General features: G+C 67.1%; 76 protein-coding genes, 1 tRNA gene and 1 pseudogene (2 of these 78 running past the window's edge). 31 read left to right on the forward strand and 47 right to left on the reverse strand.

The window, feature by feature from the left end:
- Together G9473_RS00590 and G9473_RS00595 are read right to left on the reverse strand one after the other, a co-directional pair.
- Positions 1 to 271, reverse strand: the beginning of a protein-coding gene (locus G9473_RS00590; protein WP_291134963.1) for a cystathionine gamma-synthase family protein. 1,049 nt of this gene lie to the left of the window's left edge; only the first 271 of its 1,320 coding nucleotides appear in the window; it begins with the start codon at positions 269 to 271; its stop codon lies off the left edge, out of view.
- Positions 272 to 432: 161 nt separating this feature from the next.
- Positions 433 to 2,016: an SLC13 family permease gene (locus G9473_RS00595; RefSeq protein ID WP_291134965.1), complete on the reverse strand. Its 1,584-nt coding sequence runs from the start codon at positions 2,014 to 2,016 to the stop codon at positions 433 to 435.
- 72 nt (positions 2,017 to 2,088) lie between these two features.
- Here G9473_RS00595 and G9473_RS00600 point away from each other — a divergent pair, with 72 nt between their 5' ends.
- Positions 2,089 to 2,544 (forward strand): hypothetical protein, encoded by a 456-nt coding sequence (locus G9473_RS00600; RefSeq protein ID WP_291134967.1) that lies wholly within the window; start codon positions 2,089 to 2,091, stop codon positions 2,542 to 2,544.
- A gap of 22 nt (positions 2,545 to 2,566) precedes the next feature.
- Here G9473_RS00600 and G9473_RS00605 read toward each other — a convergent pair whose 3' ends face one another.
- From G9473_RS00605 to pdeM, 5 genes are all read right to left on the reverse strand, one after another.
- Positions 2,567 to 3,778 carry a DUF547 domain-containing protein gene (locus G9473_RS00605; RefSeq protein ID WP_291134969.1) on the reverse strand — a complete coding sequence of 404 codons (1,212 nt, stop codon included), beginning with the start codon at positions 3,776 to 3,778 and terminating at the stop codon, positions 2,567 to 2,569.
- Between the two features lie 121 nt (positions 3,779 to 3,899).
- The gene (locus G9473_RS00610) at positions 3,900 to 5,018 is read right to left on the reverse strand and encodes a DUF547 domain-containing protein (protein ID WP_291134971.1); all 1,119 of its coding nucleotides are present in this window, start codon (positions 5,016 to 5,018) and stop codon (positions 3,900 to 3,902) included.
- Positions 5,019 to 5,136: 118 nt separating this feature from the next.
- Positions 5,137 to 6,285 carry a DUF547 domain-containing protein gene (locus G9473_RS00615; protein ID WP_291134973.1) on the reverse strand — a complete coding sequence of 383 codons (1,149 nt, stop codon included), beginning with the start codon at positions 6,283 to 6,285 and terminating at the stop codon, positions 5,137 to 5,139.
- A 386-nt stretch (positions 6,286 to 6,671) separates the two neighbouring features.
- Positions 6,672 to 7,190, reverse strand: coding sequence for a translation initiation factor IF-3 (infC, locus tag G9473_RS00620; protein ID WP_291134975.1), 519 nt, complete (start codon positions 7,188 to 7,190; stop codon positions 6,672 to 6,674).
- Positions 7,191 to 7,288: 98 nt separating this feature from the next.
- A complete protein-coding gene (gene pdeM, locus G9473_RS00625) occupies positions 7,289 to 7,993 on the reverse strand; it encodes a ligase-associated DNA damage response endonuclease PdeM (protein WP_291134977.1) in 705 nt (234 codons plus the stop codon).
- Positions 7,994 to 8,150: 157 nt separating this feature from the next.
- Here pdeM and hemF point away from each other — a divergent pair, with 157 nt between their 5' ends.
- Both hemF and G9473_RS00635 read left to right on the forward strand, forming a co-directional pair.
- Positions 8,151 to 9,008: an oxygen-dependent coproporphyrinogen oxidase gene (gene hemF, locus G9473_RS00630; RefSeq protein WP_291134979.1), complete on the forward strand. Its 858-nt coding sequence runs from the start codon at positions 8,151 to 8,153 to the stop codon at positions 9,006 to 9,008.
- A 69-nt stretch (positions 9,009 to 9,077) separates the two neighbouring features.
- Positions 9,078 to 11,168 (forward strand): bifunctional (p)ppGpp synthetase/guanosine-3',5'-bis(diphosphate) 3'-pyrophosphohydrolase, encoded by a 2,091-nt coding sequence (locus G9473_RS00635; protein WP_291134981.1) that lies wholly within the window; start codon positions 9,078 to 9,080, stop codon positions 11,166 to 11,168.
- A 1-nt stretch (position 11,169) separates the two neighbouring features.
- Here G9473_RS00635 and G9473_RS00640 read toward each other — a convergent pair whose 3' ends face one another.
- The 4 genes from G9473_RS00640 to G9473_RS00655 are packed head-to-tail and all read right to left on the reverse strand — an operon-like array spanning position 11,170 to position 13,344.
- A complete protein-coding gene (locus G9473_RS00640; protein WP_291134983.1) occupies positions 11,170 to 11,688 on the reverse strand; it encodes a CBS domain-containing protein in 519 nt (172 codons plus the stop codon).
- Positions 11,685 to 11,876 (reverse strand): hypothetical protein, encoded by a 192-nt coding sequence (locus G9473_RS00645; protein ID WP_291134985.1) that lies wholly within the window; start codon positions 11,874 to 11,876, stop codon positions 11,685 to 11,687. The genes G9473_RS00640 and G9473_RS00645 overlap by 4 nt, the downstream gene beginning before the upstream one ends.
- 35 nt (positions 11,877 to 11,911) lie before the next feature.
- Positions 11,912 to 12,226: a DUF1905 domain-containing protein gene (locus G9473_RS00650; protein ID WP_291134987.1), complete on the reverse strand. Its 315-nt coding sequence runs from the start codon at positions 12,224 to 12,226 to the stop codon at positions 11,912 to 11,914.
- Positions 12,223 to 13,344 carry a peptidylprolyl isomerase gene (locus G9473_RS00655; RefSeq protein ID WP_291134989.1) on the reverse strand — a complete coding sequence of 374 codons (1,122 nt, stop codon included), beginning with the start codon at positions 13,342 to 13,344 and terminating at the stop codon, positions 12,223 to 12,225. The genes G9473_RS00650 and G9473_RS00655 overlap by 4 nt, the downstream gene beginning before the upstream one ends.
- Positions 13,345 to 13,574: 230 nt before the next feature.
- On the opposite strand from G9473_RS00655, the gene G9473_RS00660 reads away from it, so the two are divergent.
- Positions 13,575 to 13,665, forward strand: a tRNA-Ser gene (locus G9473_RS00660).
- Positions 13,666 to 13,680: 15 nt separating this feature from the next.
- Here the strand turns inward: G9473_RS00660 and G9473_RS00665 are convergent.
- The 3 genes from G9473_RS00665 to G9473_RS00675 are packed head-to-tail and all read right to left on the reverse strand — an operon-like array spanning position 13,681 to position 19,461.
- Positions 13,681 to 15,129 carry an efflux transporter outer membrane subunit gene (locus G9473_RS00665; protein ID WP_291134991.1) on the reverse strand — a complete coding sequence of 483 codons (1,449 nt, stop codon included), beginning with the start codon at positions 15,127 to 15,129 and terminating at the stop codon, positions 13,681 to 13,683.
- Positions 15,126 to 18,326: an efflux RND transporter permease subunit gene (locus G9473_RS00670; protein WP_291134993.1), complete on the reverse strand. Its 3,201-nt coding sequence runs from the start codon at positions 18,324 to 18,326 to the stop codon at positions 15,126 to 15,128. The genes G9473_RS00665 and G9473_RS00670 overlap by 4 nt, the downstream gene beginning before the upstream one ends.
- Positions 18,327 to 18,336: 10 nt before the next feature.
- Positions 18,337 to 19,461, reverse strand: a complete 1,125-nt coding sequence (locus G9473_RS00675) for an efflux RND transporter periplasmic adaptor subunit (RefSeq protein ID WP_291134994.1) — start codon at positions 19,459 to 19,461, stop codon at positions 18,337 to 18,339.
- On the opposite strand from G9473_RS00675, the gene G9473_RS00680 reads away from it, so the two are divergent.
- Positions 19,460 to 19,768: a hypothetical protein gene (locus tag G9473_RS00680; protein WP_291134996.1), complete on the forward strand. Its 309-nt coding sequence runs from the start codon at positions 19,460 to 19,462 to the stop codon at positions 19,766 to 19,768. The genes G9473_RS00675 and G9473_RS00680 overlap by 2 nt on opposite strands.
- Before the next feature lie 80 nt (positions 19,769 to 19,848).
- Positions 19,849 to 21,465: a L,D-transpeptidase family protein gene (locus G9473_RS00685; RefSeq protein WP_291134998.1), complete on the forward strand. Its 1,617-nt coding sequence runs from the start codon at positions 19,849 to 19,851 to the stop codon at positions 21,463 to 21,465.
- A 9-nt stretch (positions 21,466 to 21,474) separates the two neighbouring features.
- On the opposite strand, the gene G9473_RS00690 is transcribed toward G9473_RS00685, so the two are convergent.
- The 4 genes from G9473_RS00690 to G9473_RS00705 all read right to left on the reverse strand — a co-directional run bounded on the left by G9473_RS00690 (position 21,475) and on the right by G9473_RS00705 (position 35,231).
- Positions 21,475 to 25,074 (reverse strand): M1 family aminopeptidase, encoded by a 3,600-nt coding sequence (locus G9473_RS00690; protein ID WP_291135000.1) that lies wholly within the window; start codon positions 25,072 to 25,074, stop codon positions 21,475 to 21,477.
- 13 nt (positions 25,075 to 25,087) lie between these two features.
- Complete coding sequence (locus G9473_RS00695; protein ID WP_291135001.1) at positions 25,088 to 25,987, reverse strand: ABC transporter ATP-binding protein; 900 nt, start codon at positions 25,985 to 25,987, stop codon at positions 25,088 to 25,090.
- A gap of 119 nt (positions 25,988 to 26,106) precedes the next feature.
- The gene (locus G9473_RS00700) at positions 26,107 to 29,766 is read right to left on the reverse strand and encodes an SDR family NAD(P)-dependent oxidoreductase (RefSeq protein WP_291135003.1); all 3,660 of its coding nucleotides are present in this window, start codon (positions 29,764 to 29,766) and stop codon (positions 26,107 to 26,109) included.
- Positions 29,763 to 35,231 carry an AMP-binding protein gene (locus G9473_RS00705; protein ID WP_291135005.1) on the reverse strand — a complete coding sequence of 1,823 codons (5,469 nt, stop codon included), beginning with the start codon at positions 35,229 to 35,231 and terminating at the stop codon, positions 29,763 to 29,765. Before G9473_RS00705 ends, G9473_RS00700 begins: the two co-directional genes overlap by 4 nt.
- Positions 35,232 to 35,693: 462 nt before the next feature.
- Here G9473_RS00705 and G9473_RS00710 point away from each other — a divergent pair, with 462 nt between their 5' ends.
- The 3 genes from G9473_RS00710 (at position 35,694) to G9473_RS00720 (ending at position 38,688) form a co-directional block, all read left to right on the forward strand.
- Positions 35,694 to 36,425, forward strand: coding sequence for a Crp/Fnr family transcriptional regulator (locus G9473_RS00710; protein WP_291135007.1), 732 nt, complete (start codon positions 35,694 to 35,696; stop codon positions 36,423 to 36,425).
- A complete protein-coding gene (locus G9473_RS00715) occupies positions 36,422 to 38,299 on the forward strand; it encodes a PAS domain-containing protein (protein ID WP_291135009.1) in 1,878 nt (625 codons plus the stop codon). Before G9473_RS00710 ends, G9473_RS00715 begins: the two co-directional genes overlap by 4 nt.
- A 92-nt stretch (positions 38,300 to 38,391) precedes the next feature.
- Positions 38,392 to 38,688 carry a hypothetical protein gene (locus G9473_RS00720; RefSeq protein ID WP_291138150.1) on the forward strand — a complete coding sequence of 99 codons (297 nt, stop codon included), beginning with the start codon at positions 38,392 to 38,394 and terminating at the stop codon, positions 38,686 to 38,688.
- Between the two features lie 33 nt (positions 38,689 to 38,721).
- On the opposite strand, the gene G9473_RS00725 is transcribed toward G9473_RS00720, so the two are convergent.
- From G9473_RS00725 to G9473_RS00740, 4 genes are all read right to left on the reverse strand, one after another.
- Positions 38,722 to 38,988 carry a hypothetical protein gene (locus G9473_RS00725; protein ID WP_291135011.1) on the reverse strand — a complete coding sequence of 89 codons (267 nt, stop codon included), beginning with the start codon at positions 38,986 to 38,988 and terminating at the stop codon, positions 38,722 to 38,724.
- 411 nt (positions 38,989 to 39,399) lie between these two features.
- Positions 39,400 to 40,206: an SDR family oxidoreductase gene (locus G9473_RS00730; RefSeq protein WP_291135013.1), complete on the reverse strand. Its 807-nt coding sequence runs from the start codon at positions 40,204 to 40,206 to the stop codon at positions 39,400 to 39,402.
- A complete protein-coding gene (locus tag G9473_RS00735; RefSeq protein ID WP_291135015.1) occupies positions 40,203 to 41,390 on the reverse strand; it encodes a zinc-dependent alcohol dehydrogenase in 1,188 nt (395 codons plus the stop codon). The genes G9473_RS00730 and G9473_RS00735 overlap by 4 nt, the downstream gene beginning before the upstream one ends.
- Positions 41,390 to 42,229, reverse strand: coding sequence for an SRPBCC family protein (locus G9473_RS00740; RefSeq protein WP_291135017.1), 840 nt, complete (start codon positions 42,227 to 42,229; stop codon positions 41,390 to 41,392). The genes G9473_RS00735 and G9473_RS00740 overlap by 1 nt, the downstream gene beginning before the upstream one ends.
- A gap of 297 nt (positions 42,230 to 42,526) precedes the next feature.
- On the opposite strand from G9473_RS00740, the gene G9473_RS00745 reads away from it, so the two are divergent.
- Genes G9473_RS00745 through G9473_RS00760 form a run of 4 tightly spaced genes read left to right on the forward strand, consistent with a single transcriptional unit; the run spans position 42,527 to position 46,007 of the window.
- The gene (locus tag G9473_RS00745; protein ID WP_291135019.1) at positions 42,527 to 43,618 is read left to right on the forward strand and encodes a glycosyltransferase family 2 protein; all 1,092 of its coding nucleotides are present in this window, start codon (positions 42,527 to 42,529) and stop codon (positions 43,616 to 43,618) included.
- Positions 43,611 to 44,708 carry an acyl-CoA dehydrogenase family protein gene (locus G9473_RS00750; protein ID WP_291135021.1) on the forward strand — a complete coding sequence of 366 codons (1,098 nt, stop codon included), beginning with the start codon at positions 43,611 to 43,613 and terminating at the stop codon, positions 44,706 to 44,708. The genes G9473_RS00745 and G9473_RS00750 overlap by 8 nt, the downstream gene beginning before the upstream one ends.
- Complete coding sequence (locus G9473_RS00755; protein ID WP_291135023.1) at positions 44,705 to 45,448, forward strand: PIG-L family deacetylase; 744 nt, start codon at positions 44,705 to 44,707, stop codon at positions 45,446 to 45,448. Before G9473_RS00750 ends, G9473_RS00755 begins: the two co-directional genes overlap by 4 nt.
- Positions 45,429 to 46,007: a class I SAM-dependent methyltransferase gene (locus G9473_RS00760; RefSeq protein ID WP_291135025.1), complete on the forward strand. Its 579-nt coding sequence runs from the start codon at positions 45,429 to 45,431 to the stop codon at positions 46,005 to 46,007. The genes G9473_RS00755 and G9473_RS00760 overlap by 20 nt, the downstream gene beginning before the upstream one ends.
- 4 nt (positions 46,008 to 46,011) lie before the next feature.
- On the opposite strand, the gene ligD is transcribed toward G9473_RS00760, so the two are convergent.
- The 3 genes from ligD to G9473_RS00775 are packed head-to-tail and all read right to left on the reverse strand — an operon-like array spanning position 46,012 to position 50,586.
- Positions 46,012 to 48,507, reverse strand: a complete 2,496-nt coding sequence (gene ligD / locus G9473_RS00765) for a DNA ligase D (RefSeq protein WP_291135027.1) — start codon at positions 48,505 to 48,507, stop codon at positions 46,012 to 46,014.
- A gap of 1 nt (position 48,508) precedes the next feature.
- Positions 48,509 to 49,345 (reverse strand): Ku protein, encoded by an 837-nt coding sequence (locus tag G9473_RS00770; protein WP_291135029.1) that lies wholly within the window; start codon positions 49,343 to 49,345, stop codon positions 48,509 to 48,511.
- A 47-nt stretch (positions 49,346 to 49,392) separates the two neighbouring features.
- A complete protein-coding gene (locus G9473_RS00775; RefSeq protein WP_291135032.1) occupies positions 49,393 to 50,586 on the reverse strand; it encodes an MFS transporter in 1,194 nt (397 codons plus the stop codon).
- A gap of 350 nt (positions 50,587 to 50,936) precedes the next feature.
- Here G9473_RS00775 and G9473_RS00780 point away from each other — a divergent pair, with 350 nt between their 5' ends.
- The 7 genes from G9473_RS00780 (at position 50,937) to G9473_RS00810 (ending at position 68,515) form a co-directional block, all read left to right on the forward strand.
- Entirely contained in the window at positions 50,937 to 52,097 is a 1,161-nt protein-coding gene (locus tag G9473_RS00780) for a hypothetical protein (RefSeq protein WP_291135034.1), read from the forward strand.
- Positions 52,098 to 52,161: 64 nt separating this feature from the next.
- Positions 52,162 to 54,192: a CocE/NonD family hydrolase gene (locus G9473_RS00785; protein WP_291135036.1), complete on the forward strand. Its 2,031-nt coding sequence runs from the start codon at positions 52,162 to 52,164 to the stop codon at positions 54,190 to 54,192.
- A 363-nt stretch (positions 54,193 to 54,555) separates the two neighbouring features.
- Complete coding sequence (locus G9473_RS00790) at positions 54,556 to 56,313, forward strand: ShlB/FhaC/HecB family hemolysin secretion/activation protein (protein ID WP_291135038.1); 1,758 nt, start codon at positions 54,556 to 54,558, stop codon at positions 56,311 to 56,313.
- 1 nt (position 56,314) lies between these two features.
- The gene (locus tag G9473_RS00795; RefSeq protein ID WP_291135040.1) at positions 56,315 to 62,617 is read left to right on the forward strand and encodes a hypothetical protein; all 6,303 of its coding nucleotides are present in this window, start codon (positions 56,315 to 56,317) and stop codon (positions 62,615 to 62,617) included.
- Entirely contained in the window at positions 62,610 to 65,666 is a 3,057-nt protein-coding gene (locus G9473_RS00800) for a CHAT domain-containing protein (RefSeq protein WP_291135042.1), read from the forward strand. Before G9473_RS00795 ends, G9473_RS00800 begins: the two co-directional genes overlap by 8 nt.
- A gap of 37 nt (positions 65,667 to 65,703) precedes the next feature.
- Positions 65,704 to 67,794, forward strand: a complete 2,091-nt coding sequence (locus tag G9473_RS00805; protein WP_291135044.1) for an adenylate/guanylate cyclase domain-containing protein — start codon at positions 65,704 to 65,706, stop codon at positions 67,792 to 67,794.
- 1 nt (position 67,795) lies between these two features.
- Positions 67,796 to 68,515, forward strand: coding sequence for a hypothetical protein (locus G9473_RS00810; protein ID WP_291135046.1), 720 nt, complete (start codon positions 67,796 to 67,798; stop codon positions 68,513 to 68,515).
- A gap of 64 nt (positions 68,516 to 68,579) precedes the next feature.
- Here G9473_RS00810 and G9473_RS00815 read toward each other — a convergent pair whose 3' ends face one another.
- The gene (locus G9473_RS00815) at positions 68,580 to 69,953 is read right to left on the reverse strand and encodes a M24 family metallopeptidase (protein ID WP_291135048.1); all 1,374 of its coding nucleotides are present in this window, start codon (positions 69,951 to 69,953) and stop codon (positions 68,580 to 68,582) included.
- A gap of 298 nt (positions 69,954 to 70,251) precedes the next feature.
- On the opposite strand from G9473_RS00815, the gene G9473_RS00820 reads away from it, so the two are divergent.
- From G9473_RS00820 to G9473_RS00835, 4 genes are read left to right on the forward strand one after another with little or no spacing between them, the layout of a single operon-like run.
- The gene (locus G9473_RS00820) at positions 70,252 to 71,628 is read left to right on the forward strand and encodes a multiheme c-type cytochrome (RefSeq protein WP_291135049.1); all 1,377 of its coding nucleotides are present in this window, start codon (positions 70,252 to 70,254) and stop codon (positions 71,626 to 71,628) included.
- Positions 71,628 to 73,586: a heme-binding protein gene (locus tag G9473_RS00825; RefSeq protein WP_291135051.1), complete on the forward strand. Its 1,959-nt coding sequence runs from the start codon at positions 71,628 to 71,630 to the stop codon at positions 73,584 to 73,586. Before G9473_RS00820 ends, G9473_RS00825 begins: the two co-directional genes overlap by 1 nt.
- A 3-nt stretch (positions 73,587 to 73,589) precedes the next feature.
- Positions 73,590 to 75,431 (forward strand): hypothetical protein, encoded by a 1,842-nt coding sequence (locus G9473_RS00830; RefSeq protein ID WP_291135052.1) that lies wholly within the window; start codon positions 73,590 to 73,592, stop codon positions 75,429 to 75,431.
- Positions 75,431 to 79,615 carry a hypothetical protein gene (locus G9473_RS00835; protein ID WP_291135054.1) on the forward strand — a complete coding sequence of 1,395 codons (4,185 nt, stop codon included), beginning with the start codon at positions 75,431 to 75,433 and terminating at the stop codon, positions 79,613 to 79,615. The genes G9473_RS00830 and G9473_RS00835 overlap by 1 nt, the downstream gene beginning before the upstream one ends.
- A 96-nt stretch (positions 79,616 to 79,711) precedes the next feature.
- Here G9473_RS00835 and G9473_RS00840 read toward each other — a convergent pair whose 3' ends face one another.
- The 4 genes from G9473_RS00840 to G9473_RS00855 are packed head-to-tail and all read right to left on the reverse strand — an operon-like array spanning position 79,712 to position 85,701.
- Positions 79,712 to 80,590: a metallophosphoesterase gene (locus tag G9473_RS00840; RefSeq protein WP_291135056.1), complete on the reverse strand. Its 879-nt coding sequence runs from the start codon at positions 80,588 to 80,590 to the stop codon at positions 79,712 to 79,714.
- 2 nt (positions 80,591 to 80,592) lie between these two features.
- The gene (locus G9473_RS00845; RefSeq protein ID WP_291135058.1) at positions 80,593 to 82,371 is read right to left on the reverse strand and encodes a cytochrome c3 family protein; all 1,779 of its coding nucleotides are present in this window, start codon (positions 82,369 to 82,371) and stop codon (positions 80,593 to 80,595) included.
- A gap of 10 nt (positions 82,372 to 82,381) precedes the next feature.
- A complete protein-coding gene (locus G9473_RS00850; RefSeq protein WP_291135059.1) occupies positions 82,382 to 83,257 on the reverse strand; it encodes a hypothetical protein in 876 nt (291 codons plus the stop codon).
- The gene (locus tag G9473_RS00855; RefSeq protein WP_291135061.1) at positions 83,257 to 85,701 is read right to left on the reverse strand and encodes a cyclic nucleotide-binding domain-containing protein; all 2,445 of its coding nucleotides are present in this window, start codon (positions 85,699 to 85,701) and stop codon (positions 83,257 to 83,259) included. The genes G9473_RS00850 and G9473_RS00855 overlap by 1 nt, the downstream gene beginning before the upstream one ends.
- 321 nt (positions 85,702 to 86,022) lie before the next feature.
- On the opposite strand from G9473_RS00855, the gene G9473_RS00860 reads away from it, so the two are divergent.
- Positions 86,023 to 86,904 carry a tetratricopeptide repeat protein gene (locus G9473_RS00860; protein ID WP_291135063.1) on the forward strand — a complete coding sequence of 294 codons (882 nt, stop codon included), beginning with the start codon at positions 86,023 to 86,025 and terminating at the stop codon, positions 86,902 to 86,904.
- A 22-nt stretch (positions 86,905 to 86,926) separates the two neighbouring features.
- Here the strand turns inward: G9473_RS00860 and G9473_RS00865 are convergent, their stop codons facing one another.
- Positions 86,927 to 87,067, reverse strand: a complete 141-nt coding sequence (locus tag G9473_RS00865) for a hypothetical protein (RefSeq protein ID WP_291135065.1) — start codon at positions 87,065 to 87,067, stop codon at positions 86,927 to 86,929.
- Between the two features lie 125 nt (positions 87,068 to 87,192).
- Positions 87,193 to 88,548 carry an NADP-specific glutamate dehydrogenase gene (gdhA, locus tag G9473_RS00870; RefSeq protein ID WP_291135067.1) on the reverse strand — a complete coding sequence of 452 codons (1,356 nt, stop codon included), beginning with the start codon at positions 88,546 to 88,548 and terminating at the stop codon, positions 87,193 to 87,195.
- Between the two features lie 398 nt (positions 88,549 to 88,946).
- On the opposite strand from gdhA, the gene G9473_RS00875 reads away from it, so the two are divergent.
- The 3 genes from G9473_RS00875 (at position 88,947) to G9473_RS00885 (ending at position 95,771) form a co-directional block, all read left to right on the forward strand.
- Positions 88,947 to 90,689 carry a BCCT family transporter gene (locus tag G9473_RS00875; RefSeq protein WP_291135068.1) on the forward strand — a complete coding sequence of 581 codons (1,743 nt, stop codon included), beginning with the start codon at positions 88,947 to 88,949 and terminating at the stop codon, positions 90,687 to 90,689.
- A gap of 352 nt (positions 90,690 to 91,041) precedes the next feature.
- On the forward strand, positions 91,042 to 93,690 hold the full coding sequence (locus G9473_RS00880; protein ID WP_291135070.1) for a TonB-dependent receptor: 2,649 nt from the start codon (positions 91,042 to 91,044) through the stop codon (positions 93,688 to 93,690).
- A gap of 80 nt (positions 93,691 to 93,770) precedes the next feature.
- Positions 93,771 to 95,771, forward strand: coding sequence for a tetratricopeptide repeat-containing sulfotransferase family protein (locus G9473_RS00885; RefSeq protein WP_291135072.1), 2,001 nt, complete (start codon positions 93,771 to 93,773; stop codon positions 95,769 to 95,771).
- Here G9473_RS00885 and G9473_RS00890 read toward each other — a convergent pair.
- From G9473_RS00890 to G9473_RS00945, 12 genes and pseudogenes are all read right to left on the reverse strand, one after another.
- Positions 95,768 to 96,106, reverse strand: a complete 339-nt coding sequence (locus tag G9473_RS00890; protein ID WP_291135074.1) for a tRNA-binding protein — start codon at positions 96,104 to 96,106, stop codon at positions 95,768 to 95,770. The two genes, G9473_RS00885 and G9473_RS00890, sit on opposite strands and share 4 nt — an antisense overlap.
- A gap of 45 nt (positions 96,107 to 96,151) precedes the next feature.
- Positions 96,152 to 97,462 carry an oxygen-independent coproporphyrinogen III oxidase gene (hemN, locus tag G9473_RS00895; protein WP_291135076.1) on the reverse strand — a complete coding sequence of 437 codons (1,311 nt, stop codon included), beginning with the start codon at positions 97,460 to 97,462 and terminating at the stop codon, positions 96,152 to 96,154.
- A gap of 45 nt (positions 97,463 to 97,507) precedes the next feature.
- The gene (locus G9473_RS00900) at positions 97,508 to 97,729 is read right to left on the reverse strand and encodes a hypothetical protein (protein ID WP_291135078.1); all 222 of its coding nucleotides are present in this window, start codon (positions 97,727 to 97,729) and stop codon (positions 97,508 to 97,510) included.
- On the reverse strand, positions 97,726 to 97,893 hold the full coding sequence (gene ccoS, locus G9473_RS00905) for a cbb3-type cytochrome oxidase assembly protein CcoS (RefSeq protein WP_291135080.1): 168 nt from the start codon (positions 97,891 to 97,893) through the stop codon (positions 97,726 to 97,728). The genes G9473_RS00900 and ccoS overlap by 4 nt, the downstream gene beginning before the upstream one ends.
- The gene (locus G9473_RS00910) at positions 97,890 to 99,950 is read right to left on the reverse strand and encodes a heavy metal translocating P-type ATPase (RefSeq protein ID WP_291138153.1); all 2,061 of its coding nucleotides are present in this window, start codon (positions 99,948 to 99,950) and stop codon (positions 97,890 to 97,892) included. The genes ccoS and G9473_RS00910 overlap by 4 nt, the downstream gene beginning before the upstream one ends.
- Before the next feature lie 72 nt (positions 99,951 to 100,022).
- Positions 100,023 to 100,484 (reverse strand): FixH family protein, encoded by a 462-nt coding sequence (locus G9473_RS00915; protein WP_291135082.1) that lies wholly within the window; start codon positions 100,482 to 100,484, stop codon positions 100,023 to 100,025.
- Positions 100,484 to 102,043, reverse strand: a complete 1,560-nt coding sequence (gene ccoG, locus G9473_RS00920) for a cytochrome c oxidase accessory protein CcoG (RefSeq protein WP_291135083.1) — start codon at positions 102,041 to 102,043, stop codon at positions 100,484 to 100,486. Before ccoG ends, G9473_RS00915 begins: the two co-directional genes overlap by 1 nt.
- Positions 102,030 to 102,998 carry a cytochrome-c oxidase, cbb3-type subunit III gene (ccoP, locus tag G9473_RS00925; protein WP_291135085.1) on the reverse strand — a complete coding sequence of 323 codons (969 nt, stop codon included), beginning with the start codon at positions 102,996 to 102,998 and terminating at the stop codon, positions 102,030 to 102,032. The genes ccoG and ccoP overlap by 14 nt, the downstream gene beginning before the upstream one ends.
- Positions 102,991 to 103,152 carry a cbb3-type cytochrome c oxidase subunit 3 gene (locus tag G9473_RS00930; RefSeq protein WP_291135087.1) on the reverse strand — a complete coding sequence of 54 codons (162 nt, stop codon included), beginning with the start codon at positions 103,150 to 103,152 and terminating at the stop codon, positions 102,991 to 102,993. Before G9473_RS00930 ends, ccoP begins: the two co-directional genes overlap by 8 nt.
- Positions 103,149 to 103,915, reverse strand: a pseudogene (gene ccoO, locus G9473_RS00935) (cytochrome-c oxidase, cbb3-type subunit II). Before ccoO ends, G9473_RS00930 begins: the two are co-directional and overlap by 4 nt.
- A 22-nt stretch (positions 103,916 to 103,937) precedes the next feature.
- Positions 103,938 to 105,602, reverse strand: a complete 1,665-nt coding sequence (gene ccoN / locus G9473_RS00940; protein ID WP_291135089.1) for a cytochrome-c oxidase, cbb3-type subunit I — start codon at positions 105,600 to 105,602, stop codon at positions 103,938 to 103,940.
- Between the two features lie 65 nt (positions 105,603 to 105,667).
- Complete coding sequence (locus G9473_RS00945) at positions 105,668 to 106,447, reverse strand: Crp/Fnr family transcriptional regulator (RefSeq protein ID WP_291135091.1); 780 nt, start codon at positions 106,445 to 106,447, stop codon at positions 105,668 to 105,670.
- A 184-nt stretch (positions 106,448 to 106,631) separates the two neighbouring features.
- Here G9473_RS00945 and G9473_RS00950 point away from each other — a divergent pair, with 184 nt between their 5' ends.
- Positions 106,632 to 107,312 (forward strand): OmpW family outer membrane protein, encoded by a 681-nt coding sequence (locus G9473_RS00950; RefSeq protein ID WP_291135093.1) that lies wholly within the window; start codon positions 106,632 to 106,634, stop codon positions 107,310 to 107,312.
- Between the two features lie 131 nt (positions 107,313 to 107,443).
- On the opposite strand, the gene G9473_RS00955 is transcribed toward G9473_RS00950, so the two are convergent.
- On the reverse strand, positions 107,444 to 108,853 hold the full coding sequence (locus G9473_RS00955; protein WP_291135095.1) for a DcaP family trimeric outer membrane transporter: 1,410 nt from the start codon (positions 108,851 to 108,853) through the stop codon (positions 107,444 to 107,446).
- Between the two features lie 154 nt (positions 108,854 to 109,007).
- Between G9473_RS00955 and acs the strand changes: the two genes are divergently transcribed.
- Together acs and G9473_RS00965 are read left to right on the forward strand one after the other, a co-directional pair.
- The gene (gene acs / locus G9473_RS00960) at positions 109,008 to 110,939 is read left to right on the forward strand and encodes an acetate--CoA ligase (RefSeq protein ID WP_291135097.1); all 1,932 of its coding nucleotides are present in this window, start codon (positions 109,008 to 109,010) and stop codon (positions 110,937 to 110,939) included.
- Between the two features lie 11 nt (positions 110,940 to 110,950).
- On the forward strand, positions 110,951 to 111,607 hold the full coding sequence (locus G9473_RS00965) for a response regulator transcription factor (RefSeq protein WP_291135099.1): 657 nt from the start codon (positions 110,951 to 110,953) through the stop codon (positions 111,605 to 111,607).
- Here the strand turns inward: G9473_RS00965 and G9473_RS00970 are convergent.
- On the reverse strand, positions 111,565 to 114,948 hold the full coding sequence (locus G9473_RS00970) for a PAS-domain containing protein (protein ID WP_291135101.1): 3,384 nt from the start codon (positions 114,946 to 114,948) through the stop codon (positions 111,565 to 111,567). The genes G9473_RS00965 and G9473_RS00970 overlap by 43 nt on opposite strands.
- Before the next feature lie 112 nt (positions 114,949 to 115,060).
- On the reverse strand, positions 115,061 to 115,343 hold the 3' end of the coding sequence (locus tag G9473_RS00975; protein WP_291135103.1) for a sodium:solute symporter family protein. Its footprint extends 1,493 nt past the window's final position; 283 of the gene's 1,776 nt are visible here — the last part of the coding sequence; its start codon lies off the right edge, out of view; its stop codon occupies positions 115,061 to 115,063.

Consider the following 115,343-nt stretch of genomic DNA (forward strand, 5'->3'; position numbering starts at 1 on the left):
TGAAGCGCGAATAGACGAGGCCCTCCGCCCCGCCTTCGCGCATTCCGGTGATGCCTTCGAAATGGCGCTTGCCCGCCGCCGCGCTTTCGAAGGCGAAGGTCGATGTGAGGAAGATCGGGGCTTTGAGCGATCCTTCCGAAAGGACCGGGTCGTAGCCCAGCCCCATCATCAGGGTCGAGGGCTTGAGTTCGCGCCCGCCGATGGTGGTCTTCTCCGGCTTCGGCTTGCGGCGCGGAGTCGGGGTGTCGTGTGCGTCTATGGCGTCCGGCATATCGCGGATTCCTTCCTTGTTGCATGCTCCTAGGAAGGCAGGAGCTCTCTCTCTTGCGAGGCCCGGGGCGCCCGTTCCTAACCTCCGCAGGAACGCATCTCCCTTGCACGGGACTCGCCCAAGCGAATTATCGCGCCGGGCCGGGGCACGCAAGCCATCGGCTAGACCAGCGCGGCCACTGCCCACACGCCCGCGACGATCAGCACCACGCCGACGAGATCGAGCACGAAACCGGCCCCCACCATGCGCTCGATCCGGATGCGCCCGGTGCTCCATGCGATTGCATTCGGCCCGGTCCCCGCGGGCAGCATGAAGCCCCAGCTCGACGCGAGCGCGGCGGGCATGGCGAGCAGGATCGGGTCCGCCCCGAGCGCGAGAGTGAGCGCGGCGACCACCGGGATGATCGCGCTGGCCGTGGCGACGTTGCTGGCGAATTCGGTGACGACGATAATCATCGCCACCACCGCAAGGGCCACCAGCGGCAGCGGCCAGCTTCCAAGAGGGAGCAGCGCCTGGCCGAGCCATTCGGCAAGGCCCGATGCCTGCATTCCCGCGGCAAGCGCCAGCCCGCCCCCGAACATCAGGATCATGCCCCAGGGCGCGCGGTCGGCTTCGCGCCAGACCAGCATCGGTCGCCCGGTCCCGTCGGGGAGAAGAAACAGCGCGAGGCTCGCGATGATGGCGATGGTCCCGTCGCCCCATGAACCCTCGGGCAGGTAGGGTGTGACGAGCGGGCGGGTCATCCAGGCGAGAAAGGTGAGCGCGACGATCGCGGTGAGCCTGACCTCGGGCACGCTCCATTCGGGCTTGCACGCGATCGCTGCGCGCGCTGCGACCACGTCGAAGGGATGCTGTGCCACGCGCTGGAACCGGGCGATGATCCACGCTGCGACAGGCACGCCGAGAATGACGATGGGAAGGCCGTAAAGCGTCCACTGCGCGAAACTGATCCGCATCCCGATGCCGCTGTCGAGCAGGCCGATCGCGATCGCGTTCGTGGGCGAGCCGACGATCGTCCCCAGCCCGCCGATCGAGGAGGCGAAGGCGATACCCATCGGCAGAGCGCCGGACAGGCCGTCGCGATCGGGCGCGTCGTCTTGCGGCTTCGCGCTACCAGGCCGGGAGTTGTTTTCTTGCGACGCTTCCGCGCTACCGGGCCGCCCGCTCCCCCGCCCTTCCACCCTTGAGGATACGCTGCCGGGTGGATGGGCGGGGGAGCGGGCGGCCTGGCCCGAGGTTCCGGCGGATGCCGGAACCGCACCCGACAAGGACGCGCCGCCCGACAGGACGGCCAGCGCCATCGGCATCATGATGAGCGTCGTCGAGGTGTTCGAGATCAGCATCGACAGCAGCGCCGCGGCGATCATGAAGGCGAGCAGAAGCTGCGTTTTGCCCCCGCCGGCCCCGACCACGCGCAGGATCGCGAGGCTGAGGCGCTTGTGCAGGCCGGTGCGCTCGATCGCCAGCGCGATGAAGGCTCCGCCCAGCAGCAGGAACAGGATCGGCGAATAATAGGTGCTCGCCGTCTCGGCCGCGGTCGAGACACCGCCGAAGGGCAGGATAATGAAGGGAAGCAGCGCGGTGACGGTCAGCGGGACCGCCTCGGTCATCCACCAGCTTGCCATCCACACGACCAGCCCGGCGACCAGCCACGCCTCGCCGGGCATCCCGGCGGGCGGCGCGGTGAAGGCCGTCAGCGCGAAGGCGAACGGGCCGAGGGCAAGGCCGATCCTCTTCGCATCCATCCTCGTGAAGCTCCCCTTAGCGGCCCCGCGCACCTTGCCAGTGGCGCATCCTCGGGCCATTCATCGCGGAGCATGGGCACAAGGGCAAGCCTGCTGGCCGGAGCGAAGGCCGCCTTTCTCGGCGCACTGGTGGGGACGAGCCTGCCGACGCTGTTGATGGTCGTCGTGCTAGCCGGGAGCGTCGCCGCCGATCCCGGCCCGGTCCTGATCGCCATGCTGCTGCCCTTCGGGACCGGGTTTCTAGCGGCGGCGGTCGGCATGGTGGTGCTCGGCTGGCCGCTTACGGCGTGGCTGCACCGGGCGGGACGCGAAAGCCGCCGCGCCTATGTCGTCACCGGCCTGACCGCCGGCGCGCTGCCGACAGGCGCGCTGGCGCACGTTCTTTTCGGCGAGTTCCTATTGATGAGCGCCGTGATCGCCGCTTTCGGCGCGCTGACCGGCGGTGCGACCGCCCATTTCTGGTGGAGCGGGGCGCGAAAGGACCGCGCGATGGTGCACGCGCCCACGCTCGAGGCGATCTTCGACTAAGGGGGCTTGGATTGGGCGGCGATCACTCCACCGCGTGCTTGTCGGGGTCGTCGCCGGGCTCGAGGAGGTCCGGGAAGAAGACGCGGTAGACCGGCTCATCGTTGGCGATCATCACCTGCAACTTGCGCCGGCGATCTTCGAGCAGCTGGAACATTGCGAGGTCAGCACGGATAGAGCCCATGAGCAGCGGATCGTCCATTGCACCTGCAAGGCTTCCGACGTTGAGGTAGCTCGCCGGCCGCGTCCCGCCAGCGAGGTCGGCGATTTCATGGTCCCGGATAGCCGGTTCGGCTCCGCTGGTCTGCGCGAGGATTTCCTTCACGTCCTCCTCGGCATATCGCGCAAGATGGGCGCGCAGGTCGCTTTCGAAATCGGGGAAATAGAAAGGCGCGACCTCTTCGTAATAGTCCGCCACGGCAAGGCGCTCGCCGCGTTTCTGGGTCGCGCGCAGCGAATTGACATAGTCGAGCGCGGCGACGTCGAGCAGCGGCCCGACATTCGCGCCGGTGAAGGCATTGCGCTGAAGTTCCGGCCCGCCGATCTCGCCGCGCCAGAAACCGTAGATGACCTTGGGATCTTTCCAGTGGCGAAAGACGATGTTCTCGCGGATGTCGCGCAGCGACACGGGCGTGCCGCGCAGGGTGATGAATTTCGCCTGGTCGAGCGGTACGCCGTCCACTTCGAGCGCGCGCGGCTCGCGCACCGGCCACGCCTTCGCGAGCTGTTCCATCACCGCGACGTTGTGAAGGTTGAACCAGAAGGCGAGCTGTTCGTTGCGCGGCAGCGCCGCGATGTCGAGCGTCGCTGCGACCTTTTCGAGGTCTTCGCGGTAGAGGGTGAAGCTCTCGATGACTTCCTCTTCGAGGAAGGAGAAAAGCACCAGCGAGCCTTCGAGCCGGTATTGCGATTGCGGGCCCTTGAGGATGTAGGAGCCGAGCGTCGGGAAGGTCCGCCGCGCGATCTTGCGGTTGGGCGGTCCCATGCTGAGCGTGGTCTGCTTGAGCGCGTAGTCCCAGATTTCGTAGTCGATCCGGTGGCGGATCGGGTCCCCCTTAGGTGCGAAGACGGCGAGCGGGTCGGCAAGGTCGCGCTCTTGCCCAGTGGTGAAATCCGCGCTCGCCGCGACGAGCGAGACGTCGGCGGCCTGCCCGGAGCCGTTTTCGGCCAGCGCGGGGGCAGCGGCGAAGGTGGTGCAAAGCGCGCCGAGGGCGCAGGCGGCTTGGAAAAGACGCAAAGACGACATCGACCTGTTCTCCCAAAAGGTCACTGCACGTGACGCGCCCCCGTCCCTGTCCGAATAAGATATCACAACATCGCGAACACGTCATCGCAAATACGCGATTTCACGATAGCGCCTACTCGACCTCGTTCTTGTCCGGCGGGTCGCCCGGCAGGTCTATATTGCTGAAGAAGATGCGCCCCTCGCGCGGCACCTTACGGCGCACGTATTCGAGCTTCCTCTCGCGCTGGGCGAGTAGCGCCGCCGCGCCGGGGTCGAGCCGCCCGTTCGCGAAGAAGGCGTTGTTGCGCCTGCCGCCCGCGAGGTCGGCGATGTCGTGTTCGTAAAGGCTCGGCTTCACCCGCTCGCTTTGCTCGAGCATCCGGGCGACCTTGCCTTCGACATATTGGGCGAGATGGGCGCGCAGGTCCGCTTCGAAATCGGGAAAGAAGAAAGGCGCGATCTCGGCGTAGTATTCGGAGACGTGGAGCGTGCCGCCGCGCTTTTCCGTCCCGCGGCGGGAATTGATGAATTCCTCCGCCGCGTCGGCGAGCTGCTGGCCCACGTTGCGGCCCTCGAAAGCCGTGCGTTGCATCGCCGGCCCGCCGATCTCGCCACGCCAGAAACCGTAGAAGACTTCCGGGCTTTTCCAGTTGGCGAAGACGATCCGTTCGCGGATGTCGCGCGGGGACAGGGCGACGCCCTCGACCGTGATGAAGCGCGCTTCGTCGAGCGGCACGCCATCCACCTCGATTTCGCGCGGCTGGCGTTCGGGCCAGTTCGCCGCGACGACTTCGATCATCGCGACATTGTGGAGGTTGAGCCAGTATGCGAGCTGTTCGTTGCGCGGCAGCGACTGGATGTCCAGCTCGTCCGCCACTTTCTCGAGATCGCGGCGATATTGCGCGATGTTGGCGATCACCTCGCCGTCCATCAGCGAAAAGCCGACCATGGACCCGTCGAGGCGGTAGATCGAATTGTGCCCGATCCGCATATTCGTGCCGAGCGTCCCGACCGTCGGCGTGGGCATTTTCCTGAGCGGCGGGCCCATGTCGACGACGAAGGCGGCGAGCGCTTCGGTCCAGACCGAATAATCGATGCGGTGCTGGCGCCGCTCGGCCTTGGGTACGAAGGTGGCGTAGCGGTCGCTGCCCTGGTCCGCACTCGCGACGGGCGCTTCCTCGCCCCGGGCAAGCGCAGGCGGCGCGACGAGCGCGGCGGCGAGCGCGAGTATCGGGGCGGTCAGGCGTTGCATTGCCCGGCAGGATAGCCGCGCGCCGCGAAAAAGCCAAAGCCCAAGCGCGAAACGACGAAGGCCGCCGGCAGGGGGGACCGGCGGCCTTCGGGCGCGGGGGTGGAGCGCCGGGCGGGGCTTATTTCACCTCGCCGTCTTCCTCTTCGCCTTCCTCGCCGGGCAGGCTGAGATTGCTGAAGGTGATCGTGCCGGTGCGGCCTTCGCGGATGATCTTCTGGAACTTCTGTTCGCGCTGGGCGAGCAGGCGCGCCATGCTCTGCGGGATGCGGAAGCTGACCTGCTGGCCCTGTGCGTTCTGGATGTTCTGGTAGGTCGGCTCGCGCACGCCCCCGGCGAGGTCGGCGATGTCCCATTCGCGGATCGAGGCGCGCGTCGCGGTCGTGTCGTCGAGGATCGCGATCACTTCGGGCCGGGCATATTTGCGCAGGTGGGCGCGCAGATCGTTCTCGAAATCGGGGAAGTAGAAGGGCGCGGCTTCCTTGTAGAGTTCGGACACCTCGAGCGTGTCGCCCGATTTCTCGGTCCCGCGCAGCGAGTTGACGAATTCGCTCGCGCCCTTTTCCAGCAGGCGCGCGACGTTTTCGGCGTTGAAGGCTTCGCGCTGGATCGACGGCCCGCCGATCTCGCCGCGCCAGAAGCCGTAGATGACCTTGGGGTCGCGCCAGTTGGGATAGACGATCTTCTCGCGGATGTCGCGCGGGGACAGCGCGACGCCTTCGACCGTGATGAACTTCGCCTCGTCGAGCTTGACGCCGTCGACTTCCATTTCGCGCGGCTGGCGCACCGGCCACTGCTTCGCGATCTGTTCGACCACCGCGACATTGTGGAGGTTGATCCAGTAGGCGAGCTGTTCGTTGCGCGACAGCTTCTGGATGTCGACCTTGTTCGCGGTCGCCTCGAGGTCGCGGCGATACTCGGTGAAGCTGTCGATCACCTTGTCGTCGAGGAAGCTGAACATGACCCGGCTGCCTTCGAGGCGGTAGCGCGAGACGTGGCCGTATTGCCGGCGCGAGCCGAAGCTCGGGTCGGGGCGGCCCGCGCCTTCGCGCAGGGATGGCCCCATCGAGACGACGAGGTTCTTCATCGCCTCGGTCCAGATCGAATAGTCGATCCCGTCCTCGTTCGGGTTCTCTTTGGGCACGAAAGTGCGGTATTGCGGCTCGACCGCGAGAGGTTCCTGCGCGGCGAGCGGCGCGCCGAACGCGGCGGCGGCAAGGGCCGCAATCGCGGTGAGGGCACGCGGGGCGGGGCGGGTGTGTCTCGTCACGTCTGCGGTGTCCTTTTTCGTGCGCGGGGCCCCTCGCGGAGCCTCGAGTGTGTGTTCGTGCGCCCCGCGTGCGGGGCCTTGCTGGTTGACCGGGGCGCGCCTGATAGCGGGGACTGACAGGCGCGCCGGGCGAAAGGGCGGGACTGGAGTTTCCCGCCAACGCCCTTGCAGTCCTTATAGCGCCAAAAACCTTACGGATGTTCCCGGCAATCGGCTTCACTTTGTGCTTTGTCGAACGGCCCAAGTCGTTCGTCCTCGACGAACGGCGTGGCGGACGCCCCAGCGCCCGTTCCTTCTTTGTTCCACGTGGCGCAAACCACACAGCGCGGGGCGACGGCATCGCCGGGGCGATGCCGTGCCGTCGACTTTCACGGAAACGGCCAGCGTTACTTCGGCGCCAGCACCATCAGCATCTGGCGCCCTTCAAGGCGCGGGAAGGCTTCGACCTTGGCAATTTCCTCGACGTCTTCCTGGACCCGCTTGAGCAGGTCCATGCCGAGATGCTGGTGCGCCATCTCGCGTCCGCGGAAGCGGAGCGTGACTTTCACCTTGTCGCCGTTGCCGATGAACTTGTTCACGTTCTTCATCTTCACGTCGTAGTCGTGCGTGTCGATGTTCGGACGCATCTTCACTTCCTTGATGTCCTGCGTCTTCTGCGTCTTGCGCGCCGCATTGGCCTTTTTCTGGGCCTCGTAGCGGTACTTGCCGACATCGAGGAACTTGCACACCGGCGGGTCCGCGTTGGGGGACACCTCGACGAGGTTCAGACCCTTTTCCTGGGCCTGCTCGACGGCTTCGCGGGTGTACATGACTCCGAGATTCTCGCCCTCGTCGTCGATGACGCGGACCTTGGGAACCTGGATGAATTGATCGTAGCGAGGGCCGCTTTTGACGGGCGGGGCCATCGAACGCCGGGGTGGACGGGCTATGTGTGTTCTCCTGTTACTGCCTTTGGTTGAGTCCCCAATGTAGTGGGAATCGCCGCGTTGCGCCAGATGGAGTCTTACGCCGCCTCGCGCCAGAGCGGGAAGCGCACCAGCTTGCCCTTCGCCGCCATCACCGCGTCGATCTCCCGCGCGGGGCTCAATGCGGCAAGGATTTCGGGCGCGCCTGCGTCCATGCCGCCGGTGTAGGCGCCGAAAGCGGGCAGGATCATGCGCTCGGCGCTGCCCGAACGGCTGACGACGCCGCAGGCGCGGGCGATGTGACGCTCGCGCACCTTCATCCGAAGCTTGGGGTGGAAATGGCCGGAAAGCTCCGCGCGCGTCTCGCCCGGCTTCGCCTCGTGGCGCAGGACGATGCCGGAAACCTCCATCTCCTCGGCCAGCTCGGCCCCGAAGGCGCGGCTCTGGCCTGCGTCGTGGTTGCCGGTGATCCAAACCCAGTCGAGCGCGCGGGTGAGCGCCTCCAGCATTCCGGCGGCATACGGGTCGAGCCGCTCGGTCCCCGCGTCATCGTGGAAATTGTCGCCCAGCGTGATCACCCGCCGCGCGCCCGTCGCCTTGACCGCGTCGGCCAGGCGTTCGAGCGTTTCGCGGCTGTCATAGGGCGGCAGCAGCGCGCCGTGCCTCGCATACCAGCTGCCCTTCTCCAGATGCAGGTCCGCGACCAGCAGCGCGCGTTCGCGCGGCCAGTAGAGCGCGCCGCTCCTGGTGAGGGCGAATTCCTCTCCGGCAAGCTCGAAAGGGGCGAACGAAACGGGAACCATGCGCCTCCTCTGCCGCGGGCGGTGCCGGAAGGCAAGAGCCCGGTCGGGTGACTCGCGCTCCGTCCACCGAATTGGCGAGCTCTCGCGTCAAAGCCGATTGACAGGCCGGGCGCGGGCCGTGATTGTCCCCGGCCGAGAAGAGAGACGGGGATCACGAATGAGCGAATGGGCAGCCCACACGGCGCGGGCGAAGGCATGGTTCGAGAAGCTTAGGGACGACATCTGCGCCGAGTTCGAGGCGATCGAGCGCGAGGCGGGTTCCGATGCTGCCTTCCAGTACACGCCGTGGGACCGCGAGGAAGAGGGCAACGAGGACCCCGGCGGCGGCGTGCAGGGCCTGATGAAAGGCGAGGTGTTCGAGAAGGTCGGGGTCAATGTCTCGACCGTGCGCGGCAATTTCTCGAAGGAATTCGCAGGCCAGGTGAACGGCGCGAGCGCCGAGGCGCCGGGCTTCACCGCGACCGGCATCAGCCTCGTCGCGCACATGGCGAACCCGCACGTGCCCGCGGTCCACATGAACACGCGCTTCCTGACGACGCAGGCGGCCTGGTTCGGCGGCGGCGCGGACCTCAACCCGCCGATCCCCTACGAGGAGGACACCGAGGCGTTCCACGCCTCGATGCGCGCGGCCTGCATGGCCCACAATCCGACCTATTACGAACGCTACAAGAAGTGGGCGGACGATTATTTCTACATTCCCCACCGCGAGACTCACCGCGGTGTCGGCGGGATCTTCTACGACCACCTCGAATGCACCGATGATGCGAGCTTCGAGCGCAACTTCGCCTTCACGCAGGACGTCGGGCGCGCCTTCCTCGACATCTTTCCGAAACTTGTTCGCAAACGCATGGGGCAGGACTTCGACGCCGCCGACGAAGCGCGCCAGCTCGAATACCGGGGGCGCTATGCCGAGTTCAACCTCGTCTACGACCGCGGCACGATCTTCGGGCTCAAGACCGGCGGCAACATCGACGCGATCCTGATGAGCCTGCCCCCCAGAGCCACCTGGAGCTGACGCGCGACGTGGGGCTGATGCGCCCTTAGCGCTTGCCCAGCGCGCGGGCGCGGCACATATTCACAGCCTATGCTGCGCCAGTACGAACTCGTCGAGAGGGTAAAGACCTACGATCCCGACGCCGATGAGGCGGCGCTCAACCGCGCTTACGTCTACACCGTGCAGAAGCACGGGAGCCAGAAGCGCGCCAGCGGCGATCCCTATTTCAGCCACCCGGTCGAAGTCGCCGGGCTGATGACCGACCTGCAGCTCGACCAGGAGACGATCATCACCGCGCTGCTCCACGATACGGTGGAGGACACGCTCGCGACGATCGACGACATCGAGGCGCTGTTCGGTCCCGAAGTCGCGCGGCTGGTCGATGGCGTCACCAAGCTTTCCAAGATCGAGGCCATGCCCGAGAACGAGCGGGCGGCGGAGAACCTGCGCAAGTTCCTGCTCGCCATGAGCGAGGACATCCGCGTGCTCCTCGTCAAGCTCGCCGACCGCCTGCACAATATGCGCACGCTCCACTTCATCAAAAAGCCGGAGAAGCGCCAGCGCATCGCGCGCGAGACGATGGACATCTACGCCCCGCTCGCCGAGCGGGTGGGAATGTACGAATATATGCGCGAGATGCAGGCGCTCGCCTTTCGCGAACTGGAGCCCGAAGCCTACAACACCATCACCAAGCGGCTCGAACAACTGCGCTCGCAGGACGGCGGGCAGGTCGATGCGATCGCATTGAAGATCAAGCAGGCGCTGGCCGAGGCCGGGCTGAAGGTCGAGGTGATGGGGCGCGAAAAGCACCCCTATTCGATCTGGACCAAGATGAGCGAGCGTCACGTCTCCTTCGAACAGGTGACCGACATCATGGCGTTCCGGGTCATCACCGAAAGCGAGGCGGACTGCTACCGCGCGCTGGGCGTGCTGCACACGACGTGGCAGTTCCTCCCCGGCCGGTTCAAGGACTACATCTCGACGCCCAAGACCAATGGCTACCGGTCCCTGCACACCTCGCTGATGTACGAGAACTCGATGCGGGTCGAAGTCCAGATCCGCACCCGCGAGATGCACCGCCGCAACGAATTCGGCCTCGCCGCGCACTGGGCCTACAAGCAGCACGACAAGGCCGACGGGCAGGTCGGCTGGCTGCGTGACCTCATCGAGATCGTCGATGCGAGCCACGATGCCGAGGAACTGCTCGAGCACACGCGCATGGCGATCTACCAGGACCGCATCTTCGCCTTCACCCCCAAGGGCGCGTTGTTCCAGCTGCCCAAGGGCGCGACCTCGGTCGATTTCGCCTTCGCGGTCCACACCGACCTCGGGCTCGCCATGGTCGGCGCGAAGATCAACGGGCGGCATATGCCGCTTCGAACCCCGCTGGACAACGGCGACGTGGTCGAGATCATCAAGGGCTCCAATGCCGAGCCGCAATTGTCGTGGCTCGGCTTCGTCGTCACCGGCAAGGCGCGCGCCGCGATCCGACGGCAGGTGCGATTGAAGGAACGCGCCGAGGTCGCCTCGATCGGGGAAAAGCTGTTCGACGAGATCGCCGCGCGTGTGCCCGCCCGGATCGGCAAGAAGGCGATCAAGGCCGCGCTCGAACGGCTCGAGATGGAGGAGCCGGAAGACCTGATGTTCGCGATCGGAGCGGCCAAGCTGACCGACCGCGAGGTGATGGAAGCGCTCGTCCCCGGCTGCACCGCCGATCTCGAGGAAGAGGAGGAATGGCCGAGCCGCGAGCGCGTCATCTCGATCCGCGGGCTGACGCCGGGGGTCGCCTTCGAACTCGCGCCGTGCTGCCACCCCGTGCCGGGCGATCGCATCGTCGGCATCAGGCGCAAGGGCGAGACCGTGCTGGTCCACGCGATCGATTGTCTGGAACTTGCCAACGGGGTCGATACCGACTGGCTCGACCTGTCATGGGGCAAAAGATCGCAGGGCGCGGTCGGCAGGCTCGGCGTGACGCTTTACGACCGGCCCGGCACGCTCGCGGAAATGGCGGGCATCTTCGCCCAGAACAAGGCCAACGTCACCAGCCTCGTCCAGACCCAGCTCGACCACCCCTTCACCAGCTACGAGATCGACGCCGAGGTGCAGGATCTTGCGCACCTCACACGCATCCTGTCGGCCCTGCGCGCGAGCGATGCCGTGGCGCAGGCCGAGCGGATGTGATCTAGCCCACGAAGGCGAGGACGATCAGGACCACCGCGACGGCGTAGACCAGCCCGCCGAAGACGATCATCAGCGGGTTGAAGGCGGGCGTGAGCGTCGCCTGCGCCATCTGCGAGAACTGGGTAAGCAGCTGCGGCCAGGTATAGCTCACGAAATCGCCCTGGCTCATCACCGAGACGAGGCGATTGTCCTCGTCCACGATCGGCAGGCGGCGGAAACGCTCGTTCGACATGACCTGCAGCCAGTCGAGCACGTTGTCGTCCTTGTGCGCCATGCGCACCTCGGTCGTCATCACCTCGCTCACCGGCGTCGTCCTGGGGTCGCGGCTCTCGCCGATCACGCGGCGGAAGATGTCGCGTTCGGTCATCACGCCGAGCACATGGCGATCGCCATCGGTGACGATGACCGAGCCGAAGTTCTTTTCCGCCATTTGCGTCACGGCATCATAGACCATCGTTTCGGGCGAAACGGTGAGCGGCGGGGCCTTGCTGGCGAATTCCTTGCGGTCGGCGATCTTCATGTCAGCATATCCTCATGCAGCCAGGCGTAGCGGCGGTGGCCCGAGGCATCGCGCGTCAGGTCGAGCGCGCCGCGGCGGCGGAAGAAGCGCGCGAAGGGACCGGCCGAAGCGGCCTGCGGATTGCGCGCGCGGAAATGGTCGGGGCGGGGGTGCGGGGACGAGCCCGCGCTGTGTGCTTGGTCCGTCATACATAGGTTAATGAGGGACTTGGGCCTGCGTTCCCTCAAAAGGTCAGGGTGACTTCGGCCTGTTCTCCGGGCGCGAGATTTTCGGCCCGCATGACGGTGCGCGATACCAGCAGGATCCACTCGCTCCGGCCCTTCTGGGGGAAGACCGAGGTGCGCCATTCGCTCGCCCCGATCCGCGCCGTCACCTTGAGCGAGCCGAACCCGCGCCTGCGGCCCGTCTCGAGCTTCTCCATCAGCGCACGGCCCGCCAGCGCCTTGGCTTCCGGCCCGGTGAAGGTGACGAGGTGGTATGTCCCCCGCTCTCCCTGCCAACGGGTGAGGGGAAGGGTGGCGGAAAGGCTATCGCTCACTCCCCGTCCGCATATTCGAACTCCCGCACCGGCACCGGGATGTTGCAGATGTCCGCTCCGCCCGCGGGCACGATGAAGAACGGATCGCGCCGGTTTGCGCGTGCCTCGGCGTAAGCGGCGAAGGTCTCGCTCTCGGTCGAGAGATATTCGTAGAGCGGCCGCTCCTCCTCCGGCAACTCGCTGGCGATGCGGACCGAGAGGATGGGCGTGCGCTTGTCCTTCTCCTCTTCGCTGTAAAAGCCGAGCGCGCCCGAGCCGCGCGGCAGGCTGGAGAGGTGCTCCATCCCCCCGATCACCCGCCCGACCAGCGCGATGTTGCGATCGAGATGGCGCGGCGCATGGCCGATCACGGTGTAGAGTTCCGCGCCCGATCCGGTGTCGGGCGAATAGTTCCGCCCCACGCCGACCATGCCGTAGCAGTGGACGGGCCATGCTTTCGGCTTTCCGTCTCCGCGCGTTTCCTCATTGGGGTCGAGGCCCAGCGGCCAGCCTTGGTAGAAGGAATACATCGCGGCATAGGGATCGGTCAGGAAGGCATCGGATTTCTGCTCCTCGCTCGGGTTGGAGGAGGGGCCGCCATCGCTCTCGATCCCGTCAAGCGCCAGGCGCGCGCGCATCCTGGCCCGCAGGGTCTTCTCGAGTTCCTGCTGGACTCCTTCCGGCAAGCTGGGCGCGTATGCGTCCTCTACCATTGTCGCGAGGCCGACTGGCAGCGGCTTCGCCGCACCGTCGCTTTCGGGATTGTCGTAATTGGGATCGCCCCACTGGACGACGTAATTGTCCTGCACCCGGTTGACGCTCGTCCCGTCGTACCAGCGCTCGCGCGCGAGCAGGCGGATGTTTTCGACCCAGCCTTGAGAGAAGGGCGGCGGCATCAGCTGGATCACCACCTTACGCGCGTTGCCTTCGGCGTCCGGCGCGAGCGTCATCACCAGCAGGTCTTCCGGCGGGATCACCACCCAGTCCTCCTGCGGCGCGGCGTTGACGATGTCGGCGGGACCGGGCGCCGTTTCTTTCTGCGCTACCGCTTCGCTGTCTGAGCGCGATTGCGCATCCTGAGCGGCGATCGGCAGGGCGAGGACGAAGGCCGCAGCGGCGGCGAGGAAGGCGTTTCTCATGAAGAGGGTGTGCCACAGGCCAAACCCAATCAAAAACCCCTTTCCACGCGTTTTCGAGGGCGGAAAGGGGTTTTCGAGGAGGCGTTCGCAGGGAATGCCATTCCGCGCAGCGCCAACCTGAGCGATTCCCATACCACAAAACTGCGATAGACCCTACCACCATGGAGCCCGAGCGCCTTGCGAAATTGTCCGTTCGTGGCTAGACGGCCCGCCTTGCCCCAGGGAAGCGCGGAGCAGTGGCCGAGTGGTCGAAGGCGCACGCCTGGAAAGTGTGTATACGGCAACCCCGTATCGAGGGTTCGAATCCCTCCTGCTCCGCCAGCTTCCCGGCCCGCCTCAAGGGCCAATGGCATCCCCGCCTCGCGCGGCCTGCGCGAGATCCTCGTCGCTCCAGCCCCCGCCGAGTGCACGGTAGAGATCGACGAAGGCAAGGTCGCGCTGCAACCGGGCGCGGGCCAGCGACAGTTCGCTCGACAGCACAAGCCGCTGCGCGTCGAGCACCGAGATGTAGCTTACCACCCCGCCGCGAAAGCGCAGGTCCTGCAGGAACAGCGTGCGCCGCGCCGCGGCCAGCTGGTCGGCAAGCGGCTCGATCTGCGCCTCGCCCGCGCGGTAGGCATAGACGGCGGCGTTGACATCGAACAGCGCGCCCTGGACCGCCCGGCGATAGCCGATAAGTGCCTGTTCCAGCTGCGCCCGCGCGACCCTGACATTGCCCAGATCGCGCCCGAAATTGAGGATCGGCAGGCGCACTTCCGGCCCCCACGAATTGAGCGAGGAGGACGCGCCGTCATCGAACAGCGAGCCGATCTCGGTCGAGGTCCGCCCGACGAGCGAGGATAGCCCGATGGTGGGGAAGGGAAAGCGGTTGGCGATCGCCACCCCTTCGAGTGCGGTGGCGGCGGCGAGCTGCTGTTCGGCGGCGATCACGTCGGGCCTGCGCGCGAGCAGATCGCTCGGCACGCCTGTGGGCAGGGGATAGGCCCCGATCCCGCGCGCCTGTCGCTCGGGATCGAAGGGCGCAAGGTCGATCTCGGACGGATAGCGCCCCAGCAGGACTGTCAGCAGGTTCTCCGCCACGAGCCGCGCCTGCACCACCTGCGGCAGCAGCGAGCGCGTCCCGGCAAGCTGGGCGGTGGCCTGCTGCACCTCGCTGTCCGAGACGACGCCCTGGCGGTGGAGAAGCTCGACCAGCTCGAGCGCTTCTTCCTGCAGCGCGATGTTGCGCGCGAGGATCGCCTCTTCCGCCTGGAGTTCGCGGATCGTCAGCCACGTCGCGGCGACCTGCTGGACGATGGTGGTGACGATCGCCGCCCGGCTCGCCTCGCTGGCGAGCAGCTGCGCGCGCGCGGCTTCGTTCTGGCGGCGGATCTTGCCGAAAAGGTCGACCTCCCAGCCAAGCACGAGGCCGAGCGTGAACACGCCGTCGTTGGAATTGGGCTGCGGCTGCGCGCCGGTCGAGAGCGTCCCGTCGATCCGCGGGAAGAACCCGCTGCGCGCGACCAGCAGGCGGGCGCGGACCTCCTCGATCCGGGCGAATGCCTGCTGCAGGTCAAGATTGCCGTCGAGCGCCTCTTCGATCAGCGGGCGCAGTTCCGGGTCGTCGTAAAGCTCGAACCACGCGGTGTTGGCGGCGGTGCGGGCTTCCTCCGGGGCGAGCGCGACCGCGTGTGTTTCGGGCAGGGCGAGATCGGGGCGTTCGTAATCCTCGCCCACGATCGCGCAGCCGCCGAGCGCGGCCGCGAGCGCGCCGAGCGCGGCGATCCTCGAAGCGCGCCGGATCACGCGGCCGCTCCCGCGGGAAGGGGCTGGGCCGGGCCTTCGGGATCATTTGCGGGGGGCGGTGTCTCGTCCGCCCCCGGCGCACCGCCGAAGAACCGCTCGGTCAGGCTCTGGACGATCACGTAAAGCGCGGGGACCACCAGCACGGCGAGGATCGTGGCCGCCAGCATCCCGCCGAACACGACCGTGCCGACCGACTGCTTCGAGGCAGCCCCCGCGCCGCCGGCGATCAGCAGCGGGATCACGCCCATGATGAACGCGAAGGAGGTCATCAGGATCGGGCGCAGGCGCTGCACCGCGGCCATGCGCGCAGCCTCCGCGATGGGCTTGCCCTCTTCGCGGAACTGCTTGGCGAATTCGACGATCAGGATCGCGTTCTTGGCCGACAGGCCGACCAGCGTGACCACCCCGATCTGCCCGTAGACGTTGAAATCGAGCCCGCGCAATTGCAGCGCGAGAAGCGCCCCGAGCACGCCGAAAGGCACGGCCAGAAGCACCGCGATCGGGATCGACCAGCTTTCGTAGAGCGCGGCGAGGAACAGGAAGACGACCAGCACCGACAGCGCCATGACCACGGTTGCGGCATTGCCCGTCTCGACTTCTTCGGCGGTCACGCCCGACCATTCGTAGCCATAGCCTGCGGGCAGCGTTTCCGCCGCGACCCGTTCGAGCGCGGCGACGGCATCGCCCGAGGAATAGCCCGGCGCGGGCGCGCCCGACAGGTCGGCCGAGCGGTAGAGGTTGTAGCGCGCGGTGAAGCGCGGCGAGGCGCCCTTCTCGATGCTCACCACCGCCGACAGGGGGGCCATCCGCCCGGTCGTCCGGCTGCGCACGTTGACGAGGGCGAGCCCGCCGATGTCCTCGCGGTAATCTGCGTCCGACTGGACCATCACCTTGTAGTTCTTGCCATAACGGGTAAAGTCGTTGACCTGCGACCCGCCGAGCAGGATGCCGAGCGTCTGGTAGACATCGGTGAGTTGCAGCCCCAGCGCCTTGGCCCGCTCGCGGTCGACGGTGAGCTGGTAGTTCGGCGTGCCCGCGCTGTAGGTGGTCGAGATGCGCCCGATTTCCGGCTGGCTGCTTGCCTCGGCGAGAAAGGCCCGCGTCACGTCGGCGAGGTCCTTGGGCGATTGCCCGGCGCGCGCCTGCAGCATCATCGAAAAGCCCGAGGACGCGCCGAAGCCGGGCAGGGCAGGCGGGCCGAACCCGAACAGCATCGCCTCGGGCGTGGCATAGCCGATCATGTTCGCCTTGCGGATCAGCGCCGCGGCGGAGGTCTCCCCGCCGCGCTCCTCCCACGGGGCGAGCTTGGCGATCATCAGCCCGGCATTGGGCGCGGCCGTGCCCGACAGCACGTCGAAGCCCGAAATGCTCATCACCGCCTCGACCCCTTCGAGCGAGCGCAGCTTGCCCGAGAAATCGCCCAGCACCTCGCCCGTGCGCTGCGTGTTCGAAGCATCGGGCAGCATCGCCTGCACGAAGAAGGCGCCGACATCCTCGTCCGGCACGAAGCCCGTGGGCGTCACCCGGAACAGGATCACGATCCCGCCGATGACGAGCGCAAGGAACACCGCGACCCTTTTCAGGCTGGTGGTGGTCATCCCCACGAAGCCGTCATAGCGCGCGGTCAACCGGTCGAACCCCGCATTGAATTTCGCGAAGAAGCGGTCGAGCATATTGCCGCCTTCGCCGTGCTCCGACTTGGGCTTCAAGAGCAGCGCGGAAAGCGCCGGGGTCAGCGTGAGCGCGACGAGCGAGGAGAACAGCGTCGAGACCGCGATGGTCAGCGCGAACTGCTTGTAGAGCTGCCCGCTTACGCCCGGGATGAAGGCCATCGGCACGAACACGGCGGCCACCACCAGCGTCGTCGCGACGATCGGGGCGGAGACCTCGTCCATCGCCTGCCGCGTCGCCTCGCGCGGGGAGAGTCCGAGCTTCTCCATCTTGAGTTCGACCATCTCGACCACCACGATCGCGTCGTCGACCACGATGCCGATGGCCAGCACCATGCCGAACAGCGAGAGCGTGTTGATCGAGAACCCGAGCGCCTGGTAGGCGATCAGCGTCGCCAGCAGCGAGACCGGCACCGCGAGCATCGGGATCAGCGTCGCGCGCCAGCTCTGCAGGAACAGGAAGACCACCAGCAGCACGAGGATCAGCGCGTCGCGCAGCGTGTTGGCGACCTCGGCGATCGATTCCTCGACGAACAGGGACGAATCGTAGACGATTTCGTAGGTGAAATCGGGCGGGAAGGCGGCCTTCAGCTCTTCCAGCCGGCTTTTCAGCTCCTCCGCCGTCGCCATCGCGTTCGCGCCGGGCGAGAGCGAGACGCCGATCGCCGCGGCGGGCAGGCCGTTCAGCGAGGCTTCCTGGGCATAGCCCTTCGCCCCCAGTTCGACCCGCGCGACATCGCGGATGCGGACCTGCGAGCCGTCGGCGCCGCTCCGCAGAACGATGTTCTCGAACTGGCTGGCCTCGTTCAGCCGGCCCTGCAGTTCGAGCGAATACTGGAACCCGCTCGCTGTCTCGTTCGGCGGCTGGCCGACCGCGCCGGGCGCGGCCTGCGCGTTCTGTTCGCGCACGGCGGCGACCACGTCCATCGGGGTGAGCCCGAGCGCCGCAAGCCGGTCGGGTTTCAGCCAGACCCGCATGGCGAAGGGCGATCCGAACACCGAAACGTCGCCCACGCCCTGCACGCGCTTCAATTCATCGACGATGATGTTGTCGAGGTAGTTCGAAATGAAGGTCCGGTCATAGGCGTTGCCGGGCGAATAGAAAGCGGCATACATCAGCGTGTCGGACGAGGCTTTCTTGACCGTCACACCGAAGTTCTGGACTTCCGCCGGGAGCTGCGGCGTCACCTGCGACACGCGGTTCTGCGTCTCGACCGCGGCGATGTCGGCATCGGTCTCGAGGCTGAACTGCACCGTGATGACCGAGCTTCCGTCCGAACCCGACACGGAGCGGATCGACTTCATGCCCGTCACGCCGTTGACCTGCGAATCGATCGGGGCCGTCACACCCTCCTCGACCACGGGTGCGCTCGCGCCGGGATAGGCGGAGGTGATCTTCACCGTCGGCGGGGCGATCTCGGGGAACTGCGCGACCGGAAGGCTGGTGAGCGAGAGGTAGCCGCCGAGCGAGAGGATCAGCGCGATGACGATCGCGAAGACCGGGCGGTCGATGAAGATGCGGGCCATGCGCGCCGCGCTACTTCTTCGCCGCGCCCGCGCCGGGAAGCGGGATTTCCGCACCCATCGGGACCGGCTGGACCTTGACGCCGGGGCGGACCTTGGCGAGCCCTTCGACGATCACGGTCTCGCCCGGTTCGAGCCCTTCGCTGATGATCCATTCGCCCGCGGTCTGCACGCCGACTTCGACGCGGCGCTGTTCGACCGTGTTGTCCTCGCCGACGACCATGACGAAATAGGTTCCGAACTGCTCGGTCACCGCGCGGTCGGGGACGACCAGCGCGTCCTTGCGGTTCTGCACCCGGATACGCACCCGCCCGAACTGGCCGGGGCGGATCTGCTGGCCGGGATTGGGGAAGATGGCGCGCAGCGCATAGCTCCCCGTGGTCGGGTCCACCGCGCGATCGGCGAAGTCGATCGTGCCTTCCTGCGGCATCTCGGTCCCGTCGGCGAGCACCAGCCTGAGCCCGCTCGAGGCATCGGCGCGCTCTTCGGGGCTCAGGCGGTTGTAACGCAGGAGCTCGTCCTCGCTGGGGCTGAAATAGACCTCGATGCGCGAGGAATCGGAAATCCGCGCGAGCTCCAGCTGGCCGGGCGCGACGAGCTGGCCGACGCTGACCGAAGCCTTGCCGATGCGGCCAGAGATCGGCGCGCGGACCTGCGAATAGGACAGCGACAGCTCGGCATTGCGAAGACCTGCGCGGGCGGCTTCTACCTGCGCGTCGCCGGCCTTGGCGGCGGCGACGGCGTTGTCGAAGACCTGCCGCGCGATCGCGTCTTCGGCCACCAGCGGTTCGTAGCGCGCGACATCCTCGCGCGCGCGGGCGGCCTGCGCCTCGGCCGCGGCCAGCTCGGCGCGGGCGGCATCGCGCGCGGCGGCGTATTCCTGCGCGTCGATCACGAACAGGACCTGTCCCTTGCGAACCAGCGCCCCGTCGCGAAAGCCCTGCTGCACGATCGTGCCGCCGATCCGGGGATAGACCGCGACTTCGCTCCCGGCACGGATTTCGCCGATATATTCGGCATAAAGCGGGGTGTCCTGCACCCCGACCTGCTGGACGCGGACGGGGACCGGCGGCGGCTCGCTGGGGGCGGCAGCCCCGCAGGCGGCAAGCATCAAGGCCAGCGAAAGCGCTGCTGCCATGCGAAACCGGAACACCCTCATCGCGACCTCCCCCAAGGCCAGACTAGCGAAGGACGCGGGCGGCACCCTGTCCGATTCGAACCGGGAAAAACCCGGCATCGAATGCGACAATAATCAACAAAGGTTAGGTTGCAACTCGATTGCGAACCGCGAGGCCGGCCTGCGCGCTTCGCCGCCGCCTGCCCATTCCAACGGTGCGTTGGTGACGGGACGGATTCCTCGCTTTCGCGGGGCGGCCTTCGCTGTTCATCCCGGGCTGCACACGCTGCCGGCCGGCAGGCGCCGCCGCCTGCCAAGCGCGCGTTGAAAACTGATTTCGATCAGTATTCCATCGCAGGATCAGAGACTTCCGCCGGGAACGCTATGTCTGTGCGCCGTTGAACAGGCATGGCCCTTTTGCATGACACCTCCTTCGCCCGAACCTGCGCGCGCACCTTCGTTCCGGCTGCCGCCCTCGTCATGGCCCCCGCCTGCGACGGAGCCGCAAGCGATGCAGCAGCGCTCGGCGCGATCGATGCCGCGGGCACGACGGAAGGCGAGGCCCAAGACGCAGCGGCCGGTCTCGTCGCGCCGCGGGAGGTCGAGCGGGCGGCGCTCGAGAAGGCGGTCACCGACGAGCGGGTGCGCGCCCTTTACGAGGCGCGCGGATGGGAGGCGGCCTGGACCGACGAAAGCGCGCGGGCGCTGGTCGGGACGCTGAAGGACGCGGGGCGGCACGGGCTCGATCCGGGCGACTACCTGCGCTCGCTGCAGCAGGCCGCACGCAGCCCGGCGGCGCGCGAGGCGGCGCTGACAGCGGCCGCCTTTGCATATGCCGATGCGCTCGCAGACGGCCGGGCCGATCCCACTGCGCTATTCGAGACCTACACGCTCGACCGGCCCGATATCGACCTCTCCGCCGGGCTCGAAAGCGCGCTTGCCGAGGGGCGTGCGAGCGAATGGATCGAAAGCTTTGCTCCCGACACCGAGGAATATCGCGCGCTGTCCGAAGCTTTCCTCGAAAACGCCCGCAAGGCCGCCGCCCGCGGCGACAGCACGATCGGCGGGGGCGACCTCATCCGCCCGGGAAGCAGCGATCCGCGCGTGCCGCAGATCGCCGAGAGGCTGCGCGCGAAAGGCTATCTGGGGGAGGCGCGCCGCGGGAATGTCCCTGAGACGCGCTTTACGGAAAGAATGGCCGACGCGCTGCGCGAAATGCAGCGCGATTTCGGGATCGCCGACGACGGCATCGTCGGACCCGACGCGCTCAAAGTGCTCAACACCGCCGCCGAGGAACGCGCGCGCCTGCTCGCGGTCAATCTCGAACGCCTGCGCTGGCTCGAACGCGACCGGCCGCTGACCCGGATCGATGTCAACATCGCTGCCGCGCGGCTCGACTATTACGAGGACGGGGCGGTGGTCGACAGCCGCAAGGTGATCGTCGGCCAGCCCGGCTGGGAAACCCCGCAGCTGGGCTCGCCGATCTATCGGCTGGTCGCCAATCCGACCTGGACCGTGCCCAAGTCGATCGAGCGCGAGGAGATCGAGCCCAGGGGAGCGGGCTATCTCGCGCGCAACAACATGGTCCGCCGCGATGGCTGGATCGTCCAGCTTCCCGGACCCGGCAACGCGCTGGGCGAGGTCAAGTTCGACATGGAAAACGACCAGGCGATCTATCTTCACGACACGCCCGCGGTCAGCCTGTTCGAGCGCAACCAGCGCCATTTCAGCCACGGTTGCGTCCGGGTCGAGGACGCGCCGGGCTTCGCCCGGATGCTGGCGCGCGAGGCGGACGTGATAAGCGAATACCGCCCCGCCAAGGCAAGCGGCGAGGAGAGCTTCGTCCGCCTGCCGCAGCAGATCCCCGTGCGCCTGCTCTACCGGACCGCCTTTGTGGGCCGCGAGGGCGAGGTCGAATACCGCACCGACGTGTATGGCTGGGACAACCGCATCGCCCAAGCGCTCGGCTACGAACCGCGCGAGGCACCGCGGATCGAGATCTCGGTCAGCGATGTCGGGCCGTGAGGCGGTGTCTCAGCCCGGCTCCACCAGATTGTCGTCCGAATTGCGATCGACATACTTGTTGTAAGGATCGATCCCGACCCATTCGGGGCGGCGGTCGGTGACGATGCGAATGTCCTGCCGCCCCGATTTCACCGGGCGACGCTCCATCGCGATGACGTTTTCCTGAGCGAATTCGCCGGTTCCGGGGCGCTCGGTGAACAGGCCGACTTCGATCCGGTCCGCCAGCGGCGCTTCGCTTTCGCGGCCTTCGCCGTCGGCGTAGAACTTGGTCGCCTCGACCGTCAGCACGGTCTCGAAGCGTCCGTCGGCCAGCTCGCGCACCACCGCCTTGTCCGCTTTGAGGTCGTAGATCGTGATCTTCTGCAAAAGGTCCCGCACGAGGCCGCGCTCCTCTTCGTCGCGGGCGAGCGAGAAGAAGCCGTCGACAAGGTCGCGCGAGGAGGCATAGGGCTGGCTCTTGAAGCGGTAGCGATCGAGCAGCCCGGCCAGCATGGCGTTGACCCGGTTCTCCCCGAGCCGGTCCTGCAGTAGGTACATCACCACCGAACCCTTGCGGTAATGGATGTAGCCCTGGTTCTCGACCCGTTCGAGAGGCAGTTCCTCGATCGCCTCGCTCCCGCGCGAGCCGAGGTAATTGTCGAGCTCGTATTTGAGGAAGCGGCGCATCTGGTCTTCGCCATAGAGGTCCTTCATCACCATCAGCGCGGAATACTGCGCCAGCGTTTCGACGAGGATCGTCCCGCCCTGCTGGTCGGCGCTGATGAGCTGGTGCGCCCAGTACTGGTGCGCCATTTCGTGTGCGGCGATGTAGGTGACGTAATCGATCTCGCCCGGATCGGCGAGATCGGCGATGAAGCCGAGCCGTTCGGACCATGGCATGGTCCCGGCAAATGCCTGCGCGAAACTGGCGTATCCCGGAAACTCGATGATCCGGGCATGGTCGAACTGGTAGGGTCCGAAATTCGCCGCGTAATAACCGAGCGAGGCTTCCATCGCATCGAGCATCCGCTCGACATTATAGGGGTGCTGCGGGTCGTGGTAGACTTCGAGCCTGAGGCCGTCGTCGCCGAAATCCGGCAGGTCGCGCGATGCGATCTCGTATCCGGCCGACTGGACCGAGAAGAAGGCGAGGATCGGCGCACTCGAGCGAAAGCGCGCGATGCGGCGGTCGCCCTCAACCTTGTCCGAAATTTTCGTCCCCGGCGCGATCGGCACCTGGTCGGCGGCGGTCGAGATCGTGATGTCCGACATCACCCAGTCGACGTTGCCGACATAATTGCGCTCGCGCGCGCTTTCGTCCTCGAGCGGTGCCGGGCGCAGTTCGGGCTCGAGCCCGTAGCGCCGCCGGGTCGCGCGGTCGGACAGGAGGCCCTGCCGGCTCATGCCGAGCATCGGCGCGAATTCGCCGTTGTCGAGGAAGGTCCCGTTTTTGACGAGGCGCGTGCCGTAGCCGGTGGTCGACAGCGCCTTGTGCCAGCGGCGGCTGGCGAAAGTCAGGCGCGCTTCATCACCCGGCGCGAGCGGGGTTTCGAAGCGATAGATGCGGTATTGGAATTCCTCGTCGTCGCTTTCGAGCACGGCGCCGGGAACATTGACCTCGAGCAATTCGGTTTCCTCGTCGGGCAGGCGGACATGGAGCGTCTCGACCGGCGCGCCGGTGTCGTTGACCATGGTGTAGCGGCCCTTCGCCTCCATCCGGCGCTCTTTCGGGAAGATGTCGATGGTGAGCGCGACGTCGGTGAGCGAAGGCTGCTTGAGCGTCTCGTAGCGCAGGTATTTCTTTTCGTATTCGGCGAGCCGCGCCTCGCCGTCGTCGCGGCTGGCGTATTCGTTCTCGACGTTCATCTGGTTGTAGAGGAACGCGCCGGTCGCGCTCGCCGTGAGCAGGCCGGCCAGGCCGAGCGCGCCCGCGCCCGACATCGCTCGGGCCGGCAGGCGGCTCATGCGCGGGGCGAGCCGGGTTTCGGTCCCGCGCCGCCACAGCAGGTGGGCGAGCACCGCCAGCAGCAGCGCGAACCCGCCCCAGTAGAGCCGCATCCACCAGCCAAGCTCGCCGCCGACCGCGACGCCGTTCATGTCCGACACCGGGCTGAACCCTGTCCGCCCGTAAAGTATCAGCGGGTGGTCGAAACCGAGGTTGGACAGCGTGATGCTGGCGACGAGGTAGAGCGCCATGATGCCCCAGCCGACATACTTGTTGGGGCTCAATGCCTGCACGAACACGGAAAGCACGGCGATGAGCACGAGGTCGGCCGTGCCGGGCGCGACATACCAAGCGAGATACTTGCCGAATTCGAAATTGAAGTATCCGTTCGCCGCCTGCACCGCGACCGCCCCCGCGACCGAGATCAGCAGCGTTGCGAACAGGACGAGCGCGACCGCGATGGTCTTGGGGACCATGTAGGCCCAGCCCGGCAGCGAGGTCGCGTCGATCACCTCGTGGAACTTGCGGTCGCGGTCGCGCCAGACCAGTTCGCCGCCGTAATAGATCGCGATGATGAGCGGGAAGAGCGTGAAGGAGCCCTCAAGCACCGGGATCAGCGCGAAGGTCGCCGGGATCGGAGGCGTGCCGTAAAGGTCGCCGCCGAAAGCGAGCGCGGCGATCGAATTGAACAGGCCGAGCGCGAGCAGCACGATGAAGGCCGGGCTGCGCACGACCTGCCCGATTTCGAACCGGGTGGTCTTGGCAAGGCGCGCGAAGGATGCCTTTTGCGGACGGGACGCGGGCAGGGCGGCCACCGTGCGCGGCTTGGTCGCGGCGAGCTTTTCCGCCTTGCGCGCGAGCTTCCTCGCCTTGCGCGCCGAAATCCCGCGTTCGGCGAAAGTGAAGCGCCAGTAGGCGAGCGCGACCGCGGCGAGGCCGAGCAGCAGGGCAAGGGCGCGGTTGGCGAGGATCGTGGCTGTCAGCGGCGGCATTTGCGAGTTCGATTCCGCCGCGGTCCAGTAGCGCGTCTCGGCCGCATAGGCGCTGAAGCCCAGCGGGTCGGTGAGCGCGGCTATGTCGCGGTAGTCGGGCTCGGCTGCGACCACGACGCCGTAGACGAGGTAGATCACGAGAAAGCCGACCACAGCGACATAGGAATAGAGCATCGAGCGAGTCATCGTCGCCACCGCGAAGAACAGCGCGCTCAGCAGGAACACGGTCGGCAGGGCGTAGAGAAGGTAGGCTTCGCCATACCAGGCGAGATTGTTCGGCCCGACCGTCTCCGGGTCGATCCAGGGCATCGTCGAACCCAGCAGGATCGCCGCCGGCACGACGAGGAAGGCGAGCAGCGCCGCGCCCGCCGCGCCGGTGAAGCGGCCGATCAGGTAGGCGAATTTCGTCACCTGCGTCGAACGCACGATCGGCCCGAAGCCGCTGTCGTCGTCGCGCACCACGACATTGGCGACGAAGGCGGTGGTCACGAACATGAAGAACAGCGTGAGGACGAGCTGCGTCTCGATGATCGCGACCGGCGCATTGACGTTCACGTTGCCGCCGCTGCCGATCTGGATGTCCTCCGACGCGGTCGCGCCGAAGGTCAGCAGGAAGAAGATGACGAGCGCCGCCCAGAAGACGGGATTGCGCAGCTGGTAGCGCAGCTCGAACAGCGCGATCTTGCCGAACATGGATTGCGCCTCCTCAGGCCGCTTGCGCTGCGCCGGGTTCGTCGCGGCGGGTCGCGGCCAGGGTCGAGAAATAGACGTCCTCCAGCCCGCCGGGCGCCTGTTCGAAGCCGTCGCCCGGGTCGGTGGGCGAGAGGATGTGGATGATCGTGCGCCCCGCGAAGAGGCGGGTCGAGATGACTTCGTACATCTTCCGGTAGGCGCCCAGTTCGCCGCGCTCGATGGTCTTGGCCCAGATCGTACCGCGCGCCTTGTCGATGAGATCTTTCGGCGCACCCTCGAGCCGGATCGCCCCGTTCACCAGCACCGCCATGCGCGGGCACAGGTCGGCGACGTCCTCGACGATGTGGGTGGACAGGATCACGACGACATTCTCGCCGATCTCGGCCAGGAGATTGAGGAAGCGGTTGCGCTCTTCCGGGTCGAGCCCGGCGGTCGGTTCGTCGACGATGATGAGGTCGGGATTGCCGATCAGCGCCTGCGCGATGCCGAAGCGCTGGCGCATCCCTCCCGAAAAGCCCGCGATCGCCTTTTTGCGAACGTCCCACAGGTTGACCTGCGCGAGCAGCGTCTCGACCGTGTCGCGCCGTTCGGCCTTGCCAGCGATGCCTTTAAGCACCGCCATGTGATCGAGCATATCATAGGCCGAAACGCGCGGGTAGACGCCGAAATCCTGCGGCAGGTAGCCGAGGCGCTTCCTCAGTTCCTCCGGCTGCTCAAGCACGTCGAGGCCGTCGAAGACGATGCTGCCCGAAGTCGGCGTCTGCAGCGTCGCGACCGTGCGCATCAGGGTCGACTTGCCCGCGCCGTTGGGGCCGAGCAATCCGTACATCCCCTTGGGGATCGAAAGCGTCACATCGTCGAGCGCCCGCGTCCCGTTGGGATAGACGTGGCTGACACCGCTGAGTTCGAGCATGGAACCGATTCCTCCTGTTGGCGTGGAGGCTAGCGGGTGTGTTGCCGTTGTAAAGCACCAAAGTGCACCGCCTCTGCGAAGCGGCAAATCTTATCGATGAACGATATGGTGGCGGCGGATCAGACCGTCATCGACGTGCCGCGATAGATCCGTGCGCGATAGCGCGAATCCTGCGCATCCGGCAGCGGCGCGCCGACCAGCAGCACGGCGCGGGTGAAGCGCTTGAGTTCCTCGGCGTGTTCTTGCTCGTCGCGCGGTTCCTCGCTGCGGACCCGTCGGGTGAGGTTGATCTGGTTGACCGGCACATCGTGCACCAGCCGCTCGTTCTCGACCGCGAGCGTCGCGGTGAAGGCATGGAGGCTGGTCTTGACGAAATTGGCGAAGGCGAAATCGGCCCCGTCGCTGCCATAGGGCACGTCGGGCGACACGAGGACGAGCTGGCAACCGTCATAGAGCGAAGCCTTGCGCGCGATGCGGTAATGGCGGGTGATCTGGTCCTCCACCATGCGCGCGAAATCCTTGGTCGGGAGGACCTTGCCGCCGTCGAGCAGGGTTTCGGGCAGCGGCTCGGGCGGCATCGAGACGATCGTTGTCGGGCGGCCCCATTTGGACAGCGCCTCGTCCATCGCCTGCTCGATCGCATCGCCCGCGACAAGGACGTGGAGCGAGTCCTCGGAAATGTCCTTCGGCAAGAGGTCGCGCACCGCCTTTTCGCGGGCCTTGTTGCCGGTGACGAGGACGCAGTGGGCGACCTTGCAGTCCTCGATCATCACTCGGATGGTCTCGGCGACATAGTCGGCGAGATGCCCGCCCATGATCCACACCGTCTTGCCGGCCATCTGCTCGATCCGCTCGGGCTTGGGGCTGCCGAACATCTCGCGCTCGGTGTTCGAGCGTTCCACCCGCAGGCCGCCTGAAGGCATGAAGGTCTCGCCCGAAACCGCCCGGTCGGCGAGGAAGAAGACCGTGGCCTGCGCGACTTCGGCCTCGGTCGGCATGGCGCCGAGATGGAGCTGCGAGGTCACGCCCTTGCCGACCCCTTCGGCGACCTTGTCGACCTGCGCCTGCGGGAGGAAGGGCTTGTCCGCGGGAGGGACCAGCTTGAGCCAGGTCGCGCCGCCCGGCTCGGTGTACTGGCTCCATTCATTGGACCCGATCAGCATCCCGCCCAGTTGCAGGCGCACCAGCAGGCGCTGAGCCATGCCTTCGGTGAGGAGGTACTGGTCCCAGGTGCACACACCGTCGCCCTGCGCGGCGAATTCGAGTGCCAGCTTGCGCAGCGCCTCGGGTGCCTCGGCATCGTGCGAGAGCGTGCTCGCCGAATTGCGCGACAGGCGGATGAGGATCTTCTCGGCATCGCCGCCTCCGCGAATCGCCTCGATGACGGCCTCGTAGACCGCGTTCAGCCGCTTGTTCTCGAGGATCAGCTTCGCCCGGCGCTGGAACAGGCCGGGCTTGCCGCCCGTGCCCGACAGCCGGTCGCCGTCCACCGGGCCGGGGGCGATGGCGTTGAGCTGGATCTCCGGGCCGAGATAGGCCGAGAAATTCTCGACGATCGAGCGCTGCCCCGCCTTGGAAAGTCCGTAGTCGGCGCGGTTGGGATAGGCGACCGCGAGGAATTTCTCGCCACCGAAATAGGACGAGACATTGAGCACGTAGCCCGAGCCCTGCTCCTTCATCAGCGGGACGACGCGGCTCATCAGGTGGTAGTTGGAGACGAGGTTCGCATCGAGCGTGAAGCGCCACGCGTCGGGCTCCATGTCGACCACCATGTCCTCCGCGCCCGCGACCCCGGCATTGTTGATGAGATAGTCGATCCGCCCGAATTCCTCGAGCGTCGCGTCGATCGCCTTGTCGAGCGATGCGAAGTCGCTGACGTCGACATCGGCCATGATCTTCACCCGGCGCTCGACCCCGGCAAAGCCGATGTCCTGCAATTCGCCGACGATCCGCTCGCGCGCGGCGACCAGCTCGCTTTCGCGCCGGGCGACCATCATCACCTTCGCGCCCGCCAGCGCGAGCAGGCGCGCGACCTGTCCGCCGATCCCAGCGGAGCCCCCGGTGATGAAGGCGACCTTGCCGAGATGGAGGCCGGTGATGTTCTCGGCGAACCCGACCATCGCGCGTCGCGCGCCCGTCTCCTCGGCGATCGAGGCGGGGAGCTTGAGGTCGATCTCGGCGATGCGTTGTTCGCGGAACAGGACGCGGGTGGCATGGCCCGCGGCGAAGCGGATGTTTTCGGCTTCGGCATTGGTGTGGCGCACGATCTGGTTCGACCACACGGCATGGCCGGTCTCGCCATTGCCGGCCTGCACCTCTTCCTCGTTGCGCCAGATGCGGATCAGCTGGGTGATCCCGGCTGACAGCACGCGGGCGAAGGAATTGCCGGCAGCATCGCCCGGATTGGTCATGAAGACGCAGCGCGGCGGGGAGGGCATATCGGCATGGGCGCGCCAATATCGCGCGAGGCTGCGCGCGGTGGCGATCGCGCCGACCAGCTCGACCTCCATGAACTTGGCGACCGTCGCATCGTCCGCGCCGAGCAGCGGCCCGGCGAAATGTCCGGCCGGCTTGACCGGCAGCACGATCGCTCCGGTGATCGGCCCGCCAGCGTCCTGCTCGAACGCCGCGAGCGCCTCTTCCATTGCGTCCGGCTCGGACCGGGCGAAGCGGGTGACGGTCAGTTCCTCGCCGATCCCTTGCGCCTTCAGCCGCGCCTTGGCCTGCGCGACGTCTGCGTTGCGGGCAAGGCCGAGCCGCACTTTCGCGCCCGCGCCGACCAGCACCTTCGCGCTTTCGAGCGCCTCGTCCCACTCTTCGCCCGCAGCGATGAAGATCGCGAGGCCCGCGCCGTCCAAAGAACGCATCGAGGGTCGCGTCATGTAGGTCGAGGAGGAATTGCGGTTCGCCGAAAGGCCGTGGGTGACGTCGATCTCTTCGCCGGTGATGCCGCCCGATTCCTCGCTGGCAAGGAACAGGCAGGCGCCCGCGATGTCCGCTGGCGCGGGCAGGGGCTTGCCGTCGAGCTTGCCCCCCACCGGCCGGGTCAGCGCCATGCGCCCGGTGAAGTAATCCGCCGTGGTGTTTTCCGACTGTCCCTGCACCTTGTCCATGGCTGCGAAGACGGTGCGGATGCGGTCGCTCTCGATGGGACCGGGAAAGACCGTGTTCACGCGGATCCCGCGGGGGCCCAATTCCTGCGCGAGTTGGCGCGAGAGCGCGTTGAGCGCCGCCTTGGGGACGACATAGGCGGTGCGCCCGTAATAGCGGGTGTGCGAAAAGATGGTCGAGATGTTCACCATCGCGCCGCCCGTGGGCATCATCGGCGCCGCGATCCGCGCGAGGTTCCACGTCACGCCGAGCAGGTTCTTCATCGCATCGCCGGCTGTCTCGCTTTCGCCCGCGGCCTCCATTTCCTCTTTCGAGAAAGGCACGTTGTGGAGCGGTTGCTTGGGCCCGGCCGAGCCTGCGTTGTTGATGAGGATGTCGATGCGCCCGTAGTCGGCCTTGATCCGCTTGAACGCGGCACGGATCGAATCCGGGTCGGCCCCGTCGAGCACGGCGGTGTCGATCCGCTCGGGTGCCACTCCGGTGTCTGCGATGAGCTTCTCGCGCGCTTCCTTGATGCGCCCCTCGGTCCGGCCTGTCATGATGACGAAGGCCCCTTCGCGGGCGAAGGCGCGGCAGATTTCGCTGCCCAGATTGCCCGCGGCGCCCGTCACCAGCGCGATCCGGTTCGCAAGCCGGCCCTTCTTTCCCTCACCCTCGGTCTTGCTCACGCATTGTCTCCGTTATTGGGGCCGGCAGCACTCGCCGCAGCCCAGTATTCGAGCAGTTCGTTCTTTGTCCTGAGTCCGGTCGCGGGCAGCGCGTGGTTGACCACGTAGGTCGCGCCCGAATGGCGGTTGTCCCACATCGACTGGTGCGCTTGCGGGAGACCCTCCCATTCGACGAGCGTCGGCTCGGTCACGTCGAGGAGCCCCGCCGCAACCATCTCGTTCATCACCGTCACCTCGTGCGCGTTGCACAGGTGGGTGCCGAAGATTTCCGCGGTCGGCATATAGATGCGCCGCTGGCGGGTCCACACCTGCGGGGCGTAGAAGGTGTAGCGCTTGCCGCTCATGTCCTCGGCATAGACCACGCGCCCGCCGAAGGGTTTGACCAGCGAGGTCGAGACGCCGAGCGTGTCCTGCACCGCGCGCTCGATCACGAGGTCGGGCACGCCGCGCGGGTTTCCGGGCGAGCGCAGCAGCTTGCCGATCGCGGTGCCGAAGGGCTTCAGGGTGTTCTGCTGGTAGGCGCGCACGCCCGCCTTGAAGTTCTCGATGTCCTCGCGCGCGTCGGGCAGGCGCGGGAGAGTGTCGGGCCAGTCGAAATCGGCGTCGCGTCGCTTCAGCCCCTCGATGCTGACGATCCCCTCGACCGCGTCCTCGAGGCCCAATGATTGCAGGAATTCGCGCTGCCCGTCGGTCGTGGTGACGATCACCATGCGCACCTTGAACAGGCGCGCCGCCTCGATCATCTCAAGACCTTTCTCGTCCGCGAGTGACCGGCTTTTCGGCCCGTAATAGAGCAGCACGGATTCCCCGCCGCGCAGCCCGGCGCGCTCCATGATCTCCTCCGGCCGCACCTCGCCGCCCTTGCCCATGAAGCTGAAGTGATAGCCCGAAGAAGCGCCGTAGAAGGCGAGCCGGCCCCCTTCGGCAAGGAGCTGGAAACTGCGCGGGAAAGCCCGCTCGCCCGCGTGACTGACGACGAAATCGGCGAGCTTGCCGTCGTTGATCGCGCGGTACTGGTCGAGCAGCGCCTCGCCCTGTTGCTCCCATGCCTTGGCCGCTTCCGGGTCGTCCGGGACGGGGGTGAAGCAATCCGCGATGGCCGGGTCCTTGCGGTTGATGGCGCCGACAGCACCCTGCGCCTTCACGAACTCCGCCCGATCCTCGCTCGAGACGAGGCCCGTCGCGGCAAGCCCGGTGCGGATTGAGGACTTGAGCGCGTCGAGCCCAGTCCCTGTCGCCGAGCCTTCGACGAAGATCGTCTTTCCCGGCGTGATCTGCAGCGTCGTGAACAGGCAGCGCGTCACCGTGCCGAGATTGAGCGTATAGGCCCCCGCCTGTTCGAGCGTGAGGTCGGCCGGGGGCTTGTGCAGTTGCGGCCCCTGCACGGTCAGGAACTGCGCGTGGCTTCCGGTCTTCGTTTCGTAGCCCTGGATCGAGAAACCCGCATACATCGGGTCCTCGCCCGCCGTTGGCGAAAGCAGGTCGCTTGTCCCCGAATAGACCGCGACGAGATCGCCGATATTGAGCCGGCCCTGTTCCTTCAATTCGCTTCCGAGGCCGACCACCAGCGCGAGCCCGCCCGAGCCGGTCACCTGCACGTCCTCGTCATGCGCGTCGAAGGGGGAGACGGGAATGCCGGTCAGCGCCCAGATGTCGTTGAAATTGACCTCGGAGGTGAGGAGGTAGATCAGCGCCTCGTTCGCGCGCGGTTTCGGGGTCTTCACGACGAGTTCGCGCTCATGCCGTGCAGGCGGGCCGAAGCGCGGCGCGCCGGTGTCGGGATCGCGCGCGATGCCGAAAGCGAGTTGGAAAGGCGGGATCGCGGTGACGCCCGGATAGAAGGGCGCGCCCATCGGGAGCAGGTCGCCGCTCTCGATCAGGCGGGCCTTCCTCTCCTCGTGCTCATCATAGACCCACACCCCGTCGCGGCGGACGGGAAGGGGCGGGCTCTGCTTGTCCATGAATTGCTGGATGCCGCGCTTGCCGCCCTCGGGGTCCATGATCGCCTCGGCAAAGCGTTCCGCCTCGCGGCGGAGCCCGGCGTCCATGCCGTTCGTCCAGCCCTCGCGCACCGCGTCGAGCGCGCGCTCCCCGGCGCGATCGCGTCCGGCCCATGCGAGCTGGCGAAGGATGCGCTGGAGGAAGTCGTCCTCGAGCACTGCGTCGAGGTCGATCCCGGAGGGCCCCCGCCATTCCTCGGTCGCGGCCTTGCGTGCGGCGAAAGCCTGCCCCAGCACACTGTCCTGCGGCGAAGCCACATATTCGCGCACCATCGCGTGCGCGCGGGAAAGGGCATCGTCCGCGTCTTCGACAAGCCGGTCGATCGCGCCCAGCGCCAACGCCTTTTCCGCATCCACCGCGCGCCCGCCGAGGATCATCTCGAGCGCGTCGCGCAGCCCCTCCTCGCCCCGCCGGTCGGCGAGCAGGCGCGGCAGGCGCTGGGTGCCGCCATAACCCGGCAGAAGGCGCAGGTTGATCTCCGGCTGGCCGAAACGCGCGCGCGGCTCGGCGACGCGGTAATGACAGGCGAGTGCGAATTCCATCCCGCCGCCGAGCGCCACGCCCTGGATCGCGGCGATGCACGGCTTGCCCATCGTCTCGATCGTGTGGAAGGCGAGCTGCGCGTTGTCGGGAAGGGCTTTCGCTTCGTCGGCGCTGTTCACCTCTTCGAGCATCTGGCGGATGTCCGCGCCCGCGACGAAGCTTGCCGTGCCCGCGCCGGTGAAGACGCAGGCGACCACGTCGTCCTTCCTCGCAAGGTGTTCCGCGATGATGACCAGTTCGTCGAGCGCGCGCTCGTTGAGCGCGTTGACCGGCGGGTTGGCGACCGTGACCGTGGCGACCCGCTTGCCCGGAGCCACCGTGTTGTACTGGACGGTGAAGAAGCGATAGCGCTCGAACAGCGACTGGCTGTCGGAGAGGTCCTGCCGCCGCTTCCACGCCTCGACGGCGCGGCGCAATTCGTCGAGGCTTTCCGGGTTGCGCAGGGTCGAGACGTCTCCGACATCGCCGCCTTCGACCACGGCGCGGACCATACGGCGGACATATTTGCCCGAGCGCGTCTCGGGAAATTCGGAAAGCTCGATGAAGTCCGAAGGCACGGCGACCGCGCCCTTCTCCGTGCGGACGAGATCGGTCAGGCGGCGGCGGTCGTCCTGCGTCAACCGGCGGCCTTCGACCGGCGTGACGAAGGCGACCGGGGTGACGCCCTTCTGGCTGTGCGGCGCGCCGATCACGATGACGTTGCCGACCGGGGAGGCCGCGTCCAGCGACTTGTCGCGCAGGATCGCGCCTTCGATCTCCTCGGTCCCGATGCGGTGGCCCGAGACGTTGATGACATCGTCCGAGCGCCCGTGGAGCGAGAAGGATCCGTCCGGATGGCGCATGGCGAAATCGCCCTGCGTGTACGCCCAGGTCCCGCGCCAGCGCTTCCAGTAGGTCTCGCCATAGCGCGCCGTATCGCCGCGCCATGCCGGGTTCACGCGCGCCGCGCCGTCCTTCACCTCGACATCGAAATGGCCGACATCGCCCCAGATGGTGCGGGTGAGGTAGGGGTAGGGCAGGGCAATGACGATCTCGCCCTTCTCACCCTCTTCGGCAGGTCGCCACGGCGCGCCGCCGTCGTCCGAGCGATCATAGCCAGTCGTCCCGGCGGAACAGGCGCCTTGCGCATCCTCGACCCAGACATCGCCCATGATCCATGGCAGCGGGTAGGTGTGCGCGTTGGCCTCGAGCGGGAAGCCTTCGGCCCCGGCGAAGTGAGTCCACGCGATCCCGCCGTGCTCGGTCGCCCAGTAGGAATTGATGTAGCGCGGTGTCACGTGCTCCATCGCGAAGGCTTGCACCGCGGGCGAGACCGGCTCGGCGCAGAAAGTCGCGCATTTCAATGAGGACAGGTCGTAACGCTGGATGTCCTTCAGGTTCTCCGGGTTCTGCATCACCGATTTGAGGAAAGTGACGCCCGCCTTGAAGATGGTGACGCCATAGCGCTCGATCGTCGCGGCGAAGCGGCCTGCGTGGGGGAAGACCGGCGAGCCTTCCGTGACGACCGTGGTGACGCGGGTGAGCAGGGAGGCGGCGATGAGATAGCTCTGCCCGGTGATCCAGCCCGGATCGGCGACGACATAGAGAACATCGCCCGGCTCCGCGCCGAACGCTGCGGGCATGGTCGCCGAAACGCCGCTGGCGTAGCCGCCGTGGACATGGACGACGCCCTTGGGCTTTCCGGTCGAGCCCGAGGTGTAAATGATGAAATTGGGATACTCGGCATCGACGGCAAGCACCGGCGACCCCGCCCAGATCGCGCGCACGAAATCGGCGTCGGGCAGGGCGAGCAGCGCGTCCTCGTCCGCGACATCGAAACCCGCTTCGCGCGCGGCGACGAGCAGGTCCTCGCCCGCCTTGTCGGTCAGGTCGTGGCTCCAGTGGTCGCGGCCCGTGTTCCACGGCAGGTCGGGCTGGCCGGTGTGCTTGACGACGACCACCGCATCGACCCGCTCGGGCGAGGCGACCAGCGCCTCGGCGATGGCGATGCGCAGCTGCGCCGCCTGTTTCGGGGTCAGCCCGTCGCCGCCCAGTTCGCCCGCCCCGATCGCGGTTAACGCCTTGCCGACGCCGCGCATCACGTCGGAGCGTTCGACCGTCACCTCGCCGTCGAGAACGTCCTCGACCGTCCTGCGAATGAGGTCGGCCTGCGCCGTGGACACTGCGAGTTCCTCGTCCGCCAGCGCCGCGTCCATCAGTTCGAGCGCGACCGGCACGGCGATGAAATTGTCGAGCGCGGGGTCGGTGTAGTTCGGCTTGAACGGAACCATCTGGGCGTTGCGGAAGGAACCGTCGGCGGTGACGATCACCCGCGCCCCGGCGTCGGCGATGCGGTCGGACAGGGTCTTGTCGCTGAACCCGCCGAAGACGGGGGTGTAGACGACGCCCATCCGCTTGGCGCCCTCGGTCCAGTAAATCTGTTCGGGGATGCTCGGCATATTGAGCGCTATGCGGTCGCCCGGTTTCACCCCCAACGCCTTCAGGGCGAGAGCGCACTTGGCGCTTTCGAGCAGCAGCTTGCGGCGCGAGACGGTTTCGGAATCGACCGGCCCGCCGCGTCCGTTATCGCTCGCCATGTTCCAGCGGTCGCCTTCGTAAATGAGCGCGGCTTCCTCGCTGTGCCCGTCGAGCACGTGGCGATCGACCTCGTTGAAGGCTGTCGAGGTCAGCCCGCCTTCGAACCAGCGCCAGTTCGGCGGATCGTCGTCGTTGAAAGCGCGCTCCCACGGCTCGAAGCTTTCGGGCCAGTCGAAGGCGAGCGCTTCCCCCGTGGCGCCGTCCCAGCCGCGCCAGTGGCCCGCAGCCTCGTCGAAAAAGGCCCAGGCGCCGTTCGTGGAAGCATCGGGGACGAACCAGCAGATGCGGCGTTTGGCGATTGCGCCATGGAAAGCGCCGGGATCTGCGCGGCACGCGGATTGCATCCGCGCGAACGCCTCGCGATCCGCGATGCGGCCCGCTGCTTTCGATGCTGCAGGACCGGCCTGCGCCTGTGACGTTGCCTTTGTCGAAGCCCCCTCCCCGGTTTGATGCACCCTCAGGCGTTCTTCGGCACCCCTCGCCGATGACTTGGATTACACTACGCGCGGGATTTGTGAAAGTTCCTTGCTGTCGGCGCACTGCCAGGTTTCATTTGTGTCTCCCGTCGCTTAACCGACGCGAGCGCCTGGCCGGCAGGCACGGTAAGGCGTGGCGCTTTCGGGGTCGGTCGAACTGGAGGGGCATGACACTGGTGCGATATGTCGGGCCTGTCCAATAGGGCGCTTTGTCCCATCGATAATCTGGGAAACATATCACACTTGGAGCGGTCCGCTCGCACCCCGCGCGGGCCGTCGTTCCTCCCCCAGATTACCGGACGATCCTCGATGGATCGGGAAAGAACTTTTATGAAACCCCTGCTGACCAGTCTCGAACGCCATTTCGACCTCCTTTCCGACGAGCGCGCGGCGATCGAGGCGCTGCGCGAGGCGCCGCTCGTCCGGGTGCCCGCGCGCCAGACCATGCTCAGCGAGGGCGACCAGCAAAGCGTCGTGCGGCTGTTGTCGCAGGGCTGGGCATATCGTTTCAAGGATCTGCCCGACGGGCGACGTCAGATCGTCGGCCTGCTGCTGCCGGGCGATTTCTTCGATCTCAAGGTGAGGCTAGGCGACGAGATGGACCATTCGGTCGCCGCGCTCACCCCGCTCGCCTATCACGCAATCCCGCCCGAAACGCTCGATCGGCTGTCGGCCGAGCATCCGCGGATCGCCGACGCGCTGGCCCGGCACGAACACGTCAACGGCGCGATCCACCGCGAATGGCTGCTCAACCTTGGCCGCCGCAACGCGTTCGAGCGGCTTGCGCACCTGTTTCTCGAGGTATTCCTGCGGCTGCGCGCCGCAGGTCTCGCGCGAGGCGGCGAATGTGACTGCCCGCTGACCCAGAACGACCTTGCCGATGCGACCGGCGTTACCTCGGTCCATCTCAACCGAACGATGCAGGAACTGCGCCGCGAGGGGCTGGTCGAGCTGAAGTCGAAGCGCCTGTTCATCCGCGACTACGACAGGCTGGCCCAGATCGCCATGTTCAATCCGAATTATCTCCAGCTCGGGCGAGAGGCCCGGGCGCTGGTGCGATGAAAGGAACGAGCGCGTGGCCGCCGGGCACGAGCGCGATGGCCCGGCACATCCGCGATTTCGACTGGGATTCGACCCCGCTCGGTTCCTCCGCGAACTGGGGAGCGGAAGTGCGTTCGGTGCTGATGATGGTGCTTGGCGCGCCGATGCCGATGAATATGTATCTCGGCCCCGACCTGCTGCTGCTCTACAATGACCCGTCCTGTGAATTGTTCGGTGACAAGCACCCCGGCGCACTCGGTCGGCCCGCGCGCGAGGTCTTTCCCGAGGTCTGGGATACGCTGGGCGCGCGGCTCGAGAGGGTGCTGTCCGAAGGGCGTCCGCTGACGCTCGAGGACCAGCCTGTCGCGCTCGACCGCGACGGGGAACGGGCCAAGACGGTGTTCAACCTCCATTCGACGCCGATCCTGCGCAACGGCGAGGGTGAGCCGATCGGCGTGGTCACGGTCTACGAGGAGATGACCGAACAGGCCGTGACCCAGCGCGCCCTGCGCAAGAGCGAGGAGCGTTTCCGCCAGTTCGGCAATGCCTCGACCGACGTGATCTGGCTGATCGACGTGGCGTCCGGCCAGCTCGACTACATATCCCCCGCCTTCGAGGACATCTGGGGCGTGCCGTGCGAAACCGTGCTGGCGGATCGTTCGAATTGGGCCGATTTCCTCCATCCGGCCGACCGCGAACGGGTCATGGGTGCAATGCCGCGCTGCACGCGCGGGGAAAAGGTGACGACCGATTACCGCATCGTCCGGCCCGACGGGGAAGTGCGCCATATCCGCGACACGGGCTTCCCGATACCGGGACCGGACGGTTCGCCCGTGCGGATCGGCGGGATCGCCCGCGACCTCACCGACCGCACCCGCCAGCGCAAGGCGATCGAGGACAGCGAGCGTCGTTTCCGCACGCTCGTCGAGGGTATCCCGCAGCTGGTCTGGAGCGCGACGCCCGATGGAAAGTGCAAGTGGGTGAGCCCGCAATGGACTGCATACACCGGCCTGTCGGTCGAGGACAGCCGTGGGCACGGCTGGCTCGCCGCGGTCCATCCCGAGGACCGCGAGGAGGCGCGGCGCGACTGGCATCATGCCGAGACGGGCGGCGATCTCAGGGGCGAATGGCGTTTCCGCCGGGCCCGCGACGGCACCTATCGCTGGTTCCAGACCCGCGCGACACCGGTGATCGAGAAAGGGGAAGTGGTCGAATGGCTCGGCACCTCGACCGATGTCGAGGACATGATCGACCTGCAGGAGCGCCAGAAGCTGCTGCTCGCCGAATTGCAGCACCGCGTGCGCAACCTGCTCGCCATGGTGCGCTCGATCATCCGTCAGTCAGCCGAAGGCTATGACGATGTCGAGGATTATGTTGCCCACCTGACCGGTCGGATCGACGCGATGGCGCGCACCCAGGTCATGCTGACGCGCAAGGCCGGCGCGGCGGTCGACCTTGAAAGCCTGATCCGCGAGGAGCTCGCCCGGGTGGCCGAGGAAGACCGGCTCGCGATGGCCGGGCCTTCGGTCGACTTGTCGGCCAAGGCGGCCGAAGTGCTGACTCTCGCGATCCACGAACTGGCGACCAATTCGATCAAGTATGGGGCGCTCGGCTGCGATGGCAGGCTCGCGATCCGCTGGTTCGTGACCCGGCGCGAGACCGGCGAATGGCTCGAAGTCATGTGGAAGGAAAATTGCCCCGAGCCGCTCGGCGAAGCATCGCGGCGCGGCTTCGGGACCGAGCTGATCGAAGGGCGCGTGCCCTACGAGCTCAAGGGCGAGGGCACGATGCGGGTGCGGCCCGACGGCCTGCTGGCAGAAATCGCCTTCCCTCTCGAAGCCGGGGCTAGCATACTGGAGGTCGGGCCGGGACACGATCAGGGAGCAGGCCGATAAACAGCAAAGCTGGAAGCGAACGACCGCTCGAAGGACGGCAAATCCTGATCGTCGAGGACGAGTATTTCCAGGCCCGCGAGATCGCGCTGGCTCTGACCAATGCCGGCGCCGAGGTGGTCGGCCCGACCGCGCGCGCCGACGAGGTGCACGACCTGATCCGCTCGAACGCGATCGACGTGGCGATGCTGGACATCAATCTCGGCGAGGGCGCCAGCTTCGAGGTCGCGCGCTCCATGCACGAACGGCGAATCCCGTTCCTGTTCCTGACCGGCTATGACGTGTCGATCATCCCCGAGGACCTCAGCGCCAAGGCGCGGCTCGAAAAGCCGGTCGACCAGGAACGCCTCGTCGCACGGCTCGTCGAACTGGTCGGCGCGAAGGCGTCCTAGCGTCTCGCCGCAGGGCGGCGCTCCTGCATCGTTTCAGGGCCTGATTTCCCAGAAGCTCCCCGCGAGTTCGCTGATCGTGCACAGCCGCTTGCCGTCGCGCCACAATTCGGCCGAGCGGCCGCCGCCTTCCCTGTGCGCGATGACCAGCGCCTGATAGGCGTTGCTGGCCTGGAATTCGATGTCGGGCGGGGGCGGCTCGCCGCGTTCCCTGCCTTTGGCGAAACGCAGCGAGTAAATCTGGTCGGGGGCGGCGACCCGTCCCAAACGGCTCGCGGCGCGCTTGTCTTCGTGCAGTGCCATGACTGTCTCCCTTCTGCCGGGGGGCTATGGGCGAGGCGGCGATGCAGCCATCACTTTTGTCAGTCCCGACAAGGGTTTGCGGCAGGCCGAAAGGCGGGCCGGGCGATCCGATGGGGGCATCGCTGGACGGCTTGCGGCGGTGCGACTTCGTCGCAGGCAGGATGCGATCCGGCGAAAACGGGAGCGGCTACAATCTTTGTTAGGGCGAGGGATGAGACGCGCTGGCACTCTTTCTGGGTATCGCAGATGCGAGTCCGGAGGCTTTCCCGGTCCCGGCACGGTACACGGCATCGACGCCTGAAGGAGCGCGGGCGTCGAGGATGCGCCCGGTTCCCAAGCGAGCCCGAGGACGGGTAGGCAAGCGGGACCGGGCGCATCTTGTCCATTGGGACACCAGCTGAAGCGGACGGCTCAGCTGGGTGACCTGGCGAGGTGGCTGTGCATCTTCGCCAGCACCTCGCTCGGCAGCACTCCGGCGAAGACGTGCTGGAGCTTGTTCATGAAGCCGTGGACGTCCTGCGTCTCGCCCTTGAGAAGCGCCTCGTAGCCGCCCTTCGCCACGTCCGCCGGCTCGGCCCCGACCAGCGGCACCTTCGCGCTTTCGGCTAGGCGGGTGTCCTCCATGCCGGCGCGCTCGAAGAAGCGCGTGTCCGCCGCGCCCGGCAGCAGGCAGGAGATGACGACCTCGCTGTCCTTCCATTCCTCGGCCAGTCCGACACAGAAATCGTCGATGAATGCCTTGGTCGAATTGTAGGTCAGGTTGAACGGCCCCGGAATTGCGCCCGCGATCGAGCCCGTCACGAGGATCCGGCCCGACCCCCGCGCGCGCATTTTCCGGCCGAGGCGGTGGATCAGCGAGACCGTGCCCTTGATGTTCGTGTCGATCACGCGGGCGATGTGGTCCCATTCGCACTCGAGGAAGGCTCCGCCATAGCCTTCGCCCGCATTGGCGAAGAGTGCGTCGACAGCCCGCGTGCCGATCGCGGCCTCAAGCGCGTCGAGCCCGCTTTCGGTGGCGAGGTCGGCCTCGAGCGTCTCGACCGAGGCCGCACCCGCCGCGCGGGCTTCGGCCTCGGCCTTGTCCATGCCTTCGTCGGCGACGAGCAGCAGGTCGCAGCGATCACGCGCGGCGAGCTTCGCCAGTTCGAGCCCGATGCCCGAAGAGGCCCCGGTGACCACGGCGAAGCCCGCCAGTTTCTCGATCGGGTTCTTGCTCATGCCGCTTCCTTCATGTCGGGCTTCAGGACCACCTTGGTCCAGCTGTCCTGTTGGTCGTGGAAGCACTTGTAGCCGCGCGCGGCCTCTTCGAGCGGGAGCCGGTGCGAGATGAGGAAGGTGGTGTCGAGCGTCCCGTCCTCGATCTTGTCGAGCAGCGGCTTGGTGTAGCGCTGGACGTGGGTCTGGCCGGTCTTCACCTGCAGGCCCTTCTCCATCAGCGCGCCCAATGGGAACTTGTCGGTCATCCCGCCATAGACGCCGGGGATCGAAACCCGCCCGCCGGGGCGAACGGCCAGGATCGCCTGTTTCAGCGCCGAGGCGCGGTCGGCGCCGATGCCGACCTTCTGTTTCACCATGTCGACCATGTTGTCGGCTGCGAAGCCGTGGGCCTCCATGCCGACCGCGTCGATCACGGCATCGACCCCGATCCCGCCCGACATTTCCATCAGCGCCTCGCGCACGTCGGTCTTGGTGAAGTCGATGACTTCCGCGCCGAGCTGCTTGGCCAATTCCATCCGGTGGGGATGATGGTCGATCGCAATGACCCGCGCCGCGCCCATGACGAGTGCGGATTGCACCGCGAACAGGCCGACGGGGCCGCAGCCCCACACCGCGACGGTGTCGTCGGGCTCGATTTCCGCATTCTCCGCGCCCATCCAGCCGGTCGGCAGGATGTCGGACAGGAACAGCACCTTGTCATCCTCGAGATGGTCGGGAACGACGATCGGGCCGACATCGGAGAAGGGCACGCGGACATATTCCGACTGCCCGCCGGAATAGCCGCCGGTAAGGTGGGAATAGCCGAACAGGGCCGACATCGGGTGGCCGTAGAGCGTCGCGGACATATCCTGCTTGTCCGCCGGGTTCGAATTCTCGCAGGCGGAATACTGCTGGATCTCGCAATGGAAGCAGCCGCCGCAGCTGATCGTGAAGGGCACGACCACGCGCTGGCCCTTCTCGAGCGTCGAATCCGAGCCCGTCTCGACGACTTCGCCCATGAATTCGTGGCCCAGCACGTCGCCCGGGCGCACGCCGGGGATGACCCCGTCATACAGGTGCAGGTCCGAACCGCAGATTGCGGTCGAGGTGACCTTGAGGATCGCGTCGCGCGGATTGATGATTTCGGGATCGGGCACGTCCTCGACGCGCACGTCGTGGGTTCCCTGCCATGTAAGGGCTCGCATCAGGCCATCTCCTTTGCATGGGCGACGTTCTTCGCCGCCTGTTTCGTGTGGGCCGAGGTGGCGATCTCGCCGGTTTCCATCAGCATCTTGAAGCGTTTGAGGTCGTGGCGGGCCTGCACTTCGGGTTCGCGCAGGAAGAGCTTGGCTATCCCCTTGCCGATCGCGCCGCCGGGCGGTGCGTATTCGATCCTGAGCGAGACGCGCGTGCCGCGCTCGCCGGGGGCTTCGGAGAATTCGACGTAGCCCCTGGTCCAGATGTCGGAATGCTGGACCGATTCCCAAGCGATCCGGCGGCCCTCGATTTCCTCGGTGACGCGGGTGTGGAGTTCGGCGGTCTGCCCGCCGGGCGCCTTTACGACCCAGACCTCGTGATCGCCGTGGGGGCGGACCTCCTCGACGTTCTCCATGAACTGCGGCAGATTCCGGAAATCGCGCCAGAAGCGGTAGAGTTCATCCGCCGGCTCACGGATCGTGACCGTCCGGCCGCCGACGGCTTTGTCGCTGCCGCCATGCTTGCGGGTGAAGCCGGGCGCGTCGTCGTCTCCACCCTTGCGCCGCTTCGCCAGGAAGGCACCGAACGCGACCGTCCCCGCGACCAGCGCCAGACCCGTGAGCGCGCCAGCAATGCCCGAGGCATTGTCCCCGGCGTGCCGGGCGACCTTTTTGCCTGCGCCGGGTTTTGCATTTCTACCCGCCAGCACGCGCTTGCCGCGACCGAGCGCCTTGCGCCCCTCTGCCGCTGCCTTGCGGCTCTTGCCTCGCGCAAGATCGTTCAGCCCCTCGCGATCGAGCCGTGTCCTGCCGGGAAGCCGGTCGAGGACGCTTGATGCCTTCGTCATGCTTGTCTCCTCTCGCCTATTGGAATTTCTCTGATGCAACGCGATGCGCGGAGGCTTTGTTTCAGGTGTGGCAAATAAAAAATGCTCAGCCGAAACTAACTTTTGTGAATTGAGCTTCGAGGCGTTCTTTTCAGTCGATGGAATATTTGAAGTGATATCCTGGGCGTTCAAAAAACGACGAATAGAGCCTTTTGTGAGAGAACCTTATCGCATTGCCGGCATTCTTGATTTGCGGGCGCTGGGCTCGCTTCGAAGGTGCGCGGTGCTGCCGCGGGACTTCTCGAGAGGACGACATAGATGCACGCACCGCTTCACCGCACCCCGGCCCCGCGTCTCACCGGCTCCTATGCCCCGGCCCGAAGGCCGGCCCCGGTTCCCGCACCGCTGCGCCGCCTGCTGGCGGCAGAGCCCTTTGCCGGGCGGGTCAAGCTCACCTGCGCACAATGGCCTTCGGGCCCTCTCGCCACTCATGCCGTCGCCATCCCCGTGCGCAAGGAGATCGCGCTGCTCCCTCGCGCGCTCGCGGGACTCGAAGCCGCCTTCGCCGCGGCCCCGGAACCGGGCGCTGCTGTCTTTGTGGTCAACGACAGTCGCGATGCCTCGGCCGATTGCGTCCGCGACTGGGCGCGCGAGGTCCACTTCGGCGTGGCGCTGGTGGAGGCCGAGTTCGACCCCGCTATCCGCAGCGCCGCCTATTGCCGACGTCTCGCGCTCGACTGCGCCGCCTCGCTGGTCGCGCCCGGCGGCGCGCTGCTCACCAGCGATGCCGACAGCCGTGTCGCCCCGAGTTGGATCGTGCGCTGCTTGACCGAACTCGCGCGCGACGCCGATCTCGTATGCGAGGACGTGCGGCTCGACGAGCGCGAACTCGCGCGCCTGCCCGATCGCGTGCGTCGCACGGGCGAGGTCGAGCGCGCCTTCTTCGAAGCGAGCGAGCGGTTATGGCAATTGTGGACCGAGGGCCGCGCCGGCGCCTTCGCCTATCGCGCTTCCGGCGCAAGCATGGCGCTGAGCGCGCGGGCCTACCGGGCAGTCGGCGGCCTGCCGCTGCCAACCATCGGCGAGGACGCCGCGCTCTGTGCCGAAATCCTGCGCCGGGGCCTGCGCGTCGTGCAACTGGGCGATGCGGGGACGCGCACTTCGGCCCGGATCGAGGGCCGTGCCAGTGGCGGATGCGGCGGCGAACTCGCCCGCCGTGCGCGCTCGGCCAACCCGGCGTGCGACGCGCGCCTGCTGCCGGTCGAGGAACTGCGCCGCAGCGCCGAGCGGCGGATGCGAACCGGGCTCGCCACGAAGGGCCGCACCCCGCCGCTGCGTCTGTCCGAAGTGCTGCGCGAACTGGGCAAGGCCCGCCGGCTGATCGAGGAGCACGACAGGCGCGATGCTTGATCCTGCACGCCGCCACGAGGACCTCGAGACCTTCATTGCCGAGCGCGCGGCGGCCTCCGATCGTCATGGCGGCGATCTCTCGCGCGAGTTTGGAGCGCTGGCCGAGTCGGGATGGCTCGCCGCCTGCCTGCCGCCCCATCTCGGGGGCGAGGGCTGGGGAAGCGTGGCGGGCGGGACCGGAGAGGCGCTCGACGCCCTGCGCACGCTCGGCCGGGCAAACCTATCGGTCGCGCGGCTGTTCGAGGGGCACATGAACGCGGTCAAGCTGGTGTGCCTCTATGGCGGGCCGGCCTTGGAACAGGCGGTCGCGGCGCGGGTTCGCGGCGGCCTCCTGCTCGGCGTGTGGGGGGCGGACGAGCCTAGCGATCCCGTGCAATCCGAGCGAACGGACGGCGGGCTTCGCCTCGCGGGAGCCAAGCGCTTCGCTTCGGGGCTGCGTCTCGTAAGCATGGCGGTGGTAACGGTCGAAACCGGCGAAGGGCCGCAGATGGTGCTGGCCGATACCGACGACGTCGGCCGCGTCGACCTAAGGTGCTGGCGCATGGGCGGGATGCGCGCGAGCAATTCGGGACGCTACGATTTCACCGGGATCGAGCTCGGGGAGGACCGCTTGCTCGGGCAGCCCGGCGATTACCTTGCCGAGCCGCATTTCGAAGGCGGCGTGTGGCGCTATGCCGCGGCCCATTGCGGCGGCGCGGAAGCGCTTTACGAGGATATGCTGCGAGCCCTCGTCGGGCGCGACCGTGCTGGCGAACCGCACCAGCAGCGCCGTATTGCGCGCGCCGCCATGGCGATCGAGACCGCGCGGCTGTGGCTCGAGCGCGCCGCTCACTCGGTCGAGGCGAGCGGCGCGACCCCCGGCAAAGCCACGCTTTCGCTCATGGCGCGCGAGGTTGTGGACGAAGCTTGCCGCGAAGTCATGGACCTCACCTCGCGCGCGCTCGGCATGATGGCGCGCGAGGAGGGCACGCACACCGAGCGGATGCTGCGCGACCTTTCGGTCTTCCTGTGCCAGGCCGCCCCCGACGCAAAGCGCGCCCGCGTCGCCGAGCGGCTGGTCGCAGCGGGCGTAAGGCCCGAGTTCCTGTGAGCGTCCCCGACCTTCCCGAAGGTGCGCTGCTCGATGCGGCGCGGGACGCGGCCCCGGTCGGGATCGCCACGCTCGCTCCGCCCGGCGGCCTCCTTATCGTAGCGCCCCATCCTGACGACGAGACGCTGGGCTGCGGCATGGCGCTCGCCGCGGCGGCGGAGGCGGGCAGGCGGATCGCGATCCTCCTGCTGACCGACGGCGAGGCGTCGCATCCGGCTTCGCGCCTGTTTCCCGAGGACGCCCGCCGCGCGCTGCGGCGGCGCGAATTGTCCCGCGCGCTCGCCGCGCTCGCGCCGGGGCATCGCGTCAGGCTGTGGGCGGCGCATTGCCCGGACGGTGAGGGCGCGCGCGCGGCGGAGGACAAGGAACTTATCGCCACAGCGCTCGGTGCCGCGCGCGGGCATGGCACGCGGGCCGTCTGGAGCACGTGGGGCGGCGACCCTCATTGCGACCACGAAGCCGCTGCGCGCCTTGCCGCAAGGCTCGCGGAGCAACTTGGCGCGGCCCACTGGAGTTTTCCTGTCTGGGGCCGGTTCGGCGCGCGCCCCGTGCCGCGCCACATTCGCCGTTTTTCCAAGCGCCGCTTCGCCCCTGCGAAGCGCGCCGCCATGGCCGCTTATGCCTCGCAGATGACCGATCTCATCGACGACGACCCCGATGGCTTCCTCATGCCGTCCGCGCTCGCCGCACATTTCCAGACCCATCCCGAGATCTTCATCCATGAACGCGCCCGCCAGTGAACGCCGCCGCACTTTCGACGGGCTCTACCGGCGCGATCCCGACCCGTGGGACTGCGCGACGAGCCGCTACGAGCGGGTCAAGCGTTCGGCGACGCTCGCCGCGCTGGGGGAGCGGGATTACGAGAGCGCGCTGGAAATCGGGTGCGGGGCGGGGCTGCTCACCCGCGAGCTTGCCCGGCGCTGCCGCAGGCTCGTCGCGCTCGACGTGTCGGAAGTCGCGCTTGCGCAGGCGCGCACGCACTGCAGCGGAGCGCGCGGCATCACCTTCGCTCGCTGCGAGGTGCCGCGCGACTGGCCGCACGGCCGGTTCGACCTCGTGATGCTGTCCGAAGTGCTCTATTTCCTCACCCGCGCGGAGATCGAGGAAGTTTCCCGCATGGCGCATGATGCGCTGGAGGAGGACGGGGCCTGCGTGCTGGTCAACTGGACCGGGGAGAACGACCTGCCGGTCTGCGGGCAGCAGGCGGCCGAAATCTTCGCGCGTGCGGCGGGCTGGCAATCGCGCCGCTGCCGTGAGGCGCAGTTCTACCGCATCGACGTGCTGCGACCCGATTTGTGACCCGTCACAGGTCGGGCAGGCGCTGCTCTGCGAAACCCCAGCCGGAAAGCGTCTTGCCGCGCGCGCGCTTCAGCAGTCTGTCCGCATCGGCGATGGTGAAGGCCCGCGCGCTGTCCGCCTCGCGCAGCTCGTTCCAGCCGAGCGGCGCGGCGACCGGAGCGCCTTCGCGCGCGCGGGCGGAATAGGGCAGGATCGCCGTGGCGCCGCGCTGGTTGCGCAGCCAGTCGATGAAGATCTTCCCCTTGCGCTTGGCCTTGCTCATGGTCGCGGTGAAGCGGTCGGGCTGGGCGAGGCTGAGCGCTTCGGAAAAGCGGCGGGAGAAATCCTTGTGGGCCTCCCATGAATGGCCCGCCAGCAGCGGGACGACCACGTGCACGCCCTTGCCGCCCGACAGCATGGCGAAGCTGGTGAGGCCGAGATCGGCGAGCCGGTCGCGGATGTCGCGCGCGGCGCTCTTCACGTCGGCGAAATCGAGCCCTTCGTCGGGGTCGAGGTCGAACACCATGCGCTCGGGCGCCTCGACATCGCTGGTGCGCGAGCCCCAGCCGTGGAATTCGATCGTGCCCATCTGAACGCACTGGAGGATGCCGCGCGCGTCGTCGACATAGAGATAGTCTTCCAGGTCGCCGTCCTTCTCGTGGATTGGCACGCGGCGCACCGCATCGCCGAAACCGCCGGTGTCGTGCTTCTGGAAGAAGCATTTCTTCGCTCGGCCCTGCGGACAGCGCACCAGGCTGACCGGGCGATTGGCGGCGAAGGGGAGCATGATGGGGGCGATGGCCTCGTAATAGTCGGCAAGGTCGCCCTTGGTCGCGCCCGAGCCCGGAAAGATCACCCGGTCGCGGCTGGAGATTTTCACCGCGTCCGGTTCGGCGGGTGCGGAAGCGGGCCGTTCCGGCGTCACGTCCTTCGCCTCCTTGTCCTCGCGCAGCCCGAGATAGCTGCCGTGGCGGATATTACCATCGGCGGTGAATTCGGCGAAGGCGACTTCGGCGACCAGTTTCGGCGTGACCCAGCGCACGCCGCGCGCCTTGGCCTTCTCGACCTCGGCGGGCGGGGTCTTGCGTTCGAGCCGTTTGAGCTTGCCCGAAAGCGCATCGAAATCATCGCCGTCGAAACCGGTCCCGACATTGCCTTTGTAGACGAGCTCGCCGTTCTCGAACTGGGCCATCAGCAGCGAGGCGAAAGGGCGGCCCTTCGCCTTTGAGGGCTTCCAGCCGATCACGACGAATTCCTGCCGCCTGGTGCACTTGACCTTGACCCAGGCCTTGCTGCGCGAGGAGCGGTAGGGCGCGTCGATCGCCTTGGAGATGATCCCCTCCTGCCCCGCATCGCACATCGCGCTAAACAGCTTTTCGCCGGAGCCGATCACGTGGTCGGCGACGTGAATGGGCGGCTCGGCGGACTTGAGCAGCGCCTCGAGGCGCTCCTTGCGCTCGACATTGGGTTCGCCTGCAAGGTCTTCGCCCTCGGCCTCAAGAAGGTCGAAGGCGTGGAAATCGATCGCATCGCCTTGACCCTGCGAGCCGTGGCCGCGCTTGAGGACGGATTGAAGCGTCGAGAAATCGGGATTGCCGTGCCTGTCGCAGGCGACGATCTCGCCGTCGATCAGGCAGGAGGGCAGGTCGAGGTCGGCGAAGGCGCGGGCGAGGGGCGCGAACTTGTCGGTCCAGTCCTTGCCCGAGCGCGTGAAGACGCGCACCTCGTCACCCTTCGCCGCGACGAGCGCGCGGTAGCCGTCGAACTTTATCTCGTGCATCCAGCGGTTTCCGGCTGGGACTTCGTCGACGAGCGTCGCGAGCTGAGGCTTGCGAAAGGAGGGGAGGGGGGCGGACTTGCGGGCTTTCCTCGCCCCGCCGCCGCGCTTCGGCTTCATCCGGGCGAGGACGCTGTCGTTCTTCTGTTCGCCTGTCGCCTTGCCCGCCGCGATCTCGGCCATCGAGCGGCCCGTCGCAATGCTGGTAAGCTCGCGCTCGACCAGTTCGTCCGTACCACCCGTGAACTCGTCGTCGAGCTTGCGCAGCAGCCAGTTCTCGCGCTTCTCGTTGCCCTTGGGTTTCAGCCGGATGAGCAGCCACTCGCCTTTCATGCGCTCGCCTTCGAGGCAGAAGTGGAGGTGGCCCTTGTCGATGTCGGAGGCGCTCTTGCCCTCCACCGCAGCCCACGTCCCCCGGTCCCACAGCATCACCGTCCCGCCGCCGTACTGGTCCTTGGGGATCGTTCCCTCGAAAGTCGCATAGGAGAGCGGGTGATCCTCGGTCCTCACTGCAAGCCGCTTGGTCGCCGGGTCGAGCGAGGGGCCTTTCGCCAGCGCCCAGCTTTTCAGCACCCCGTCCATTTCGAGCCGGAGATCCCAATGCAGCCGGGTCGCGTCGTGCTTCTGCACCATGAAGCTGTTGCCGCCACTCTTGCCGGGCTCGCCGGCAGGTTCGGGCGTCGCTTCGAAATCGCGCCTGGTGTTGTATTCGGCAAGCGCGTCCTTTTCCTTCGCGCGCGCCATGTCAGGCCGATTTCTTGGAGCGCGAGCGCTTCTGCCCCGATGGTTTCTCGTCCCCGACCGACTTCTTGAGCGCGGCCATAAGGTCGACGACATTCCCGCCGCGCCCGTCGCCGGGTTCGTCGACGTCCTCGATCACGGCTTCGCCCTTCTTCGCCTTGCGTTTCTTTTCTATGAGGCCGCGCAGGGCTTGCGCATAGCGGTCCTCGAATTCGCCCGCATCGAAAGGGGCGGTCTTCTGGTCGATCAGCGTGGTGGCGAGGTCGAGCAGCTCCTTCTTGGGCTTGGCATCGCCGATCTCGTCGAAGAACGCCTGACCCTCGCGCACTTCGTCGGCATAGCGCAGGGTTTCCAGCAGCAGCCCCTTGCCGCAGGGCTTGATCGCGACGAGCTTCTCCGAACCGCGCACGGAAAGCTGGCCCAATGCGACCTTCTTCGCGCGGCGTAGCGCCTCGCGCAGGACGATGAAGGCTTCTTCGGCCAGTTCGTCCTGCGGGGCGACGTAATAGGGGCGGTCGAAATAGAGCGGGTCGATCTCGCTCGCTTCCACGAACTGCACGAGTTCCAGCGTGCGGCGGCTCTCGATCTTCACCGCGTCGATCTCCTCGTCCTCGAGCAGGACGTAGCTGCCCTTCGACACTTCGTAGCCGCGGATGATCTCGCCCCTGTCGACCGGGCCGATCCCGGGGACCACCTTTTCATAGGAAATGCGCTTGCCGCTGGGCTGGTGGATCTGGTTGAACCTGATCTTCGATCCGGTCTTCGTCGCGGAATAGAGTTCGACCGGGATCGAGACGAGGGCGAGCCGGATCTGGCCCTGCCAATATGCGCGTGCTGCCATTGTCTTGCCTCCAACAAGACCGACGAACGGCGCGGCGATTGGTTTCCTCAGCTCTCGCGCACGATGCGCGGCAGGGCGAGTGTGCTGCTGGCAGCCGAGAGCGCGCCGAAGGCAAGGAACACCAAGCCGGGGCCAAGCGCGTCATAAGCGGGCCCCGCTATTGCCGGACCGACCACGCTGCCCGCTGCAAGGCATATGAGCGCGGCGGTGAAACCGAGCAGGCCGTCCCCGGCAAAGACCTGTTCCGACCAGAAGGACAGCACCGCGCTCATCATCATGATGAAGACGCCCTGCAGCGCGGCCGACGCCATGACGGCAGGCCACGAGGCGGGAGCGAGCGCGATGAGCATGGCCGAAAGCGCCGCCGCGATCATCAGCCCGGCGACGAGCGCGGCAAGCCCGATCCGTCCGCGCAGCCGCGCCGTGCCGATCCCGGCGAGCCCGGCGAGCCCCAGCGCGATGAAGATCGTCGCCGCCGAGCCGTTCGCGGGAAGGCCGGGAAGCCCGCCCGCATCCTCGACAGCGCGGGCAGCGAAGGTAATCCAGACCGAGGTCGTCAGTCCGAAGGACAAGGCCACGGCATAGAGCGGCGCCGCCACTTTGTGCAGCACGCTGCGCCAATCCTTGCGTCGCTCGCGTTTCCGTCCGGGGGCGACCGCGCTCAGCAGGCGCGCGTTGATCGCAAGCGCTGCGAGCCCGACGAGCGCGAAGAACACCCACGCCCAGCGCCAAGAGACCCCCTGCCATGCCACCACCATCGCCGCGCCGCCCGCCAGCGCCACGCCGAGGCTCGTCCCGGTGCTGATTATCGAGAGCGCACCCGGTCGGCGGAAATTGCGCAGGGCATCATGGACGAGGGTGTTGAACGGCGACCACGTCAGCCCCGGCCCCATCATGGCGAGCGCGACCCCGGCGGCGAGGACGGGCACGCTCCCGGCGAAGGCGACCGTGGCGACGCCGAGCGTCGAGCAGATCAGCCCGATCAGCACCGGCTTCGCTCCTCCGAGCCGTTCGCCCAGTTCGCCCGCCCCGACCAGCCCGGCGAGGAAGCCTGCGAAACCGATGCTCGCGATCGTGCCCGATGCCCCTCCCTCGATGCCGAAGGCGGGGCGCAATTGCGGCAGGAACAGGCCGAAGCCGACCCGTGCCGGCCCGTAGGTCAGCAAGGTCGCGGCAAAGCCCGCCGCGGACAGACCGCGTTCGGTTCTTTTCTGGAAGTCCCTTTGGCTGATTGCTTGCATCGCGGGCGAAGTGGGAAGGCGGGACGCCGCGCGAAAGGCAGCGCGCGGCGGGCCGTGCGACGTGCGCCTATCGCCCGCATTCCGCCCCCTTGCCCGACCCGTCGCGGCGGCGGGTGGGCCTGCCTTGCCTTTGGGAACGCCAGCCCCGCCGAAGCGATTGATGAGGTGCAACGCAAGACAACCCGAAAGGAGCCGCAAGCATCGCGCAATCGCCGAAGAAAGTATTCGTCCTGGGTCTCGAACCCTTCAACCTCGCCCTGCTCGAAACGCTTGAGGAGGAGCGCGAGGTCGAGTTCCACGAGGCGCTCTCGGCGCAGGAATCGGTCAACATCACCGAGCCTTTCGAGCTGATGGACCTCGTCATCCTCGCCGAGGAGCGGATGGACAAGTACGGCCCGGCCGATGCGGTGCTCAATTACTGGGACTTTCCCGGCAGCGTGATCGCCCCGCTGCTGTGCCAGCGGAACGGGCTGCCCGGTCCCTCGCTCGAAGGCGTCGCCGCGCTCGAACACAAGTACTGGGCGCGCGAGGCGATGGCCGAGGCGATCCCGCACGCCAACGCCGATTTCTGCGCGGTCGACCCCTTCGCCGAGCGCCCCCGCGACCAGATCGAGATCGACTACCCCTTCTGGGTCAAGCCGTTCGTCTCACACTCTTCCTATCTCAGTTTCAAGGTCGAGAACGAGGAGCAGCTTTCGAAGGCGATGAAGGTGATGCGCGGCGGGATCGAGTTGTTCGGCAATCCCTTCAACGCCTTTCTCGATAAGGTCGAAATACCCGAAAGCGTGAAAGGCATCGGCGGCAACCACTGCATCGCCGAGAAAAGCGTCGCAGCCGACCAGCAGATCACATTGGAAGGCTATGTCCACGACGGCGAGACGAGTGTCTACGGCGTGGTCGATTCGATCCGTGAGGGCGGCGTCGGCTCGTCCTTCTCGCGCTACCAGTATCCGAGCGAGGCGCCCAAGTCCGTCATCGAGCGGATGTGCGATGCGACTGCGAAGCTGCTCGCCCACATCGGCTACGACAACGCGCCCTTCAATGCGGAATTCTTCTACGACGAGGAAACCGATCGGATCAGCGTGCTCGAGGTCAATACGCGCCTGTCGAAAAGCCACGCGCCGCTGTTCGAGGATGTCGACGGAATGACCCACCAGAAGGTCGGGCTGGATCTCGCGCTCGGCCTGCGCCCGCAGATGCCCAAGGGTAAGGGCGACTGGCCGAAAGCGGCGAAATTCATGCTGCGCTTCTTCCAGGACGGCCAGATCGAGCGTGTGCCTTCGCAGACCGAGATCCACCATATGCAGACCCGCTATCCCGAAGCGCTGGTGCAGGTGCTCGTGGGCAAGGGGCAGCGCCTTTCGCACCTTGCCTTCCAGGACAGCTATTCCTTCGAGATCGCCGACATTTTCCTCGGCGGGGAAAGCAACGAGGAACTCGAATCGAAATATGCCGACCTGATGGAGAACCTGCCTTTCACCATCAACCTCACCGCGCCCGTCCCGCAATAGCATCCGCGAGCGGCCAAGCGGCGCAACCTGCATACGATCACGCCCACAATGACAGGGGGCCTTCATGATATTCGTCGACGACTTTCCCGAGCGAGTGGAAATCCACGATCACGTCGTCATCCCGATGGCTGACGGGGTCGAGCTCTCCGCGCGGATCTGGCTGCCCGATTGCGCGCGCGATGCGCCGGTCCCCGCGATCCTCGAATATATTCCCTATCGCAAACGGTTCGGCAGCGCGTCGCGGGACGAACTGACCCATGGTTACCTGTCGGGGCACGGCTATGCCTGCGTGCGGGTCGACATTCGCGGCAGCGGCGAGAGCGAAGGCGTGCTCACCGACGAATACCTCCAGAGCGAGCTGGAGGACGGACTCGCCATCATCGACTGGATCGCTGCGCAGGACTGGTGCGACGGCAATGTCGGGATGATGGGCATCAGCTGGGGCGGCTTCAACGCGCTGCAGCTTGCCGCGCTCCAGCCGGGGCCGCTCAAGGCGATCATGGCGGCAAGCGCGAGCGATGATCGTTTCGCCGACGACGTGCACCACATGGGCGGCTGCGTGCTGGGCGACAACCTGTCGTGGGCCTCGGTCATGTTCGCCTATAATTCCATGCCGCCCGATCCCGAACTGGTCGGCCCCAAATGGCGCGAGATGTGGTTCGAGCGGCTCGAACGCTCCGGCTTCTGGCTCGACAAATGGCTCCGCCACCAGCGCCGCGACGACTACTGGAAGCATGGTTCGGTGTGCGAGGATTATTCGGCGATCCGGATACCCGTCATGGCGGTGAGCGGATGGGCCGACGGCTACACCAACGCCGTATTCCGCCTGCTGCGCAATCTCGATTGCCCCCGGCGCGGGCTCGTCGGACCGTGGGCGCACACCTATCCCCACCTCGGCAAGCCCGGCCCGGCGATCCATTTCCTCGAGGAACTGGTGCGCTGGTGGGACCACTGGCTCAAGGGCGAAGAGAACGGGGTCATGGACGAGCCCATGCTGCTCGCCTGGATGCAGGACAGCGAGCCTCCGCAATCGAGCTATGCCGAGCGCGAAGGGCACTGGGTGGCGGAAGAGCACTGGCCGTCCGACCGGGTCAAATCGCGCCGCTTCTCGCTGACGCGCGGACGGCTGCTGGACCCGCAGGATTGCGACCATTCCTGCGAACCCGACAGCCTTTCGATCCAGTCGCCGCTTTCTACCGGCCTGTTCGCGGGCAAGTGGTGTGCCTATGCCTCCGGCCCCGACCTCGCCCACGACCAGCGCCAGGAGGACGGCGGGGCGCTGGTCTTCGAGACCGAGCCGCTCGAGGAAGCGATCCAGGTGCTCGGCGCGGCCGAGCTCACGCTGGAAGTGAGCGTCGACAAGCCGATCGCGATGGTCGCCGCGCGCCTGTCCGACGTGCGGCCCGACGGATCGGCGACGCGCTTTACCTATGGCCTGCTCAATCTCTCCCACCGCGAGAGCCGCGAGCATCCCGAGCCGATGGTCCCGGGCGAGCGGCAGGCGGTGACGTTCCGGCTCAATCATATCGGCCAGATGATCCCCGCCGGCCACCGCCTGCGCCTCTCGCTATCGACCTCCTACTGGCCGCTCGCCTGGCCTTCGCCCGAGCCGGTGTGCCTGACCGTCCACCTCGCGGGAAGCCGCCTCGATCTGCCGGTCCGCCACGCGGCCCATGTCGGCCACGAGCGGCCCAAGTTCGGCGACCCGCAGATCGCCCGGCCCGAGCCCAAGCTGATGCGCACGCCCGAAGAGCACGACTGGATCGTCCACCGTCACCTCGCCCGCGATTCCTCGGTTCTGGAGGTGATCAACGATCAGGGGGTCTACGCCCACGAATACCCCGGACTTGAAGTCGGCGCGCACGCGCGAGAGTGGTATCGCTCGGTCGGCAACGACCACGCCTCGGTCGAGGGCGAGACCCGCTGGACCCGCAGCCTTTCGCGCGAGGGATGGAACATCCGCACCGAGACCCGCACGTTGATGCGCTCGGACTCGGTCAACTTCTACCTCGAAGGCGATCTCGATGCCTATGAAGACGGCGACCGGGTGTTCTGCCGGACCTGGAGCCGGACGATACCGCGCGATCTCGCCTGAGGCGGGCGAGTCGCCCGCGACTCCTGCATTGTGAGCGCGCACACAAGCCGGGCCTCTCCGTAAGCGTTAACCGCAGGCGCTTGTTAAAACGCGACAATTTCGCTGCCGATTGAGCGAAAACGGATTCGGCGGGTTGTATTCGCCCGGCCACCCTGTAGGACATTGCCCATCCAACGGGTCGCTCCGGGGGACAGCGTTTCGCGGTCGCGTCCGCGAAGGGCACTATCCCGATCTGCATGGGGTCGCAGGCGATCCGCCATGACGGCTTAGGCTGTCTCGGCGCAAGATTTGGGGGGAAAATTGCTCGATCGATCCGCACAGGCTCGTCGCGTCCGGAAACTGTCGCTCGCCGTTTCGCTTCCGGTGCTGGGCTTTGCCCTTGCAGCCGGACTGCCGCTTCCCGATGCTTCCGCCTCGGCGCAGATCGCCCCGCCCAATCGCAGCGAGCTTGTCCCGCCCGAACGGCGCGAGCGGCGCGAGGGGCCCACTCTCACCATCGACGGCGATCTCGAACGCGCGCCCTGCGCGCTCGACCGCGAGGAATATGCCGACATCCGCCTGACCCTGAAGGGGGCCGAATTCGCCGGGCTGGAGCGAGTGCCGGGCCTGTCGCTCGAAAGCGCCTATGACAGCTATGTCGGACGCGAGCTGCCGCTTTCGGTGCTGTGCGACATCCGCGCGGAGGCCAATGCGACGCTGCGCCGGGCTGGCTATCTCGCCTCGGTCGAGATTCCCGAGCAGAACCTGTCCGACGGCGTTGCCGATTTCCGCGTGATCTTCGGCCGGCTGACCGCGCTGCGCGTGCGCGGGGATGCGGGCCCGTCCGAGCGCGTGGTCGCGCGCTACCTCGACAACCTGACGGGCGCCGAGGTGTTCAATTCGAACGAGGCCGAACGCTACCTCCTGCTGGCCGACGACCTGCCGGGCGTCGACGTGCGCCTGTCGCTGCGCCCGGCTGCGGGCGGCGAGCCAGGCGACCTCGTCGGCGAGATCGCGGTGGTGCGCCAGCGCGGCATCATCGACGTCAACGTCCAGAATTTCGGCTCGAACGCGATCGGGCGTTTCGGCGGGCTGCTGCGCGGCGAACTCTATGACCTGACGGGGCTTGGCGACCGCACCACGGTCACTTTCTTCACCACCGCCGAATTCGAGGAGCAGCAGACCCTCCAGCTCGGCCACGATTTCGCGGTCGGCGGGGAGGGGCTGCGGCTCGGCGCGGGCCTGACCCTGAGCCAGACCAGCCCCGAGCTCGGCCTCGCGGGTCTCGACATCGATTCGCAGACCCTGCTCGCCTCGGTCTATGCGAGCTATCCGCTGATGCGCACCCGCAAGGCGAGCGCTTTCCTCGAAGCCGGGTTCGACCTCGTCAACCAGGACGTGGATGCGAACGATATCCGCCTGACCGAGGACCGCGTGCGGATGATCTATGCGCGCATCTCGGGCGAATGGACCGATGGCGAGAGCGTGCGCCGGATCGGCGGCTACACCCCTTACGAACCGCGCTGGCGGGCCTATTACGCCGGCGAATTGCGCCAGGGGCTCGACGTCTTCTCGGCCAGCCCCGATTGTCGGCCGAACCTGCTTGCCTGCCTTATCGGCGGGACCGCCCCGCCGAGCCGGGTCGAAGCCGACCCGACGCCGTTCCTGGTGCGTTACCAGGCGGGCGCCGAATACCGCCCCGATCCGCTGCTCACCTTCTCGCTCGAAGCGCGCGCGCAGGCGACCAACGATCCGCTTCCCGCCTTCGAGGAATTCGCCGGGGGCAGTTTCTCGATCGGGCGCGGCTACGATCCGGGCGCGATCCTCGGCGACAGCGGCGTGGGCGGCTCGTTCGAGGTCCGCTACGGCACGCTCGCGCCGCAGGGGCCCGAGGCGATCGCGTGGCAGCCCTATGTCTTCACCGACGTCGCCTGGGTCTGGAACGAGGATCCGAGCCGCAGCCCGCTCAATCCCGACCGCTTGTGGTCGGCCGGCGGCGGTGTGCGCGCCGCCTTCGGTTCGATGATGCAGGGCGATTTCCTGATCGCGGTCCCGCTCGAGCGGCCCGACCTCGCGCTGGAGCGCGGGGACGTGCGTATCATGTTCTCGCTGACCGCCCGCCTTTTTCCGTGGAGATACTGACATGGCTTCGATGACCTCCAATCGTGCGCGGCTGATGCTCGGATGCGGCGGGGCTGCGCTGGCGTTGTCGCTGACGCTGGCGAGCGAAAAGGCGCAGGCGCAGGCATTCCAGGCGACCGAAAGCGTGGTTCAGGGTTCGGCCACGCGGATCGTTACGGGAACGAACAGCGAGACGATCCAGGTCGAAACCCCGACCGCCGTGATCGACTGGACTCCCGACGAAGACAATGCGGGCAATGCGCTCGATTTCCTGCCGACCGGTGCGACGGCCACGTTCACGAACAACGGAAGTTCCAATCCCGGTGCGGATTTCGCGGTGCTGAACCGCATCCTGCCCGCGGCCAATGGCAACATCACGGTGTTCGACGGAACCGTGATCTCCCGCATCGTCGACCTTGCCAACGGCACGAGTGTCCCGGGCGGCACGGTCGCTTTCTATTCCCCGACCGGCATCCTCGTCGGCGGCAACGCCAGTTTCGATGTCGGCAATCTCATTCTCACCACGCTCGATCCCGATCCGGCGAGCTTCGACGCCTTCACGACCGCGGCCGGGACGCTGGTGCTCGATGCGGGCGATGCGCTCGACGGGCGCATCCAGATCGATGCGGGCGCGCAGATTCTCGCAAGCGCGGAGAATTCCTATTTCGCCGCAGTCGGCGCCGAAGTGCAGGTGCTGGGCACCACGAACGTCAACGGCAGCCAGGCCTATGTCGCGGGCTCGCTGGTCAACCTGCGGTTCTCGAACGGCCTGTTCGATATCGAAGTGCCCTTCGGAACCGCGCTTGCCGGGCAGGTGATGGAGCTGGACGGCGATATCGGCGGCCCTTCGAGCACGGGCGCGGGCGACAACCACCTCATATATGCCGTCGCCAAGGCGTCGAGCAACCCGATCAGCATGCTGTTCAGCGGCAATCTCGGTTTCGCCCCGGCGGCGAGCGCGGGCATCGTCAATGGCGAGATCATCCTCTCGGCCAATTACGACGTGTTCGGGCGAAGCGTCGAAGGCGACAGCATCGACAATCCGGGCGCAACCTTCGAACAGGCGCCCGATCCTTTCGCCAGCCCGGTGGCACAGGCCGATATCAGGCTCGAGGATTTCACCTCGACCAGCTCGCTGCTCGCGATCACGCCCGACAATGTCGAGGCGACCGCCGTCGGCGGGGCGAGTTCGGTCGACGGCAACCTGCTGCTGGTCGGTCGGCGCAGCGCGGGCCTGACCGCGTCCGGCCAGACCTTCGACATCACGGGTGACGTGCTGGTGACGGCAACCAATGTCGGGGTCGCGTCATCGAGCCTGCCTGACCCGACGGTGATAAACGCGCAAGGGGGCAATGCCTTCATCGACGCAGGGGTGGGCGGGGTTATCACCATTGCGGGCAATGCCGACATCCTCGCCCGCGCGGTCGGCGGGGCCGAGGACATCAACGGCGAGGCCGGTACGGCGACCGGCGGCCAGGCCCTGCTCAGCGCAAGCGGAGGCGAAATCTCGATCCTCGGCAACACAGTGCTCGACGCCACCGCCATCGGCACCAACCAGGCATCCTTCCTCTTCACCGGCGCGACCTCGACCGGAGGCGAGGCGCGGGCCTTTGCCTTCGATGGCGGCCTGCTGTCGCTGGGCGGCTCCCTGTTGATCGACACCAGCGCGATCGGAGCCAGTGTCGACACGAGCGGCACGTCGACCGGGTCGGAAGCCATCGGCGGTTTCTCTTCGCTCGACGTCACCGGCAGCGACGGCGGCACCATCGAGATCGCGAGCGACGTCTTCATTATTTCCGATGCGCGCGGATCGGATTCGAACGAAGCCGGTGCGGGCGCACTCGGACAGGGGGGCAATGCCGGGATCTTCATCGACGGTCCCGGGTCGGTCACGATCGGCGGCGGCGTGAGCCAGCGCGCCAACGGGACCGGTGGGACCAATTTCGGGTTCGGCAGCGGCGGCGAAGGGCGCGGCGGGTCGGCCCGGACCTTCATCCCGAACGGGGGCACGCTCGATATCGGCGGCGGCCTGACCATGCTCGCCAACGCGCTCGGCGGGCGCGGCACGACCGGGGGCGACGCCTTCGGCGGCGCGGCCGGGATCGAGGTCGTCACCGGACTTGCCACGATCGCCAATTTCGTCGGTGCGAGCGCAAATGCCACGGGCGGCGATGCCGATTTCGGATTCGGCGGCAACGGCGGCAATGCCGAAGGCGGGCTGGCCTTCGTGCAGGCGACCGGCACGCTCGCAGCGAGCGCGACGATCGAAGCGGGCGGCGCAAGCGCCACGAGCACGGCTCGCGGCGGTCGAGGCGGACAGGGAGACTCCGATTTCGCGCCGGGCCGCGGCGGAGATGCGACGGGCGGCGATTTCGGCACGCCCAACCCGGTCGACCCGCAGTTCAACAACGGGGCCTTCGTCCTTGCGGGCGGGGACAACGGCAATATCATCATCAACGGCGGCGACGTAGGGGTCATTGCCAGCGCCGAAGGCGGCGAGGGCGGCGATGGCGGCAGCTTCCGCCCTGGCGGCGAGGGCGGCATCGGCCAGGGCGGGCTCGCCCAGATCGGCCTTTCGCTGCTCGGGCTCGACGGTTCGGTCGCGCAGGGCAGTTTCGACATCGCGGGGGCCTTCGTCGATGCGGACGGTGTCGGCGGTCCCGGCGGCAATGGCGACGTCCAAGGTACGGGCGGCGAAGGCCGGGGCGGGTTCGCCGCCTTCACCATCCGCGCCGGGACCGCAAGCGCGGACGTTGTCCAGATGTTCGCCGACGGGTTCGGCGGCGATGGCGAAGTGAGCGGTGCTGGAATCGGCGGAGCGGCCGGCATCCTCGGCAGCCTTGGCGGCGTGTTGACCATGAACGGCGCCGAATTCTTCGCCGAGGGCTTCGGCGGGGGCGGCAATACGGGCGGTGCGGGCAACGGCGGCGAAGCCTTCATCGACCTGCAGGGCATCGACGTCACGATCAACGGCGATCTCGAACTCAACGCGAGCGGTCAGGGCGGCGATTCCTTCGCCGAGGCCGGCGGCACCGGCACGGGCGGGACGGCCTTCATCGGGATCGACGGAACCACCTCCGGCACCGGCACGGTCACCGGCAATGCCGCGATCATCGCCAATGGCGAAGGCGGCGAAGGCGGCGAGGGCCTGCCCGGCGGCGACGGGGTCGGGGGCGAAGCCTTCATTCGCGCGCAGGCTGGCGGCACGGTCACGCTTGGTTCGGCGCAGGTGACGGCGAGCGGGCTAGGCGTTTCCGGTCCGTCTAACGGCGCCGGCAACGGGACCGGCGGGCGCGCCTTCATCGAAAGCTTCGATGCGGGCAGTTCGGTCATCATCCAGAACAACACGCCCGCCGACTTCTTCGACGTGTTCAACCGCGGCGCGATCGTTGCTGCGGTCGGCATCGGCGGCGATGCGACGGGAGGCAGCGGTGTCGCCGGGGTCGGCACGGGCGGCGAGGTCGAACTGCTCGCCACGGCCGGCGGGAGCATCGCGCTGCCCGCCGATCCGGCGGCGGATCCCAACAGCAATGCCGAGAACGGCATAGTGGCGCGCGGCTTCGGCGGCGGTTCGTCGATCGAGGGCGGCACGGCCGGGCAGGGCGTCGGCGGGGTCGGCACGATCACGGCCGATGGCGGCACGATCACCTCGGGCGCGATCACCTTCTCGGTCTTCGGCGTGGGCGGATCGGGCCTCGACAGCACGGTCGATACCTTCGGCGGCGAGGGTCTTGGCGGCGTGCGCGCGATCCAGGTGCGCGATGGCGGCGAGATCACCGCGGAATTCTCCGGCGGGATCAGCGGCGGGCTCGGCGGCGACGGCACGGGCGTCGGAACCGGCGGCGATGCGAGCGGGGGCACCACTCTCGTCGATGTCGATGGCGGCACACTCAATCTCGTCGGCCGGTCGGTCTTCGTCGACCAGTCGAGGGGCGGCAGCGGCCTTGCCGGCGGCAACGCGACCGGCGGCGCGGTCGATTTCCTCGTCAACAACGGGACGGTCAATTTCACCGCCAACGCTGCGGGCGAGGCGCTTGCGATCGTCGGCGGCGATATCTTCGGCGGCAGCGGCGAGGAGCAGGGCGGCTCTGCGTCCGGTGCGGTGGTCCTCGTGCAGATCACCGGCAGCACGGTCAGCGGGGGCGCTTTCGAGATCGCCGCCAATGCCTTCGGGGGCGAGGCGACGGGGACCGGCGGGATCGGCGGCGACGCAACCGCCGGGGACGCCCTGCTGGTCGCCAACCCCTCGACGATTTCGCTGGTCGGGCAGAACGTGATCTCCGCCCGGGCGGCAGGGGGTGATGGCGAGACTGCAGGCAGCGGGACCGGCGGCTTTGCCAGCATCGACCTGCTCGACAGCGAACTGACGGTCGCGCCCGATGGCAATGGCGTGGCCCGGATCACGATTACGGCTTTCGGCGAAAGCGGTCAGGGCACGATCGCGAACGGCTTGGGCGGAGGCGGTACGGCGCAGATCCTGCTCAACAATTCGACGCTTGCATCGGACGAAATCGAGTTGCTCGCCTCGGCCGATGCGGCCGCGAGCGTTACCGGAGCCTCGGGCGGGGATGCCTTCGCCGGCCTGATCGAGGTCATCGTCGAAACCGCTTCGACCCTTTCTGCGACCACAATGGTGCTGGATGCGCGCGCGCTGACGAATGCCGGAGGGAGCGCCTTCGGCGGCGAGGCGCTGCTTCTGGTGGGCTCGGCGGATGCAGGCGAACAGGTCGACATCGCCAACGAGCTGACCATGCTCGCGGATGCCTCGGGCGATGGGAACAGCGTGGTCGGTCGGTTCGAGGTCGCGTTGACCTCGGGTCTGATCGAGGCAGGCGCCTTTACCGCGTCTGCGCTTGGCGACACGATCGGCGATTTCGGGCCGTCGCTGGTGTCCGCGGTGGGCGGCGATTTTCTCGTATCCAATACCTTCCGGGTCGACGCGTTCGACGATTTCAGTGTCGAGGCCGGCCAGGGGGGGCTCATCGGCGGACCCGACCTGATCGATCCGACGGTGACGATCGACATCGAGACGCAAGGCACGCTCACCTTCCTCGGCGACGATGACAACGCGATCGATTTCGGCGGCCTGTCGATGGCCCTGACCTCGCGCGATATCGTGATCGAGGACGGCGCGCGGCTCGGCGCGGTGTCGATGATCTTCACTTCGCTCGACACGCTCAACCCGGCGATCCTCGGCGGGACGGGTACTCCGGGCGGCGTCGTCACGGACGAAGGCTATACGCTGATCGCGGAGGAGCTGGGCAGGCTCGACGTCGGCAGCTTCACCTTCACCCAGCCCGTCCTGCCGGGTGCCGGCACGAACGATCCCGACATAATCCTGCGCGATGCGACCGTGTTCGGTTCGGCCGATCCCGACGGCGGCGTTTCGGACGTGCTGATCGGCACCTTGGGGGCGGGCGGCATCATCCGGGTCGACGGTCTCGTCGAAATGATAAACGCGGCCCCGACCGACATCTTCACTCTCGAAGCGGACGAACGGATCGAGGTGGTGACGCCGGGCGGCATCCTCATCGGCGACACGGACGGCCTGCCGACGGGCGAACTCCTGCTCACCGCGAACGACATCTGGGTCGCGGATGCGACCCTCATCGGCCAGTTGCAGGACGATCCCTCCTTCGCCGGTCGCAACGACGAACTGGCCGTGGCCGCGACCGGTAGCGACGATCCGTTCGGCTATCTCAGTGCCGGGCGCGCCGATTTCGTGTTCGGCAATTCGCTGCTGGTCCGCAACACCGGCAGCGATACCGAGCAGGGCGGCATCACGGTCGGCGACGGGGGGCTGTTCCTGTTCGGGAGCGAGACCGCGAGCGGGGAACTCGACGTGTTCGCCTATGGCCGCCGCCAGCGGCCCGACGGGACCTTCGTGCTCGGCTCCGACTTCTTTTCGGAGGTCAATTTCAACATCAATGTCGGCAACACGATCTACACCGATGCGAGCGAGTTCAACGACTGCATCATCAACACCGGCGAATGTCCGAATGCGGTCACGCCTCCGCCCGTAACTCCGCCGCCGGTCGAACCTCCGAGCTTCGAGGAGGAAATCAGCGAGGTCGTGGCGAAAACGCTCAACCCATCGGTGATCGAGGAACCGGCGGAGCTTCCGCCTGAGGAAATCCCGCTGACCGAGCAGGAAAGCAATGACGAGTTCGGGGTGGATTTCCCCGGCCTGATCGAAGCTCCGCTGCTGAGCGAAGACCCGCTGCTGGACGATCCGGTGGCGAGCGGCGGCGACAGTTCGGCCTATGGGGGAGGAACTGCGGGCAGAGGTCTGTCAGGCGGCCCGGAAGGGAGCGATGATGAGTAAGCGCATAAAAAGGCTCGCAACTATCGTGATGGCCGGCGCGGTCGGCGGGACGATGCTGTGGACCGTGCCGAACGCTGCACAGGTGGCGAAGGAAACCCCTGTCAGCCTGCGCGACACTTTCCCGGTGGGCAGCAACGGGCTGTGCGAGGCGCAGATCATCGAGCCGGAGGCGGGCGCGGACCTGTTCGACCGGCGCTATTCGATCATCTGCCGCGACGCCGCCGCTCCGATCGGGACCATGTGGGTGGTGCGCGGCAGCTATGCCGACGCGCCCGAAAGCCGTTTCGGCCTGCCCGGCGCGACCTGCCGCAAGGCCGAGGACGCCGCCCCGACCGAGGGTCTTGCCGGAGCCAGCGAACTCGTCTGCGATGCCGCCGAGAGCCCGTTGCGCAGCCGGCTGATCGTCGGCGAGATCGGGAACCGCACCTATGCCGCAACCGGCTTCAACGCCTATGCTTCGGCGCTGCGGCTCGGCCTCGCCTCGCTCGCGACCGACCGGGTGGCCAAGGGCAAGGTCGATATCCCGCTCACCCAGGCGACCGATGCGCTCGCCTTCGCGCGCCAGCAGGCCGAAGCGATCTCCGCCGACCAGGCGCTGAGCGAAGCCTATCGCCGCTCGAACCAGGGCGAATTCGCCGAAGCGGCCGAATTCTTCGCCGCCTCTGCCGAGGTCCTGTCGGGCAAGGGCGCGGTCGATGCGCGGCTCAACGAGGCTCTGCTGCAATCCAATCTCGGCAACTACGCCGAGGCCGAGCGGCTGTTCGGCCTGACCCGCGCCGAAGCCTCGACGGACCCGGTGCTCGCCCGGCTGCAGCGCAATTACGAGACGATCCACGCGCTCAACCAGGGGCGCGCCGCTGTGGCGCTCGATCGGATCAACCAGCCTCTTGCCAATGAATTCGGCGATCCCGCGATGCTGCGCCGATTGATGATCGGCCCGGCGATGGCGAACCGGCTCGAAGCGGAAAACCAGAGCGCGGGCGGGACCTATTCGGTCTCGCTCACCCCGCTCGAACGCGCGCAGCTGCTCGACGGGCAGGCCGATTACCTGCGCGCGACCGCGCTCAGGCTGGTCGGCCGGGCGGGCGAGGCGACGGCCTACCTGCGCGCTGCGGATCTCGCGATGGCCGAAGTGCGCGGGGGACGGGTCGAATCCATCCTCTGGCTGCGCGCGCAGGTGCTCGGCGAACTCGCTGAAATCGCCGAGATCGAGGGCCGTCCTGCCGAGGCCGAAACCTTTCACAAGGACGGCATCGCGCTGCTCGAAAGCCGCTATCCCGAAAGCCCGGCATTGCAGAGCGCGCGCGCCCAGCTTGCCGGATTCTACGCCCGCGCCGGGCGCCGCGGGGAGGCGCTCGACCTTTATCGCGGGATCGTGGCCGATGCCGAAGGCCGCCCGCTGCCCGCGCTGCGCAGCTTGATGACGCCCTATTTCACGCTCCTGCTCGGCGGCGAGCCGAACGTGGCGGGCGATGCCTCGGCCGCTGCCGATATCTTCGCTGCGAGCCAGCTGCTCCAGCGTCCCGGCCTCGCCCAGACCCAGGCCGTGCTCGCGCGCGAACTGTCGGTCGGCAGCGACGAAGCGGCGCAATTGTTCCGCAAGACAATCAATCTCGGCCGCGCGATCGAGCGGCTCAGAAGCGGCATCGCGGAAATACAGACGATGGCCGAAATGACGCCCGAGACCGCGCAATTGCTGTCCGAACGGCAGGCGCGGCTCGAACAGCTCCAGGCCGAACAGGCCGCGGTGCTCGAAGCGCTCGCGCAATATCCGCGCTACCGGGCGGTGACAGGCTCCTCGATCGACCTCGCCCAGCTTCAGGACATCCTCGAGCCGGGCGAAGTCTACGTGAAGCTCGTCACGCTCGAGGAGAGGAGCTTCGTCATCTATGCGACCAAGGGTGATGCGCTGGCCTACCAGGCGGCGATCTCGCCCGAAGCGCTCGAGGAGGAGGTCGACCGCCTGCGCGAGACCATCGCCATTGCCGAAGGCGGGCGGGTGCTGACCTTCCCCTTCGATATCGAGCGGTCGCGCGCGCTCTACCTTTCGCTGTTCGAGCCCGTCGCCGAGCAGCTCCCGCAGATGGAGCACATCGTGTTCGAACCCGACGGGGCGATGCTGCGCCTGCCGATCAACCTGCTCGTGACCGACGATGAAAGCGTCACGCGCTACAAGGAGCGGCTCGCCGAGCAGGGCGACGACTACGATTTCACCGGCACGGCATGGCTGGGGCGCACGGCGGAGATCAGCACCTCGGTAGCCGCGACCGCCTTCCGCGACGTGCGCGCGGCAGCGCCCTCGGACGGTCGGCGCAGCTATCTCGGCCTTGGCGAGAACACGCCGATCGGGGAAAGCACGGCAGGCGGCGCGCGCACGCGGGCGGCGCTTGCAGGCGGCGAGAAATGCGCGTGGTCGCCCAATATCTGGGCCAACCCGATCGCGGCCGACGAGCTCTACACCGCCGCCGAGCGGTTCGGGCAGGGCGCCGCCGTGGTCACGCGCGACGAGTTCACCGACAGCAAGATCCGCACGCGCGAAGACCTGACCGACTATCGCATCCTGCATTTCGCCACTCACGGCCTCGTCACCGCGCCGCAGCCCGAATGCCCGCCGCGCCCGGCGCTGCTGACGAGCTTCGGCGACGAGGAGGATTCGGACGGCCTGCTGAGCTTCGCCGAGATCTTCGGCCTGAGGATCGATGCCGATCTCGTCATCCTGTCGGCCTGCGACACGGCCGGCGGGGCGACCATCGGCGCGACCCGCGAGGCGGGCGTCACCTCGGGCGGCGACTTCGCGCTCGACGGGCTGGTGCGCGCCTTCGTCGGGGCGGGCGGGCGCACGGTGCTCGCGAGTCACTGGCCTGTGCCAGACGATTACGACGCGACCAAGCGGCTGATCTCCGGCCTGTTCACCACCGACGGGGCCGAGACCGCCGAGGCGCTGAGGACGTCGCAGATCGACCTGATGGACAGCGCGGAAACCTCGCATCCGTTCTACTGGTCGGCTTTCGCGGTGGTCGGCGACGGCACGATCCCCGTGCGGCGCTGAGCCGCTGCGGGAAGCCGGCCGGAAAGCGGGAAGGCGCATGGCCGAACAGGGCGATAGCGGCGGGAGGCAGCGCGGCGGTTTCCTGGCGCGCGGCTGGCGTTCGATCCGCGAGGCGGGAACGCTGCAGCTTGCGGGCACCTTCGTCATGTTGCTGCTCGCGCTCATGGTCGCGCGGTTCAGCTGGACGCTGCCTTTCACCGACGTGCCCACACCGCTTACCAATGCGGCGGAGCGGGCGTTCTATGACCTGCGCAACTACTACGCAGCCGAAAGGGTGGAGCAGGACGACCGCATCCTGCTGGTGGTCTACAACGACCAGACGCTGATCAATGCGCAGAAACGCTCGCCGCTCGACCGGGGAATGCTGGCCGAGGCGCTGCGCAATCTCGATCAGCTCGAGCCCAAGGCGATCGGGATCGATATCCTGTTCGACCAGCCCCAGGCCGAAGACGATGAACTGATCGAGACCCTGCGCAACATGAAGACTCCGGTCGCGGTCGGATATGCCAATCTCGAGACCAATCGCGACGACCTCGTCTATGAACAGCAGGTCTTTCTGGATGAATTCATGTCCCGCCTCGAGGGCAGCAATGCGCGGCCTGCGAGCATCAGGCTCGACAATTCCTTCGGCGCAACACGCGTCTGGCCGAGCATCGAGCCGGGCCTGCCGCCGCTGCTCGGGCGGGCGATGCTGCGCGATGCGGGCCGCGCGCTCGGCGCGTTCGAGACATACGAAGGCGCGATCGACTATCGCCGCAGCCTTTACGAACAGCAGGCGGGGGCCGGCGAGGCGGAGGTTTCCGAAGAATTGTTCGAATCCGCCGCGATCGACCTTTTCGTCGATCTCGACCCTTCGATCCTGCCTTTCCTCAAGGAGCAGTACGGCGACCGCTATGTCCTGATCGGCGGCGATATCGTCGATTACGACCGGGTCGAGACGACCTTCTCCTCTGTCGACGGCAGGCTCCCGCCTGGGCTTGCGGTCCACGCCGAGCTTATTGCCCAGATGCTCGACGGCAAGGCGATGAGCCCGGTCCCGGGATGGGCGAAATGGGGCATGGCGCTGCTGGTGGTGGCGATCGCGGCGCTGGTCGCCCTGCTCGAATGGTCGACCCGCAAGCGCGCGCCGCTGCTGGTGCTGATCTTTGCCGTGCTGCTTGGGATACCCGTCCTGCTCGAGCTGCGCGATGTCGACACCTACGGCCTGCCCGCGGTGGGCTGGCTGATCGGCTGGGTGCTGGCCTTCACCGCGGTCACGACCACCGCGCGCGCGGCCGGGGCGAAGCAGCGCAGCTTCGCGCAAGGGGCGCTCGGCAAGTACATTCCGCGCGACATCGCGCAGGCGATCATCGACCAGCCCGAACTGCTCTCGCTGGGCGGGGAGAAGCGCGCGATCTACGTGCTGTTCTCCGATCTCGAAGGCTTTACCAAGATGAGCCACGCGATCCCGCCGGAAATGGTCGCGAAGCTGCTCAACCGCTATCTCGAAATGCTGAGCCAGGTCGTGCTCGACCATGGCGGGGTGATCGACAAGTTCGTCGGCGATGCGGTGGTCGCCTTCTGGGGTGCGCCGATCGCGCGCGAGGACGACGCCGAACGCGCCGCGCGGGCAGGTTACGCGATCTGGCAGGCGGGCGAGGAATTCCGCCGCGAGGTCGCTGCGATGGACCCCTCGCTCCCACCCATCGGCAAGACCCGCGTGGGCCTCCACTACGGTGAGGCGGTGATCGGCAATTTCGGCGGCGACACGCGCATCCAGTACACGGCGCTGGGCGATTCGATGAACACGGCGGCGCGGCTGGAAGCGGCCAACAAGCCCCTGCAATCGAGCGTCATGGCGAGCCGGGAGTTCGCCGAACAGAGCGGGCTCGACTGGTGGCGCGCGATGGGCCGGGTGCAGCTGCGCGGGCGGGCGAAACCGGTCGATATTTATGAACCCGCGCCCGATTTCCCGGCCGAGGACCGCGCGAAGCTCGAGCAAGCCTCGCGGATCGCCGCCGAGGATTCGCACGCGGCCGCGGCGCTGGTGGGCGAGGTCGTCGCTAGGCATCCGGGCGATGCTGCGCTAGAAAACCTCCATCACAGGATGCAGAACCTCTCGGAAGGGGGAGCTTATGTTCTCGGATAGAATGAAACGCCGTTTCTCGAAGGCCGCGCTGGTCGGCGCGGCGCTGGTGCTGCCGGCCGCCGCGATGGCGGGCGTGGTGGTGAAATCATCGGGCCCCTCGGCCTCGACCTACAAGGTCGGGACCAAGGTCGATGACGGTTCGTCGATCACGCTCAAGGCGGGCGACAGCGTCACCGTCCTGACCAGCCGGGGCACGCAGGTGCTCAAGGGCGCGGGCACCTACACCATCGGCGAAAAGCCCAAGGAGCCGCGCTACCGCTTCGCCAATTTCACCCGCCGGGGCGCCGCGGACAGGGTCCGGCTCGGGACCGTGCGCAACGCCGAACCGGGCAAGATCGAGCGGCCCAACATGTGGTATGTCGACCTCACCCAGGGCGGCACCACCTGCCTCTACGATTTCGGCACGGTGCGGCTGTGGCGTCCCGATGCGAGCGAGGCGGCGACCTACACGATGGTCGAGCCGGAAAAGGCCGACGCGGTCGAAATCGAATTCGAGGCCGAGGAGCCCGACCGGGTGCTGAACTCCGCGCGCCTCGCGCTGGTCGAGGGCCGCACCTATGCCGTGCGCGGGCCGGGCATCGATGCCGAGCCGGTGACCATGCAGTTCGCGCTGGTCGGCGCATACGAAACCCCCGAAGAACTCGCCACGATCCTCGTTGAGAAGGGCTGCGAGGCGCAGCTCGCGCTGATGGCCGACCGGCTCGAAGCCGACGCCGAATAGGATACGAGCGTAACGAGGAGGCGAGGGGGCGCCGCGGCTGGGCCGCGGCGCCCCCTCGCTCTTTTCACTCGGACGGAATCAGCGTCAGTTCGGTCTGCCGACCGTCGAGGAAGCGTACGGTCTCGCCGTCGAAGAAGGCGTCCTCCTCCGACCGGAAATCGACCCGCTGCCCGCCCCATTCGGGCACGGCGGCATAGCTGGTGAGCTCTATCGACCACGCCGTGTCGGGGCGCAGGCGGTATTCTCCGCGCGGGTCGGCGTCCTGGTTGTCCCAGAACCCGATCGCGCTGCCCGCGCCGTGGCCGTGGAGGCCGATGGGGTGGGAGTAGATCGACGGGTCGAGCTCCTCCGCGATCGCCCGCGCCCGCGCGGCAGCGAGCACTTCGTTCCCGCTGCGCCCGGTGGCGAATTTCTCCATCAGGATGTCTTGCACCCGGTTCGTGTTCGCAAGGCCGCGGCGCAGCCCCGCGGGTGCCTCGCTCTCGCCCGGCTTCAGGACATAGGCGAGATGCTGCGTATCGGTGTTGAGCCTGAGATAGGTGATCCCGAAATCGGTCCAGAGGAGGTCGCCCGGCTCGATCGTCACGTCCCCGCGCAGCATCCCTTGCGCGCCCTGGCGCTGGATGCCGACCGAGGGATGGAACCACGCCACAAGGCCCAGTTCCGCCAGCCGCTCGCGATACCACCACTCGACGTCTGCGGCGGTCGTCTTCCCCGGCGTGATGACCTCGCGCGAAAGAGCCTCGGCGATGAAGCTCCGCGCAAGCGCGACCACGCCCGGGTAAAGCGCCATCTCGCCCGGCGTGCGCGTCTCCAGCCAGCGCAGCGCGAGCGTTTCACCCGGCACGATGCGCTCGCGATAACGCTCGGGCAGGCGTGCGGTCATCGCGCGATACTGGCTGAGCGTCATGCCGTCGGCGAAGGCGGTGAGGTCGGAGGTGTTGATCGCGATGCGTTGCGGGTCGCGCGCGGCGATGATGTCGGCGACCGCCTGCCACTGGTCGGGCTGTGTCTCGGGCTCCCAGGCCGGCTCGAACAGGCCCGCAAGGCCGTAGCGGCTGACCGTGAGTCGCTCGACCGGCCGACCCTCGCCGGGATCGAACAGGACGAGGATGGTGCGCCTGCGCGCGTGAAAGCTCCTCGCATCGAGCATCGAGGCGAGCACAGGCTCTTCGAAATACTCGCGCGCGACCAGCACCCACATATCGATGCCCTGCTCGCGCATGAGGCTCGGCAGGAGCGTTTCGAGCCTTTCCGAAAGGACCCGGTCGATGATCTCCGCTCGCTTGCGCAGGGGCAGGACGGCGGGCGCGTCGCCCCGGGTTTCGACCACGGCCTCACCGGCGGCAAGCGCCGCCGATCCGGGGGCGAGGCCAAGCCCCGCCAGCAGCGCGAGCGCCGCGCCGATCCAGTCCCGTCCCCATCTTGTGGCCCCCATCGCGTCCCCCGATCATGCGTCTTCGTGCGAGTGCGATCATGGGGCTGGCCGCGGCCCGGTGTCAAACGCTTCGCGTCCCCTGAAGCCGGCACGATTTCCCGCGCCTTGGCGGGACTTTACAAGCCGTGCATGGGCTCTCCTGATAGCTTGCGTTTGAGGCTGCGGGTGATAGGCTGCGACCCGCTGCCAAGGCGAGGTGGGGATAGCCGGGCCGAGGCGGATCGAGACGGGTTGAGGCATCTCGCGGGGGGAAGAGATGACGACATTGCGGGGAAAAGCTGTCGCCCTTGCGCAGAGCATGGTCAGGTCCGTCATGGACGCGGGCCGTATTGGCCGGACCGGCATGGTCCGCGTGCTCGGCCTGTGCGCGATTGCGGCGCTCTATCCCGCCTCGCTCGCCAGCGGTAACGCGACCTTCGAAGGCGTCGCCAGTTGCGCCGGATCGACCTGCCATGGCCGCGCGGAAGGCAATGGCGCGGTCGTGCGGCAGGACGAGATCGCGACCTGGCAGAGCCCCTCCTCGCAAAGCGGTGCCCATTCGCGCGCTTACGCCGCGCTCGCCTCCCGCCGTGGGCAGCAGATCGCGGACAGCCTCGGCCTCGGGCGCGCGACGCAAGCGCCCGCCTGCCTCGGTTGCCATGCGACTTTTGCGCCCGCCGCGCAGCGCGGCGATCGCTTTGTCCTCTCCGAGGGGGTCGGCTGCGAATCGTGCCACGGTCCCTCGGGCAAATGGCTCGCCGAACATTACGCACGGCCCGCGACCCATGCCTCGAACGTCGCGGCAGGGCTCATCCCTCTGGAGAACCCGCAGGTCCGCGCCAACGTGTGCCTCGATTGCCATTACGGATCGGAAAAGCGCGGCCAGTTCGTCACCCACTCGATGATGGCGGCGGGCCATCCGCGCGTCTCCTTCGAGCTCGACCTGTTCAGCGCGTTGCAGCAGCACCACGACATCGACGGCGACTATATCGACCGCAAGGGCCGTCCCGACGCGGTGCGGTTCTGGGCGGTCGGCCAGGCCGAGGCGGTGCGCCGCGCGACGGGGCTGTTCGCGCAGCCGAAGTTCGCGATGGAGGGGGCCTTCCCGCAGTTCTATTTCTACGACTGCCATTCCTGCCACCGCACGATCACCGACGCGGCGCAGCGCAAGCTCACCTTCGAGACCAATCCCGGCCGCCCGATCCCCTTCGGCAACCCGCCCTTCAACGACGAGAACATCATCATGCTCTCCGCCGTCGCGGGCGCGCTGGTCCCGGCGCAGGCGGAGGATTTCCGCACCGCGAGCCGCAGCTTCCACAAGGCGATGGGCGAAGGCCCCGAAGCCGCCCGCACGGCGGCGAAAACGCTGTCCGCCCGTGCGGGGGCGCTGTCCAATGCGCTGAATGCGCGCGCCTATGGCAATGCCGATGCGTTCAGGGTCATCCGCCTGATCGCGGACGAGTCGACTTCGGCGCGCTTCACCGATTATGCCGGGTCGGTGCAGGCGGTGATGGCGATCGACACGCTCCTGAACGCGCTGGTCAAGGACGGGCGCGTGACCATGGCGGCAGCCGCGGGCATCCGCGCCGACATCAACCGCGCCTACCGCGCCGTGGCCGAGCCCAATGCCTACCGCCCGGCGGACTTCCGCAGCGCGCTTCGCAATGCGGCCAGCGCGATCGGCAGGCTCGGCTGATGCGCTTTCGCGGGGTGACAGCCCTCATAGCAGCGCCCGCGCTGGTGCTGGCCTCGTGCGGGGGCGGGGATTCCAATGCGCCTTCGGGCGGGGGGACGGGCGGCGCGCCGCCGGCCCCGCCGCCGCCTCCGCCGCCGCCCGCGGGCGGGCTCTACTCGGTCCCCGCTGCCGAGAGCCTGTCGAGCGCCGAGGTCGGGCGCATCGTCGCGCAGGCCGCCGCGCAGGCCGATGCGCAAGGAACGCCCGCCGTGATCGCGGTGACCGACCGGGTGGGCAATGTCCTCGCCGTCTTCCGGATGCCCGGCGCGCCCGCGCTTGCGAGCATTCCGGAGGCGCCCAACGGGCAGAACGTGGACGCGCAGGGGCTCGACGTGCCGGCCGAAGCAGCCGCCATCGCCAAGGCGATAACGGGCGCCTACCTGTCGAGCGGCGGCAACGCCTTTTCCTCGCGCACGGCGAGCATGATCGTGCAGGAGCATTTCCCGCCCGCACCGACCACCGTGGGCCTCGAAAGCGGGCCGCTGTTCGGCGTGCAGTTCAGCCAGCTTCCCTGCAGCGACCTCGTCTCCCGCGCGAGCGACGGGCTGATCGGGCCCAAGCGTTCCCCGCTCGGCCTGTCGGCGGACCCGGGCGGCTTTCCGCTTTACAAGAACGGCGTTGTCGTCGGCGGCGTCGGCGTGATGGCGGACGGGGTCTACGGGCTCGACGAGAATGTGCTCGACATCGACACCGACACCGACGAGCCGATCGCGCTGGCGGGCACGGTGGGATTCGAAGCGCCGGTCAGCATCCGCGCCGACCGCATCTTCGCCGACGGGACGAGCCTGCGCTTTTCAGATGCGACATACACCACGCTCGCCAATGTCGCGGGGGCGAGTTTCGCGGGAACGGCGGGGGCGCTGGTCGCGGTGCGGGGCTATTATCCGGGCGGCGCGCTGCTCGCCGGGGCGGCCTACGGCACGGAAAGCTCGGGCATCCGTCCCTCGACCCCGGCGGAGTTTTCGAACACCGACGCCTTCGTCCTGACGGACGGATCGGGGAGCAACCGCTACCCGGTGCGCGGCGGAACCGACGGGGCCGACATCGCCTCGCCGCTGACCGAGGCCGAGGCGCGCGCGATCCTCGAGGAAGCCTTCACCGTGATGAGCCGGGCGCGCGCGCAGATCCGCCAGCCCTTGGACAGCCGCGCGCAGGTGACGATCAGCCTCGTCGACACGCGCGGGCAGGTGCTCGGCATCGTGCGCTCGCCCGACGCGCCGATCTTCGGGACCGACGTGTCGCTGCAGAAAGCGCGCACCGCCAATTTCTTTTCCGCGCCCTTCGCCGCCGCCGAACTTTCCGCGGCAGCGGGCGAAGTGCCCGAATTCGTCCAGCGGGTGAGGAGCTTCCTCGGCGATCCGAATGCGCTCACCGGCACTTTCGCTTTCGCCGACCGGTCGGGCGGGAACCTGTCGCGGCCCTATTTCCCGGATGGCGAGGTGGGCACGCCGCACGGGCCGCTGTCGCGCCCGATCGAACAGTTCAATCCCTTCTCGACCGGCCTGCAATCGGCGCTGATCGTCGGCAACCTCGCGCAGCATCTCGGCTTCGTCACCGGAGCCGCCGCGAACGACACGCCCGACAATTGCACGACCCTGCCCGAAGTCACGCCGGGCGCGAGCCGGCTCGGCAACGGCATCCAGATCTTCCCCGGATCGGTCCCGGTCTATCGCGGCAACACGCTGGTCGGCGGGATCGGCGTGTCGGGCGACGGGATCGACCAGGACGACATGATCAGCTTCCTCGGCCTGCACAATGCCGGCGTGCGCGTGGGCGGGATCGGCAATGCCCCGCGCGATATCCGTGCCGACCGGATCGTGGTGCAGGTCGGCGGACGGCAGGTGCGCCTGCGCTACGTCAACTGCCCCTTCGCGCCGTTCCTCGACACGGCCGAACAGAACGTCTGCGAGGGGCTGTAAGCAATGTCGCTCCTGCTCCTCCCCGCGGCCCTGTTCGCCCAGAGCGCCCCTCCGCCCGAGGAAGCGGAGCCGCCTTCCGAGCAGCAGCCCGAATGGGAAAAGGACGCGCCGCCGGTCGACCCCGAAATCATCGAGGGGCGCGAGCGGCCCGGATTCAACGAGGAACTGCCCGAGCCGATCGAGCAGGAAAACGAAGGCGCGGTGCGCGCCCCGCCGCCGCAGGCCTTCCCGACCGACCAGGTTCCCGTGCCCGACCGCTGGCGGCTGGTCGAAAGCCTCGGGCTCGTGACCGAGAACCTGCTCGATCCCTACAATCAGAACACCTACAAAGGCGACCGGCCGATCAACCCGGACAAGGTGCCGTGGCTGCCGATCACGGGCGACGACTGGTTCTTCGTCGCCAACCTCATTTCCGACACGGTCTACGAGCCGCGCACCTTCCCCATTCCCGTCGGCATCCAGACGACCGAGGATCCGGACCGGCTCGACGTCTTCGGCAATGATTTCTCGACCGTGCTGTCGCAGACCTTCATCGCGGGCTTCGCGCTGCTCAAGGGCTCGACCGCCTACAAGCCGCCCAGCGTCGAATACCGCGTCACGCTCGCCTACAACGTCAATTATGTCGACGTGCCCGAGCGGCGCGTGCTGTTCGTCGAGCCCAGCCTCGAAAGCGACCGGCTCGACCATTTCCTCGGCGTGCAGGAAGCCTTCGTCGATTACCACTTCACCGAGTTCGACACCTCGCGCTTCGACTTCATCTCGATCCGCGCAGGGATCCAGCCGTTCCAGTCCGATTTCCGCGGCTTCCTGTTCAACGACCAGCAACTGGGCGTGCGGCTGTTCGGATCGCGCGATAACAACCGCGTGCAGTTCAATTTGGGCGCGTTCTGGCGGCTCGAGAAGGACACCAATTCGGGTCTCAACTCGATCGTGCAGTCCCCGCGCGACGACCTTGTTTTCGTGGCCAATCTCTACCGGCAGGATTTCCTGATCCCGGCGCTCACCAGCCAGTTCACCGTCGTCTACAACCGCAACCGCGAAGGCGACGACATCGAGATAGACGACAACGGTTTTCCGGTGCGCCCCGCGCTTCTCGGCAATCTGCGCGGGCGGGACTACGACGTGGTCTATCTCGGCTACAACGCCGACGGGCGGATCGGGCGGGTCAACATTACCGCGAGCGCATATTGGGCGCTGGGCGAGAACCGCGACAATTTCTTCACCGGGCGCCCGTCCGACATCAACGCGCAGTTCTTCGCGGCAGAGCTGAGCTACGACAAGGACTGGATGCGCTTTCGCCTGTCGGGCGCCTACCAGAGCGGCGACAGCGACCCGTTCGACGACGAGGAAACGGGCTTCGACGCGATTTTCGAGAACCCGGTCTTCGCGGGCGCGGACACGTCCTACTGGATCCGCCAGACCATCCCCTTCGCCGGCGGCGGGCGCGCGGTGTCGGTCAACGGGCGGAACGGCCTGCTCAACAATCTTCGTTCGTCGAAGGAGCAGGGCCAGTCGAATTTCAACAACCCGGGACTCATACTAGCCGGGGTCGGCGCGGATTTCGACCTGACGCCCGAATTCCGCCTTTCGGCCAACGCCAATCACCTGTGGTTCGAGGACACGGCGGTCGTCCAGACCCTGCGCAACGAAGGCTCGATCCCGCGCGAGATCGGTTTCGACCTGTCGGCGGCGGCGATCTGGCGGCCCAAGGCGACGCAGAACATCGTCGTGCGCCTGTCGGCTGCGACCCTGCTCGCAGGAGACGGCTTTCGCGACCTGTTCGACAATCTCGGCAATGACAACGAGTTCTATTCCGTCCTCGCTAACGTGGTGCTGACCTACTGATGGCTGTGTTTCGCTCCTTTTCGCTCCGCCACCTCGCGCTGCTGGTCGCTGCGCTCACGCTCGGCCTTGCCATGCTGGGCGGGGAAGTGCTGGCGGCGGACAAGGAGAAGCCGGTCAAGCGGGATTACAGCCGCGTTACCGCGCCGCCCGCGCCCGCGCGGCAGTCGGTGTCGGAAATGCTGGCGAAGTCGGAAGGGTGCAACACCTGCCACGTCAAGACCGATGCGCCGACGATGCACCTCTCGCCCGCCGTGCGGCTCGGCTGCACCGACTGTCACGGCGGCGATGCGAGCGTGCGCGGCAATTCCGAGCTTCCGCACGACCATCCCGACTATATCGCCGCGCGCGACCGCGCCCACGTCCTGCCGAAATATCCCAAGAGCTGGCACTGGCCGTCCTCCGCCAACCCGGAGCGGTCCTATGCCCTGCTCAACAAGGAATCGCCCGAATACGTCAAGTTCGTGAACCCGTCCGACTACCGCGTCGCGCGCGAGGCTTGCGGGGCGTGCCACATCCAAGCGATCGAGGCGGCGGAACGCTCGATCATGGCGACGGGCGCGATGTTGTGGGGCGGTGCGAGCTACAATAACGGGATCCTGCCGTTCAAGAACTACCTGCTGGGCGAAGCCTATACGAGGAACGGCGAGGCGGCGAAGATCGTCACGCCGACGGGGCCCAGCGGCGAACTGACCGAGGCTCAGAAAAAGCGCGGCGTGCTCGCCGAGATGTATCCGCTGCCGACCTGGCACGTCATCCCGCCGGGCGACATCTTCCGCGTGTTCGAGCGCGGCGGGCGCACGATCAACTCGCAGTTTCCCGAAATCGGCATTCCCAACCCGACGGGCCAGATCCAGCGACTGGAAGAACCGGGCCGGCCCGATCTCAAGCAGTCGAACCGCGGCCCCGGCACGGGGCTCAGGGTGGCGATCCCCGTGCTCAACATCCACAAGACCCGCCTCAACGACCCCTTCACCTGGTTCATGGGGACGAACGACCAGCCGGGCGATTATCGCCATTCGGGCTGCGCGAGCTGCCATGTCGTCTACGCCAACGACCGCGAGCCGCGCCATTCGCTGATCTATTCCAAGTATGGCCGCGACGGACAGTCCATCACCGTCGATCCCACCATCGCGGGCAAGGCGCAGGAAAGCCATTACGGCGAGAAGGACCATGGTCATGATGGCAAGGAGGGTGGCGAAAGGGCACTGGGCCACGGCGGGCTGAAGCAGCCGGGGGTCGCCTATGACGAGGAACCCGCGCTTGGCGCGCTCGCCGGGCTCAAGAACGAGGAGGACGGGCTCCTGACACCGGACGGCAGGCCCAAGGAGAAGGGCCACCCGCTCCAGCACGTCTTCACGCGCAGCATCCCGACCAGCCAGTGCATGAACTGCCATATGCACCAGCCCAACATCTTCCTGAATTCCTACCTCGGCTACACGATGTGGGACTATGAGAGCGACGCGCCCTTCATGTGGCCGGCCAAGCAGAAATACCCTACCGCCGACGAGGTGCGCGCCGTGCTCGACCGCAATCCCGAAGGCGCCGCGCCGCGGGGCAAGTGGGCCGACCTCGACTTCCTGCGCAATGTCTACGATCTCAATCCCGAGCTGAAGGACACCCAGTTCGCCGACTATCACGGCCACGGCTGGAATTTCCGCGCGATCTTCAAGCGCGACCGGGAAGGCAACCTGCTCGATGCCGACGGGAACATCGTCGACAACGACGACCCCGAGAAATGGCGCCGCGAGGGCGAGGGCAAGTTCGTCGAACCCGGCACCAATCCGGGCAAGGCGGTGCATCTCATGTCCATCCACGCCGAAAAGGGGATGCAGTGCGCGGACTGCCATTTCGAGCAGGACAGCCACGGCAATGGCCTCATCTACGGCGAGGTCGCCAATGCGATCGAAATCTCCTGCAAGGACTGCCACGGGACGGCCGACGCCTATCCCACCTTGCGCACCAGCGGCCCCGCCGCCCCGCCCAAGGGCCACGACCTTGCCCTGCTGCGCAATCCCGACGGCAAGCGCCGCTTCGAATGGATCGATGGTGAAAACGGCACGCGCCGCCTGATCCAGCGCTCGATCGTCGATCCCGAGCTCGAATGGGAAGTGAGCCTCGTCAAGAATTCGGTCGAGCCGGATTCGAGCGAATTCAACCCCAAGGCCGCGCGCGCCAAGCTGATGAGCCGATACGGCGCGGAAACGGGCAATTTCGAATTCGGCACCGGCATCGCGCAGGAGGACCGCGCGCACCGCGACGGCGAGATGGCGTGCTTCACCTGCCACCTGTCATGGACGACGAGCTGCGGCGGTTGCCACCTGCCGATCGAGGCGAACTGGAAGACCAAGAGCCACCGCTACGAAGGCGGCGAGACGCGCAATTTCGCGACCTACAACCCGCAGGTCGCGCGCGACCAGATGTTCCAGCTGGGCAAGCACCAGACGACAAAGGGCAGCCAGGTCGCGCCCGTGCGCTCGTCCAGCGCGCTGGTCCTGTCCTCGACCAACATCAACCGCGAACGCATATACGTCCAGCAGCCGCCGATTTCGGCGATCGGCTTTTCCAGCCAGGCCTTCGCCCCGCATTTCCCGCACACCGTGCGCACGACCGAGACCAAGACCTGTTCTGACTGTCATCTGTCGGAAAAGGACGACAACAACGCGATCATGGCGCAGCTCCTGCTGCTCGGCACGAATTACGTCAATTTCGTCGGAATGCACGCCTGGACGGGACAGGAGGACGGCTTCACCGCGATCCGCGTGACCGAATACGACGAGCCGCAGGCCGTGCTCGGTTCCTACCTCCACCGCTATGCCTATCCCGATTACTGGCGTCGCCACGTCGAGGACAACGACCGCGAGTTGAAGGACTGGATCCGCGGCAAGACCTTTGACGGCGACCTGTCGGGCGAGACCAAGCCGTTCGAGGAATTCGTCAACACGCATGAAGGCACGTCGGACAGGGTCGGCTGCCTGCAACTGCGCGGCGAATATATGTTCGTCGCCGAGGGCAAGGGCGGTTTCCGCGCCTACGACGTCGCCTCGATCGCGAATAAGGGCGTGTCCGAACGAATCCTGACCGCGCCTTTCTCAGCGCTCGGCCACGACACGCACGTCGACACCGAGAACGCGACCTGCATGGCGCTCGCTACGAACCAGCCGATCGCGCCGGACCGCAACACGCCCCAAATGCGGGAGATGAACCAGGAGCAGCCGTTCCTGCCGATATACGACTACGCGGTCATCACCGACGCGGTGGAAGGGCTGGTGCTGGTCAACGTCAACACGCTTGCCGACGGGGAATTCCGCAACAACCAGTTCCGCCGGATGGAATTTGCCGACGGGTCGGATGCGTGGAACCCGGGCGGGGTGCTGAACGGTGCGCGCCACGTCCACCTCGCGGGGGAGATCGCCTATATCGCCGCCGAGCGCGGTCTGGTCGTGGTCGATCTTTCGGAACCGAAAGCGCCCAAGGTCGCCGCGGTGCGCGAGCTTCCCGATGCGCGGGCGAGCGCGATCCAGTTCCGATACCTGTGGGTTTCGGACGCCGAAGGCGTGAAGCTGTTCGACGTGACCGACCTGCGCAATCCGGTGGCCGTGCCCGAGGCGACCGTGCCACTGGCCGATGCGCGGCGCATCTATGTCGCGCGGACCTATGCCTATGTCGCGGCGAAGCGGGACGGGCTGGTGATCCTCGATGTCGAAAAGCCGCGCGCGCCCGAGGTCTACCGGAAGGTCACGCTGGGCGGCAGTCTCAACGATGCCGAGGACGTGATCGTTGCCTCGACCAATGCCTCGCTCTTCGCCTATGTCGCGGACGGGGTGAACGGGGTGAAGGTGCTGCAACTGACCAGCCCCGACAGCCAGCCCAATTTCTACGGTTTCAGCCCCGCGCCTGTCCCTGAGATGATCGCCTGGGCGAGGACCTCCGCGCCCGCCATCGCGCTTTCCAAGGGGCTCGACCGCGACCGCGCGGTGGACGAGACCGGCGGGCAGATCGCGGTGTTCGGCAGGCTCGGCTCGCGGCCTTTCACCCGGCCCGAAATGGAGCGGCTGTTCATGACCCGCTCGGGCGTGCCGTGGAAGGTGTCGGACGCGGCCGACATGGGAAGCTGGGTCGGGCGCGAGGTTGCCGTGCCCCGCCGCGCGCGGGCGCCTGCAGCCGGAGCCGGCGGGGGCCGGTAGGAGGAGGGGGCCGCTCGGCCTTCGGCCTCGCGGGTTTTTCGGTATGCGAGAGGGCGCTCGGCCTTGCGGCCTCGCGGGGCGGCTGCGTCGGCGCGCCTATTTGCGCTCGGCGGCGAGGCCCTGCATCATCGGGACCAGCTTGTCCTCGTAGCGCGCCAGTGTCGGCCAGTCGCCGACGGGCTGGAAATGCGTCACCAGCGCGCCTTCGTGCCAGCGGTGGAGGCTGAAGAAGGGCGGTTCGGCGGTGACGATCGCGCGCGCGTCGGCGTGGTCGAAATCGAGCGGGCTGAGGTCGAGCGCCACCGCCGGGGCGACCGCAGGCGTCACAGAGAGCGGAACATCGCCCACCATGGCGTGCAGCGGGCGGTGAAGGTGGCCGCACTTGATGCCGACGACCTGCCGGTGCGGTGCGAGGGTTTCATGGAAACGGCGGAACCACTCCTCCTCCGGGCGCGGGTCCATCCAGTCGATCCCGGCGACCACCGGCGGATGGTGGATGAAGACGAGCGTCGGCGTGTCCGGATGCGCCTCCAGCTCGGCGGTCATCCACGCCGCGCGCTTGTCGCAGAAGGCTCCGCCGTGGCGCCCCGCCTCGAGGCTGTCGAGGCAGACGACGCGCAGGCCCCGGCATTCGGCGGCGAACTGGACGAAGCCGTTGTCGTCGGCATAGTCGGGAAAGGCGCGCAGCAATTCGGTGCGGTCGTCGTGGTTGCCCGCCATCGGGTAGACCGGGAAGGGGCAGCGTTCGACCGCCGCCTTGAGGCGGGCGTAGCAATCGGGATCGCCGTTATCGGCGAGGTCGCCCGACATCACCAGCATATCGGGCGGGCTCGGCAGGGCGAGGATCGCATCGAGCACGGCGAGGCAGCGCAGGTAGTTGAATTCGGCCTCGCCCGCATCGGGATCGTAGCCGATATGCGTATCGGTCACCTGGGCGATGATGACGCCCCTGCCTTGCGTGTCCCCCCTCGCCATGTTCACTTCCTTATCCCGCCGAGCCTTGCCGCCAGGTTATCGCGCGGCATTTCGGGCGTTTCGGGGTGGTCCTCCGGCTTCCACGGCATGGTCGGCGTGTGATAGCCATGACACATTGCGCAGGACGACGGCACGATCTCCTTCGTCTTCACCGCGCTCGCCCCCTTGTGGCAGTCCTGGCAGCTTTCGAGGTCGGGGATGAGCAGATCGGTTGCCGCTTCGGACGTCGCCGCCTCGTGGCAGTCGGTGCATTTCTCGTCCTCGTGCGCCTTGTGGCTGAAGAAGCCGTGCATGAGGAAGCGGTCGGGCAGGTTGACCGGCACGAGGTCTGCACGGCCGTCGGTCGTGGTGCGGATATGGCACTCGGCGCAGATGCCGCCCTTGCCGAGCGCGTTGTTGACACTGATCAGCGAGCGCACGGGTCGCCCGAAATCGGCGTAATAGGCGCCCCCGCGCGCGAAGGGTCCGGGTCGCTGCCGCCCGCCGCCGAGCTCGGGGCGGGGCGAGCGCGCAAGGGTCGCCATGTCCTCGCGGAAGTCGTCGAGGTCGCCGTGGCGCAAGCTGCGAAAGCCGCTCGCCGTGCGCGCGAAGACGAGGCTGTGGCAGCTCTCGCAGGAATCCTCCATCTCGACCTCCTTGAAGCCTACGCCTTCCGGGCCTTCCTCGTGGCAGTCGGCGCATTCGAGCGGCGCGCCGTATTCGGGCAGGCTCAAGGCCATGCGCGCCGCGCCGCCCTGCTTGTCCATGTGGACATCGTGCGGGAACTTGAGCCCGCTGCGCTCGACCGGGGAACGCGCGAGCGAGACGCGCGCCGGCTCCTCGGCGCCGAGCTGCGTGTAGAAGGTCGGGCGGAACTGCGGGTGCTGCTTGCCGAAATCATGCGCGTTGGCGAAGCTCACGTCGGTCAGCCGCGTGTCGAGGTCGGAATGGCAGTCGGCACAGAACTGCTCGCTCGCCGCCTCCAGCTTGACCGGGCCTTCGTGTTCGGAATGGCAGGAGACGCAGCCCAGCGGCCCCTCCTTGCCGAGCGTCATGGCGATGTCCCACTGGATCGCATCGCCCTGCGACAGCGGCGGCATCCCGGCGGCAAGGCGCGGCATTTTCGCGTGGTCGCCCAGCTCTTCGTGGCAGGTGAGGCAGGTTTCGTCCTGCACGCTGACGAAGGGCGTGACGTGACACGCCTCGCAATTGTCCTCGAGATCGTGGTGCGCGAGCGACAATTCGCCCGACGACCACGCCGCATCGAACATGACCTGCCCGGGCGCGTCGCTTTCGGGATCGTTTTCGACCGGCGTGCGGGTGAGGTGGGTGACCACCGGGATCGACAGCAGCAGCAGCAGGATCGCGCCCGCGAAGGTCCAGCTCATTGCGCGCTTGCTGGGAAGCGCGCTCGCCAGCTGGAACCCAGCAAGCGCGTCGCCCTTGCCTTCTGTGCTCTCGGCCTGGCGGATGGTGATGCTGGTTGCCCCGTCGGCCTCGCGCGCGATCGCGAGCAGGGCCGAGCCGAGCTCGATTTCCGCCCCCTCGCGCGGGTCGACCGTCTCGGAATGGGCGGTCCGCCCGTTGAGCCCGAAGCCCAGGGTCCCCACCGCCTCGACCTTGAGCGCGTCGGGGCCGAGCCGGGTGATCGTGACGTGTTCCTGCTCGACCGCGAGATCGGGCAGGTGGATTGCGTTTTCGGTCGACCGGCCGACGCCGATGCGATCTTCGGCCACCGTGCGCTCGCGCACGATCTCGCGCCCGGCGGCGGTGAAATCGATGGTGCGGATCAGGAAGGCCATCGCGTCCGCCTCACCAGTAGTAGAACACGCTCACGACGTGCGCGAGCAGGGCGGCGAGAAGCGCGATCGTCGCCGGGATGTGGATGAAGAGCCAGATTTCGAGAGCCGCGCGGATGCGCAGGTGGCGGCGGATCTGGGCGAGCTGTTCGGCGCGGCGGGCGAGCAGGGCATTGACCTTCTCTAGCGCTGCCCCAGCGTCGCCGCTTGCTCCTTCGGGCATCTGCCGGATCGCCCGCGCCGTGGCGCAGCGCGGATAGGAGCCGGTCAGCCGCCCCCACGCCCCGCCGTGGAACACGTCCTGTTCGAGCGCGGCGATGACGAGGTCGGATTCGGCGCGGCCGAGCGGCTGTGCGGCGGCTTCCAGCTGGCGGTCGATCGCGGTCAGGCTGTCGAGCATCTGCGCCCGCGTCATCTCGCCGCGATTGGACGACAGGCTTTTCGGCAGAGTCGCATAGGCATAGACGCCGTAGATGCCCGTGACGATCACCAGCAGCATCAGCGCATAGGCGAGCGTGTGGACGTTCCAGCCGACCTGGAAGCCGGTGTGGAGCGTCCCGATCACGATCAGCGAGATACCCAGCCAGACATGGGCGCTGGTCCACGCCTTGAGGCTCCAGTTGCCGGTCGTGATGTAGCGCTTGCGAACCCCCAGCAGCGACAGCCAGACGATGAGGGCAAGGCCGATGGTCCCGAGCGTGTAGCCGTACCACGTACCCCCGTTGGGGCGCGGTTCCTGGTCGATCAGGGCATAGCCGAGCCCGGCGACCACGCTCAGCAGCAGCGCGACCTTGAGCCAGCGCCAGTTCCGGTGCTTCAGGAAGCTGACATGGTCGGCATCGCGCCGCTTCTCGTCGAGGCTGTAGCGATTGGTGGCCTTGGTCGCCATCACTCCACGTCCTCGGTCAGCTTGGTGTAGGTCAGGAACTTGTCGGGCGCGACGCGGATCGCCGCGCCGGTCGGGCAGGCACGCACGCAGGCCGGGCCGCCTTCGATGCCGGAGCACATATCGCACTTGATCGCCTGCTTCGGGGTTTCGGGATCGCCGTGCTTCTTGCGCCAGGCATAGCTCGCCTCGCCCGGGCCCGGCCCGCTGCCGAACAGTAGCCATTGCAGGAAGGAGGGCTTTTTCGGCGGCTTGGGATCCATGCGGATCACGTCATAGGGGCAATTGCGCTGGCAATTGCCGCAGCCGATGCAGGTCTCGTCGATGAACACCTCGCCGTCCGGCCCGCGATGGATCGCGTTGGGCGGGCAGTCGGCCATGCAGTGTGGGTGCTCGCAGTGGCGGCACGATGTCGGCACGTGGAGATGGGCGTAGGTCCGCCCCGCCTCGCGGTCGAGCCGCGAAAGCCCCTCGTGCGCATCGGCGCAGGCTTTCTCGCAATTGTCGCAGCCGATGCACAGCGTCTCGTCGATCAGCAGCACGTCGGTCGCCTCGCCCAGCCCCTGGTCGACGAGGAACTGCGCGGTTTCCGAATACATATCGACCGCGCCTTCGAAATCGTCCTTGCGGCTTTCGATGAAGGCGTTGATCTCGCGCCGCTTGGCCATTTCCTTCAAGGCGGTGTCGCGCAGGTTCGGGTGTTCGTCGAGCAGTTTGACGAAGCCTTCGCCCGGCAGGCGGATGACCTCGGCCTTGATCGCGGCCTTGACCGTCGCGGTGCGTTTCGACCCGTCGATCGCGGCCATTTCCCCGACATAGCTGCCCGCCGGGAGATAGGAGAGAAAGACCTGCCGCCCGCCGATTTCCTTTTCGACGATCATCGACCCGCGCCGGATGATGAAGACGTCCTTGTCGTCCGCGCCTTCCTCGATGATGACCTGCCCGGCGCGCGCTTCGATCACCTCGGCGCTTTCGACCAGCGGTGCGACGTCCTGTTTCGTGAGGCCCGATCCGAACATCTGGAGCAGCTGGCGCTCGATCGAGATGCGCGTGACCGCGCGCGCCGCGTCGGGCGAGGTTGCGATGAGTTTGAGCGCCGCCGTGCGCGACAGCTCGAGCGCGACCACTGGCTCGGCCGCGCGGATCGTCGCGCCGCGGCGGCGACCGGAAATCAGGCCGACCTCGCCGAATATCTCGCCCTCGCCGATGGGGACCGTGACCGAAGGATCGTTCGGATTGACCTCCACCGCGACGGACCCTTGCGCGATGGCGAACATGGACGAGCCCGGCTCGTTGCGGCGGAAGATCACCTCGCCCGGCTCGTAATAGTGGCAGGTCGAATCGAGCATCAGCTCGCGCAATTGCAGCGGCGAGAGGCCGGCGAGGATTTCGACATTCTTCCCGTAGATCTCGAGCCAGTGGTCGACGTCGTGATCGCCGGGAAGCGCGGCGAATTTCTCTGCAAGGATCGGCTCGTCGGCGGGCTTGAGATCAGTGTTCCCGTTCAGGAACTCGATCACGTCGTAGCCCTGGTTCATGCAGTGCTTGATCAGCGGGTATCCCGCGAGCGCGCCGATCACGTGGATGCCGGGCTTGGTCGTTTCGAACACGGGCGAGAGTTTCGGGAAGGCGCCGCGGTCCTCGCCGGTGAACTCGATCCCCATCGCCTCGACGAAGCCGCGCGGGGGCTGCGATCCGGTGCGCGCGATGATGCGGTCGCAGCGGATCGTCTCCTGCCCGTCGCGGGTGTTGAGTACGAGCTCGCCGTCCTTGACCTCGGCGGGCTCGGTCTCGCGCCGGACGATGATCCGCCCGTCGCGCTCGGCCTCTTCGAGCAGGGCGACATTGTCCTTCTTCGCGCGGGCGAAGCTGTCGCGGCGGTTGAGGATGGTGACGACATTGCGCTGTGCATCGTCGGCGGCGAGGCCCAGCGCGTTCTCGATCCCCGCATCGCCCGAACCGACGACGGTGATGTGCTCGTCGTAGTACTCGCCCGGATCGTCGAGCTGGTACTGGATCATCGGCGAATCCGCGCCGGGGCAGCGCAGCTTGTTCGGGTTGCCCTGTGTCCCGATGGCGAGCACGATCGCCTCGGCGCGCACCGTCTCGCCGCTTTTCAGCTTGAGCGCGAAATCGCCCTTCTCGCCCGTCACCTCGAGCACTTCGGCGTTAAGCTTGACGTTGACGCCTTGCCCGGCGGCCTGTTCGTCCCAGATGCCGAGAATCGTCTCGCGCTTGCCGGCGGCGAAATCGAAATCGCTGCGCAGCACAAGATTGGCGGGCGTCGCCATCACGTGCTTGCCCTTCTGGTACTTGTAGATCGTGTCGGAGAGGTGATCGGTCTTTTCGAGCAGCACGTGGCTCATGCCGAGCGCAGCCGCGCGCGCCGCCGCGCTCAATCCCGCGGGGCCCGATCCGACAATGGCGACTTTATACAAATCCGACAATCTATCCCCCCCTTACGGATAGATTTTTTCCCGCCCCACCATAGGGAAACTGGCCCCAGATGCCAGAGAGAATTGCCCGGTTTCGCACACGCTGCTAGCGCTTACAGGATGGAGAGAAATGAGCCTGATCCACCCAAGGATCAAAATCAAATAACTTTGACTGCAATCCTCAGTTGGTCAGGCGGTCCAGCGCGTCTCTGGCAGCGCACGCTCGGGGCCGCGCTGCGCTTTCTTGGTCGGTTGAAGAACTCGCGCTCTGATCACAAGGATGTCGATTCTTCGGATGGAGCGAGCAATCGGGCGGGCTGGTTGCTGCTGGGCGTGGCGGCGCTGCTGGCGGCGGGCTCGATCGGCTACAACGTGATGGACGCGAGCGAGAGCGCACCCGAAATCGCCGCGGGCGACGGCCAGGCGCCGACGCTCGATGAACTGCGCGCCGCGGCCGAGGCCAATCCCGACGATCCCGGCGCGTGGGAGACGCTCGCCTTCGCGCTTTTCTCGCGCGAGGATTACGCCGGGGCGGCCGAAGCCTACACCCGCGCGACCGAGCTCGACCCGGATGCGGCGGTGCTGTTCTCCGCGCTGGGCGAGACGCTGCTCTATGCCGCCGATGCGAGCGCGGTGGATGCCGACCCCATGCCCGAAGAGGCGCTCGCCGCCTTCCGCCGCGCGGTCGAACTCGATCCGACCGATCCGCGCGCGCGCTATTTCCTCGCCGTGAAGAAGGACCTCGACGGCGATCCCGAAGGCGCGATCGCAGACTGGCTCGCGCTGCTTTCCGACACTCCGCCCGGCGCGCCGTGGGAGAGCAATGTGGTTCGCACGATCCAGCAGGTCGGGCGGATCAACGAGATCGACACCGAACAGCGCATCGCCGCCGCGATGGACGGACGGATGCCGGCGATGCCGGGCGGTCCGCCGCCGCGCGTCGCGACGCGCGGGCCGAGCCAGGCCGACATCGCCGCCGCGCAGGACATGAGCGCGGAAGACCGCAGCGCGATGATCGCCGGCATGGTCGACCAGCTCGAAGCGCGGCTGGAAAGCGAACCCGGCGATCTCGACGGCTGGGTGATGCTGATGCGCAGCCGCGCCAACCTCGGCGAGATGGACAGGGCGAAGGCCGCGCTCGAGCGCGCGATTGCCGCGAACCCGGCGGAAGAAGCGGAACTGCGGCGACAGGCCGGGATGCTGGGGATTCGCTAGGGCGCTCCGGCGCGCGCGGCCGCTAGGCCTTGCGCCGCGATGTCGCGACCAGCAGCAGGCCCGCCGCGAACGAGCCGCCGCCTGCCGCGACGTTCGACTGGAAGAGGAAATAGCCCCCCAGCAGCATCAGCGCGACGCCCGCGAACACAAGCGCTTGTTTCATGCCCTATCTCCCCGGCGCGCCCCGGACCCGCCCGTAAGGGCGGGCCCCCTCGGCCCGTTCAGCCCTCGGACCACTGCGAAGGCGAGCCGCGTCGCTCAGACGACGCCAAACGCGAGCCGCGTCGCTCAGACGACGCCAAACGCCAGCATCGCGTCGGCGACCTTCTTGAAGCCCGCGATATTCGCTCCCTTCACGTAGTCGACATAGCCGCCGCCTTCGTTGCCGTATTCGACGCACTTGTCGTGGATACCGTCCATCAGCTCGGTCAGCATATCGCCGAGCCGCTCCTGGTTCCACGCGATGCGCTCGGCGTTCTGGCTCATCTCGAGACCCGAGACCGCGACCCCGCCGGCATTGGCCGCCTTGCCGGGGCCGTACATGATCTTGGCATCGTGGAACACCTTCACCCCTTCCAATGTGGTCGGCATATTCGCGCCTTCCGACACCGCGATGCAGCCGTTCTCGACCAGCGCCTTGGCTTCTTCCTCGTTGAGCTCGTTCTGGGTCGCGCAGGGCAGGGCGAGGTCGGCCTTGACCTGCCAGGGCCGCGCGCCCTCGTGGAAGCTCGCGTTCGGGAAGTGGTCGGCATATTCGGAAATCCGACCGCGGGTGTGGGTCTTGTGATGCTTGACCCAGTCGATCTTCTCCTGGTCGATCCCGTCGGGATCGTAGATGAAGCCGCCCGAATCCGACAGGGTGAGCACCTTGCCGCCCAGCTGCACGATCTTTTCCGCCGCGTGGGTCGCGACATTGCCCGAGCCGGAGATGACCGCGGTCTTGCCTTCGACGTCCTGGCCTGCGTGCTTGAGCATATTGCGCAGGAAATAGACCGCACCGTAGCCGGTCGCCTCGGGCCGCATCTGCGAGCCGCCGTATTCCAATGCCTTGCCGGTCAGCACGCCTTCCCAGCGGTTGGTGATGCGCTTGTACTGGCCGAACATATAGCCGATCTCGCGCCCACCGACGCCGATGTCGCCCGCCGGCACGTCGGTTTCGGGGCCGATATGGCGGTAAAGCTCGGTCATGAAGCTCTGGCAGAAGCGCATCACCTCGCTGTCGGACTTGCCCTTGGGATTGAAATTCGCGCCGCCCTTGCCGCCGCCCATCGGAAGGCCGGTGAGCGAGTTCTTGAAGGTCTGCTCGAACGCGAGGAACTTCAGCACGCTCTCGTTCACGCTCGGGTGGAAGCGGATGCCGCCCTTGTAGGGGCCGATCGCGTTGTTGTTCTGCACCCGCCAGCCGCGCTGGACGCGAATGTTGTGGTTGTCGTCCTCCCAGCACACGCGGAAGGAGACGACGCGGTCGGGCTCGGCGATGCGGCGCAGGATCTGCGCTTCGTGATATTCGACCTTGTCCTCGATGAATTCGAAAATGTCCTGCGCGACCTCCTGCACCGCCTGGATGAATTCGGTCTGCCCGGGATTGCGCTTCTTCACCCCGGCCATGAACTGCTCGAGGTCGACGTGATCGGATACGGCCATTGATTTCCCCCCTTCGTATGCGCGCGCGCCCACCCGGCGCCGCACGCTCCCGCGCCCTGTATCTCGCGCCGGGGCGCTGCTGGCAAGCGGGTGTGTGCAGATTGGCGCATGGTTACAAGCGGACGCCATGGGAAGGGGGCGCGAGGCGGGCCGCCGGGAACCGTGCGCGGGGCGGCGGGGTTGCAAATGTTAGTGGTCGCTCTAGGAAGGCGGCACACAGACTTCCGCGCGCAGGGGTTGCGGGATCGGGCCATTCCGCCCTTTTCCCCCGCATCGCCGCCCTTCCTTAAAGGGCGCACACCCCCGCCTCACACGAGCAGCGGACCGGGCCATGGCAGCCATGCCGGCAGCGTTTGATTGCGTCGCCCCTGCCACGGACCGTCCGGGACGGGAACGCGATGAGCAGCCATGCCGGCGAAGCGACGCCGCAGATGAAAGAGGCAGCGATCGAGGAGGCCGACTGGCCGATCGATCCGCCGCTGGTCGAGCTCGAAATCGACACCCACGACCGCGGCTTCTACGAAGGCTTCAGCCGCGAAGTGACGATTCCGGGCAAGGTGATCGTCTCGCTGCTCATCATGTGGGCGATCTTCTTTCCGGTCAGCGCGAACAAGACGCTGACGGCGGCCAATTCGACCATCATCGCGACCTTCGGCGGATGGTATGTCTATCTCGTCGCTTTCCTGATCGTCACCAGCCTCGTGCTCGCGCTGCTCCCCAAGGTGGGGTCGCTGCGCATCGGCCCTCCCGACGAGGCGCCCGAATTCAGCCGTTTCTCGTGGTTCTCCATGCTGTTCGGGGCGGGCATCGGGATCGGGATGCTGACCTATTCGACCGGCGAGCCGCTTGCCCACTTCGTCAACAATCCGGACATCATTCGCGGCAGCGTCGAGGCGCAGAGTGCCGAGGCGGTGCGCCCGGCCTATATGTACACCTTTCTCCACTGGGGGCTGGGAGCGTGGTGCACCTATGCTCTCGTCGGCCTTGCGATCGGCTATGTGGCGCATCGCCGCGGCCTGCCGCTGACGATCCGTTCAGCGCTCGCCCCGCTGTTCGGGCGGGTGATGGAAGGACCCTTCGGCCATGTGGTCGACATCGTCGCGGTGGTCGCGACGATCCTCGGCGTGGCGGTGACGATGGGGCTCGGGGTCGAACAATTCGTCGCCGGGCTCGCGCGGCTGGGGCTGGGCGGCTGGCTGCTGGCAGAGGACGGGTCGGCATCGGCCACCGCCATCGTGGTCTCGCTGGTGGCGCTGGTGGGCGCATCGACCATCAGCGCGCTGTCGGGCGTCGGGCGCGGGATCAAGTGGCTTTCCAATCTCAACATGGGTCTTTCGTTCGGCCTGCTCGCGCTGTTCGCGGCGCTGGGCGCGGGGCTTTACGGGCTCCAGCTGCTCGGCATCGGGCTGTGGGACTACGTTCGCACCCTGCCGCAGCAATCGCTCACCCTGCTCGGCGGCGACGGAAGCGCGACGGGCGCGGCGCTGCGCCAGTGGCAGCTCGACTGGACGGTGTTCTACTGGGCGTGGTGGATCGCGTTCGCGCCCTTCGTGGGAATGTTCATCGCGCGCATCTCGCGCGGGCGCACGATCCGCGAATACATCCTCGGCGTGACGATCGTGCCGTCGGTCATGTGCTTTGTCTGGATGACGCTGGTCGGCGGGACCGCGATCGAGCTCGAATTGTCGGGAGTGGCCGACGGGGCAATCGTCGGCGCTGCCATGTCGGACCAGCTCTACGCGACGCTTGGCGTGCTGCTTGAACCGGGGCTGGCGATGGTGGTTTCGGGGCTCGTCGTGCTGCTCCTGATGACCTATCTCGTTACCTCGGCCGACAGCGCGATCCTGATCGTCAATACGATCAACGGGGCGGGCGACGACGAGGGCAGCCGCCGCTACCACATCCTGTTCTGGGGCGCTGCGATCGCCTTCGTGGTCGGGTCCATGCTGATCCTGGGCGGAATCGACGCGATCCGCATCACCATGATCATCGGCGCGCTGCCGTTTTCCTTCGTGGTCGCGGTGATGTGCGTCGCGATTCTCAAGGCGGTGGCCTACGACCTGATCCGCAAGAAGCACGGCGTGCCGACCACGGCGCAGGGCTGCGAGGAATGGGCGGAGAAGGCGGCGCCCGCCGAATGACTAGGCGCTCTTGGCGCGACCTTCCTAAAGACAAGAAAAATATTCTTCGCCCCTGCCGAAAACGCATGGGGTGTATATAAAATTCTTTTTGCCAATACTTATTAACTTGCGGACGGTTAATAATAAGACGCTAAAGCGGACTCAATAAATCTTGTGATTTTGTCGATGTTGTGATTTTGCAACATCAATCAGCGTGTTTATGACATTTGTTGGAAACCCTGTGGCATCTCTGCGTTTGGCTTGATACCGGAACGGCCAAACGCGCTGTGCTTGATTGCCATGCGCAGTTTACTCGGCGGCGCTGTTGCATTCCTGCATCCCGCGCCTTCCTCAACTCGCAAAGGGGTTACACATGATGAAGTTCATCAGCGGCGCGTCAGTCAGCGCGCTTGCTATCGCCGTCGCCGCGCCTGCCGTGGCGCAGGACGCTCCCGCCCAGCAGCCGGCCCAGCGCCAGGGCGGGGTCAAGACCATCGTCGTCACCGCCCAGAAGAAGACCGAAGACCTGCAGGACGTGCCGATCTCGGTCTCGGCCATCGGGCAGGAAGAGCTGGAAGAGCTCAACATCGACACCTTCGACGACTATCTCGAACAGCTTCCCAGCGTCACCGCGGGCGGCACCGGGCCGGGTCAGAACCAGATCTACATTCGCGGTCTCGCCTCGACCACGCCGAACCTGACGACCGCGGGTGTCGCGGGCCTTGCGCCCAACGTCGCCTTCTACCTTGACGAACAGCCGCTCGCCCAGCCGGGCCGCAACCTCGACGTCTACGCCGCTGACATCCAGCGTATCGAGGTTCTCTCGGGGCCGCAGGGCACGCTGTTCGGCGCTAGCTCGCAGGCGGGCGTCGTCCGGCTCATCACCAACAAGCCCGACCTTTCGGGCTTCGATGCGTCCTTCTCGGCCAGCACGTCCTTCACCAAGGGCGGCGAGGAAAGCTATTCCGCCGAAGTCATGCTGAACGTGCCGGTGACCGACACCTTCGGCCTACGCGGCGTGGTCTATCTCGACGACCAGGGCGGCTACATCGACAACGTGCCGGGCACGATCGACCTGTCCGAAAGCGCGCGCTTCCGGCCCGAAGGCACGGTCCGCGCGAACGGCGTGCCGGTCAACGCCAACCGCGCCGGCTTCCAGTCGACCTCGGACCTGTCGGACGTGACCTTCCTCGAGGCGGACAATTCCGGCCTCGTCGAGCAGGATTTCAACGACACGCAGTATTCCGGCTTCCGCGTCACCGCGCTGTGGGAAGTCACGCCCGACTGGACCGTGACCGTCGCCCACACCCGCCAGAGCCTCGAGACCGACGGCGTGTTCTTCGCCGATCCCGAACTCGGCGGGCTCGATGACCTCGAAATCCAGCGCTACGAGGACGATCGGCTGGAGGACGATTTCTCCAACACCAGCTGGACCGTCGAAGGGCGCATCGCGATGCTCGATGTCGTCTACACCGGTGCCTACACCGATCGTAAGACCGACCAGCGGATCGACTACACCGACTATCTCTTCGTCGGCCAGTACCTGCCCTATTACATCTGCGATGGTTCGGTCAGCTATCCGGGTGCGGCCGATCCTTCGGGCACTTGCCAGGAGCCGAACCTCTACGTCACCTCGGACAGCGAACTCGAAGTGTTCACGCAGGAGCTGCGCTTCTCGACGCCGGAAGACTGGCCCGTTCGCGTGACGGCGGGCGGGTTCTATTCGGACCTCGAACTGCGCGAGCGCAACGACTTCAACTATCCGGGCAATGTCGATGCGGCCCCGTTCGGCGGCTTCGCCCCGAATTTCCCCTTCCCGGGGTCGTTCTTCTCCGATCCGGGTCCGTTCCCGCGCGACACGATCTTCAGGAATGACATCCGCCGCACCGACGAGCAGTTCGGCCTGTTCGGCGAAGCCTCGTTCGACGTCGTGCCCGACCTTCTCACCGTGACGCTCGGCGCGCGCTACTACGACGTCGAGGTCGACCTCGAAGGCGGCGCGAACGCGAGCTTCTGCAACACCAGCGGGGTCGATGAGGACGCCTTCGGGACGAACATCGGCGACCTTTACGACGGCGACGGAGAATTCTTCTTCAACCTGTCGTGCTCGGAAGCCCTGCGGCAGAACTTCACGCTCGACGACACGCTCGCCGACATCCAGGCCGCCGGCCTCTCGCCGGCCCAGGCGCAGCGCGTGTTCAACTCGGTCCGCGCGCCCGACGTGGCGGCGACCAGCGGGACCATCCTGAAAGGCACGGTCACGCTGACCCCGACGCCCGACACGCTGTTCTATGCGACCTATTCGGAAGGCTTCCGTCCGGGCCTGCTCAACCGTCCGGGCGGCGCGCCGGGGCCGAACAACTTCACCGTGCCGTTCGAGCTCGAAACCGACGAGGTGAAGAACTACGAACTGGGCTGGAAGCTCGACCTCATCGACGGCCAGCTGCGCTTCAACGGCAGCGCCTTCTATGTCGACATTTCCAACCTTCAGACGACGATCTTCGATCCCTCGATCACCAACCTGTTCTTCTCGGCGAACGCCGCGGATGCGGAGATCTACGGGATCGAGGCCGACTTCACCTTCGCGCCCTATGCGGTGCCGGGGCTGACGGTCGCGGGCGCGTTCTCGATCCTCGATACCGAGATCACCGACGTGCTGATCCCGACCGACGACGTGGTCGCTGGTCGCGAGCTGGCCTTCGCGCCGGGCTTCCAGGGCAACCTGCGCGTGCGGTACGAGTTCGACCTCACCAACACGCTCGGCGCCTATGTCATGCCGCAGGTGACGCACTCCTCGTCGAAGTTCACCGACATCATCGAGATCAACCGCCTGCGGCTCGACAGCTACACGGTGGCGGACCTCGCCTTCGGTGTCGAAAAGGACCAGTGGAACGTCGAGATCTTCGGCGAGAACCTGTTCGATGAACGCGCCCAGATCTCGGGCAATTTCGTCAACGACCGCGCGCGGATCGTGACCAATCGTCCGCTGACGATCGGCATCCGGGTCGGCTACGACTACTGATCGGGCGAAACGCCTGAACAATCCGGCGGGGGTGGACAGGTGTTCACTCCCGCCGTTTTGCGTGTAGGGCATGGGATGCGATGACTGCCGAGACGACCACGCGTGAGGAACAGCTGAAGGCGGCGCAGGGCGCGATGCAGGCCGGGCGCTTTGCCGAGGGGCTGGCGCTGGCGCGCACGCTGCTGGACGAAGAGCCGGGCGATGCCGAAGCGCTTTACCTCGCGGCGGTCGCCGCGCGCTATCTCAAGGATTACGAGGCGGCCGAAAGCTGGCTCGCCCGGCTTCATGCGGCGAGCCCCGAATACGGGCGCGCGTGGCAGGAGGCGGGGCATCTTGCGCTGGCGCGGGGGCGCGAGGCCGACGCGCTCGCCGCCTTCGCGCGGGCGACGCGGTTCAACCCTGCACTGGAGGCGAGCTGGCGCGAACAGGCGCGCCTGCTGGCGGCGCGCGGGCGCAAGGGCGAAGCGCAGGTTGCCGCCGCGCAGGCCCAGCGCCTTGCGAAGCTGCCGCGCGAACTGGTCGCGGTGACCAACCACCTTGCCGAAGGCCGGCTGATGCGCGCGGAGGAAATCTGCCGCCATTACCTGCGCACCCACCCGACGCGCGACGCCGCGCATATCGAGGGGATGCGCCTGCTGGCGAAGATCGGGATCGAATTCGGCGTGTTGGAGGAGGCGGAATTCCTCCTCGAAAGCGCGGTCGCCTTCGCGCCCGAGGACGTGCAACTGCGGCTCGATTATATCGACGCGCTGCGGCGGCGGCAGAACTTCGCCAAGGCGCGCGAAGAGGCGGAAAAGCTCTATTCCCGCGATCCGGCGAGCCCCGTGTTCCAGTCGCGCCTCGCGATCGAGAGCATGGCGGTGGGCGATTACGAGCGCGGGCTGGAGCTGTTCGACGCGGTTCTGGAGAAGCTGCCGCGCGACCCGGCGAACCTCACCAGCAAGGGCCATGCGCTCAAGACCACCGGCGCGACGGACGAGGCGATCGCGAGCTATCGCGCTGCAATTGTTGCCAAAGGCGACCACGGTGATGCGTGGTATGCGCTGGCGAATCTCAAGACCTATCGCTTCACCGATGGCGAGGTCGAGGCGATGAAGGAACAGGCCGCGCGCGCCGACCTTGCCTTCATGGACCGGGTCCACATCGCCTTCGCGCTCGGCAAGGCGCACGAGGACCGCAAAGAATATGCGGAAAGTTTCGCGGCTTACGAGGAAGGCAATGCGCTCAAACGCGCGCAGACGCGCTACAGCGCCGAGGCGATGAGCGAGGAGCTTGCCCGTCAGCGCGAGATGGTCACGCGCGAACTATTGGAGAGCAAGGCGGGCATGGGTCACGACGCGCCCGACCCGATCTTCATCCTCGGCCTGCCGAGGGCGGGGTCGACCCTGCTCGAGCAGATCCTCGCCAGCCATAGCCAGATTGACGGAACGTTGGAACTTCCCAACATCCTCGCGCTTGCCCACAGGCTTCGCGGAAGGCGCGTCGGCGAAAACCGCTACCCGCGTGTATTGCGCGAACTAAGCGCGGAGCAGTTGGAGAAGCTGGGGCGCGACTTCATCGCGAACACCCGCATCCACCGCCAGGGGGCGCCGTTCTTCATCGACAAGATGCCGAACAATTTCCGCCATATCGGCCTCATCCACCTGATCCTGCCCAATGCGAAGATCATCGACGCGCGGCGCGATCCGATGGACTGCTGCTTTTCCGGCTTCAAGCAGCTTTTCGCGGAAGGCCAGGAGTTCACCTACGGCCTCACCGAAATCGGGCGCTACTACGCCGACTATGTCGAGCTGATGGACCATTGGGACGCGGCCCTGCCGGGCAAGGTGCTCAGGGTGCGGCACGAGGATGTGCTCGACGATCTGGAGGGGCAGACACGGCGGATGCTCGACTATCTCGGGCTGCCTTTCGAGGAGGCGTGCCTCGACTTCCACCGGACGGAGCGCGCCGTGCGGACCGCTTCGAGCGAGCAGGTCCGCCAGCCGATCAACCGCAAGGGGCAGGGCGCGTGGAAGCCGTTCGAGCCGTGGCTGGGCGAGCTGAAAGAGGCGCTGGGCGACCTTGCGCCCCAGAAGACCTAGGCGAGCCGCGCGCCGTCCGGCACATCGCCCTGCGGCGCGGCGAGAACGATCGCACCGTCCGCATCGGGAAAGCCCAGCACCAGCACTTCGGACATGAACGGGCCGATCTGGCGCGGGGGGAAATTCACCACCGCCATGACCTTGCGCCCGACCAGAGTTTCGGGCGTGTAGTGGTCGGTGATCTGGGCGCTGCTTTTCTTTCGCCCGATCTCCGGGCCGAAATCGACCACCAGCTTGATCGCGGGCTTCCTCGCCTCGGGAAAGGGCGATGCTTCCACCACGCTCCCGGCGCGGATGTCCACGGCGAGGAAATCTTCGATTCCGATCGTCTGCATGGCAGCGACCCTAGCCGCCATGGCCCGACGCGCAAGCCCGCCCGATCAGATCGCGGAGCTGAACTTGTGCTGCGCGGCCTCGCGCCATGCGTCGAACAGGGAGGCGATCACGCGGGCGTAGGGGATGCCCTCCTGCGTGATCGCCAGCTCGAGCCCGTCGAGGCGCGCAAGGCCCCGCTCGGTGAAGGGGGCGAGGCGCCGCTGCGCCTGCGCGAACAGGCAGGGCGAGAGTTCCACCCGGCCGCGGCACAGCAATTCCTCGATCAGCCGCGCGCGCATCCGGTCTTCCGGGCTGCGGGCAACGCCGACGCTCGCCGACAGCTTTCCTTGCGAGGAAAACATCCGGTAGCGCCCGTTGTTCTTCTCGTTCTGGGCGATAAGGCCGGGAAAGCCGCTGATCGCGCTCGATCCGAAGCCGATCAGGACTTCGTTCGGGTCGCAGGTGAAGCCCTGGAAATTGCGCCGCAGCGTGCCCTCGCGGACCGCCTGTGCCATCGGGTCCGAGGGCAGGGCGAAATGGTCGAAACCGACCGCCTGATAGCCGTGGCCCGTGAGGAAGGCATAGCCCTGCTCGGCCATGGCGAAGCGGGCCTCGGCGCCCGGAAGGTCGCTTGCGTCGATCATCGTCTGGCGCGGGACCATGTGCGGGACATGGGCATAGCCGAACACCGCCACCCGGTCCGCGCCCATGCGGCGGGTCTTTTCGAGGCTGTCGCCAAGGTCGCCGCGGGTCTGGCCGGGCAGGCCGTACATGAGGTCGAAATTCATGGAGGTGACGCCGCCCGAACGCAGCCAGTCGACACTGCGGGCAATGAGGGCATCGTCCTGCTCGCGCCCGATCGCCTTCTGCAGGCGCGGGGCGAAGGTCTGCACCCCCATGCTCGCCCGCGTCACGCCGACCTCGCCCAGAGTGTGCCCCCATTCCTTGGTCATGGTGCGCGGGTCGAGCTCGATCGACCAGTCGGGATCGTCGAGCGGGAGGTGGCGGTGGAGCGCGGCGACGAGTTCGAGAAATTCGCGCGGCTCTATCGCATTGGGGCTGCCCCCGCCGAAAGCGATCCGCGTCACCCGCGTGCCTGCCGGAAGCAACCGGGCGACTACCGCGATCTCCTCATGCAGCGCGGCAAGGTAGCTTTCCACCCGGCTGCGCCGTCCGGAAGCGCCGGTGTTGCAGCCGCAGTAATAGCAGATCTTCTCGCAGAACGGGATGTGGAGGTAGAGCGAGATGTCGCCGCTCGCCCCCTCGATCGCGCGCTCGAGGCTGCCTTGGGGGAGGGGGCCGAAATCGGCGGCGGTCGGATAGCTCGTATAGCGCGGGACGGGCTTGGCGAGCAGGTCTGGATGATAAGGCCACATGACAGCCTTTAGAGCGGGCCGGGGCGCGGGGGTCTTTGCGCGAGATCAATTGTCTGCGCGCTGCCCCTTCTGGCGGTCCTTTTCACGGCAGGTCGCGGCATGGCAGCCCTTGGGATCGCACTCGCGCTGCGGCCGTTCGCCGTCGCCCAGCGGAATGGTGATCGTCCCACCGCCGCACAGCGCGACAGACAGGGTTTCGGCTTCCTGCGGGGCGGGGCCGGTAGCCAGCGGGACCAGCGCGGCGAAGGCCAAAGCCGCGCCGTTCATTCCCCGTCCTCGCGCCAGTCGTCCTTTTCGTCGTCGATCAGGATGCGGTTCGCCGCCCCGTCGAGATCGTCGTACTGCCCGTTCCTCATGCTCCAAAGGAAGGCGGCAAGGCCAAGCAGTCCCATGCCGAGCGCGATCGGGATAAGGAAGGAAAGCCCGGTCATGCCGCGTTACCCGCCGACCGGGCGAGTCGCAGCGAATTGGCGACCACGACGAGCGAGGACAGCGACATGGCGATGGCCGCGATGAGCGGGGTGACGTAGCCGAACAGGGCAAGCGGGATCGCCAGCAGGTTGTAGCCGATCGCAAAGACGAAGTTCTGCCGCACGATCCGCATGGTCGCGCGCGCGACCCAGATGGCGAGCGCGACGGGCATGAGCCTTTCGCCGATGAACACCGCGTCGGCCGCCTGCTGGCTCGCGTCCGAGGCCGTGCCCGGCGCGATCGAGGCATGGGCGGCGGCGAGTGCGGGGCCGTCATTGAGACCGTCGCCCACCATCAGCGGGCGGCGGCCTGCCTCGCGCAGGGCTTCCAGCGCGGCGAGCTTGTCCTGTGGGCTCGCGGCGGCGCGCGCCTCGAGGCCGAGTTCGCGCGCGACCTTCGTGACCGCCTCTTCGCGGTCGCCCGACAGGATGGTCGCGCCAAGTCCGGCCTTGCCTAGCGCGGCGAGGGTGTCGGCGGTGTCGGGGCGCAGCGGGTCGGCGAAAGTGAGCGTGACCGTGCGCTCGCCAACGCGCAGGCGGGTCGCGAGCAGCGCGGCCGCGTCCTCGGCCCGTTCGAGTGCGACGGGCACGCCGCCCCATTCGCCTGCAAGGCCGATCCCGCTTTCCTCGCGCAGATTGTCGACCGGCGCTGGCTCGACCCCTTCGGCCCGCAGCGCATCGGCAAGCCCGCGGCTCAGGGGATGGCGGCTCGCCTGCGCGAGGCCGAGCGCGACCGCGCGGTCCTCGGCGGACAAGCCGGAAATGTCCGGGCGGGGCTCGCCCAGCGTCAGCGTTCCGGTCTTGTCGAACAGCGCGATGTCGCATTCGGCGAGGCGTTCCAGCGCGCTCCCGTCCTTGACCAGCAACCCGCGCTTGAGCAGCGCGCCGGAGGCCACGACCTGCGCCGCCGGGACAGCGAGGCCCATCGCGCAGGGGCAGGTGATGATGAGCACCGCGATGGCGATGACGGCGGACTGGTACCAGCCTGCGCCCGCGATCATCCAGCCGACGAAGGCGAGCGCGGCGAGCGTGTGGACGACGGGGGCATAGGCGCGGCTCGCGCGGTCTGCGATGCGGACATAGGAACTGCGCGACTGGCCCGCCTCGTCCATAAGCCGGGCGATTTCGGCGATCGCGGTGTCCTCGGCCACGCGTGTCAGGCGCACGCGGATCGGCGCGCCGAGGTTGATCGCGCCGGCATGGACTATGCTGCCCTTGCCTACCGGCTCGGGCGTGCTTTCGCCGGTGAGCATGGCGTTGTCGATGCTGGAGGAGCCTTCCTCGACCTCGCCATCGGCGGCGAGCGCTTCGCCGGCGGCGACGAGCACCAGCATCCCGGGCTCGAGGTCCTGCGCGTCCACTCTCCGGGTCGCCCCGTCGGGGCCGATCACGCTGGCAGCCTTGCCCATCCGCCCCAGCAGCGCGCCGATCCCGGCGCGGGTGCGGGTGCGCATTTCCGCATCGAGCGCGCGGCCCGCGAGCAGGAAGAAGAGCAGCATGACCGCGCTTTCGAAGAAGGCGTGCTCGCCCCCGGTCACCGTCTCGTAGATGCTCAATGCGGTCGCGAGGATCACGCCGATCGAAATCGGCACGTCCATGTTGGTGCGGCGGTAGCGCAGCGCCATGAGCGCGCTGGAGAAGAACGGGCGGCCCGAATAGGCGATGACGGGCAGGGCGATGAGCGCGGAGAGCCAGTGGAACAGCTCGCGCGTCGCGCCTTCGGCGCCCGACCAGACGCTGACCGACAGCAGCATCACGTTCATCATGCCGAAGCCCGCGACGCCCAGCGCGCGCATCAGCTGCTTCTTTTCCGCCGCTTCCTGCCCCATCGGGTTGTCGGCAACCGGCTGCGCCTCGAACCCGAGTTCGCGCAGCGCCTCGACGATGCGCTCCTCCCCGAGGCCGGGCAGGTGGTGGACCGCGACCCGCTTGGACGAGAAATTGACCCGGGCGGCTTCGACGCCTTCGACTTTCGGCAGTTCGCGCTCGATCTTGGCGATGCAGCCGGCGCAGCGCATTCCGGGCACGGTAAAGCGCGCCGCGACCACCTTCGCCGCATTGTCTCTTTCAAGGGCTGCCGGAGCGTTCACCTAGAGCTCGCTTTCGCCGACCCAGACGTCGTCTCCGGCGGTGATGGTGAGGCGCATTGTCCAGCGGCCCGCATCGACCGGCGCGGTGGAGCGGTGGAGCCCGTCGGGCAGCGGATTGAAAACCAGCGTTTCGAATTGCTTCGTGCCGATCGGACGGCGAAGTTCCGCTTCGAGCCGCGCGCCTGCAGGGACATTGGCGGTTTCGACCAGAACGTGCCCGTCTTCGCCTCGGCCCGGCCTGACTTCCCAGCCCAGCGCGCGCGCCTTTTCGGCCTCGGCCAGCCAGGTGTTGAACTTCTGGCTGGCAACATAGGAATTCTCTACCACGACGCCGTGGAAGCCGCCGACGGCGCGGCTCGCCATGTAGAAATTGACTGCGGCGACGATGGCGAAGCCGCCCACCAGCACAAGCGCCATGTGGCGGCCTGTGAATTCGCCCTTGCGGCGGGTTCCTGAGCTCATCATTCGCCTCCTGGCCCGGTGAAGGTGGTTTCCTCCAGATCGCTTTCGCCCTGTTCGTCGAGCGAGGTAAGCGCGAAGGCGAATTCGCCCGGAGCGGTCCCTGCAGGCACGGTGACATAGGCGCGCACGATCTTGGTTTCATTGGCGGGCACGCTCACGACCTGGCTGGGCGCTGCGTCCTCGGCGTTGATCGCGTCGGTCCACATGACCGCGCCTGCCGGAAGGCCGGTGAGCGCCACTTCCATGTCGCGCGGGCGCGCTTCCATATTGCGTAGGCGCAGCGTGTAGGAATTGCGCACCGAGCCGTCCTTCATCAGCATGAAGGGCGGGTTGCGGTCGGGCGAGACGGTGAGGTCGGTGTGGCTGCGCGTGCCGAGCGCGAAAAGCATCGCGAGGCCAATTGCCGCCCAGACGCCGAAATAGATGAAGATGCGCGGGCGGATCAGCGCCTTCCACGCGGGCTGGGCAGGTTCGCCTGCGGCCTCTTTCTCGCATTGTTCGAGCGTGGCGTAGTCGATCAGCCCGCGCGGGCGGCCGACTTCGGCCATGACCTTGTCGCAGGCATCGATGCACAGCGCGCAGGTGATGCAGCCGATCTGCTGGCCTTCGCGGATGTCGATGCCGGTCGGGCACACCGCGACGCACATATTGCAATCGATGCAGTCGCCATATTCGTCCGGGTTCTTGGCCGCCTTCTTGACGCTGCCGCGCTTTTCCCCGCGCCAGTCCTTGTAGGTGACGATGAGCGATTTCTCGTCGAGCATCGCGGTCTGGATGCGCGGCCAGGGGCACATATAGATACACACCTGTTCGCGCATGAACCCGCCGAGCCAGAAGGTCGTGAAGGCAAGAATGCCGACGGTCGCATAGGCGACGAGCGCGGCCTCGCCGGTGAAGAAGTCCACGAACAGCGTCGGCGCGTCGGCGAAATAGAGAATCCACGCGCCGCCTGTCGCCATGCTGATGAGGAGATAGACGCTCCATTTCGACAGCCGCCGGGCAATCTTGCCCGCGGTCCACGGCGCTTTGTCGAGCCGCATACGCGCATTGCGGTCCCCGTCGAAGAAGCGGTCGACGTGCTGAAAAACGTCGGTCCACACGGTCTGCGGGCAGGCATAGCCGCACCATGCCCGGCCGACCGCGCTGGTGACGAGGAACAGGCCGATCCCGGCCATGATGAGCATTCCGGCGACGAAATAGAATTCGTGCGGCCAGATCTCGATATCGAACATATAGAAGCGGCGATTGGCGAGATCGATCAGCACCGCCTGGTCGGGGGCATAGGGTCCGCGATCCCAGCGGATCCACGGCGTGCCCCAGTAGATCGCCAGCGTGACGAGCATGACGAACCACTTGAACCGGCGGAAAGGCCCGTCAATCCGCTTGTTGTGGACCGCCTTGCGCTTTTCGTAGAGCGCGCTGGTTCCGGGTGGGGGCTGGCTCGGCGCGTGGCGCTGGGTGGCGGCCGAAGGCTTGGCCTCGGAGGGGCCCAGGGCACCGCCCCAGTCACGCCCTTCGGGCTTTGCCTTCGGCCTGTCGAGCTCTTCAGAGTTGGGCATTATTCCCTGCCTTGTTCGCCCCCCCGCCTGCGTCCGCGACCTCGTCGGAGGTCTCCATGCTTTCCTCGATCACCTCTTCGGTGGCCTCGGTCGTCTGCCCGCCGCCGCGCGAGTGGACATAGGCGGCCAGCATCTTGATCGTCACCGGATCGAGCCGGTTCGACCATCCCGGCATCACGCCGTGCCGCGGGGCGAGGATCTGGCGGCGGACATCGTCCCTCTCCCCGCCATAGAGCCAGATCGCGTCATTCAGCGCCGGAGCGCCCTGCTGCGGGTCGCCGCCGCCGTTCGGGCCGTGGCAGACCGAGCAGTTCTGCTCGAATATCTGCGCGCCCTGGGCGTTGCCGTCGGCCTTGCCCGAAAGCGAGAGGACATGGCTCGTCACCGCATCGACCTGCGCGCTGTCGAGAATGCCTTCGAAAGCTGGCATATAGGCAAGGCGCGTCTGGTTTGAACCCTCCCAGCGGATGCCGTGGTTCAGGGTGTATTCGATTTCCTCGAGCGTGCCGCCCCAGATCCAGTCATCGTCGTTGAGGTTGGGATAGCCGTATTCCTCGTAGCCCGCCGCGCCCGCGCCGTGGCACTGGACGCAGTTGACCTTGAACGCGGCCGCGCCCCCGGCGATCGCCTGGCTCATCAGTTCGGGCGAGGCGGCAAGCTTGTCGAGATCGGTCGCCGCGATCCGCTCGAACGTGTCGCGCCGGGCAAGCTCGGCCGCGCTCATTTCCTTCGCGAGCTGGCCGCGGCTCGACCAAGCGAGCACGCCTTCGGTCGCCTGGCTGACCATCGGCCAGGCCGGATAGAGCACGACATAGACCGCCGCCCACGCGACCGTCGCATAGAAGGTCCACAGCCACCAGCGCGGCAGGGGCGTGTTGAGCTCCTCGATGCCGTCCCATTCGTGGCCGACGGTTTCGGTGCCGGTCGGTTCGTCGATGCGCTTTTGTTCAGACATCACTGTCGTCCTTGAAAATCGAATGCTTGGCCGCGTCCACATGGCGGCCGGCGCCGGGGCGGAAATGCCACAGGCACAAGATGAGATAGAGCGCGACAATCACCACCAGCCCGTAGCTGTCGGCGAAGTGGCGCAGGGTTTCGTAGAAGCTCACCGGCCCTTCTCCTGCGCCAATTCCTCCTGTGCGGCGACGCTGTCGACATCGACCAGCGTGCCGAGCATCTGGAGATAGGCGACGAGCGCGTCCATCTCGGTCACGACATTCGGATTGCCGTCGAAATCGCGCACCTGCGTCTTGGGATAGCGTTCTTCGAGATCGCCCGCGTCGAGATCGGGATCGGCCTGCGCGAAGAGGTCGGTTTCCGCCATCTCGATGTCGATGTCCGAATAGGGCACGCCCACCCGCCTGAGCGCGGTAAGGGTTGCCGAGGCGTCCGGCACTTCGAGCGGGGTTTCAGCGAGGAAGGAATAGGGCGGCATGATGCTTTCCGGCACCACCGAGCGCGGGTCGATCAGGTGCTGGACGTGCCAGGCATCCGAATAGCGCCCGCCCACACGCGCAAGGTCCGGCCCCGTGCGCTTCGAGCCCCACTGGAAGGGGTGATCGTACATCGATTCAGCGGCAAGGCTGTAATGGCCATAGCGTTCGACCTCGTCCCGGAAGGGGCGGATCATCTGGCTGTGGCAGACATAGCAGCCTTCGCGGATGTAGATGTCGCGGCCCGCCTGCTCGAGCGGGGTGTAGGGGCGCATCCCTTCCACTTCCTCGATCGTGTTGTCGATCCAGAACAGCGGGGCGATCTCGACCACCCCCCGATCGCCACCGTCACGAAAGTCGCGGCGGCGAGCAGGGTGATGTTCTTCTCGAGCTTCTTGTGGCCCTCGAAGGGTTCTTTCTTCGGTGTGTCGTTGCTCATCGTATCAGTCCCGGTGAGAGCGTTATTCGGCGGGTTCTGCCTGGGGGCCGGCGATCGGGCGGTCGGCCTCCTCGTCGTGCGGGGTGTCGCCCATCGGCGCTTCCTCGCGCTGGTGGCCCGCGATGGTCATCCAGATGTTGTAGGCCATGATGATCGCCCCGGAGAGGTAGAGAAGGCCGCCGAAAGCGCGCATCCAGTACATCGGGTTCAAGGCCGCGACGGTGTCGATGAAGCTGTTCACCAGGTAGCCGTCAGAGCCGTATTCGCGCCACATCAGGCCCTGCGTGATCCCGGCGACCCACATCGAGGAGGCGTAGAACACGATCCCCAGCGTCGCGAGCCAGAAGTGCCAGTTGATCATGCGAAGGCTGTAGAGCCGCTCCTTCTGCCACAGCCGCGGCACGAGGAAGTAGACGCAGGCGAAGGTGATCATCCCGTTCCAGCCCAGAGCGCCGGAATGGACGTGGCCGATGGTCCAGTCGGTGTAGTGCGACAGCGAGTTCACCGCCTTGATCGACAGCATGGGCCCCTCGAAGGTGCTCATCCCGTAGAAGGCGAGCGCCAGGACCATCATGCGGATGATCGGATCGGTGCGGACCTTGTCCCAGGCGCCGTTCAAGGTCATCAGCCCGTTGATCATCCCGCCCCAGGACGGCATCCACAGCATGATCGAGAACACCATGCCCAGCGTCTGCGCCCAGTCGGGCAGCGCGGTGTAGTGGAGGTGGTGCGGACCCGCCCAGATGTAGAGGAAGATCAGCGACCAGAAGTGGATGATCGACAGCCGATAGGAATAGACCGGCCTGTTCGCCTGCTTGGGTACGAAGTAATACATCATCGCGAGGAAGCCGGCGGTCAGGAAGAAGCCAACCGCATTGTGGCCGTACCACCACTGGGTCAGCGCATCCTGCACGCCTGCGAAGGCGGAATAGCTGCGCGTGCCCAAGAGGCTCACCGGCATGGCGAGGTTGTTGACCACGTGCAGCATCGCGATCGTCACGATGAAGGCGAGGTAGAACCAGTTGGCGACGTAGATGTGCGGCTCGTGCCGGCGCAGCAGCGTGCCGACGAAGACCGCGAGATAGGCGACCCACACGATCGTCAGCCACAGGTCGACGTACCATTCGGGCTCGGCATATTCGCGGCTCTGGGTAATGCCAAGAAGGTAGCCGGTCGCAGCCAGCACGATGAACAGCTGGTAGCCCCAGAAGACGAAACGGGCGAGGCCGGGGAAGGCGAGCGTGGTGCGGCAGGTGCGCTGGACGACGTAGAAGCTGGTGGCGATCAGCGCATTGCCGCCGAAAGCGAAGATCACCGCGCTGGTGTGCAGCGGGCGCAGCCGGCCGAAATTGAACCACGGCTCGAAATTGATCCAGGGATAGGCGAGCTGGACCGCGATCACCACGCCCGCCAGCAGGCCGGCAAGGCCCCAGAATATCGTCGCGATCACGCCCCAGCGCACGATGTCGTCATCGTAGCGTGACGGTCCGGGCGGCATCTTGAAGATGCTCTGCGCCTTCGCCATCGGATCGTAGCTGTTGAGCGTGACCACGATCAGGATCAGCGCGACGGCCGCGATGATCCCCATGTGGACGGCGAATCCGGCATCCTGCGCGCCCGCGATGGCGGCGATGGATGCGAGGAGGACAAGGGCCCAGATTCCGAGCCGGCTGAGTACTGCTTCCATGATTATACGATCCCTTCCGTCAGCGCGGCGTTACGCGCCCCCGTGTCTTCCTTAATTGATCTGGATCAAGTTTTGAACGTTTCATTCCGCGACTGACCCGTCCCGGCTTCTTCGGCCAGGGCTTCGAGGTCGGTGAAGCGCACGATCGATCGCCCCTCGGTTTCGACCAGCCCCGCCTCGCGCAGGTCGGAGAACTGGCGGCTGACCGTCTCGATCGTAAGGCCGAGACTGTCGCCGATGTCGCGTCGGCTCATCGGCAGCGAAATCTCGCACGCCCCGCAGGTGCAGCCCGCGAGGCGTTCGGCCATGGAGACGAGGAAATCGGCGATCCGCTGGCGTGCCGAGCGGTGTCCGAGCTGCATCATCTTGGTCCGGCTGCGGTGCAGCGCCTGAAGCGAGCGGGCGAGGACCGAGCGCAGGATCACCGGATCGTCCTGCGCCACGTCGAGGAAGGTGTCGGAGGCGAACACCACCACTTCGAGGTCATTGAGCGCGACGAGCCGGAAATCGCCGTCCGACTGGCGCAGGACCGAAATCATGTCGCCCGCGAAATGGAAGGCGAGGACATGGTTGTGCGAGCGGCCCGAATCCCCACTCGCTTCGCCGGCCTCTCCCGCGCCCCGGCTGGCGGCGGATTGCCCAACCAGCTTGGCCGCGCCCGAGGCGACGAAGACGAGTCGGTCGCCGTGCGGATCGGCGGCGAGCTCCTCGCCCTTGGGGATGAAGCGATATTCGCCGACCTCGCACAAACGGCCCGCGGTCGGCGAGGCGCCATGGCCACCCGGCATGGCATCGCGGAACGCGGCCAGTCCGTTTCTCTCGGCGGATTCGAGAAGTGTCGCCATAACGTGGCCCCGTCTGCCCCGCGCCGCCGCCTTCGTCTTTGATCCCGATCAAGCACACGGGTTTCGCGCTTTTGATCGGGATCAATGAGGCGCGCTTTTTCCTGCGGCAATCGGCGGCCATCGGCAGCAAGCATCCTGGGTCGCGGAGGGCGGCCACTGCTGCCTTCACAGGGAAGAAGGACAAATGAAAACACTCCTGATGATCACGGGCGCCGCTCTCGCGCTCGCAGCCACCCCCGCCGCCGCGCAGGACAGTAATGACCGGGCGGGCGACATCCAGTTCAAGCTGCTCGGCACCGCGGTCCTCCCCGACGGCGAGATCGACCAGGTCAATGTCGACATCGTCGGCCTGCCCGCGAACACGCAGACCGCGGCGAGCGACAATTTCGTGCCGACCATCGCGGTCGAGTATTTCGTGACCGACAATTTCTCTATCGAAACGATCGCAGGGATGACCCAGCACGATGTCGATGCGGTCTCCGGCCTGCCCGGCGCGGAACTGGTGTCCGATGCGCAGCTGATCCCGGCGACGGTGACGGCCAAGCTCCACTTCGACCTCGGCGACAGTGTCAAGCCCTATGTCGGTGCGGGTCCGGCCTATTTCCTGTGGGTCTCGGACAAGCCGGGCGCGGCGACGATCCCGCTCGGCGTGACCGACACCGACCTCTCCGACGAACTGGGCCTTGCCCTGCAGGCGGGCGTCGACGTGTCGATCGGCGACGGGGGCTTCGGCCTGACGCTGGATGCCAAGCGCTATTTCATCGGCACGACCGCGCGCTGGTTCGCCGGCAACACGCTGGCGATCGAAACCGAGCACAATCTTGACCCCTGGGTTCTCTCGGCGGGCGTTGCCTACCGCTTCTGATCCCCAGGCAGCTCCGAGAAAAGGCCCCGTCGGCAATGCGCCGGCGGGGCCTTTTTCGTAACGCGTTCTCCCGGACCGGCACCTGATGGGAGAGGAGGCGGCGCTGGTCCGGAAGCCTTGCGAGCGGGGAATCAGAAATTGTAGCGGGTGGAAAATTGCAGGCGCTGCAGGTTGCCCGTGCGCCCGTCCTCGAGCATTCGCTCGGCGTAAAGCAGCTCAACCCCGAAATCGAGCGGGGCTACCGGGGTCCAGATCAGGTTGGCAAAGGCGTTCCAGCTTTCATCGCTGACCTGGTCGGTCGTGAACATCACCGGGTTGTCGGCCTTGAAATAGGCAGCCCCGATATTGCTGCGCAGCTTGTCGTCCCACAGGTGCCTGAGGGCGGCAAAGCCCGCATAGGTCGCGATCGGGTCGAGATTTCCCTCGTCGTCGATCGCGGCATCGTTGACGATGTTGACCCCGACATAGCGCCCGATCCCGTCGCCATAGGATGCGCTGAACCTCAGATCGTCGCGCTTGCCGAGGTTGAGCTTGCCCGACAGCGCCACGCCATAGCCCAGCGCGCTGTCACTGCCCGTGCCGAAATCGTCGTCCGAGATGTTGAGCGAGCGCGCGATCCCCGCAAGGCTGACCCGCCCCCAGTCGCCGGTCCAGTTGTACTTGGCGACGAAGTCCGGGAGCGTGTCGTCGCCCGCCTCGATCCGGCGTCCGGCGCGGTCGGTGACGACGGTTTCCGGCTGTTCGACGGCGAGTTGCAGCCCGCCCTTGGTCCAGCGCACCATCGGTTGCCGGTTGAACAGCGTGCCCGGCGTGACGCCGATGAAGTCCACGCTGTCGGGCAATGCTCCGACGTCCATGAAGGTCGACCACGCCTGCCCGATCAGCCAGTTGTCATAGGTGATGAAGCCCTGCCGGATGCGCGGCACGAAGCTGTTCGAAACTCGCTCGTCGCCGCCGTCGGTGACGAGGAAATCGAGCTCGATATGCGACTTGAGCTTATGCTCCGCCCCGACATCGGTCGCGGTGTTGAAGATGAAGCGGGTCTGGCGGGCGGAAAAATTCGTGTCGAACCCGCTCGCCTCGCCGCCTACGGGGATCGCTCCGGGCACCAGAAAATCGCGCAGGATCGAGGTGGCCGGCAATTGCCCGCCGCTGGTGCGCTGGGTCATGGCATCGACCTTGACGTAGCCCGAATAGGCGACGGTGGTCTTGCCCATGCGAAAGCCGCGGTCCTCCTGCTCGGGCGGCTCGGCGATCTGCTGCGCGAGTTCGGCCTGGCGGTCCTTGAGCTGCTGCGTCGCGGCGAGCAGGGCGGCGCCTTGCTGGCGCATCTCCTCGCGCTGGGCGGTGATCTCGCTTTCCTGCGCCCGGTGCGAATCCGCCTCGGCATCGAGCCGCTCGATCAGCCCTTCGACGAGGCGTTCGAGCCGGTCGAGCCGGTCCTCGACGCTCGCCTCCTGTGCCAGCGCCGGGGTCGCGGTAAGGCAGGTCGCCGCCATCAACGCCGTGCGCGTGAGGCGAAAAAGTCCCCCGTTCGTCATTCTTCCATCTCCCCGTCCGTCCTTGTTTTGACCGGGAGGGATGCCGCGGGCGCCGCCAGCGGGCCAGTTAGCGGAACGTCGTAAGACCTTTGTCTGAGGGCGCGCGCGGTGTAGCCTGCGCTAAAACGCGCGAGAGAGACGAGGGAGAAGCGCCATGATCCACGCCGTAGAGCGGCCGAAATCGGACAAGCCCACGCATTGCGTGTCGGAGCAATACAACGCGATGTATCGCCGTTCGATAGAGGATCCGGACGGCTTCTGGCTCGAACAGGCCGAACGGCTCGACTGGTTCGCCGCTCCGAGCAAGGGCGGCGAATGGTCGTGGGATCCGGTCGATATAAAATGGTTCGCGGACGGCTCGCTGAACCTGTGCCATAACGCGGTCGACCGGCACCTCGACACGCGGGGCGAGGAAACCGCGATCATCTTCGAGCCCGACGATCCTGCACAGCCCGGCCGCACGCTGACCTACCGCGACCTCCACGGGGAGGTCGTTCGCATGGCGAATGCGCTCAAGGCGATGGGCGTCAAGAAAGGCGACCGGGTCACGATTTATATGCCCATGATCGTCGAGGGCGTCACCGCGATGCTCGCCTGCGCGCGCATCGGGGCGGTGCATTCGGTGGTCTTCGGCGGCTTCTCGCCCGAGGCGCTCGCAGGGAGGATCGAGGACTGCAACAGCCGCTTCGTCGTCACCGCCGACGAGGGCCTGCGCGGCGCGAAGCGCGTGCCGCTGAAGGCCAATGTCGATGCGGCGCTGGCCGAACCTGATCACGATACCCCCATCGACGGGATGCTCGTCGTCCGCCACACTGGTGCGGACATTCCCATGACCGAGGGCCGCGACCACTGGTTCCACGAGGTCGCGAGCGACGCGGACTGCCCGTGCGAGCCGATGGCCGCGGAAGACCCGCTGTTCATCCTCTACACCAGCGGGTCGACCGGCAAGCCCAAGGGTGTGCTGCACACCACCGGCGGCTATGGCGTGTGGACCGCGACGACCTTCCACTATGTGTTCGACTACCAGCCGGGCGAAATCTACTGGTGCACCGCCGATATCGGCTGGGTCACCGGGCACAGCTACATCGTCTACGGCCCGCTGATGAACGGGGCGACCAGCCTCGTGTTCGAAGGCGTGCCGAACTATCCCGACCACGGCCGCTTCTGGGACGTGGTCGACAAGCACAAGGTCAATATCCTCTACACCGCGCCCACCGCGATCCGCGCCCTGATGCGCGAGGGCGATCATCACGTGACGAGCCGCGACCGTTCCTCGCTCCGCCTGCTCGGTAGCGTGGGCGAGCCGATCAATCCGGAAGCCTGGCGCTGGTATTTCGATGTCGTGGGCGAGGGGCGCTGCCCCATCGTCGACACCTGGTGGCAGACCGAGACGGGCGGCGTGATGATCACGACACTCCCGCAGGCGCACGACATGAAGCCGGGAAGCGCGGGCCTGCCGTTCTTCGGGATCAAGCCGCAGCTCGTCGACAACGAGGGCGCGGTCCTCGACGGCGAGACTGAGGGCAACCTGTGCATCACGGCAAGCTGGCCCGGACAGGCGCGCACGGTCTACGGCGACCACGAACGCTTCGTTCAGACCTATTTCACCACCTACAAGGCAAAGTATTTCACAGGCGACGGGTGCAAGCGCGACGCGGACGGGTATTACTGGATCACGGGCCGGGTCGATGACGTCATCAACGTCTCGGGCCACCGCATGGGGACTGCCGAGGTCGAAAGCGCTCTGGTGCTCCACCCCAAGGTCGCCGAAGCCGCTGTGGTCGGCTATCCGCACGACATCAAGGGGCAGGGCATCTACTGCTACATCACGTTGAACGCGGGCGAGGAAGGCTCGGACGAGCTTTACGCCGAGCTGCGCCAATGGGTCCGGCAGGAAATCGGCCCGATCGCGACGCCCGACCACATCCAGTTCACCGACGGCCTGCCCAAGACCCGCTCGGGCAAGATCATGCGGCGAATCCTGAGGAAGGTCGCCGAGAACGATTACGGCTCATTGGGCGACACCTCGACGCTGGCTGATCCCTCGCTGGTCGACCGGCTGATCGACGGGCGCCGGAACCGCTGAGGCGCCCGGCGATGCGGGTCATCATCGCCGACGACCACCCGCTCTTTCGCGCGGCGCTGCGCCATGCGGTGTCGCGGGTGTGGGACGGGGCCGAGGTGGTCGAGGCGAGCAGCGCTGCCGAGGCGCGCGCCGCGCTCGGCGGTGGCGGGAGCGGGGGCGGGGCCGAGGCGCTGCTGCTCGACCTCCACATGGAGGATTCGAACGGGCTTTCGGTCCTGATGGACCTGCGGCAGGATTTCCCCGCGCTGCCGATCGCGATCGTCTCGGGCAGCGAGGAGCCGCGCATCTACGCCGCCGCGCGGCAACTGGGCGCGGCGGGGTTCATTCCCAAGTCCTCGAGCCTCGATGAAATGCGCGCGGCGCTCGCCGCCGTGCGCGAGGGCGACAGCTGGTTTCCCGAAAACGCCGGCGAAGAGGACGAGGACCTTGCCCGCATGGCGAGCCTCACCCCCGCCCAGCGACGCATACTCGGCAGCGTGCGGCAGGGGCTGCTCAACAAGCAGATCGCCCACGAACAGGACATCAGTGAGGCGACGGTCAAGGCGCATATAACCGCGATCTTTCGCAAGCTGGGGGTCGGCAACCGCACGCAGGCGGTGCTGCTGGCAGCAAAGCTCGACGTCGATCAGCCCGTCACCGATTCGCCTGCCGACTCCGCCACCGCCTGAGCACCGCGCTCCGACCGGCCGCGCGCAAGGCACATCGAAATGAGCGCGCGCAGGGCCGCGGGCGAACCCGGCTTGAGCAGGCGATCGGCCTCCATCCGCGCGGCGGCCGCCTCGGTTTCCTTGGACGCTTCGGCGGTGAGCAGTATCGCCGGAGGACGCGCTTCCCATTTCCGGCATAGCGCTTCATAGGTCGCATCGCCCCGGTCCTCGTCGTCTAGGCGGTAGTCCATGATGACCACGTCGGGGAGGGGCACGTCGATCGCGGCGGCGCGCGAGGCGGCGCAGGCGACCTCCAGCCCCCATTTGCCGAGCAGGGCCGCGGTCGCGGCGAGCGCTGCGGGATCATTGTCGACCACCAGCACGCGCGCCTCGGCGAGCTTTGCGGGCGTGCGGCGCGCGAGTGCGGGCGCGGTCGCTTGCCGCGCGCGCCATTCGAGCACGTGCATATGGAGCGCGAAGCGGCTGCCCCGGCCGGGCTGTGACCGCGTCTCGACCTCGATGCCGAGCAGCCGCGTCGCCCGCCGCACGATCGCGAGGCCGAGGCCCAGCCCCTCGCGGTCGGTCGAAGCGCCGCGGTTGAATTCCTCGAAAATCGCATCGCGGTCGGCTTCGGCGATGCCGCGACCGGTGTCGTGGACACACAGGAGCACCCGCTCGCCCGCGCGGCGCACGCCGAGGAGGACACCGCCATGCTCGGTATAGCGCACCGCGTTGCTGACGAGATTGCGCAATATGCTGGTGAGCAGCGCGCGGTCGGTCATCGCCCAGGCGCTGGTCCGCACCCGGCCGAGTGTCAGGCCCTTCGCCGCCGCCTGCACCGCGAATTCGCGCTCGACCTCGGCGAAGACCTCGTCGAGCGCGACGGGTTCGAGTTTCGGCTCGATCCCGCCGCTGTCGAGCTTCGAGATGTCGAGCAGGGCGCGGATCAGGCGGTCGGCGGAACTGATCGCCCCGTCGAGGTCGTGGACCAGGCTTTCGAGGTTCCGCTCCCCGGAGACTTCCTCGCCCAGCGCCGAAGCGAACAGGCGCGCGGCGTTCAAGGGCTGGATGAGGTCATGGCTGGCCGCGGCCAGGAAGCGGGTCTTGGAGCGGGTCGCGGCGGCCAGAGCCTCGTTCGCCTCGATCAGCTGGCGGGTGCGCTCGGCGACCTTTTCCTCCAGCGCCTGTTCGGCCCGGCGGTCGGCGGTGATGTCGGTGTAGCTCGTCGTGTATCCGCCACCCGGCGTGGGTGAGCCGATGATCCGCAGGATGCGCCCGTCTGCCTGTTCGCGCTCGATCCGGTGCTCGCGCCCTTCGCGCATATAGGCGAGGCGGCGTTCGACCTGCTCTGCGATTTCGCTTTCAGGGAGCGCCCCGCGCTTGAGGTTGAACCGGATCAGTTCGGCGATCGGAGTGCCGACGCTGACGAGCCCTTTGGGCAAGTCGAAGATCGCCTCGTAACGGCTGTTCCACGCGACAAGGCGCATTTCGGAATCGACCAGAGCGATGCCGGTGTCGATGTTCTCGATCGCGATCTGGAGCAGGTCGCCGCTGAAGGAAAGCCGCTTCGAGGTCTCGTCGAACATGGCGACGACTTCGGGAAGCGAGATCGGCTCCCCCTCCGCCCAGGATGCCATCAGCATCCGCGCGGACGGCGTGCCGACGACGCCCGAAATGGCCCGCTCGGCGAGTTCGATCGCCTCGCTGTCGACCGGGTCGCTCGCGCGCCTGTCCGTTCCGAGCGAGGCGATCGCCTGGCGGGCGCGCTCCGGCCCGATGAACTGCGCGAGCAGGGCGTTGAGGTCGGTCATGCGCATCCGGGTGGCCGGGGCGGGGCGAGCGCCGGGGCTGGGTGTGCCGACGAAGGCGGCGGCCTGCGTGCGGTCGAGCAGGCTGTCGCGGAACAGCGCAGAGGCCGCCCAGTAGGCAAGCGCATTGCCGCCGAGCGAGAGCGCCACGCCCGAAACCAGCGGATCGGGATGGATAGCGAGGACCGGCACGGCGCCGCTCGCGAGCGGGAACAGCAGCAGGGCCGCCCAAGCGGCAAAGCCGACCCCGAGCCCGACCAGCATCCCCGCCCGGTTGCCCGCCCGGCTTATCATGCCGAACACCAGGCCGGGCGCGAATTGCGCGACTGCGGCGAAGGCGATCGTGCCGAGCCCTGCAAGGTTCGGGATCGCGCCCAGCGCGAGGGAGAAGGCATAGGCCGCCGCCAGCAGCAAAGCGCTCACCACCCGCCGCGTCAGCAGCAGACGCCGCGCGAGGCCGCCGCGGCCCGCGGGCGCTGCGAAGGCGCGGCGGAACAGGGCAGGGGCGACGAGGTCGTTGGTTATCATGGTCGAGAGCGCCACGCTCGCCACCACGATCATCCCCGCCGCCGCCGAGAACCCGCCGAGAAAGACGAGCAGGGCGAGCGCACCGTTGTCGCTCGCCATCGGCAGGGCGAGGACGATGGTGTCGGGATCGGTCCCCGCCGGGAGCACGGCGAGCCCGGCGAGAACGATCGGCACCATGACAAGCGCGGTGAGCGCGAGATAGGCGGGGAAGACCCATCGCATCGCTGGGCCGGCGCGTTCCGAAGGCGCCTCGACGAAGGCCATGTGGAACTGGCGCGGCAGGCAGAGCGCGGCGCAGGCGGCGATCAGGGTGAGGACGGCAAATCGTGCGTCGATCTGGTCAAGGGCAAACACGGGCGGGCCCGGCAGGGGCGGCGTGCCTTCGCTCGCCAGCAGCACCAGCGCCAGCCCCGCGACGGCAAGCAGTGCGACGAGCTTTACGACCGCCTCGAGCGCGATGGTCAGCACGAGGCCCGCATTGTTGCCCGCGCTGTCCGCCCGGCGCGAGCCGAACAGGATCGCGAACAGGGCCATGACCGCCGCCATCGCCGCGACCAGCTCCTCCGCCCCGATCCGGCTGTCGAGCCCGGGTGAAAGCACCACGAGCGAGGCGGCGAGCGAGCGCAGTTGCAGCGCCATGTAGGGCAGCGCGCCGAGAGTCGCGATCACCGTCACCGCGGCTGCGACTCCCGCGCTCTTGCCGTAGCGGGCGGAAAGGAAATCCGCGATCGAGGTCGAATGCTGTGCCTTGGCCTGCGCCAGCACCTTTCGCACGAGCCCGAAGCCCAGCGTGAAGACAAGGATCGGGCCGAGATAGATCGGGAGGTATTCGAGCCCCCCGCTCGCCGCCGTGCCGACCCCGCCGTAGAAGGTCCAGCTCGTGCAATAGACTGCAAGGCTGAGGCCATAGACCCACTCGCCGCTTGCCGCGCCGGCGTGATCTGCCCTGCGGTCGCGCCAAGCGGCGAGCCAGAACAGCCCGGCCAGATACAGGCTTGCAGCCGCGATCGCGGCGACGAACATCATCGCTCCCGTCTCCCGCGCGCGAGGCTACGCGAAAATGGCGGATGCGCAAACTTGAAAGGGCGCCGTCTTCCTGCGGGAAGGCGGCGCCCTCTCGGCGACCCTTCGGGCTTTATCAGTGCGCGTGCGCGTCGCCGGCGCCGCGCGGCACGCGGATCGAATCGACCAGTGCGCGGACATCTTCGGGCGTGCGCCTGGTCATGCTCGCCACCGCGATCGCGACGCCGAAATTGACCAGCATCCCGATCACCCCGATACCTTCGGGCGAGATGCCGAAGAGCCAGTTGTCCGCCACGTTCAGATCGGGTGCGAGCAGCTTGAAGTAGAGGATGTAGGAGAAGGTGAAGACCAGCCCCGATACCATCCCCGCAATCGCACCTTCCTTGTTCATCGACTTG

The organism is Erythrobacter sp. (assembly GCF_011765465.1).
In the GTDB taxonomy this organism is placed as follows: Bacteria; Pseudomonadota; Alphaproteobacteria; order Sphingomonadales; family Sphingomonadaceae; genus Erythrobacter.

Excerpts from the sequence above, each read along its gene's own strand:
- acs (WP_291135097.1), top strand. The coding sequence starts at position 109,008 with ATGATCCACGCCGTAGAGCGGCCGAAATCGGACAAGCCCACGCATTGC.
- G9473_RS00820 (WP_291135049.1), top strand. The coding sequence starts at position 70,252 with ATGGTCAGGTCCGTCATGGACGCGGGCCGTATTGGCCGGACCGGCATG.
- G9473_RS00645 (WP_291134985.1), bottom strand. The coding sequence starts at position 11,876 with ATGACGGACCAAGCACACAGCGCGGGCTCGTCCCCGCACCCCCGCCCC.
- G9473_RS00610 (WP_291134971.1), bottom strand. The coding sequence starts at position 5,018 with ATGCAACGCCTGACCGCCCCGATACTCGCGCTCGCCGCCGCGCTCGTC.
- G9473_RS00600 (WP_291134967.1), top strand. The coding sequence starts at position 2,089 with ATGGGCACAAGGGCAAGCCTGCTGGCCGGAGCGAAGGCCGCCTTTCTC.
- G9473_RS00965 (WP_291135099.1), top strand. The coding sequence starts at position 110,951 with ATGCGGGTCATCATCGCCGACGACCACCCGCTCTTTCGCGCGGCGCTG.
- G9473_RS00970 (WP_291135101.1), bottom strand. The coding sequence starts at position 114,948 with ATGATGTTCGTCGCCGCGATCGCGGCTGCAAGCCTGTATCTGGCCGGG.
- infC (WP_291134975.1), bottom strand. The coding sequence starts at position 7,190 with ATGGCCCCGCCCGTCAAAAGCGGCCCTCGCTACGATCAATTCATCCAG.
- G9473_RS00730 (WP_291135013.1), bottom strand. The coding sequence starts at position 40,206 with ATGAGCAAGAACCCGATCGAGAAACTGGCGGGCTTCGCCGTGGTCACC.
- G9473_RS00750 (WP_291135021.1), top strand. The coding sequence starts at position 43,611 with ATGCTTGATCCTGCACGCCGCCACGAGGACCTCGAGACCTTCATTGCC.
- G9473_RS00815 (WP_291135048.1), bottom strand. The coding sequence starts at position 69,953 with ATGGGGGCCACAAGATGGGGACGGGACTGGATCGGCGCGGCGCTCGCG.
- G9473_RS00810 (WP_291135046.1), top strand. The coding sequence starts at position 67,796 with ATGAAACGCCGTTTCTCGAAGGCCGCGCTGGTCGGCGCGGCGCTGGTG.
- G9473_RS00715 (WP_291135009.1), top strand. The coding sequence starts at position 36,422 with ATGAAAGGAACGAGCGCGTGGCCGCCGGGCACGAGCGCGATGGCCCGG.
- G9473_RS00875 (WP_291135068.1), top strand. The coding sequence starts at position 88,947 with ATGAGCAGCCATGCCGGCGAAGCGACGCCGCAGATGAAAGAGGCAGCG.
- G9473_RS00915 (WP_291135082.1), bottom strand. The coding sequence starts at position 100,484 with ATGAGCTCAGGAACCCGCCGCAAGGGCGAATTCACAGGCCGCCACATG.
- G9473_RS00945 (WP_291135091.1), bottom strand. The coding sequence starts at position 106,447 with ATGGCGACACTTCTCGAATCCGCCGAGAGAAACGGACTGGCCGCGTTC.
- G9473_RS00635 (WP_291134981.1), top strand. The coding sequence starts at position 9,078 with ATGCTGCGCCAGTACGAACTCGTCGAGAGGGTAAAGACCTACGATCCC.
- hemF (WP_291134979.1), top strand. The coding sequence starts at position 8,151 with ATGAGCGAATGGGCAGCCCACACGGCGCGGGCGAAGGCATGGTTCGAG.
- G9473_RS00760 (WP_291135025.1), top strand. The coding sequence starts at position 45,429 with ATGAACGCGCCCGCCAGTGAACGCCGCCGCACTTTCGACGGGCTCTAC.
- ccoS (WP_291135080.1), bottom strand. The coding sequence starts at position 97,893 with ATGACCGGGCTTTCCTTCCTTATCCCGATCGCGCTCGGCATGGGACTG.
- G9473_RS00880 (WP_291135070.1), top strand. The coding sequence starts at position 91,042 with ATGATGAAGTTCATCAGCGGCGCGTCAGTCAGCGCGCTTGCTATCGCC.
- G9473_RS00775 (WP_291135032.1), bottom strand. The coding sequence starts at position 50,586 with ATGCAAGCAATCAGCCAAAGGGACTTCCAGAAAAGAACCGAACGCGGT.
- G9473_RS00690 (WP_291135000.1), bottom strand. The coding sequence starts at position 25,074 with ATGTTCGGCAAGATCGCGCTGTTCGAGCTGCGCTACCAGCTGCGCAAT.
- G9473_RS00725 (WP_291135011.1), bottom strand. The coding sequence starts at position 38,988 with ATGGCACTGCACGAAGACAAGCGCGCCGCGAGCCGTTTGGGACGGGTC.
- G9473_RS00695 (WP_291135001.1), bottom strand. The coding sequence starts at position 25,987 with ATGCTCGAACTCAGCGGTGTCAGCCACGTCTATCCCAACGGGACGCGG.
- G9473_RS00805 (WP_291135044.1), top strand. The coding sequence starts at position 65,704 with ATGGCCGAACAGGGCGATAGCGGCGGGAGGCAGCGCGGCGGTTTCCTG.
- G9473_RS00785 (WP_291135036.1), top strand. The coding sequence starts at position 52,162 with ATGATATTCGTCGACGACTTTCCCGAGCGAGTGGAAATCCACGATCAC.
- hemN (WP_291135076.1), bottom strand. The coding sequence starts at position 97,462 with ATGTGGCCTTATCATCCAGACCTGCTCGCCAAGCCCGTCCCGCGCTAT.
- gdhA (WP_291135067.1), bottom strand. The coding sequence starts at position 88,548 with ATGGCCGTATCCGATCACGTCGACCTCGAGCAGTTCATGGCCGGGGTG.
- G9473_RS00910 (WP_291138153.1), bottom strand. The coding sequence starts at position 99,950 with ATGCGCTGCGCCGGCTGCATCGCCAAGATCGAGCGCGAACTGCCGAAA.
- G9473_RS00845 (WP_291135058.1), bottom strand. The coding sequence starts at position 82,371 with ATGGCCTTCCTGATCCGCACCATCGATTTCACCGCCGCCGGGCGCGAG.
- ccoP (WP_291135085.1), bottom strand. The coding sequence starts at position 102,998 with ATGTCTGAACAAAAGCGCATCGACGAACCGACCGGCACCGAAACCGTC.
- G9473_RS00780 (WP_291135034.1), top strand. The coding sequence starts at position 50,937 with ATGGACCTCGTCATCCTCGCCGAGGAGCGGATGGACAAGTACGGCCCG.
- G9473_RS00850 (WP_291135059.1), bottom strand. The coding sequence starts at position 83,257 with ATGGCGACCAAGGCCACCAATCGCTACAGCCTCGACGAGAAGCGGCGC.
- G9473_RS00670 (WP_291134993.1), bottom strand. The coding sequence starts at position 18,326 with ATGGCCCGCATCTTCATCGACCGCCCGGTCTTCGCGATCGTCATCGCG.
- G9473_RS00950 (WP_291135093.1), top strand. The coding sequence starts at position 106,632 with ATGAAAACACTCCTGATGATCACGGGCGCCGCTCTCGCGCTCGCAGCC.
- G9473_RS00825 (WP_291135051.1), top strand. The coding sequence starts at position 71,628 with ATGCGCTTTCGCGGGGTGACAGCCCTCATAGCAGCGCCCGCGCTGGTG.
- G9473_RS00795 (WP_291135040.1), top strand. The coding sequence starts at position 56,315 with ATGGCTTCGATGACCTCCAATCGTGCGCGGCTGATGCTCGGATGCGGC.
- G9473_RS00770 (WP_291135029.1), bottom strand. The coding sequence starts at position 49,345 with ATGGCAGCACGCGCATATTGGCAGGGCCAGATCCGGCTCGCCCTCGTC.
- G9473_RS00655 (WP_291134989.1), bottom strand. The coding sequence starts at position 13,344 with ATGAGAAACGCCTTCCTCGCCGCCGCTGCGGCCTTCGTCCTCGCCCTG.
- G9473_RS00640 (WP_291134983.1), bottom strand. The coding sequence starts at position 11,688 with ATGAAGATCGCCGACCGCAAGGAATTCGCCAGCAAGGCCCCGCCGCTC.
- G9473_RS00830 (WP_291135052.1), top strand. The coding sequence starts at position 73,590 with ATGTCGCTCCTGCTCCTCCCCGCGGCCCTGTTCGCCCAGAGCGCCCCT.
- G9473_RS00955 (WP_291135095.1), bottom strand. The coding sequence starts at position 108,853 with ATGACGAACGGGGGACTTTTTCGCCTCACGCGCACGGCGTTGATGGCG.
- pdeM (WP_291134977.1), bottom strand. The coding sequence starts at position 7,993 with ATGGTTCCCGTTTCGTTCGCCCCTTTCGAGCTTGCCGGAGAGGAATTC.
- G9473_RS00900 (WP_291135078.1), bottom strand. The coding sequence starts at position 97,729 with ATGAACGGCGCGGCTTTGGCCTTCGCCGCGCTGGTCCCGCTGGCTACC.
- G9473_RS00835 (WP_291135054.1), top strand. The coding sequence starts at position 75,431 with ATGGCTGTGTTTCGCTCCTTTTCGCTCCGCCACCTCGCGCTGCTGGTC.
- G9473_RS00745 (WP_291135019.1), top strand. The coding sequence starts at position 42,527 with ATGCACGCACCGCTTCACCGCACCCCGGCCCCGCGTCTCACCGGCTCC.
- G9473_RS00865 (WP_291135065.1), bottom strand. The coding sequence starts at position 87,067 with ATGAAACAAGCGCTTGTGTTCGCGGGCGTCGCGCTGATGCTGCTGGGG.
- G9473_RS00595 (WP_291134965.1), bottom strand. The coding sequence starts at position 2,016 with ATGGATGCGAAGAGGATCGGCCTTGCCCTCGGCCCGTTCGCCTTCGCG.
- G9473_RS00710 (WP_291135007.1), top strand. The coding sequence starts at position 35,694 with ATGAAACCCCTGCTGACCAGTCTCGAACGCCATTTCGACCTCCTTTCC.
- G9473_RS00705 (WP_291135005.1), bottom strand. The coding sequence starts at position 35,231 with ATGCAATCCGCGTGCCGCGCAGATCCCGGCGCTTTCCATGGCGCAATC.
- G9473_RS00680 (WP_291134996.1), top strand. The coding sequence starts at position 19,460 with ATGCGAAACCGGAACACCCTCATCGCGACCTCCCCCAAGGCCAGACTA.
- ligD (WP_291135027.1), bottom strand. The coding sequence starts at position 48,507 with ATGGCGCGCGCGAAGGAAAAGGACGCGCTTGCCGAATACAACACCAGG.
- G9473_RS00740 (WP_291135017.1), bottom strand. The coding sequence starts at position 42,229 with ATGACGAAGGCATCAAGCGTCCTCGACCGGCTTCCCGGCAGGACACGG.
- G9473_RS00890 (WP_291135074.1), bottom strand. The coding sequence starts at position 96,106 with ATGCAGACGATCGGAATCGAAGATTTCCTCGCCGTGGACATCCGCGCC.
- G9473_RS00840 (WP_291135056.1), bottom strand. The coding sequence starts at position 80,590 with ATGGCGAGGGGGGACACGCAAGGCAGGGGCGTCATCATCGCCCAGGTG.
- ccoG (WP_291135083.1), bottom strand. The coding sequence starts at position 102,043 with ATGCCCAACTCTGAAGAGCTCGACAGGCCGAAGGCAAAGCCCGAAGGG.
- G9473_RS00675 (WP_291134994.1), bottom strand. The coding sequence starts at position 19,461 with ATGGCAGCAGCGCTTTCGCTGGCCTTGATGCTTGCCGCCTGCGGGGCT.
- G9473_RS00735 (WP_291135015.1), bottom strand. The coding sequence starts at position 41,390 with ATGCGAGCCCTTACATGGCAGGGAACCCACGACGTGCGCGTCGAGGAC.
- G9473_RS00885 (WP_291135072.1), top strand. The coding sequence starts at position 93,771 with ATGACTGCCGAGACGACCACGCGTGAGGAACAGCTGAAGGCGGCGCAG.
- G9473_RS00685 (WP_291134998.1), top strand. The coding sequence starts at position 19,849 with ATGGCCCTTTTGCATGACACCTCCTTCGCCCGAACCTGCGCGCGCACC.
- G9473_RS00800 (WP_291135042.1), top strand. The coding sequence starts at position 62,610 with ATGAGTAAGCGCATAAAAAGGCTCGCAACTATCGTGATGGCCGGCGCG.
- ccoN (WP_291135089.1), bottom strand. The coding sequence starts at position 105,602 with ATGGAAGCAGTACTCAGCCGGCTCGGAATCTGGGCCCTTGTCCTCCTC.